The organism is Agrobacterium sp. rho-13.3 (assembly GCF_033957765.2).
Classification (GTDB): domain Bacteria; phylum Pseudomonadota; class Alphaproteobacteria; order Rhizobiales; family Rhizobiaceae; genus Agrobacterium.
Genome location: NZ_CP192774.1, coordinates 229462 through 342044 on the forward strand (window position 1 = coordinate 229462; position 112583 = coordinate 342044).

The window sequence follows — 112583 nt, forward strand, 5'->3', positions numbered from 1 at the left end:
GCTTTGAACACGCAGGTGGATTTCGATCCCAAGGCAGGGATTTCCACCAATGTGAACCTGCTGAGCTTCGCGACGGATTCTGCCGGCTGGGTGGAAGAATATCGCAGCAATGCAACGACTGCGGCAGAAAGCACGTCTGCGATGCTGACGAAATCAAAAGAAGCTTATTCCAACTCGACCGGAGTGAATCTGGACGAGGAACTGATCCAGATGCTGGACATCGAGCAATCCTACAAGGCAGCCGCTAAACTGATGTCGACCATAGACGATCTGTTGAAGACGCTGATGGAGGCCGCGAACTGATATGAAAACAACGCCCATTTCATCGCTGTCTATTAGCAACGCCATGCAACTGACTGTCTCGAACGCGCAGACGGAAATCAGCAAGTTGCAGAAAGAAGCCGTGACCGGAACCTACGCTGATGTTGGCCTGGAGCTTGGCACACGTACGTCGACCAATCTCGACTACACGCGGGAAAGCAGCCGTCTGCAATCCATCGTGGATTCCAATGCTTTGGCTGAGCAGCGCATGGATGCGTCGCAGCTTGCCTTGCAAAACATGTCGTCATCCGCGCAGACCCTGCTGAACTCGGTTATCGCGCTCAGCGGCAACACGGATGCAAGCAGCTTGAGTGTTGCCGCGACCACAGCCAAGTCCGTGCTGGAGAATTTCACCAGCTACTCGAACACGGCTGTCAACGGTGAGTACCTCTTCTCCGGCATCAATACCGATGCTCAAACGCTGGATGACACGTTTATTCCCGACATTACGGCGGACTTCAACACGGCGTTTTCGGACTATATGTCCAGCAATGGCATTGCCAGCCCGGCGGACATGACGGCATCCGACATGAGCACGTTTTTGTCCGATTATCAGGATAGCTTCAACTGGTCCGACTGGAACAACGCGTCTGTCGATGCTGACGGCGCTGGAACGGTCATGAGCAGCCGCATTAGTACTTCGGAAACCGTATCCACATCGACAAGTGCCAATTCGGATGGTTTCAAAAGCCTTGTGCTTGCAGGTGTGATATCGTCTCAGCTGGTAGACCGTGGGTTGAGTTCAAGTGCGCTTGCGGTCGTGAACGATACGACGACAAGTCTCGCAGGTGCCGCCATTTCTGGCGTCGATACCCAGCGTGCAAAAATTGGCCTGTCCCAAGAACGTGTGGAAAAGGCAAATACGTACATGAGTGCGCAAAAAACAATCATCGACACGCAGCTGACGAACCTGATTGGCGTGGACACATACGAAGCGTCCACACGCCTGACGACTTTGCTGAACCAGGTCGAAACATCTTACACCATTACATCGAAGATACAGGGGCTGAGCCTCGTGAACTTCCTGTAGCGACAACATGAACGCCCATGACAGGCGGCAAATAAGGCCATGAAGGAAACATAAATGTTCCAGTTTTCATATGCGGAGATAATGGAGGATGACCCCAATATCGCCCGCGATAGGGAAAGACAGGTTCTAGAAAGATCGATTGAACTTCTTGCTGTTGCCAAGGGCCACGACAACTACGGCAAAGACGGCATAGAGGCAATTTTTTACACACGACGCGTTTGGACCAGGCTCATTGACGATCTCAAGCAGCCCGAAAATGAGCTTCCAGTTGAACTAAAAGCCAACCTGATATCCATCGCTATCTGGATTCTTAGAGAGTGTGAGCAGATACGCAAACGTAAATCGAAGAATTATCAGGGCATTATTGACGTTACAACCATCATCAAGGATGGATTAAAATGAAAAGTACGCTGCGCATCTCTCTGAAGTCCGGGGAAAAAATCTTCATCAACGGCGCTGTCCTGCGCGTTGATAGAAAGGTGTCCCTGGAATTTATGAATGACGTGACATTCCTTCTTGAAAATCACGTCTTGCAACTTGAAGACACGACCACGCCTTTGAGGCAGCTCTATTTTATTGTGCAGATGATGCTGATCAACCCGGAAGGCAAGGAGCAATCCCTGATCCTGTTCCGCAAGTCCATCACCATGCTGTTGACCACATTCAAGAACGAAGAAATTCGCTCTGAATTGAAGCGGATTGACGCAACGGTATCTTCCGGCCGCCCCTTTGACGCGCTGAAGACAATTCGTGGCCTTTACGCCAAGGAAGAAGTTATTCTCAACAGTCACGAGATCACCCCTGCGGTGGTGAACGAATTGAGACGGGAAATTGCACCATGGTGACTTCTGTAACCGGTACGACGTCGACGGCAAGCACCGCAGCCTCGACATCGACTGCCAAGACCGACTCGACGAAAGCGTCGCTGGATTACGATAATTTCCTCCAGCTTCTCATCGCGCAGATGAAAAATCAGGATCCGACCGATCCTATGGATGCCAGTGAGCAGGTTGCCCAGTTGGCAACCTTCTCTCAGGTCGAACAATCCATCAAGATGAATACCAATCTTGAAAGCCTGCTTTCGGTTTCGTCCCTCTCGAATGCGTCGTCCTATATTGGCAAGACGCTCACGAGCGCCGACGAAAAGACCACGGGCGTTGTCGCGTCCATCAAGGTAACGTCGGAAGGCCTTACGGCGACCACCACTGCCGGCGGTACAATCGTCATCGGCGAAGGTATAAAAATCGCGCAGACTCCGGCTTAACGATAAAGCCCGAATCATATATCATTCCGCATAGACGGTAGCGGCGTCACACACCTTTTTATTCTCCAATACGGCTTCGTGACGCCGATCAGACTGTGCGGACTGAGATGAACGAGGCCGACGCTCTCGATATTATGCAAAATGCTATCTGGACTGTCCTGATAGCATCCGGTCCGGCTGTTATGGCAGCGATGACCGTGGGGATTCTCATCGCTTTTTTCCAAGCTTTGACCCAGATTCAGGAAATGACACTCACATTCGTTCCCAAAATCATTGCTGTCATGGTTGCAATCGGACTATCGGCGCCCTTCGTGGGTTCGCAGATTGCCATGTTCACCAATCTCGTCTTTTCCCGTGTGCAATCAGGGTTCTAGACCCGCTTGCGTGTATGGCGCAGGAGAAGCGCTTCATGCGTTTAAGGCGGACGTTCTGCGCGAAGAAAAATGGCGCATCTTTGTACGAAAAGCAGCGCTTTAGACCATTTTTCAGCATACGCGCCGACTGAACGCATTTTCAATTAAGCAAATTTCTGACTTGTGGCTTTAAAAAACAGCCGGTCACTGAAAAGATATCGATAATCGTCAGCGCAGCGAGATCGTTGAATTTCTTCTGGAAAAATGGTGCTGCGAAAGAGGATTGAACTCTCGACCTCTCCCTTACCAAGGGAGTGCTCTACCACTGAGCTACCGCAGCATTCCGTGTCGAAGCATTTGCTCGACATCAAGTGGGCGCCTATTGCCATAGGTTTTTGATGAGTGCAAGCCGCAATGTAACACTTAGTCATTCCACAGGGCAAAAATCGGTGGGGACTGTTGAAAAGGCGGAAATTCGGCTATGGGTGCGGTCATGGACGATCATCACGATATTTTAGCGGGCAAAGCTGCCGCTTCCTCGGCCCAAGGCGGGCCGGGAGAGCGGGCCAAGCAGCAGGAGGCGGAGCGCAAGGCGCGTGCGGCCAAAAAGCTGCGCGAAAACCTCGCTCGACGCAAACAGCAGGCCCGTGCCCGCCGCGCCGGCGAGGCAGACGAGGCAATTGGGCTGCCTGCCGCAAAAACGGACGAATCGTGCTGACAAGAAATATTCAGCGGAAAATTGAAACAGCGCGGAGTTTGATCTACTGCATGATTTAGCAAATTATGCGGACAAGTCGTTTTTTCGGTCAGTTCAGCTTCGTCATCATTGACGGAACAAAGCCGAAGACGCCAGTGCTTCGCAAGGCATCAGGAAAGGCGGGCGTAAGGCCCGTAGGGACGTATGGATCGCATCAGAATTACCGGCGGAAACGAACTCAACGGCATTATCCCCATTTCAGGGGCAAAGAACGCAGCTTTGCCATTGATGATCGCATCACTGCTGACCAGTGATACGCTGACGCTGGAAAACGTGCCGCATTTGGCGGACGTGGAACAGCTCATTCGTATTCTCGGCAACCACGGTGTCGACATCTCCGTCAATGGTCGTCGCGAGAGCCAGGGCGAAAGCTATTCCCGTACCGTTCATTTCACCTGCCGCACGATTGTCGACACGACAGCGCCTTACGAGCTGGTGTCGAAGATGCGTGCCAGCTTCTGGGTGATTGGACCGCTTCTGGCGCGTGAGGGCAGGGCCCGTGTTTCGCTGCCCGGCGGTTGCGCCATCGGCACACGCCCGGTCGATCTTTTCATCGAAGGCCTGCAAGCGCTTGGCGCGACCATGGAAATCGATGGTGGATACATCAATGCCACGGCTCCCGCCGGTGGCTTGATCGGCACGACCTACACATTCCCCAAGGTGTCCGTCGGCGCAACGCATGTCATGCTGATGGCGGCGACGCTGGCCCGTGGCACAACCATTATTCACAACGCTGCTCGCGAACCTGAGGTCATCGATCTTGCCGACTGCCTGACTGCGATGGGGGCGAAGATCGAAGGTGCTGGCACCTCCACGATCATTATCGAAGGTGTGACATCACTTTCCGGCGCACGCCACCGGGTGCTGCCAGACCGTATCGAAACCGGCACCTATGCCATGGCTGTGGCGATGGCAGGTGGCGATGTCGTCCTGGAAGGAACGCGCGCTTCGCTTCTCGACAACGCGCTTGAAACGTTGAAACTCGCTGGCGCAACGATCACCGAGACGGAAAGCGGCCTGCGGGTGGTGCGCAATGGCAACGGCATTCACCCCGTGGATATCGTCACCGAACCTTTCCCCGGCTTCCCAACGGACCTTCAGGCGCAGTTCATGGCACTGATGACGCGGGCGCAGGGTGTTTCGCACATTACCGAGACGATCTTTGAAAACCGTTTCATGCATGTTCAGGAGCTTGCGCGTCTGGGTGCGAAGATTTCCATGTCCGGACAGATGGCCCGCATCGAAGGTGTATCGCGCCTCAAGGGCGCGCCCGTGATGGCGACAGACCTTCGTGCCTCTGTGTCGCTGGTGATTGCTGGTCTGGTGGCGGAAGGCGAGACCATCGTGTCGCGCGTATATCACCTCGACCGCGGCTTTGAGCGGCTGGAAGAAAAACTCACACGTTGCGGCGCGCAGGTTGAGCGCGTCAGCGACTAATAGCTTACGCTCATTGAAGCCCGCAGGTTGCAGAGCGGGCTTCGACTGCCTATCTCCAAGTCAGGTATTGGACATAAGCGGCCTTGTCCGCACAAAGAGGACATAGACACGATGAGCGGCCTTAAATTGATGGCGCTGGACGGGGAAGATCTCTCCGTTATTTCGACACATATGCAGGACAGCGTTTTTAAACTGAAAGACGTGTCCTTCGATCCCAAGCATGGTCACTTCCTTCTTTCCGCCAACCGTTTCGTTTGGGAAAATGGCGATAAGAAAGGCCACTCGCCTGAACGTCGCCGCACGGTTTTTGCGTTGAAGCGGGTCGGGAATGCACGTTCGCACGGGTTCAACCGCGATAATAAGGAACAGGTTTTGTCCCTGCTGGCATTGCGTTTCACGCAAAAAGGCGAGGGGCCGGACGGGACTGTCGAACTGACGCTATCCGGCGGCGGTGCCATCGCACTGGATGTCGAGTGCATCGAAGCGCAACTGACCGACGTGAGCGGCGGTTGGGACACCGCATCGAAGCCGCATCATCCTGAAGACCAATCTTAGAACAGAGCGGACAGGGAATTGCCTTGCCCGCCTGTTTCGATTTATGCCACATACCCAAGAGCGCACGTTAAAACGTGCAAGCCAAGCATTTCGCTCTGTCCACCGGGCAGAGCCTGAAGAGGGTAAGTTACGTGGCAATCTGGCTGGAGCAGGCGTCTGCTGATTTTGAACAGGCTTTCGCGGCATTCCTGACGACGAAGAGAGAAGTGTCCGAAGACGTCAACATCGTTGTGCGTGACATTATCGACGATGTGCGCAAACGCGGCGATGCGGCGCTGGCACATTACTCCCTCAAATTCGATGGGCTGGATTTCTCCAAAACATCCATGCGGGTGACGGCGGAAGAAATCGATGCGGCGATTGCGCAGGTCGAACCTGCCGTTCTCGACGCACTGAAGCTGGCAGCCAAGCGCATTGAAAAACACCACGCGCGACAGATGCCCAAGGACGATATTTACGAAGACGACATTGGCGTCGGTCTCGGTTCCCGGTGGACAGCTATCGAAGCGGTCGGCCTTTACGTGCCCGGCGGCACGGCGAGTTATCCAAGCTCGGTGTTGATGAACGCTGTTCCGGCCAAGGTTGCGGGCGTGGAACGTGTCGTCATGGTGGTTCCCGCCAATGATGGCGTCATCAACCCCGCAGTACTGGCCGCAGCGCGCATTGCCGGTGTTGAGGAAATATACCGCATTGGCGGCGCGCAGGCCGTTGCGGCGCTGGCCTACGGAACGGAAACCATCGCACCAGTCGCCAAGATCGTTGGTCCCGGTAATGCCTATGTCGCCGCTGCCAAGCGGCATGTTTTTGGTACGGTCGGCATCGATATGATTGCCGGACCTTCGGAAGTGCTGGTCATTGCTGATAAGAACAACAACCCGGAATGGATTGCTGCCGACCTTCTGGCGCAGGCTGAGCATGACGCGGGCGCGCAGTCCATTCTGATCACCGACGATGCCGACTTGGGCAAAGCGGTGGAACAGGCCGTGGAACGGCAACTGAAACTGCTGTCTCGTGCAGAAACGGCTGCCGCAAGCTGGCGGGATTTCGGCGCGATCATTCTGGTCGATGATCTGGCGGTTTCCGTGCCTCTCGCCAACCGCATCGCGGCTGAACATCTGGAGCTGGCAGTGGATGATCCAGACACATTGATGGCTGGCGTTCGCAATGCGGGTGCGATTTTCGTCGGGCGTCATACGCCTGAGGTTATCGGCGATTACGTTGGCGGCTCCAATCACGTTTTGCCAACCGCACGGTCTGCCCGTTTTTCGTCGGGGCTTTCCGTTCTGGATTTCGTCAAACGCACCTCGATCCTGCGATTGGGGCCGGAGCAGTTACGCCAGCTTGCACCGGCGGCCATCACGCTTGCCCATTCGGAAGGGCTGGATGCACACGCCCGTTCTGTTGCTATCCGTCTCAATCTGGAAGGGTGAGAGATGGACCCACGCACTTTCAGACTCTGCGATGTGGTTCTGGACGAGAGCATCGGCCGGTCCACGCCTGACGTAGAGCATGAACGCGCGGTGGCGATCTTCGATCTGATCGAGGAAAACAGTTTTGAGCCCTTCGGACATGAAGGTGGGCCTTACCGGCTGAACATTTCACTGGTCGATGCCAAGCTGGTGTTTTCCATCAAGACCGAAAATGATCAGGCTGTGGCAACCCATATCCTGTCGCTGACGCCGTTTCGACGCATTATCAAGGATTATTTCCTGATTTGCGAAAGCTATTATGAGGCGATCCGCTCTTCCACGCCAAGCCAGATCGAAGCCATCGACATGGGCAGGCGCGGTATACACAATGACGGTTCGCAAACGTTGATGGATCGGTTGTCCGGCAAGATAAAGGTGGATTTCGATACGGCGCGGCGTCTGTTCACACTGGTCTGTGTGCTCTATTGGCGGGGTTAGGGATGCGGGACCCGGCGGTTGTCGACTTGAAAGACAAGGTGCCGCGCGCCATATTGTTCATGTGCGGCATGAATTCCATCCGCTCTCCCATGGCCGAGGTCATTGCCAAGCAGATCGTGGCGCCCGGTATTTACATTCAATCAGCAGGCGTGCGGGCAGGCGAGCGTGACCCGTTTGTGGATGCAGTGCTGGACGAGGCGGGGCTGACGCTTGGAAAACATAAACCTCGAACGATGGATGAGATCGAGGATGATTTCTTCGATCTTATCATTACTTTGACACCAGAGGCGCATCATGCAGCCCTTGAACTGACGAGATATAACGCTCTCGATGTGGTCTATTGGCCAACCATGGACCCCACGGTTGCGACCGGCACCAGAGAGCATATTCTGGAAGCCTACCGCGAGGTGCGAAACCACCTGACGAGGTTGATTTCGGAACGGCTGCCACAGCGCGCAAAGCCGTTTTCCGAGACACTTTAAAACAAACGACAATTTAGGTTCACAAATGTGCGGCGATTGTGTAGTTTCCGCGCAATTTTCCGGGACTGTTCAAGACCGGCATTATCAACAGGAAGAAAAACCTTATATGACAAAAGAAGAAGTCCTCGAGTTTCCGGGCGTCGTTACCGAACTTTTGCCGAACGCCACGTTCCGCGTGAAGCTGGAAAACGAACACGAAATTATCGCCCACACAGCCGGCCGTATGCGCAAGAACCGTATTCGCGTTCTGGCGGGTGACAAAGTGCTTGTCGAAATGACGCCTTACGACCTGACCAAAGGTCGCATCACATATCGTTTCAAGTAATCGCCCGACAGATCGGACGGCTGGCAGAGCATGACAGACGCAAAACAAAAGCTGATTCTGGCTTCCGGGTCGCCACGCCGTCTAGAGCTGTTGCATCAGGTGGGCATCGAGCCTGCGCGACTGATGCCAATGGATATCGACGAGACGCCCGTTCGGCTTGAACACCCACGCACCCTGTGCCGTCGCCTTTCTCTGCAAAAGGCCGAAGCCGCCCACAAGGCGGTGAAGGGCGAACTTGCGTGGAAAGACGCCTATGTGCTGGGGTCGGATACCGTCGTCGCTGTCGGTCGCCGCATCGTCGGCAAGGCAGAATATATCGAAGACGCTTCCGCCGCGCTCCATTTGCTGTCTGGTCGCAGTCACTGGGTTTACACAGGCATCTGCCTGATTACCCCCGGCGGCAAGGTGCGCCAGAAGGTGGTAGAAACGAAAGTGCGCTTCAAACGTCTTTCGCAGCACGAAATCGATAGCTATATTGCCTCTGGCCAATGGCGCGGCAAAGCAGGTGCCTATGGCATTCAGGGCATTGCTGGCTGCTTCGTGCAGAAGCTGACAGGCTCGTATAGCAATGTCGTCGGGCTGCCGCTCTATGAGACGGCGCTGCTACTGGCCGGCGAAGGTTTCGAGGTCGCCTCTGCCTGGCAGGAAGGTTGATAGCATGACAGACGAATCCAAAGTCACGCCGTTGCGCAAGACACAGCCTTGCCCGGAGTGCAAAAAACCTTCGACACGCGAAGACTACCCCTTCTGCTCGGACCGTTGCCGGCAGCTGGATCTTTCCCGTTGGCTGAAAGGCTCCTATGCCATTCCGGTTGCGGATGACGAGAGCAATGCCGAAGGACAGGATGCAAGACGTCCTGGCGACGACGAGTATTAAGCGGATCGCATCCTCAAACCATAAGACAAAGGCCCGAAAATCCAAGTGATTTTCGGGCCTTTTGTTTGCCGATCAGAACGTGCTGCGGATGCTTACCCGGACTTTAACTGCGCAACTGCCAGAAGTGTGTCGGCGCTGATCGAGGTGCTGCCACTCAGAATGGAGAGTGTCGGTGATGTCGAATTGCTGTTTTGAAGATCATAAAGCGCCGTAAACCGCTTGACCATTTTACTAACGTAATCCGGGTCCTGAAGTTTGGTGATGTCGATATAGGACGTGACCATCTCGGCCTGTTTTGTGACATCCATATTGGCGATGGAGCTTGGCAGGCTGTAGGTGGTTTTGAAAAACTGGAACAGCGCATCATCGCTCAGGAAGCCGTAGGCGCTGGAAATTGTCGAGGCTTTGCGCTCGAAATACAGGGCAAGTCGCACACCAGCGTTGGATTCGCCCTGCTGTTCTTCCAGCGTTTGTCGGGCATACTGGTTTGTCGTCTCCAGCACGGCACCGCGCTGCTGTCCACCACTGGCCGCATCAGTGGTCAGATCACCCTTGGCATCGAAATTGAAAGAGGCGACAATCTGCGAGAACCTGTTGTCCTCCAGAGAGTTCACATAGCTCTTGGGATCCGACAAATCGGACGCGAACATCTTTTTCAGATCGTCGGACGAGACGCTTTTCGGGTCCACCCCGTTCGCTTCAAGAATGAATGTCGTCAAGCGACTATCGGCAAGCAGATCCTTCACCGAGGTGATGGATTTCATTTGCGTCTTGTAATACTCGACTTCCGCATCCGCTTTTTTGCCCGCGGCGTCTTTCGCTTGTCCTGTCAGGGTTCGCAGCTTGTTGCTCTCGTAGTCGGATGCATATTTGTCCGTGACACTCTCAGACTGGGCCAGAATGGGCGATGTCAACTCACCGTCAGAGGTGAAGTTGAAAGCCTTGTTGAGCGCGACGAAACGGTCATCCTTGAGTGTGTTGACGTAGCTTTTCTTGTCGTTCGCATCGCTCGTCAGAACGCGTTTGAGTTCTGACGTGCTGACCTCATCGGGATCGATCCCGAAAGCCCTCAGCGCCACATCCCAAACTTCGGTGACGCTATCATTATTCTTGTCGGCGTCTTTTTTGTTGGACACGAAAAAATCATCGAGGCTCTTGAAGCTGGTCACCCGCGTTTCGTAATTTGACACAGCCTCATCGATCGTCGTCGACTGGTTTTTGGCAAAGGCCGTCTGGTAAAGCTTGGCCAAATTCGTGGTCTGCGTTGCCGTCTGGGCGGTGTTGCCGCTGGCCAGAGAACCGTCGGTTTCAAAATTGAAATAATCCAGCAACTTGGTGTTGCCATAAACGTTGGCGAAGTTTTCGCTGGACATAAGGCTGGCAACACTGCTGCCCAGTATCGTCGGGTTCAGATCGAAGGCCGTTTTGACATAGGCCAGCATCTGAGGGTCGGATACGAGATCAGTAGCGCTCGTGACCGTTGCGATATTCTTCTCAAAATAGCGCTTGTTGGCATCAGCCAGCAAATTCGATTGGAACGTCGAATTGTTGAAGATGTAGTCCAGCTTCAGGTCTTCTGTCTGGTCCGCCGTTTGTGCAGTGCCATCGATAGTGCCATCCGTATTGAAGTTGAAGGCTTCGGCAAGCTTCTTCCACGCAGGGTTCTTGGCCTGATTGGCAACGCTGTTCGGGTCGTCGAGATCGCTGGTCAGAACCTGTTTCAGATAGCTCTTGGAGGTGTACGTGGAATCGAGGCCGACCGCATCGAGAGCGTAGGTGCGCAGTCTGGAATTGTTAATGAGGCTATCGACATCGGTGACCTTGCCGATCTGTGCGCCGAAATAGGTGGATTCATTTTTCAGCGATGTTTCTTCTGCAGAAAACGAGGCCTTGTAAGCGTCGGTTACGCTACCTGCCTGCGCGGAATTCTGCGCGGTTTTCGTATCGCCCTTGAAGTTGAAGGCTTCGGCAAATTGCAGATAGCGTTTGTCGGTCAGCGAATTGGCAAAGCTTGTACTGTCGGTGAGATCGCTTTCCAGCACCTTTCTCATAAAGGCCTTACCGTAGGTCATATCCTCCAGACCATAGGCCTTCATGGCATAGGAGTAGAGCCGGTAATCGCCAAGGAATTCGTCAGCAGATGTGACCTTGCCGATGTTTTCCTTGTAATACTCCGTATCGCGCGCAACCGTGGACTGGCTGGCAACCGTCGACAACGACGACTTCAGATCCCGGTTGATGGTGAGATAGCTGGTATATGTGGATATCGACGCCATAGGTAGCCTTGCAGAGTTTGGCCTTGTTCATGGCCAGCGGTGCACGCCATCATCGCGCGAATAACTTGACCAACATATTACAAAAATAATCTGAACCAAAGCCTAAATATTCGGGGGCAATTTGCATGTCGACGCAGAGGCTTTCGATGTGGTTTCCTCCACTCTCGCGCAAGCTTGATCGAATAACTCTCGGACGTCGATCTGTCTGTGATCGGCGGAAAAGGCTTTTCCATGAAAGAAAGGTCTGGACGCAGTTGCGAGTTCTCATGAAGAGATGGAGTTAGAATGGCTACGCCTCCGAGCATATTGCCTCTTGTGAAGGTCGCGCCGCGTGGCCGGGACATTGGATTTGCGGTAGGCATAGTTTCCATCCTCTGCATCTTGTTCCTGCCGATTCCGGCTTTCATGATCGATATGGGCCTTGCATTCTCGATTGCATTTTCCGTTCTGATCCTGATGGTGTCGCTGTGGATTCAGCGCCCGCTGGATTTTTCGTCCTTCCCGACCATTCTCCTGATTTCCACCATGATCCGCCTGGCGTTGAACATCGCCACGACGCGCGTTATTCTTTCGCATGGCCACCAGGGCCACGATGCGGCTGGCGGCGTGATCGCGGGTTTCTCCACGCTCGTGATGTCGGGCGATTTCGTCATCGGTCTTATCGTCTTCCTGATCCTTATCGTGGTGAACTTCATCGTCATCACCAAGGGTGCGACACGTATCGCGGAAGTCGGTGCGCGCTTCACCCTCGATGCTATCCCCGGCAAGCAGATGTCGATCGATGCCGACCTGTCTGCGGGTATCATCAACGAGAAAGAAGCCCAGTTGCGTCGTCGCGAGCTGGAGGAAGAAAGCGCTTTCTACGGTGCCATGGACGGTGCCTCCAAGTTCGTTCGTGGTGACGCGGTCGCAGGACTGCTGATTACGGCGATCAACATCTGTGGCGGCATCATCATCGGTGTTTTCCGTCATGGAATGCCGATCAGCGAAGCCGCAGACGTCTTTGTGAAACTGTCCGTGGGCGATGGTATCGTCTCTCAGGTGCCAGCGCTGATTGTCTCGCTGGCAGCCGGTCTTATCATTACCCGTGGCGGCGCGCAGGGCTCGACCGACACGGCTGTGATCAATCAGCTGAGCGGATATCCCAAGGCGCTGGGCGTGGCTGCCGGTCTGATGTTCACTCTGTCGCTCGTTCCAGGCTTGCCTCTGGTTCCGTTCATGTCCCTCGGCTTGCTGCTAGCATTCGGCGCCTGGTTCATTCCAAGGCAGCTGGAACAGGAGCGAGACGCGGCGCACGCGGAAGAAGTGCAAAAAACCAACACGGCAGAAGAAGCGGAAAAAGACACCGTCAAAAACTCCCTGCGCACGACGGAAATCGAGCTTGCGCTTGGAAAACAGGTATCACCAAGGCTGTTGGGCGCGCATCAGGAGCTTGGCTTCCGGGTTGGCAAGATGCGCAAGAAGTTTGCCGCGCAATACGGCTTCGTTGTGCCTGAAATCAAGGTTACGGACGATATTTCGATCCCGGATAAATCCTATCAGATCAGAATTCACGGCACGACCGTCTCGGCCAGCACGTTGCGGGTGGGTGAAGTGCTCGTCATCACCGGCAAGGGCCGCAAGCCTTCGGTTCCGGGCGATGATGTGCGCGAACCCGCGTTCGGTATGCCGGCTGTCTCGGTGCTGGAAAACTTCGTGGAAGACCTCAAGCGGGAAGGCTTCCATCCCATCGACAATATTTCGGCGCTGCTCACGCACGTCAGCGAAGTTATTCGGAACAATCTGCCGATGTTGCTGTCCTATAAGGACGTCAAAATCCTCATCGACCGGCTTGATCCCGAATATAAGAAGCTGGCAGACGAAATATGCTCGTCGCACATGTCCTATTCCGGTTTGCAGGCCATTCTGAAACTGCTGCTGGCAGAGCGTGTTTCCATTCGCAATCTCCATCTCATTCTCGAAGCGGTCGCGGAACTGGCGCCTCACCTTCGCAGGACAGAGCAGATCGTCGAACATGTTCGCATTCGCATGGCGCAGCAAATCTGCGGTGACCTTTCGGACAATGGTGTTCTGCGCGTTCTGCGGCTCGGAACGAAGTGGGACGTCGTATTCCAGCAAGCCATCAAACGTGATCCGAAGGGTGATGTGATTGAGTTTGATATCGATCCGCGTCAGGTGGAGGAGTTCAGCAACGAGGCCAGCAAAGTTATCCGTGAATATATGGATGTAGGACTGCCATTCGTACTTGTTACTTTGCCCGAAACCCGCTCATATGTGCGGATGATTACGGAACGTCTGTTCAGCACGCTGCCAGTGCTCTCCCATGTTGAATTGGCCAAGGGCACGGAAATAAAGATACTCGGCTCGATTTCATGATTTCAGATCCGCAGGGAACAGTCATGGCGCTCTTTCTGGCATTTTGCCGGATTGGCGCCTGCTTGATGGTGATGCCGGGTTTTTCTTCGGCAAGACTGCCGATGCAAATCCGACTGCTCCTCGCCCTGGCCATATCGCTGGCACTCCTGCCGCTGTTATGGGACACGATCTATCCCTTGGCGAAAACCGATACCGTCACCTACCTCAAATTCATCGTTTTTGAATCGCTTGTCGGCGGTATGTTCGGGTTGATCGCCCACCTCTACGTTCTCGGTATGCAGTTTGCCGCAACGGCAATCGGCACTGCGATTGCCTTCAACGGCCCGCCTGTGCAGGACGTGCTGGAAGACACGTCGGAGAACCAGCTTTCCAGCATGCTGTCCTATGGCGCGCTGCTTTTGCTGTTCATTCTCGATTTCCACCATGTCATTCTTCGCGCCATCGTGGAGTCTTACTCGTCCATCCCGTTGGGTGGGGTGATCAGTATGCAGAGAATGCTGATTTCGCTGACCGACACGCTGGTCGCGTCCATGAATATCGCTCTGCGGGTGGCAAGTCCCTTCATCCTTTACGGCTTCATGTTCAACGTCGCCGTCGGCTTCATCAACAAGCTGGCGCCGCAAATCCCGGTCTACTTCATCTCCACTCCTTACGCGCTGGGCGGTGGTTTGCTGCTGTTGTATTTTGGCATAGCGGCATTGGTGAACCAGTTCGTCAGCGGCTTCTTTCGTGTTTTCGCGAATGTGTGAGGTGAAGCATGGATCAGCTCAAATCCAAAAAGCTTGACAGACTGGCCAAGGTGCAAGGTCACCTCAAGAAAATGGCCGAAAACGAGCTTGCCATCACCACCCGTGAGAGAAACGAGCTTGCGGAAAAGATCGATACGCTCACTGGTTATCTGACGTCGCTCGATCCTCTTCACCAGCAAATGCTCAAGCATTATGCCAGCCGCCACGGTAGGCTGACGAGCCGTGACGTGAGGCTTGAGGCCATACAGCAGGCACAAGAGACGCAGATTTTGAAGGAAACAAAAAAGGGCGAGCGTCTCGAAGAAAAGCGTGACTCAGCGCGTGCCGATGAGTTGCGCGTGCGCGAGGACAACAGCGTTTATGAGCTGATTGATCTTCAGATGAGCCTGAAAGACTCCAGCCTCCAGCAAGGTTAAAGCGGTATCGTCATCCGATTAAAATGGAAAGGATGACGACGTGGCCATTTCTCCTCCAAGCGATCTCGTGCTTGATGTTGTGAATGCGGCTGACCCGACACAAGTGTTGGCGGCCAGAGAAAAGCTGCGTTCGGTCAGCGCTGCAAACGAGGCGTCGGTGTTGACCGCCAGCAATGCAGGATTTGCATCCGCGATCAACAGCATCGATACCGCTGCGGGCAAGGCCGGCATCGGCAACATCCATCCCCCGGTCTCGAGTGAAAAAATTCCTGACACCTATCGGAAATTCGAAGCCAGCATTCTCTCGACGATGCTTCAGAACATGATGCCCAAGGAGAGCGAAGAGGTTTACGGCAAGGGTTCTGCCGGGGATTTCTGGAAAAGCATGATGGCTGAACAGATGGCAGATGCCGTTTCCAAAAGAGGTGGCATCGGCATTGCTGAGCAGGCCTATTCGCAGGCGCTCCAGCGTGCGCGCAATGCGGAGCCCGTTTCGACAGGGAATGACCACGAGAAAAGTCTTGCGGTGAGCATGGTGACCGACTTTCAACGGCGCATCTTTTCCGTAACAGACACGAATAAAACCGAAACTTAAAGCGGCGGAGCACTGGAAGATTATGGAACTTGTAAATAACGACTACAGAGCTCAGGCCGTTTTGGGTCGTCTTGAAACAGTGATCGACAATGAAAACCAGCGGATCGGAAAAGACCCGGATTTCGATTTCAAACTGTCGAATGCACATAAGAGCCGTTGCCTTTATGAGCTGAGCATGTTGCTCCGCGATGTCGATGGTGTGCAGATTGCGACCACACACAAACGTCAAATCCTTGATATCAAGGAAAAGCTTGCCATCAATACCCGCCGCGTCGAAGCGAACCTCAACGCTGTGAAAGCAGTTGTTGACCTGCTGAAGAACGATGCCAAGCGTGCCGAAGACGATGGCACCTATTCGCTGCAACAGTTTGCGCGTGAGGCACAATGATCAAGCTGCTCGCGACAGGCATCTGGATTCTGGTTCTTACGCTCGGCGGTGTTTATGCCGCCGTAACGTTCGGAAACAAGGGTGCCGGTGATCAAGCTGCGGAGGTTGTCCGTCCTCCGCATTTTGTTCAAAGCGAAACTGTTACACTGCCCGTTGTGGCAGATGGCAAGGTCTCAGGTTATTTCCTCGTTCGCGCAACACTGGTCGTTGACGAAGATATATTGAAGGAAATCAAAGTCCCGGTTCCAACATTTTTGACGGATGAACTGTATTCGCTGCTGGTCGGTGACAAAGTGGTGGACGTCAAGAACGCCGGTAATTTCGACGTTCCGGGATTTAAGGCGCGGGTAAAAGACGGTTTGAATGCCAGCTTTGGAAAACCGGTCGTGAAAAATGTGCTGATCGAGCAGATGGACTTCATCTCGAAAGAAGAGATCGAGGCGAGAGACCCCAATCGCAAGCCGCAGAAGATCGTGGTCAATACCGACCCGCCACCGCCAAAGCCGGCGGCCGGCGCCAGCTCCGGTCATTGAAATTATCTGAAATTGCCAAAACCGCCTGAATGCATCGCGCCAATTCGGGCGGTTTTTATTATGGGCGCCTCTGCCTGAAACCCCAGTAGAGCAGACCGGGAAGTGGGAGAGGCCGCCTCAACCTCAAAAGATGCAGCGGTCCGCATCGGTGCGCCAAACCTCAAGCCTCGCGCTATCGCGCAGGGGTGTATTCGGCATGAAACGGTTCAGCGAAACCGTGTCAGGCTGCGGGCAGTTTCGAGCAGGGCGAGGGGATCAATAGAAGGATCGAACCAGCGATCCCACGAGCAAATTCCAGCCATCGATCAAGACGAAAAACAATATCTTGAACGGCAGTGAAATCGAGGTTGGCGGCAGCATCATCATGCCCATTGCCATGGTGATCGTTGCAACGACCATGTCGATGACCAGAAACGGCAGGATGATCAGAAAGCCGATCTCAAAGCCGCGGCGGATTTCAGACAGCATGAAAGCGGGAACCAGCACACGATACTGCGGTTGCGTTCCATTCATCGTTTCCTGTCCGCGTTCATTCGCCAAATCGACAAACAGCGCCAAATCCTTGGGGCGGGTGTTGGCAGACATGAAGGTGCGGAACGGTTCGGCAGCGCGTTCCACCGCTTGGGCTTCGGTGATCCGATCCTGCAACATCGGCTGGATACCGTCCTGCCAGGAGCGCTCGAATGTCGGTGCCATGACATAGAAGGTCATGAACAGCGCCATGCTGGTGAGGATCATCGTGGAGGGTGTTGTTCCAAGGCCCATGCCAGAGCGCAGAATGGAAAACGCGATGATGAAGCGCGGAAAGCTCGTCACCATGATGAGGATGCCAGGCGCGATCGACAGGATCGTCAGCAATCCGAATGTACGAATGATCCAGGCAGCCGCAGAGCCGTCGACCGGCAGATTGAGCAAATCCGCAGGTGACTGCTGGGCAAACGCCAGTCCCGGTATCAGGACGAAAATCAGTAGAAGTACAATTTTTCGAATCATTCGATCACAAAGGTTCTGAAGAGAACCTTGGATACGCGCCCTTTTGATCTGAGGTCAACGATTTCTCTCAGGTCATCCCTAAGATATTGAAAGCCACGCGGGCCCTGGATCTGCTGCAAAGAGACGGTTCTGAGGTAAGCCAGCAACTCCTGATGGATTTCCTGAGAGAGTGCAGTGTCGCCCGGACCGGAAAACTGGAGGGCAAGTTCAAGTCTGATCCAGTTGTCTGTCGGGTAACCCAGATTGGTCACGATCGGATCAAGCGCAATAAGGCTCGGTGCCGCAGCGCCCGGCGCGCCATGCTCGCCTGCGGCTGGCGCCGGTGCCGCCGCCCCGTGTCCACCCTCTGCTGCCACTTCGGGTGCGGGGGCTGGTGCGCTCGCGGCTGTGGCTGGCACGGCGGGCAAAAGCAACGTTTTACCGACGAACCACCCACCTCCGATACCCAGAAGTGAAAGCGCTGCTATGACGCCTGCGGTCACCACCACTGACGGCTTCTTTTGTGCGGAAGGTTCGGCTGCCGTAGGATTGCTCATGATCGTTTCTAACGTTTATGTCGGATAAAACCCTTGCGGTAATACAATGGGCCGGATGCTGGTCGATGGTGAAGGTTAGATCGGGGAGAACAGATCAACGACCTGCTGGCCCACCGGCGGCTGCTGAATTTCCATAATGCGACCACGACCGCCATAAGAAATGCGCGCTTCCGCAATCTTCTCGTAGGAAATCGTGTTTGCCGAATTGACGTCCTGCGGCCGCACGATACCTGCAACATTGAGGATACGCACTTCGTGGTTGACGCGCACTTCCTGCGAACCGCTGATCAACAGGTTGCCGTTCTCCAGAATGCCGGTAACGACAGCAGCCACCAGCAGGGTCAGCTTTTCGGCGCGGCTGATAGAGCCTTTGCCGTTTGCTTCGCTGGTATTGTCAAAGCTCAACGAGGAATCTGCCTGTGGCTTCCAGCCCAGAATTTCGGCGTCCGCTTTCCAGCCGGTGGCGCGATTGTTCTTGCGCGTGCGGTCCGTCTCGTTGTCGAACGTTGCCTTGTCGTTGATCTGGATATTAACGGTCAGAATGTCGCCGATGTTCAGCGCGCGCGCATCCTTGAACAGAGCGGCTTTGCTATCGCTCCACAACGAATATCCGCTGGCCGAGTGCAAAGGCTGCTTTGGGTAGGAGGCCAGTTGTGGCGCCTGGCTAAACTGAAGCCCACTGCCGATCGGGCTCATGGCAGGAGCATTGCCAATTTCCTTCAGCGTCTGGTTTTCCGTCACGCTTGTGCAGCCTGTCAGAATGCTTGAGGCGGCGAGGGCAAAGATTAGCGCTTTGTTCATGACGGATCTCTTGATGTGGTTTTGTCTGTCGCGCTGGACATGATGGCGGCAACGATGGCCGCCTTTTTGGCATTCATTTCACTCAGGATCAGACCAGACTGGCGAGGAGGCAGCTTCATGATAATGGCAGCAGCCAGACCCGGATTGACCTCTTCGAGCTGCGGTGCTGCGGCATCTGCTTTCATCGTCTTGTAAACGTTGACGAGGTTTGCCTCAGCTTGCTGCATGAAGTCATTGCGACGCTTCAACCAGTCTTCATATTCGGCCTTACGGGCTTCCATGATGGCGATACGGTCGTCAACATCTTTCTGAAGCTTTTCAAGATCCTGCTTTTGCAGAACGTAACGCTGATCACGTGCCTGATCGATGATGTTCGTGCAATATTTCTGGATTTCCTGCTCGCTCGTTTCACCGGAGGTGATCCGCAACTGCTCCTGCGCCTTTGCGGAAGGCAACGCTGCCACCATCACGAAAACGGCAAGCAGCGCGCCGCGCGGAGTAAAAAGTTCAAACGCTTTTGCCATCATTGCAATACCAGTTCTGCTTGCAGCGCACCGGCTGATTTAATTCCCTGAAGAATGGAGATGATGCCGTCCGGCTTGACGCCGATATTGTTCAGGCCAGCAACGAGGGAGCGCAGATTTGGCCCTTCCAAAATCGCCACGGGTCCGCCAGTCTTTTCAGCTGTAATATCCGTTTGAGGCTGAACAGCAGTCTCGCCGCGAGAGAACGGTGCGGGCTGAATGACCTGCGGCGTTTCCGTGACCTGCACGGTCAGCGTTCCGTAGCTGACGGCGACCTTGGAAATCCGAACATCGGCGCCGATGACGATTGTGCCAGTCCGCTCATTGATGACGACCTTGGCAGGCGTATCGGTTTCCACCGCAAGGTTTTCGATATTCGCCATCAGGCGGGTGAGGTCTGCCGTGCGCGGCTTTTGAATGAAAATGACCTGCGAGTCGCGGGCTTCCGCAATCGGCTCCCCAAACGACGAGCGGGCATAAGCATTGATCGCGTCGGCGACCCGCGTTGACGTCGAGAAATCTGGATTGCGCAGTTGCAGCACCAGATTGACGGAATCCTTGAATTGAGATGGCAGTTCGCGCTCGATGATCGCGCCGCTCGGCACGCGGCCAGACGTGGTCACGCCCTGCGTCAACTGTGCGGCCTGTCCCTCGGCATTGAAACCGGACACGATGACCGAACCCTGCGCAACCGCATAGATCTGGCCGTCCGCACCGGACATCGAGGTCATGATAAGCGTGCCGCCACGCAGTGACGATGCATCACCGAGAGAGCTGACATTGACGTCCAAACGGCTTCCCGGGCTTGCGAATGGCGGCAGATTTGCCGTTACCATCACAGCGGCCACGTTTTTAGAGCCTGTCTGGTTGCCCTGCATGGAAATGCCAAGGTTCTGCAACATGGCCCGCATGGACTGTTCGGTGAAGGGCGACGAACGCATACTGTCGCCAGACCCCTGAAGGCCGACGACAAGACCGTAACCGATAAGCTGGTTTTCGCGCCCGGCTTGCAAGGATGCGATGTCCTTTACGCGGGCATTGGCCTGGGAATAGGCCATCGGTGTCGTCACGAAAAGCGTGGCAACAATCAACGTGGCAGTGATCAAACCCTGACGAAAATTCATTTTTCGAAAACCTCCACGGTTCCGTCTTCCATGGCTGTTCCGCTGACGGTAACGCCGGTGTCACGGTTGCGGACACGCACGACTTCGCCGGCCATGGCATCTTCGTTGGCCGTGCCCGCCGCAGAAAGGTTCATGCCGCCCACGCTGTAGGTGATCCGAATGGTGGCGCCGCGCTGGATCGTGAAAGGGTCACGCAAGTCGCCGACCGGGATCGTCCGGCCAGCCACCAATGTGCGCTTTGAAACCTTGCCCACCACAATTTTCATGCTGTCGGCGTAGCCGGGTGCCAAATTCGGATTTGTAACAGGCACTTCGGTCACGCGCTCGCGGGTGATCATCTCGCCCGGAAAAATAGTGCCTGTTGGAACAACGGCGTGTCTCTGCTGCGAAATGGCAGCCTGTGGTGCAAGCACCAGCAAGATCATAAGCGCCGTTCTGCAAATGGTGCCAGGCACGATTTTCGGGCGAAACTTCATGTTACCCTACCTTCGGTTACTTCAGGTTCTGACTTACGATGGTCGCCATCTCGTCTGCGGTGGTGATGACCTTCGAGTTCATTTCATAAGCGCGTTGCGCCGAAATCAGGTCGGTGATCTCCTTGACGGAATCCACGTTCGAGCTTTCGAGGTAATGCTGCTTGATATAGCCGAAGCCGATCGACTGAGGCGTCGCATCAACGGCGTTGCCGGATGCTTCGGTCTGCGAAAACAGGTTGTCGCCAAGAGGCTTGAGACCCGCTTCGTTCGCAAAATTACTCATATTGAGCTGGCCGAGTTCAGTCATGGTGGTGGCTGTACCGATACGCACCGATACGATACCATCAGTGCTGATCGTCGTTTCCGTTGCGTCGGTCGGAATGGTGATGTTCGGCTGCACAGGATAGCCATCAACCGTCACCATACGTCCGGTGGAATCTCTGTTCAGTGCACCCGCGCGCGTGTACAGCGTGTTGCCGTCCGGGCCTTGAACCTGAAGCCAGCCCTTGCCCACGATCGCGATATCGAGATCGTTGCCCGTCTGGGTGATTTCGCCTTGAATGTGCAGCTTGCGCACGGCAGACGTCTGCACGCCGAGACCGATGTTGGCGCCTTCTGGAACCATGGTCTGGTTGGCACGGTTCATCACGCCTTGCGCGCGCTCTGTCTGGTACAGCAGGTCGGTAAATTCGGCGCGGCCGCGTTTGAACGCAGTCGTGTTGATGTTCGCGATGTTGTTCGCGATGACCTCAAGGTTTGTCTGCTGGGCATCCATGCCCGTCGCTGCGATAGCTAGTGCTCTCATTTTGAATTCCTCAAGCGTCAGATCTGCATTTTCACGATATCGAGATAGGCCGAGACGACCTTGTCTCGAAGGGCCACGGCGGTTTTCAGCGTCTGGTCCGCCTGCATCACCGCATCAACCACTTCACGGGTGTTGGCCTTGCCCTGAATACCGGCGAAAGACATGGCTTCGCTGTTCTTCAAAGATTGAACCGCGTCATTTGCCACGCCGCCCAGCACGCTTGCGAATGTGGGGCCTGTAACGGCGGTTGCAGCTGTTGAAACGGCGCTTCCGGCAAGAGATGTAAAGCTGCTGGCAACGTCCTTGAGGGCGTTTGTGGACGAGGTGCCGGTCAGCGACTTCAAACTGCTAATGGAATCGATCATCACTGACCCTTCAATAAGTCGATGGTTGAGGAAATCAGGTCACGTGTCTGCTTGATAACCTGCAAATTGGCGTCGTAACTGCGGTTTGCTTCGCGAAGGTCGGCCATCTCGATCAGCATGTTGACGTTCGGAAGCTTGACCATGCCTTTTTCGTCAGCAGCAGGACTGTCCGGATCATACTCCTGCGTGAAGTCGGAGCGGTCGACGCCCAGCTTCTTCACGCCGACGAGGTTCGTTTCGGTTGCGCGATCAAGTTCGTTCGCAAACGTAATGGTTTTGCGGCGATAGGGATCGGCACCCGGCGTGTCGCCTGTCGTGCGCGAGTTCGCGATATTTTCCGAAACGATACGCAGGCGCGTGGCCTGCGCTTCCATTCCGCTGCCTGCAATTTTCATTGAAGACGATAAAGGGTCCATTTTACTTGCCCACCGCTGTCAACATCATGTTGTGGAAAGAGCGAACGAGTTGCGTGTTCAGTTCGAACTGACGCTTGATCTCGCCTGTCTTGGCCATTTCCGTCGAAAGGGAAACCGTATTGCCGGATTCCTGCGTGCCGATTTCATTGTTCAGCGCGGCGTCTTCCATCGCCACCTTGCCACCGCCTGCCACCGCCAGCTCCATGTGCGCCGCGTTGGTGCGCGCCATCTGCATGCCGACCGATTGCAGCTCCGCATCGAAAGGCACGACGTCCTTGGCGCGGAATTTCGGTGTACTGGCATTCGCAATGTTGCCCGCGACGACTTCTTGACGGACAGAAAGCCATTCGGCCTGCCGGGATGCCAGCGCAAACAGCTGAATCGGCTGCATGACAATTCTCCGTGTTTAACTTGTCTCTGGTTTAGGGCGACAATCTTGCGCGGGACTTGCGAACGGTGGCTTTAGCGTCCGGCGTTGCGCCCACGGCTTTGCAGCATGGGGTGCGCGTAATATTAACCATTTGTTTGCCTTATCGCTTTAGGCTTTGTTTATATTTCCGCCAAAGCCGGAATTCTATGTAACCCTATGGGTTTGCGATGGTTTTTGAGAACAGCAGGCTGACACTATCGACTGTAGACAAACTCCGCGAAAAGCTCGGTACGCTTTCGTGGCGGCGCTTCCTGCTGTCGGCTGGAATTGTCGTATCGGTCACAACGTGCGGCGTTGTTCTGCCCGGAATGCTGCTTGATCCCGGCCTCAAGGGGTATGTTTCCCACGCCAGCGTCAAAATAGACGGCTTGCGCGAAACCCGTTCGGACGCCCGCCGGATTGCCGCTCATCTGCGGGAAAATCTCCTGTCTCCTGTTGGACTTAGCCTCGCCGTCTCAGACTTGAACCTACAGGCGAAAGACCTCACAGGCATTCAGGAACAGGGACGCATCGGCGTTTTGATAGACCTGTTGGCTGGTGGAGGCGAAAAGAGCAACGGTCTGGTCGGCGCAACCGAAAACGCGCTGAAAGAGGCGGTTTCCATCTCTTCCTCCGCTTCCGGTGACACGATCAATGTCGATTTGACCACGGCGAGCCCCGAATCGGCGCAGAGGATTGCGGACTATCTTTCCACGCGGGCAATCAACGCAATCGGCGGCGAACGACAGGAACCCGCACTGAGGGCCATCGACAATGCGCGCACTGCTCTTGATGGCGCCGAAGCGGCCCTGACAGGATTTCAGATGCGATATGGCGATGACGCCGTATCGCGGATGCAGGGGTTGCAGCTGAGAATTCGGGATGCGGATGCGGCGGCTTTGGAACTTGAGCACAAGAACGGGCAATTGACAGAGGCGATTGCTGTCGGCTCTCCAATGAAGACCGATGATATTCTCAACAATAGTCTGACTGAGATTGCCTATTTCGCACCGCTGGAAGCGATCCGCCAGAACTATACCAATGCCAAGCTGGCGCTTGCCGAAGTTAGCGTTGACCATGGACCGAAACACCCGCGTGCGATTGCGGCACAAGGCGTGGTAGATGCGGCCCGCGCAGCGGTCATGCCCGCCATGCGCCGTGTGCTGGAAGCATTGAAACGCGAACAGGCCACCGTTGCCGCCGCATTGGAAACGCAAACGCAGGTCCGCAGCGCGTTGAATGAACAGCTTCAGGCCATGGGTGATGCTCCTGCTGATCTGGCGCGGCTGGAGGCCGGTCTTGAAAAAGCCCGTCGTGATTATCTCACGGCCAGTGAGCTTGCGGGCACGTTTGCAACGGCCCCGCGTCTGACCGCAAGCCTTGTGACCAAGGCCGAAGCCGGATTGCCGCGCTATGATGGTTTCACCGCAAATGCCATGGCAATTGCGGGGGGAGCGGTTGGATTGTTGCTGTCTTTGTTCATGCTGAGCTTCAGACGTCAGGAATACGAAATTGAGACGCCCGCCCAGCTTTCTGACGCGGTGGAGCCGGAGGCACCTCTCGTCGAGGACGCTGTCGAGGAGGCTGCTTTTGCAGAGTTGGTGGAGATCGAACCCGCCATATTCGATGATCTGGATGATGTAGAAATTGTCTCTTCTGTCATCAGCGAAACCGAACCGGAGACGGAAACACCTCGCGACGAACCTGCCAACGATATCCCGCTTGATCAGCGCGTGCGGCAGGTGCTGATGCGCAATATGGCGCGACTTGATCGTGATGAGAGCGAACCACCCGTGTTCAGGCTTCCACCGTTGCTCGAAGCGGCTTTGGCTGGTCAGGCCGTCCACACGCAGGCGGAAACCGAGGAGCTGAAAGCCCTTCGTCAAGAGTTGGTTTTGTTGCGCGAGCGGCTGTCGGATCATGCCGCTTTTGAGGAAGAATACCGAAGCCAAGCCTGATCCGCCGATTTTCCTTGCAATCCACCATGCTCCAAAGCATTAGGGCCTAAAAGCACGTCGCTATCGGGTTCTCTGGAGGAAATTGCATGGCTGTGGTGATTGATGGAAAGGCAAAGGCTGCATCCGTTACGGAAGCGGTTCGCGAGGCGGCGGAAGGGCTGGAACAACAGACGGGCGTTAAGCCGGGTCTAGCGGTCGTCATCGTCGGCAATGATCCTGCCAGCCATGCCTATGTGAATTCCAAGAGCAAAACGGCCAAACAATGCGGTTTTAAGTCGGTTCAGCACACTCTGGCCGAAGACACGACGCAGGCCGATCTGGAAGCCCTGGTTGCAACGTTGAACGCCGATGCTTCCATTCACGGCATTCTGGTACAGCTGCCCTTGCCCAAGCACCTCAATTCCGATCCCGTCATCCAGTCCATCCTGCCGGAAAAGGATGTGGATGGCTTGAGCATTCTGAATGCCGGAAAGCTGGCAATAGGCGACATTGAAACGGGTCTGATTTCCTGCACGCCTGCGGGCTCCATGCTGCTGGTTCGCAGTATTCACGGCGAAGATTTGTCTGGCTTGAATGCCGTCGTCATCGGTCGTTCGAACCTGTTCGGCAAGCCGATGGGGCAATTGCTGCTGAACGCCAATGCCACTGTGACGATGGCGCATTCCCGCACCAAGGATCTCGCCTCGGTCTGCAAGAACGCCGATATTCTGGTGGCTGCCGTTGGACGTCCGCAGATGGTCAAGGGCGATTGGGTAAAGCCCGGTGCAACGGTGATCGATGTGGGCATCAACCGCGTGCCCGCCCCGGAAAAAGGCGAAGGCAAATCGCGACTGGTGGGCGATGTCGCTTACGATGAGGCAAGTGCCGTGGCCGCAGCCATCACACCCGTCCCGGGCGGCGTTGGCCCGATGACAATTGCAATGTTGATGGCAAACACGGTGATTGCCGCCCATCGCGCATTGGGCAAGCCCGCTCCAAAATTCTGATTTTTTTAGCGTGGTGCGGGGCCGGTTGAGCCACGCACCACAAGCTCCGCTTTCCAGAGCTCCTGAAGCGCGTCGACCTTGCCGGTTTTGATCTGTTGGATCAGCCGTTGCGCCACCCGCAAGCCCGCGGCCCGCAGCGAAGACCGCGTCGTGGTCAGCGGCACCGAGAAATTCACGGGCTTCAAAAGCGGCAACACGTCATCATGCGCGATGAGGGACACGTCCTGTCCGGGTTTCAATCCGCGCTGATTGAGCGACCGCACCGCGCCCAGCGCCAGTGCGGTCGATGCGCAAAGCACCGCCGTGGGCTTGTCCTTTTGCGATAGAAGCGCCTCCATTTTTATGAAGCCGGCTTCGTCGGTCATGGTGCTGTGGCTGACATTGTGCGCTTCAAGTAAAAATCCACGCTCCGCCAAAGCAGCCTCCACGCCGCGACGGCGGCGAAAGGTGAAGTCGTAGCCTTCCGGCCCGTTCATAAAGGCAATGTTGCGATGACCAAGTTGCAGCAGAAGCGACGTCGCATCGCGAAAAGCGCCTTCATTGTCCACATCGAGATAGGGGTAGTCCGCTTCCACACCCCATGAACGCCCGTGAACCATGAAGGGAATTGAAAGACTTTTCATCATCGCAATGCGATTATCGTTCTTTTTCATATAGGCAAGATAGATGCCATCCACGCTGCCACTGGTGGCGAGTTCCCTCAAGGCCTCTTCCTCATAGGCCGGGTCGGTCGGCATGATGACCAGATGAAAGCCGTTGCGGGCGGATTCTTCGCCCAGCCCGCTCAGAAACTCCCCGAAATGCACATCCGATTGATGCTCCGGCCCGGTCGGCATGACCAGCCCGATGGATTGCATTTTGCCTGTAGCCAGGCGCTGTGCAGCAGCATTGGGCCTGTAGCCGGTTTTTTGCGCCGCATCGACGATCTTGCGGCGGGTTTCGGCGTTAACCTCGGGATAGCCGTTCAGCGCACGGCTGATGGTGGTCTGCGAAATGCCGAGCATCTGCGATAATTGTTTCAGGTTCATTTTCACAGCCTCCTCCCGCATTGCCATAATACCCAAACCGCTTTGAACACTATCAAAACTTAGCACCTGTCACAATTGGCAACGGCGAATTTCTTCTCGCATAATGTGTATGTTGCGATGCAAAACATTTACTGCAACGTTATAGTTGCGCGAGCCCCTTGACTTCGCTTCCCACTCAGTGAGATGAATGGTCAGCCAAAGCGCTTTGAGTATTTTTGCGGGCTGTCAGCCTGTAATGTGATAGGAGGTAGATCACATGAAAAAGACTTTCTGGACGACCGTGGCCGTAGCCACGCTTTTGTCAGGTGCAGCCTTTGCGGCAGACCTGAAATTCAAGCCCGGGGAAGACGCGAAATTCAACTGGAAAAGCTATGAGGACTTCAAGGCCGCCAATGCGAGCCTGAAGGGCGAGACCCTGACGATTTTCGGTCCTTGGCGTGGTGAAGACGAGGCACTGTTCCAGTCGGTGTTGGCTTACTTCTCCGATGCAACAGGCGTGAACGTCCGTTATTCGTCCTCGGAAAACTACGAGCAGCAGATCGTTATCGATACGCAGGCCGGTTCTCCACCAAACGTTGCCATTCTTCCGCAGCCGGGCCTGCTTGCCGATTTGGCAGCAAAGGGCCTTCTTGTGCCGTTGGGCGATGAGACGGCCAATTGGGTGAAAGACAACTACGGTGCCGGCCAGTCCTGGCTCGACCTCGGCAGCTATGCCGGCAAGGATGGCAAAAAGGCGTATTTCGCCTTTCCATTCAAGGCAGACGTAAAGTCGCTGGTCTGGTACGTGCCTGAGAACTTCGAGGAAGCCGGTTATAAGGTTCCAGAGAGCATGGAAGACCTGCTCAAGCTGAGCGACCAGATCGTCAAGGATGGTGGCACACCATGGTGCATCGGCCTCGGTTCAGGCGGCGCAACCGGTTGGCCTGCGACCGACTGGGTCGAAGACATTATGCTGCGCACGCAGCCGCTTGATGTCTACCAGAAATGGACAACGAACGAAGTGAAGTTCAACGATCCGCGCGTCGTCGCGGCCATCGATGAGTTCGGCAAGTTTGCCAAGAATGATAAATATGTCAGCGGTGGCGTTGCCGCCGTTGCTTCCACTGACTTCCGCGATAGCCCGAAGGGTCTCTTCGATATCCCGCCGAAGTGCTACCTGCACCATCAGGCGTCCTTCGTTCCATCCTTCTTCCCGGAAGGCACGAAGGTCGGCACGGATGTCGATTTCTTCTACATGCCGACCTATGCCGCCAAGCCTGAGCTTGGAAAGCCGGTTCTGGGTGCGGGAACGCTGGTGACGATCACCAAGGAATCGACTGCGGCCAAGGCTTTCGTTGAATTCCTCAAAACCCCCATCGCCCATGAAGTGTGGATGGCGCAGTCCAGCTTCCTCACGCCTTACAAGGGTGTGAATACGAATGCCTACGCCAACGAGCAAATGAAGCGTCAGGGTGAAATCCTCACCTCCGCGACGACATTCGGCTTCGACGGTTCGGACCTTATGCCGGGCAAGATCGGTGCCGGTGCGTTCTGGACCGGCATGGTCGATTTTGTCGGCGGCAAGTCTGGCGAGCAGGTTGCGACCGATATCCAGAAGGCTTGGGACGGTCTCAAGTAATCAATGGTTCCACCCGGCAGTGCGTGCGTCGTCATTGCCGGGTCGTTCTTTTGCAGATGCCTGCCATCTGCGATGGGCATAAAACGGAATACGGGGAGGGACTATGATTACCCAGATCGTTTCAGCGCTCGGCGTGATGATCGTTGGCGTCTTCGCCTGTGCGGCCTATTACTGGCTGTCGGACAAGGCGCTTCAGCTCATTCTTCCTGTCAGGGATGGCGATGTCATTCAGGCATCACGCAATCTGAACAGGCGTGCGGCGATCCGACCGTGGCTGTTCGTCGGCCCCGCTCTGCTGCTGCTGATCGTTTATCTCGTCTATCCCGTCGTCGCCACGTTCATATTGTCGTTCCATGATAGGACCGGAAATGAATTCATCGGTCTGGCGAATTATCGCTGGGCTTTGTATGATGCCGGTTTCCGTCAATCGATCTTCAACAACATTCTCTGGCTGGCCGTCGTGCCTGCGGCTTGCACCTTTTTCGGCCTCGTCATCGCGGTGATGACCGACCGTATCTGGTGGGGCAATATCGCCAAATCCATCGTCTTCATGCCCATGGCCATTTCCTTCGTCGGCGCATCGGTCATCTGGAAGTTCATTTACGAATATCGCGGTGAAGGTCAGGTTCAGATCGGCCTTTTGAATGCCGTTGTGGAATTTTTCGGCGGTTCGCCAGAGGTGTGGATTTCCATGCCGTTCTGGAACAATTTCTTCCTGATGGTCATCCTCATCTGGATTCAGACCGGTTTTGCCATGGTCATTCTGTCCGCTGCCCTGCGCGGCATTCCCGAAGAAACCGTCGAGGCCGCCGTGATCGATGGCGCCAATGGCTGGCAAATCTTCTGGAAAATCCTCGTGCCACAAATCTGGGGCACCATCGCGGTGGTCTGGACGACCATCACCATTCTCGTTCTCAAGGTCTTCGATATCGTTCTGACCATGACCAACGGCCAATGGAACACCATGGTTCTCGCCAACCTCATGTTCGACTGGATGTTCCGGGGCGGCGGCGATAGCGGGCGAAGTGCTGTCATCGCGCTTGTCATCATGGCAGCTGTCACGCCGATCATGATCTGGAATATCCGTCAGGCAAACCGTGAGATGGAGGGTCGCTGAAATGAGCTTAGTTACGCGCATTCGCCGCATCGGCCTGCCTCGCCTTATCGTCCATGTCAGCGTTCTGTTCGTGGTCCTGCTGTGGCTGTTGCCAACGCTCGGCATTCTGGTCAGCTCTTTGCGAGACAAGGACCAGATCACCGTATCCGGCTGGTGGACGGCATTTTCCAGCTCCAGCCAGACGCAGGCGCTACGCCTTGCCGATCCCGCCACGCAAAAGCAGGAAGGCGACCGTTTCGTCATTTCCGGCAATGTCTTTGAAAGTGGTAAAGGCGGCAAAGTTTCCGCTTTCGGCGTGCGGGTACAGGAACCATCGGCTTTCGAGGCCGGAAAACTTGCTGATCTGGGTGATGGTGAAACGCTGCTCGTCAATGAAGACGGCACCTATCAATACAGCAAGAATGCCAGCTTCGAAGGGTCACGTGCCAAGCGTGTCTATCTCGCCGTTGGCACGCCACCCATCTTCACGCTCGACAATTATCGCACCGTCCTGACCTCGGAAGGCATCGGCCAATCCTTTGTCAATTCGCTGACCGTCGCCATTCCCGCAACGGTGATCCCGATCCTCATCGCAGCTTTCGCGGCCTATGCGCTGTCATGGATGAAATTTACTGGACGGTCGTTGATGATTGCGCTGGTCGTCGGCCTCATCGTCGTGCCGTTGCAGATGTCGCTCATCCCGCTGTTGCAGCTTTACAACTGGATTGGCAATGTCTTCGGCGTGCCATCCAAGACCTATGCGGGCATCTGGCTGGCCCATACGGCCTTCGGCCTGCCGCTCGCCATTTATCTGCTGCGCAATTATATTGCCGGTCTGCCGAAGGAAATCATCGAAAGCGCTCGCGTCGATGGTGCCAGCGATTTCGAAATCTTCGTCAAGATCATCCTTCCGCTGTCCTTCCCGGCGCTTGCATCCTTCTCCATCTTCCAGTTTCTCTGGACGTGGAACGACCTGCTGGTTGCCATGGTCTTCCTTGGCACACAGAAGGACGAGCTGGTGTTGACGGGGGCGCTCAACGCGCTGCTGGGCTCACGCGGCGGCAATTGGGAAATCCTCACCGCATCGGCCTTCGTCACCATCGTCGTGCCGCTCTGCGTTTTCTTCGCTCTCCAACGTTACCTTGTGCGTGGCCTTTTGACCGGCTCCGTCAAGGGAGGCTGATACACCATGAATGCCCATACTACACAGGATGCCACCATGACCTCTTCCGCTCTCGTCCCCAACAAGGATTGGTGGCGCGGTGCCGTGATCTACCAGATCTATCCGCGCTCCTATCAGGATTCCAATGGCGATGGCATTGGCGACCTGAAGGGCATCACGTCCCGTCTGGAACACATTGCCAATCTCGGCGCGGATGCGATCTGGATTTCGCCCTTCTTCACCTCACCGATGAAGGATTTTGGTTACGACGTGTCCAACTACGTCGATGTCGACCCGATGTTCGGCACGCTGGCGGATTTCGATGGACTGATTGCCGAAGCGCACCGCCTCGGCGTTCGTGTGATGATCGATCTGGTTCTGTCGCACACATCCGACCAGCATCCATGGTTTGTGGAAAGCCGGTCCAGCCGTCAGAACCCGAAAGCAGACTGGTATGTGTGGAGCGATGCAAAGCCGGATGGCACACCGCCCAACAACTGGCTGTCGATCTTCGGCGGTTCCGGCTGGCAGTGGGATCCGACCCGCATGCAATATTTCATGCACAACTTCCTCACCTCGCAGCCGGACCTGAACCTTCACAATCCAGAGGTTCAGGAGGAGTTGTTGAGCGCCACCCGCTTCTGGCTGAAGCGCGGTGTTGATGGATTCCGTCTGGATACCATCAACTTCTACTTCCACGACAAGGAACTGCGCGATAACCCGGCGCTGGCCCCGGAACGCCGCAATGCCTCCACGGCTCCCGCCGTGAACCCCTATAACTTCCAGGAGCACATCTACGACAAGAACCGCCCGGAAAATATTGCGTTCCTCAAGCGATTCCGCGCCGTACTGGACGAATTCCCGGATATCGCAGCTGTAGGCGAAGTGGGTGACAGCCAGCGTGGCCTTGAAATCGTTGGTGAATATACCTCCGGCGATGACAAGATGCAGATGTGCTACGCCTTCGAGTTTCTGGCGCCCGATGCACTGACCCCGCAGCGCATTGCCGATGTGCAGGCGGATTTCGCCCGCGCAGCACCGGAAGGTTGGGCCTGCTGGGCCTTCTCCAACCACGACGTTGTGCGCCATGTCAGTCGCTGGGGCGATGTGGTGGAAGACAAGGACGCTTTCGCCAAGGTTCTTTCAGCGCTGTTGATGACGCAGCGCGGCTCCGTCTGCATCTACGAGGGCGAAGAGCTTGGCTTGACCGAAGCCGATATCGCCTTTGAGGATTTGCAAGACCCTTATGGCATTCAGTTCTGGCCGGAATTCAAGGGCCGTGACGGTTGCCGCACGCCGATGGTGTGGGATGCAGGCCACGCGCAGGCCGGTTTCTCGACCTCTGAAAAAACATGGCTGCCCATCCCTGCTGAACACAAGCAACGCGCCGTCAGCGCCCAGCAGGGCAATGACGCATCCGTTCTGGAACATTACCGCCGCTTCCTGACGTTTAGAAAGCAGCATCCAGCCTTTGCCAAGGGCGGCATCGAGTTCCAGCCTGTCGACGGCAATGTTTCGAGCTACACCCGCACGCTGGGCAACGAGACCGTGCTTTGCCTGTTCAACCTTTCCGCAGAGCCATCCATTGCCACATTGCCAGAAGGCAATTGGCTGGTTCTGGAAGGCCATGGCTTCTCGGCACGTTTGAGCGGCAACACAGTTGAGCTACCGGCATGGGGCGCATTCTTTGCCCGTTACGCCTAAAAAGCCGTTACCCTGAGAGCATTGGGAGGAACACCACATGACTGGCCTTATTCTTAAAGATATTCGCAAATCCTACGGACAGGTCAAAGTCCTGCACGGCATTGATCTGGATATCAAACAGGGCGAATTCATCGTTTTCGTCGGCCCCTCCGGCTGCGGCAAGTCCACGCTTTTGCGGATGATTGCCGGGCTTGAGGAGATCACCGGCGGGGAGATGTATATTGACGGGCAGTTGGTGAACGAAATCCCACCCTCGCGGCGGGGTATCGCCATGGTGTTCCAGTCCTATGCGCTTTATCCGCATATGACGGTTTACGACAACATGGCCTTCGGCATGAAGATCGCCAAAGAAAACAAGCAGGAAATCGATCGACGCGTTCGCGCCGCTGCCGAGATTCTGCAATTGACGCAATATCTGGAGCGCCTGCCGAAAGCACTCTCCGGTGGTCAGCGCCAGCGCGTTGCCATCGGTCGCGCCATCTGCCGCAATCCCAAGGTCTTCCTGTTCGATGAACCCTTGTCGAACCTTGATGCCGCGCTTCGTGTCGCCACCCGCATCGAAATCGCCAAGCTCGGCGAACAGATGGCAGATACGACGATGATTTATGTCACGCACGATCAGGTCGAAGCCATGACGCTGGCTGACCGTATCGTTGTTCTGAATGGCGGGCATGTCGAACAGGTTGGGCCACCGTTGGAGCTTTATGAAAATCCGACCAACCTGTTTGTTGCACAGTTCATCGGTTCGCCCGCCATGAACATCATCGCTGCGAAGGTCAGAGGCACAGGCGCGCAAACCGCCATCGAACTCGCCGACGGCAAGACGTTGTCGGTCGATATTGCCACGCCTTCTGGCGAAGAGGGCAAGGCGGCATCCTTTGGCGTGCGCCCGGAAGATCTGTCGATTGCCACCGGCGATGACTATCTTTTCGAGGGCAAGGTTTCCATCGTGGAAGCGTTGGGCGAGGTGACGTTGCTGTATCTGGAAGCACCGGCGGGACAGGAGCCGATCATCGTCAAAATCCCCGGTATCGCCCAGGTCAAAAAAGGTCAGGTTCTTCGCTTCTCCGCGCCGTCCCAAAAGCTGCATCTCTTTGATGCGGAAGGTCGGACTTATCGCCGCTAAAAATGGATTTTTAACGGTCTCTTAACCATAAAAAGAGGCCGTTTGAATTCTCCGTTGCTTGTTCATTCGCGTTAAAATCGATAGATAACAAAGGCTTGGCAATGATGGTGCCATGCCATCGATACAACCCTGCCGAAATGCGCAGCCAGATTTCGCATGTGTTCCATATCGAAACGCAGAGAGAAATTCTTAATGACTTCTGGCTAGTCTTTTTCCTTGAAAAACGGAAAGAGGATTTCTCCAGTGAACGTCCGCGCAGACATCGGCAAACCCACCTATTTCAGCAGGGAAGAATCCTTCATGTATGACCGCGAAGCGCGGTTCCGCATGGAAGATACGATGAATGCAGCGCGCATCGAGTACACTGAAAAAGCCGTGATGAATATGGCGGCACGGCGTTGCGATGTGATCAAGATTTCTCAATCCGAGGCCGTTCTGGCGCTGCTGACGCAATATAACCTGCCACAGCAATTCTATCTCGATATTCCCGATGCCCGCATCACCAAGATCGGTTGTATGCTGATGAAGGTGCATCCCAATAACACCATTCAGGTCCGCTTTCTGCGCTTGCTGACCCAGAAGGATATGGATCGTATCTTCGTGTTCAGCACGCATCCCGCGCACCGCGACCGCAAGCTCGACATTCGCAGCTGGTAATTCCACTGTTCAAACAAAAAGGCCGCATTTCATTTGAAACGCGGCCTTTTTTGTCAGTCTATCTCATTCAGTGGAAGACGCTCGCGCCATGGTCGGCAGTGCCGACATTGCGGCGGAACGGCGCGAACAACTCGCGGCCCATGCCCCACTCATTGTGCGAAAGGTCTGCTCGTGCAGGCTCACGCTTGGAAAGCTCCGCTGCCGACACCAGAATTTCCAGCGTGCCGGAAATGGCATCCAGCCGCACGATATCGCCATCGCGGATGAGCGAGATCGGTCCGCCATCGCAGGCTTCCGGTGTGACGTGAATTGCCGCAGGCACCTTGCCTGAAGCACCGGACATGCGCCCGTCGGTCACCAGCGCCACCTTGAAACCACGGTCCTGCAACACGCCGAGCGGCGGGGTGAGGCGGTGCAGTTCCGGCATTCCACAGGCCTTCGGACCTTGGAAGCGCACGACAGCGATAAAATCGCGGTTCAGCTTGCCATCCTTGAACGCATCCTGAAGTTCCTGCTGATCGTGGAAGACGAGGGCAGGGGCTTCGATGATGTGGCGTTCCGGCTTGACGGCAGAAATCTTGATAACCGCTTTGCCGACATTTCCCACCAGCATTTTCAGGCCGCCGGTTGGCTGGAATGGTGTTTCGATCTGCGCCAGAACCTTCGGGTCATGGCTTTCCTCGGGCGAGGGGCTGCGAACGACATTGCCTTCTTCACCCAGCTTTGCATCGATGGTGTATGCCTCAAGACCGTGGCCGAACACGGTGCGCACATCATCATGCACGAAGCCCTGCTTCAGAAGCTGCTTGATCAGGAAGCCCATGCCCCCAGCCGCGTGGAAGTGGTTCACGTCCGCAAGACCGTTCGGATAAACGCGCGCCAGAAGCGGCACCGTGTCGGAGAGGTCGGAAATATCCTGCCATGTCAGGATAATGCCCGCCGCACGCGCCATGGCAATCAGGTGCATGGTGTGGTTGGTGGAGCCGCCGGTGGCGTGCAGGCCAACGACGCCGTTGACCACGGAACGCTCATCGATCATTTCGCCCGCAGGCGTAAACTCGTTGCCCTGCGCAGTGATCGCCAGCGCCCGTTTGGTCGCCTCGCGGGTCATCGCATCACGCAGTGGCGTGTTGGGGTTGATGAAGGATGTGCCGGGCATGTGGAAACCCATGATTTCCATCAGCATCTGGTTGGAGTTGGCGGTGCCGTAGAAGGTGCAGGTGCCGGGGCCGTGATAGGATTTCGACTCGGCTTCCAGCAACTCGGCGCGGCCAACCTTGCCTTCGGCATAGAGCTGGCGGATGCGCGACTTTTCATCATTTGGCAGGCCTGTGGTCATCGGCCCAGCCGGAATGAAAACGGCCGGCAGGTGGCCAAACGACAGCGCTGCAATAACGAGACCGGGAATGATCTTGTCGCAAACGCCGAGGTAAACAGCTGAATCGAACATATTGTGCGAAAGACCGATACCGGCGGCCATAGCGATTGCATCGCGGGAAAACAGCGAAAGCTCCATGCCCGGCTGGCCCTGCGTTACGCCATCGCACATCGCGGGAACCGCACCTGCCACCTGCGCGATACCACCCGCTTGTTTTGCGGCTTCGCGAATGATCGTGGGGTAAGTCTCATAGGGCTGGTGGGCGGACAGCATATCGTTATAGGCAGTGATGATGCCAAGATTGGGAACCCGGTCGCCGGCAAGAATATCCTTGTCGGCGGGGGAACAGACGGCAAATCCGTGTGCAAGATTTCCGCAGGACAGTGTCGAACGATGCACACCCTTGGAGACTTGAAGCCGGAGCCGTTCGAGATAAATCTCACGGCGCGGTTTCGAGCGTTCGACGATACGGGCTGTGATAGCCTGAATGCGTGAATCGGCAGCCATAGGCGTTCATCCTGTCCTTCTATTGAACGTCGGCCGCCGTTCGGGAACATCGGGGCCGACGATCATGTTGCTGTTAAAGCACTCAGCAAAATCTCCATCGCAAAGCGGGAGAGGTTAAGGTGCCCAGTAAATATTCACCTGCGAATCCGCCCGGTTCAGCACCGCGCGCACGGGCATGTCTTCCTCGTCCAGATCGGCCTGCGCCTTTTCGAGCGTCTCTTTCTTGGCCGCACCTTCGATGTGCAGCACCAGAAAAACTGCATCGTGAAGGGCTGAAAGATTGAACGTCAGCCTGTCTTCACCCGCTGTTTCGGCAACCATCGGCAAAACCGCACGCGGCTCATCAAGGTCGAGCGCTTCTTCGAGGTTATCGCCGCCGGGGAAGAACGAGGCCGTATGGCCGTCCGTTCCCATGCCGAGAATAACCACGTCGAACGGATCGCAGATCGCTTCGGTCTTGACGGTCGCCAGCGTGGCCGCATCGTCTACCGCCGCGAAAGGCTGGTAAAGAGGCACGAAATACGCGTCCTTTGCAGCATTTTGCAGCAGATTATCAGCCACCAGCTTGTGGTTCGAGCGGTCATTATCCGCTGGTACGAACCGTTCGTCCACCAGCGTCACGCTGATGTTTTTCCAGTCCAGCTCATGTTTTGAAAGCGCCTGAAAAAACACCTTCGGTGTGGAACCGCCAGAAACGGCAATGCTTGCCGTTCCGCGTTCCGCAACCGCGCTGCTCAAACGCTCGGCTACATCCGTTGCCAGCTTTTCCGCCAGTTCCGGGCCATTTGTGAAGACATGCATCTGTGCGTCCATCTGCATTTCTCCTCAGTCAGCTTCGTGCCAGGTGCGCCCATCACGTTCAATCAGTGCAATCGCGCCGCTCGGACCCCATGTGCCAGAGGTATAACCCTGAACGTTCTGCCCCACGGTTTCCCAGCTTTTCAGGATAGGATCGACCCACTTCCATGCGGCTTCCACTTCATCGCGGCGCATGAACAGCGTCTGATTGGAGCGGATGGTGTCCATCAACAGGCGTTCATAGGCATCCGGGCTACGCACGGCAAACGCCTGCGCAAAGCTCATATCCAGCGACACCTGACGAAGACGCATTCCGCCCGGACCTGGATCCTTGATGAGAAGCGATTGTTTGACGCCTTCATCCGGTTGCAGGCGAATGACCAGCTTGTTGGCTTCAACCTTGCCCGCCGCATCATCGAAAATCGAATGCGGAATTTGTTTGAAGGTCACGACGATTTCCGAAACGCGGGTCGCGAGGCGCTTGCCTGTGCGAATGTAGAAAGGCACGCCTGCCCAGCGCCAGTTGGCGATTTCTGCCTTGATGGCAACGAAGGTTTCTGTGTTGGAAACGCCGCCTTCCAGCTCTTCCAGATAACCCTTGACCGGCCCACCCGCAGAAGCGCCAGCACGGTACTGACCGCGAACGGTGTTCTTCTCGACATTGCTGTCGTTGATCGGCTTCAAGGCGCGCAGCACCTTAAGCTTTTCATCGCGCACCGCTTCTGCATTCATGGAAGATGGAGGTTCCATGGCAACGAGGCACAAAAGCTGGAGAATATGGTTCTGCACCATATCGCGCAGCGCACCGGCTTTGTCGTAATATCCAGCGCGGCCTTCGAGGCCAACGGATTCAGCAACGGTAATCTGTACATGGTCGATATGCGCGGAGTTCCACAACGGCTCATAAAGCGCGTTGGCGAAGCGCAGAACCATCAAGTTCTGCACGGTTTCCTTGCCGAGATAGTGGTCGATACGGAATATCTGCTCTTCCTTGAAGACGTTGCCCAGCGTGTCGTTGAGCTCCAGCGCAGACGCCAGATCGCGGCCAATCGGCTTTTCCACGACGATACGCGTGGATTTGGTGATCAGCTTGTGGTCGCGAATCTTGAAGGCGATATCGCCGAAAATGCCAGGGGCAACGGCCAGATAAAAGGCGCGGATGCGGTCCTTGCCTTCGTCCAGCAGCTTCTTGAGCTGATCCCAACCACCGTCGGACTTTGCATCGACCGGAATATAAAACAGACGGGCGCAGAATGTCGCGACCTGCGCATCGTCATATTCGCCGGCCTTCAAGTGTTCCTTGAGGGCATCCTGCGCGAATTTGCGGTACTCGTCATGGGTCATTACCGAACGGGAAGCACCAATAATGCGCGTTGGTTCGGACAACTGGTTTTCCACCTGACGGTGATAAAGTGCTGGCAAAAGCTTGCGCTCTGCCAGATCGCCAGTGCCGCCGAAGACGACGCAATCGAAGGGCTCGACTGGAATGATTTGACTGCTCATACCGATTCTCTCGATCTTTAGGTGTTGGAGGCATCCATAATCTAATCGATTTAAAAATGCCAGACTTGTTGTGCGAAATTATGATTTTTGCTGATAAGGCATTGTTTCTGCTCTGTTAGAGCATGTTTTATAAGCATTTACTTTGCCTGCCTCAATCAGAACCTGTCACGCAATGCGTACCATGAAAGCGCCAGAAACAGCAGCGGTGCGCGTAACGTTGCTCCACCCGGAAAGGACGGTATATCCAGCGAGGAAAACTGCTCAAGTGCATTTTCCTTGTTGATGACCATTTCCGCATAAAGCTTACCGCAATAATTGGACAGCATCACGCCATGGCCGGAATATCCGCCGATGGACAGGACGCCCGGCATGACTTCACGCACGAAGGGTTGCCGGTTCAACGTTATGCCGACGGAGCCACCCCAGGCATGGGTCATTTCGATGTTCTGCAAGGCCGGATAGATTTCGGCAATCTGCTTGCGGATATGCTTGGAAATGTCGCGTGGCGAATCCGCCGTGTAGGCCTCGCGGCCGCCAAACAGCAGGCGGTTATCCGGCGTCTTGCGGAAATAACGCACCACGAAACGACTGTCCGCAACGGCTTCTTTTCCGGGAATGATGGCCGGAAAATCGTCCAACGGCATGGTTGCGCCGATGAAGGAGCGGATGGGCATGACGTGGGCTGCCGTCACCGGCTCCAGATTGCCGATATAGGCATTGGTCGCAATCAACACGCGATTGGCGGTGATGGTACCGGATGACGTCTCGATCAGCGTCTTGCCGCTGGTCTGTTTGATCGATGTCGCAGGCGTCATTTCAAAGATGTGCGCACCCGCATCCCGCGCTGCCTTGGCCAGCCCGATGATGAGCTTTAGCGGATGAATATGGCCGGTGCCGGTATCACGAACGCCGAAATGATAATGGTCGGAGCCAAGCCGTTCCGCCGTTTCGGCCTTCTCCATAAAAGAGACTTGGCTATAACCGTAGCGGCTGGTCATGGCCTCGACGCTTTTGCGGTAGTCCTTCTCGTAACTCTGTTTGTGCAGGACGTTCAGTTGTCCGGGCAGAAAATCCATGTCGATGGCGTGTTCACGGGCAAAGTCCAGCACGTAGTGCTTTGCACTTTCCGCAATATCGAACAGCGCTTTTGAATGCTCAAAGCCGATGTCCTTTTCCAGATCATCCGGCCATGCCCGCTGGCCGGTGCCGAACTGCCCGCCATTGCGGCCAGACGCACCGTCTCCGAAACGATATCCCTCGATGAGCGTCACGGATACGCCGGCCTTGGCCAGAGTGTATGCGGCTTGCAGCCCGGTGAAGCCGCCGCCGATAATGGCGACATCCACCGTGCGTGAACCATCCATCGCCGGATATTGCGGCCTTGCCCCAACACTGTCCTGATACCAGGAAATGCCCGGCGCTATCGGGCTTTGCCATGTCATGCGCGGTTCCTCATACGTTCAGCAGCAGGAATTCCCGTTCCCACGGGCTGATAACCTGCATGAAAGTCTCGAACTCGCCGCGCTTCAGGCCCGAGTAAAGACCCACGAATTCGGTGCCAAATACCCGCGCAAGTTCCGGTTCGCCTTCCAGCAGAGCCACAGCTTCCAGCAAACCGCGTGGCAGTTCGATGGAGCCTTCGTTTGCGGTTTCATAGGTTGGTTCGGTCGGTTCGATATTGTTCATGATGCCGAGCCAGCCGCAGGCCAGTGAGGCTGCGATGGCAAGGTAAGGGTTGGCATCGGAACTGGGCAGGCGGTTTTCAACGCGTCGAGCAGACGGGCCGGAAATCGGCACGCGGAACGCGGTGGTCCGGTTGTCATAACCCCAGGCATTGTTGACCGGGCAAGCCATGTCCGGCGTCAGGCGACGATAGGAATTGACGTAAGGCGCTAGCATCACCAGCGCATTCGGCACATAACGCTGCATACCGCCCACAAAGGAGAAGAACTCCTTGGAAGGGCTGCCATCCTTGTTGGAAAACACATTCGCCCCGGTTTCGATATCCACGACCGACTGGTGAATGTGCATGGCCGAACCCGGCATGCCCTGCATGGGCTTTGCCATAAAGGTGGCATAGATGCCATGCTTCAGCGCCGCTTCGCGAATGGTGCGTTTGAACAGGAAAACCTGATCGGCAAGCTCGATCGGATCGCCATGGCGCAGGTTGATTTCAAGCTGGGCCGGACCTTCCTCGTGAATGAGGGTGTCGATCTCAAGACCCTGCTTTTCCGAGAAATGATAAATATCGTCGATCAACTCGTCGAATTCGTTAATGCCGGCAATCGAATAGCTTTGCCCACCGACGATGGACCGACCGGAACGACCCTTTGGCGGGTGCAGCGGGTAATCCGGGTCATCATTCATGGCAACGAGATAGAACTCGATTTCTGGTGCTACGACCGGCTTCCAGCCCTTTTCCTTGTAGAGATCAAGCACGTTTCTCAAAACGTTGCGCGGCGTATAGGGAACGAATGCGCCTTCCTGATCCACCACATCGCAGATGACTTGCGCAGTGGGATCGCTTTCCCAAGGCACGACGCAGAGCGTGGAAAGGTCTGGAACCAGCTTCAGATCGCTATCGCGCGGCTCATACCGGAAGTTCGCGGTCTCATCGGGATATTCGCCAGAAATCGTGTGGCGATAAAGCGCAGACGGCAGGGCAAGCGACGTGTCGCCCGTGAACTTCGAGGTCGGCATCATCTTGCCGCGTGGAACGCCTGCAAGGTCGGGGGTAATGCACTCAATATCCTCGATGCCGCGTGCTTTCAGCCATTGTGCCGCCTCCCGCCAGGAGGAGCAGCCGCGTGTCGAAGAAACGTCTACGGGAATCTTTTTTGCCATGTTTGCCGGTTTTTTCGGACGGAGCATGGTTTTCTTGGGGGACATAAATCACCGGGTGTGTGTTGCGAATGGGGCCATCATAAACAGACTTTGATAATTGGCGAGAGGGGAAAGCGCCATTGACAACGAGCCTGACTTCGAAAAGAGGAAGTGTACGGAAACTAGGGATATTCCATGACGGAAAAATGTAATGTGCTGATATTGGGCGCAGGGGCGGCAGGAATGATGTGCGCCATCCGCGCCGGTCAGCGTGGGCGTTCCGTCATCGTGGTGGATCATGCCAAGGCACCAGGCGAGAAAATCCGCATTTCCGGCGGTGGGCGCTGCAACTTTACCAATGTCCATGCCGGGCCGAAGAACTACCTGTCCAGCAATCCACATTTCGCCAAATCGGCTTTGGCGCGCTACACGCCGAAGGATTTCATCGCCCTTGTCGAAAAATACCGCATCGCATTTCATGAAAAAGCGCTGGGTCAGCTTTTCTGCGACGACAGCGCCAAGGACATCATTCGCCTGCTGCTGGAGGAGATGAAGGCCGTCGGCGCCAAATTGAAACTCTCCACGGACATCTCCACGGTGGAGCCCATTCCAACCGGCGGTTATCGCGTTACGACCTCGGCGGGTGTCATTGAAGCGGAAAGCCTCGTCATCGCCACAGGTGGGAAATCCATTCCAAAAATGGGCGCGACTGGTTTTGCCTATCGCATCGCCGAGCAATTCGGCCTGCCCATCGTGGAAACGCGGCCCGGTCTCGTGCCGCTGACGCTGGAGCCGACGCAGCTGGAAAAGATCGCCCCTCTCTCCGGCGTCGCCGTGCCTGCCGAGCTTTCGCATGGCAAAACGTCCTTCCGTGAAGCGCTGCTTTTCACCCATCGCGGCCTGAGCGGCCCCTCCATCCTGCAAATCTCGTCCTATTGGCGCGAGGGCGATAGCATCCGCCTGAAGCTCGAGCCTGATCTGGATATTGTCGAGCATCTCAAAGCGGCCAAAAAGACGAATGGCCGGCAATCCGCACAAACAGCACTTGGCGAGATTTTGCCAAAGCGATTGGCGCAGCATATCGTTGAGCAATCCGGCATCTCGAGCCATCTGGCCGATCTCTCCGACAAGGCACTCACGGCACTCGCCGCAGCCGTCCAGGACTGGCAGATCAAACCGTCCGGCTCTGAAGGCTATCGCACCGCAGAGGTGACCTTGGGCGGCGTCGATACCACCCATCTCGATTCCAAATCGATGCAGGCCAAAAACGTGCCGGGCCTTTATTTCGTCGGCGAATGCGTGGACGTGACCGGCTGGCTTGGCGGCTATAATTTCCAGTGGGCATGGGCATCCGGTCACGCCTGCGGAGAATCTGCGTAAAGCACCAATCTCTTAAGGCCTTGTTAAGAGACGTGGAGTCATGCTGACCGAATGCCAGCACAACGAAAGTTGTCACATGATGTCCCGCTGGACGCCGGAACCCGGCATCGAACGGTTATGTTTCTCGTCAGGAAGCCGCTCATGATGATGTCCAGAAAACGCGCCAGTGCCGTCGCTATCGCCCGCACCGCGAATGACAATGCCCTTTATGCCTTCCGCCTGAGCCTGATTTCGGCTGGCGCTCTTGCTGCTTTCCTCGTGCTGTGGTTCTGATCTCGCCGATCAGGTCAGTAAACCAGACGGCATAACCGTCCGGCTTGAGACTGCGATCATGCAGCTGCCTTGCCCTGCGCGACAATAACCGGGATCATCAAGTCTCCCCAGTTGCCGTCTCCGCCGTGGTGGCGGGCGGAGCGAACGAGTTCGACCGACACGCCTGCTTCAACCGCATTCATGACCGCTTGATTGAGGCGGTGCAGATCATTGGCCAGCATGCGGATGGCGCTTTGCTGTTCCTGCGTCATGGCAGAGGATTGTTCCTCGGTGCGTTCTCTTACTCTCGAAATCGAAGCCATTGTTTTTCCTCCGTTCAATGGATTGGAAGTTTTTGTTTGCCGCATGTCGTTATCGCAAAACCGCTGCGCACTTTTGCGCGACATGCTCGTTACTCCGCAGCAGGGCGGAACTGGTCGTGTTCGGTCGATTCTTTCATGGCCGTGGTCGATGACGTGCCGCCGGAAATGGCGACGGAAACCGCATCGAAATAGCCGGTGCCGACTTCGCGCTGATGTTTGGTTGCGGTGTACCCGTTGATTTCGGCTGCGAATTCCGCTTCCTGAAGTTCCGAATAGGCGGCCATCTGCCGGTCCTTATACCCACGTGCCAGTTCGAACATGCCGTAGTTGAGTTGGTGGAACCCGGCAAGTGTGATGAACTGGAACTTGTAGCCCATGGCACCTAGCTCGCGCTGGAACTTGGCAATGGTCGCGTCATCCAGATGTTTTTTCCAGTTGAAGGATGGCGAGCAGTTGTAAGCCAGCTTCTTGCCGGGATGCACCTTATGCACGCCTTCCGCAAACCTGCGCGCCTGCTCCAGATCCGGCTTGGATGTCTCGCACCAGATGAGATCGCAATAGGGCGCGTAAGCATTGGCGCGGGCGATGCAGGGTTCCAGCCCGTTTTTGACCTGATAAAAACCCTCGACCGTGCGGCCTGCCTCATAATCCACAAACGGCTGATCGCGCTCGTCGATGTCTGAGGTCAAAAGCTTGGCGGCTTCAGCATCGGTGCGGGCGATGACCAGCGTGGGTGTGCCCATGACGTCTGCTGCAAGACGTGCCGCCGTCAGATTGCGGATATGCGCCGCTGTCGGGATCAGAACCTTGCCGCCCAGATGGCCGCACTTCTTTTCAGACGCCAACTGGTCCTCATAATGAACGCCCGCAGCACCTGCCTCGATAAAGGCTTTCATGATTTCAAAGGCGTTGAGCGGGCCTCCGAAACCGGCCTCCGCATCCGCAACGATGGGCGCAAACCACGTATCGACGGACAGGCCATTGCCTTCGGCAGTTTCGATCTGGTCAGCGCGCTGCAACGTCTTGTTGATGCGCTTTGCCAGTTCCGGAGCGGCGTTGGCGGGATAAAGCGACTGGTCCGGGTACATGGCCGAGGCGGTGTTGGCATCTGCCGCAACCTGCCAGCCGGAAAGGTAGATCGCCTTCAGTCCAGCGCGTACCATCTGCATGGCCTGATTGCCGGAAAGAGCGCCAAGCGCATTGATGTAGCTCTCCTCATTGATGAGTTGCCACAGCCGGTTCGCGCCCATTTCCGCCAGCGAATGGCGGATTTCCACAGAGCCACGCAGTTTCTGCACGTCTGCCGCCGTATAGGTGCGCTGAACGCCATCGAAACGGCCTTGTGGTGCGCCGGGAACCAGTTTGTAAAAATCAGTCACATCTCTCTCCCTTGTGTGATCTGGAAACAATTGGCTTTTCTTCACTCCATCGAAAAGCGCAATCTCATGTCACTAAATTTACAGTTTATGGTTCGGATGCGCCATAGAAAAAGGAAAATCAGTGACTTGAAAGAGGTTAGGCTGTATGGTCTTTGACAGTGTGGATTTGTAAAAATGTAAATTTTGTAAAAGCAGAAGCACAGGACATCTGTGTTAATTTTGTCAAAGGGAGGTGGATTTGGCAGAAAGCAAGATTTTTGCGGGGCCGCGTGTTCGGCGCGTGCGCAACGGGCTGGGGCTAACGCAGACGGCTATGGCCGATGCTTTGTCGATCTCGCCGTCCTATCTCAATCTGATTGAGCGCAACCAGCGTCCGCTGACGGTTCAGTTGCTGCTGAAACTGGCGTCGGTTTATAAGGTCGATCTGGATGACTTGCAGGGCGAAAGCAATGGTGTTGCCAGCGAGTTGCGCGAGGTCTTCGCAGACCCGCTGCTGGCCGGTGAAGTGCCGCCGGGCCACGAGCTTGTAGACGTGGCGGAAGTCGCACCGAATGCGGCAAGCGGCATTGCCAAGCTTTACCGCGCCTATAAAGAACAGGCGCAGCGGCTGAGCGATCTTTCCGACCTTTTGGCGCGGGAGGGGCACCAGACCACGTTGTCCGCAGCGCGTCTGCCGATTGACGAGGTGCGGGAAGTCTTCGAGCGCAGACCTGCATATTTTGCGCAGCTGGATGCGGCAGCAGAAGCCTTCCATGCCAAGCTGGCACCGGGAGATGATCTGGCTGGTGCGCTGAGAGGTTGGCTTCAGAAAAATCACGGCATCGTCGTGCGCTCCATGCCGGTCCACGCCATGCCCAACCTGCGCAGGCGATACGACCGGCATTCCATGCGGTTGTTCCTGTCCGAGCGCCTGTCGCAGCAGGACCAGTTGCGGGAAATGGCGATGGAGGCCTGTCTTCTGGCGCTGACGGAGGAAATCGGCGCCGAGCTGCAAGACCTTGCACTGTCCAGTGAAGAAGCAAAACGCATCGCCCGTTTCGAGCTTGCACGATACGCCGCACATGCCGTGATGATGCCCTATGCGGCCTACCTTTCTGCGGCGCAGCGCGCCCGTTACGACATCGATATTATCCGTGGGCGCTTCAACGTGTCCTTTGAACAGGCGGCAAACCGCCTCGTGACACTGACGCGCCCCGGTGCCGCTGGCATCCCCTTCTTTTTGATGGAGATAGACAATGCCGGAAATCGTTTTCGCAAGAGCGGTACGCTGGGCTTTCCGCAAGCGCGCTTTGGCGGGCTCTGTCCCAAGCTGAATGTTCATGCCGCTTTTTCTCAACCCGGACATGTTTTTGTCGAGCAGGTCGAAATGCCGGATGGCGGCGCGTATCTGACGCTCGCGCGCACGCTGGAAGGTCCACAGGCCGGTTTCGCGGAGCGCATCCGTCGCACGGCTGTCATGGTTGCCTGCGAAACCTCGCACGCGAAGGAGACAGTTTACGGTGATGTGATCGGTGTGAGAGCCGCAAGCATCGCCATCGGCCCATCCTGTCGGCTGTGTGAGAGGCAGGGCTGTCTGTCGCGAGCAGAGGCACCTTTGACGCGTCCGCTGGGTCTGGATGAAATGGTAACGGGGCTTAGCGTTTTCGATTTTCAATAAAGGTCGTGAACACAATTGTTTGAAACTGACTTTGCAAACATTTCCTGCTTGCCGCCGCAACTTTTCCTTTCTAGTCTCTGCCAAAACAAGGGGTTCACGCGCTTTTCCCACTGCGCGTCAAAACAGGAGATATCATGAAGTATCGTTCGCTTCGTTTCAGTCTGGCCGTTGTTACTGCGGCTTTGGCTGCTGGCACCGCTTTTGCGCAGGAAAAGGTCGTCCACGTTTATAACTGGTCCGACTATATCGATCCCGTCCTTCTGGAAGAATTCACCAAGGAAACCGGCATTAAGGTTGTTTACGACGTCTACGACGGCAACGAGGTGCTTGAGACCAAATTGCTGGCCGGCAATTCCGGTTATGATGTGGTCGCACCCACGTCGCCGTTCCTGGCGCGGCAAATTCAGGCGGGTGTTTACCAGAAGTTGGATAAATCCAAGCTGCCGAACCTCAAGAACATGTGGCCTGAGATCACCGAGCGCCTGTCCAAGTATGACCCCGGCAACGAATATGCCGTCAACTATATGTGGGGCACCACGGGCATTGGCTATAACGTCGCCAAGATCAAGGCCGCTCTGGGCGATGTGCCGGTCGATAGCTGGGACATTCTGTTCAAGCCAGAAAACGCAGAGAAGCTGAAATCCTGCGGCATCAACATTCTCGACGCGTCCGACGAAACCTTCGCCATTGCCATGAACTATCTTGGCAAGAACCCGGACAGCAAGGAAACTGCCGATCTGGAAGCGGGCGGTGAGGTTTATCAGAAAATCCGTCCTTCTGTGAAAACCTTCAACTCGTCTGCCTATATCGATGAGCTTGCCAATGGCGATAGCTGCATCACCATCGGCTGGTCGGGTGATATTCTTCAGGCCAAAACCCGTGCTGAAGAGGCCAAGAACGGCGTCGAAGTTAACTATGTCATCCCCAAGGAAGGCACTTACATCTGGATGGATTCCTTCGCCATTCCGGCGGATGCCAAGAATGTCGAGGAGGCACATGCCTTCATCAATTTCATGATGAAGCCTGACGTGGCCGCCAAGGCTTCCGACTATGTGCAATACGCCAACGGCAATCTGGCGTCGCAATCGGTGATGGACGAGGCTGTTGTCAAGAATCCGGGTGTTTATCCAGCGCCTGAGACAATGAAGAAGCTCTTCACCATTTCGCCTTACGGGCCAAAAGAACAGCGCGTTCTGAACCGCGTCTGGACCCAGATAAAAACGGGCAGCTGACCGGGCTTTTAAAAAGGGGCAGTTGGAAACTTCTGCCCCTTTCTCGTTCAGCTCTATAAGAAAAGAAGATGGGGTAGTACATGGCGAAATCTCTGGGTCCGGTAAAACGCAAATTCTCACCATGGACTGAGCCAGATTCGGTTCCATTCATCCGCTTCGAGAATGTCACCAAGAGATTTGGCGATTTCGTCGCCGTCGATAATCTGACACTGGATATTTACGAGCGGGAATTCTTCTCCCTGCTCGGTCCTTCCGGCTGCGGCAAGACCACGCTGATGCGGATGCTGGCCGGTTTCGAAGAGCCGACAAGCGGGCGTATACTCTTGCAGGGCAAGGACATTTCCGGGGTGCCGCCCTATAAGCGCCCCACCAATATGATGTTCCAGTCCTATGCGCTTTTTCCGCACATGTCGGTGGAAAAGAACATTGCCTTCGGTCTGGAGCAGGACAACTTGCCCAAAGCCGATATCAACAGCCGCGTTGAAGAAATGCTGCGTCTGGTGAAGCTTTCCGAATTTGCCAAACGCAAACCCAGCCAGCTGTCCGGTGGCCAGCGGCAGCGCGTGGCGCTGGCCCGTTCTCTGGCAAAGCGCCCCAAAGTGCTGCTGCTGGATGAGCCTCTGGGCGCGCTGGACAAGAAGCTGCGCGAGGAAACCCAGTTCGAACTGATGGACCTGCAACAGACGCTGGGCCTGACGTTCCTGATCGTAACGCACGATCAGGAAGAAGCGATGACAGTGTCAGACCGCATCGCAGTCATGGACAAAGGCATCGTCATGCAGGTGGCGACACCCGCCGAAATCTATGAAGCGCCGAACAGCCGATATGTGGCGGACTTTATCGGCGACATCAACATTTTCGATGCAGATGTGAAAGCTAACAGCCCCGGCGAAGGCAAGCCCGCAACCGTGCTGCTAGATTGCGAAGGCCTAGCCGTAACCGTGGAACAGGATTGCGCCGCCGTTGCCGGCAACAAGGTGGCCTTTGCGGTGAGGCCTGAGAAGGTTCGCATTTCGCTCGATCCACCTGCGGACACATCGATCAATGTTGGTCACGGTGAGGTCTGGGATATCGGTTATCTCGGCGATTTTTCGATTTTTATCGTCAAGCTGGATGATGGCCGTATCATGCGGGCCGCTCAAGCCAATGTCTCTCGCCTTGTCGACCGGCCAATCACCTTCGGGGATATGGTCTGGTTGAATTGGAAAGCCGATTCCGGTCTGGTCCTCACACGATAGAAGGAGAAAGCCGTGGCAATATCCTCTCCTGAAAACCGCCAAAGCCCGATGCGATGGCTGGTCGTTGCTGTACCCTACCTTTGGCTGGCGCTGTTCTTTGCGGCACCATTTTTCATCATCGTTAAAATCTCGCTGTCGGACAGTGCCATCGCCATGCCGCCTTATGTGCCGGTGTTCGAAGGCTTCAGCCGCATTGGCGAATTTTTCTCGCAACTCGATTTCGAGAACTATCTCTTCCTCACCAAAGACCCGCTTTATGTGAAGGCCTATCTGTCCTCGCTACGGATCGCACTGATCTCCACGGTCCTGTTGTTGCTGATCGGTTATCCCATGGCACTTGCCATGGCGCGTGCGCCCAGCACCATTCGGCCGATGCTGGTGATGCTGGTTGTGCTGCCCTTCTGGACGTCCTTCCTCATCCGCGTTTATGCGTGGATTGGTATTCTGAAGCCGGAAGGGTTGTTGACCGTACTGTTTCAGACCATCGGCCTTTTGGGGCCGGATGAGCAGGTGAATATTTTCCGCACGGAGACCTCCGTTTTCATCGGCATGGTTTATTCCTACCTGCCCTTCATGGTGCTGCCGCTTTATGCTGCGCTGGAAAAGCTGGACAATACACTGCTGGAAGCCGCTGCCGATCTCGGTTGCCCGCCGTGGAAAGCCTTCTGGAAAATCACCTTCCCGTTGTCTCTTCCAGGCGTCATTGCCGGATCGATGATCTGCTTCATTCCGATTACCGGCGAATTCGTCATTCCAGATTTGCTGGGCGGCGCGCAAACGCTGATGATCGGCAAAACGCTGTGGACTGAGTTTTTTGGCAACCGCGATTGGCCGCTGGCATCTGCCGTGGCCGTGCTGTTGCTGATCCTGCTCGTCGTTCCCATCGCCATCTTCCAGAACCAGCAAAAGAAGGTGGGGTAAGCCATGAAACGCGGCAAATTCGACACCACCATTCTCACCCTCTGCTTTGCCTTCCTCTATATTCCGATCATCATTCTGGTGGTCTATTCATTCAATGCCTCCAAACTGGTCACGGTCTGGGGCGGCTTTTCTCTGCAATGGTACAAGTCCATGTGGTCCAATCAGGGCCTGATGGACGCGGCATGGATCACGGTGCGTGTTGCACTTCTCAGCGCAACCATCGGCACCATTCTCGGCACCTTGGCAGCTTTGTCGCTCACGCGGTTTACCCGCTTTCCGGGCCGCATTCTGTTTTCCGGCATGATCTATGCGCCTTTGGTCATGCCGGAAGTCATCACCGGCCTGTCGCTTCTGCTGCTCTTCGTGTCCATTGGTGTGGATCGCGGCTTCTGGACGGTGGTAATTGCCCATACCACCTTCACCATGTGCTACGTGGCCATCGTCGTGCAATCACGCCTGCTGACGTTTGATCGCAGTCTGGAAGAAGCAGCCCTTGATCTGGGTTGCCCACCGGTCAAAACCTTCTTCCGCATCACCCTGCCACTCATTTTGCCCGCCGTCGTTGCGGGTTGGATGCTGGCGTTCTCGCTGTCGCTGGATGATTTGGTCATCGCCAGCTTCACCACAGGACCGGGTGCCACGACCTTGCCGATCAAGATTTACTCGCAGGTGCGCCTTGGCGTGACACCTGAGATCAACGCCATCTGCACCATTCTCATCGCCATGGTCACGGTCGGCGTCATCTGCGCATCGATCGCCTCGAAGCGAACCGAGCTTCAGCGGATGCGTGATGAACACGCCGCTGCGAAAGGTTGATCGAACGCGGGGCAGGGAGGAGGCACCGATGGACGATACGAAACCGCTGTGGGCTCCCTCTGCCGAGCGCATCGCCAACTCGCCCATGACGCAGTTCATGCGCTGGTGCGCTGAACGTTACGATGTGGCCTTTGAAAACTACGATTCGTTTCACCGGTGGTCGGTGGACGAACGGGAAAGCTTCTGGAGCGCAGTCTGGACCTATTGCAACGTCAAAGGCACCCAGGGTGAAAGGGTGCTGGTTGATGGCGATGACATGCTGGCCGCCCGTTTCTTCCCCGAGGCTGAACTCAACTTCGCAGAAAATCTTCTGGTCCGAACGGGGCCGGAAGACGCTCTGATCTTTCGCGGTGAAGACAAGGTGCAGGATCGCTGGTCGTGGGACAGGCTGCGCGATGAGGTTTCCCGTCTGCAACAAGCGTTCCGCAAGTCGGGCATTCAACCCGGTGATCGCATCGCGGCGATGATGCCGAATATGCCGCAGACCATCGCGCTGATGCTGGCGGCAACGTCACTCGGCGCGGTCTGGTCTTCCTGTTCACCGGATTTCGGAGAGCAGGGTGTGCTGGATCGTTTTGGCCAGATCGAACCGAGGGTTTTCATTTCCTGCGATGCCTATTGGTACAATGGCAAAAAGCAAGATGTGACGCAGAAGGCGCGGGCGGTTGCCGACAAACTCGGCATTTCCCTGTTGCTGGTGCCCTATGCCGGTAATATCGTTGCAGCGGATGGTGCTGTCTCTTATGACGATTTCATCAAGCCATTCGAGCCGCAAGAACTGTATTATACGCGCCTGCCGTTTGCGCATCCGCTCTACATTCTCTTTTCGTCCGGCACCACCGGCGTTCCCAAATGCATCGTGCATTCTGCCGGTGGCACGCTGCTGCAACATCTAAAAGAACACCGTTTTCATTGTGAACTGGAGGAGGGTGAAAAGCTCTTTTACTTCACCACCTGTGGCTGGATGATGTGGAACTGGCTGGTCAGCGGTCTGGCATCGGGTGCCACGCTCTGCCTTTACGATGGTTCACCCTTCGCACCGGATGGCAATGTGCTGTTCGATTATGCCGCACAGGAAGGGTTTGCGATTTTCGGCACATCGGCAAAATATATCGATGCCGTGAGAAAAGCCGGTCTAACGCCAGCCAACAGCCATGATCTATCAGCCTTGCGCTTGATAACCTCCACCGGATCGCCACTCTCGCCGGAGGGCTTCTCGTTTGTCTACGACGGCATCAAAAGCGACGTGCAACTCGCGTCCATTTCCGGCGGCACGGACATCGTTTCCTGCTTTGTCTTGGGCAATCCCGTCAAACCCGTCTGGCGCGGTGAAATTCAGGGGCCGGGTCTCGGCCTTGCCGTCGAAATCTGGAACGATGAAGGCAAGCCCGTTGGCGGTGAAAAAGGCGAACTTGTCTGCACAAAAGCCTTCCCCTGCCAGCCGGTGATGTTCTGGAATGACCCGGACGGAGAGAAATACCACGCCGCTTATTTTGAGCGCTTCGAAAACATATGGTGTCATGGCGATTTTGCCGAATGGACCGCGCATGGTGGCCTCATCATTCATGGGCGGTCGGACGCAACCCTCAACCCCGGTGGTGTGCGCATCGGAACGGCGGAAATCTACAATCAGGTTGAGAAGATGCACGAGGTGCTGGAAGCGCTGTGCATCGGCCAGGATTGGGACGATGATGTCCGGGTGGTGCTGTTCGTGAGACTTGCCGAAGGTGTCGTCTTGGATGACACGTTGATTGCCGCCATCAAAAGCCGTATCCGCACCGGCGCTTCACCACGCCACGTCCCGGCGAAAATCGTTGCGGTCGCCGATATTCCACGCACCAAATCCGGCAAGATCGTCGAACTGGCCGTTCGTGAGGTCGTCCACGGGCGTCCGGTCAAGAACAGGGAAGCGCTGGCCAACCCGGAAGCCTTAGCGCTTTTTCAGACTATAGCCGCCCTGAAAAGCTGACCTATATCGGGACGCTGCTGCGGCATCGCCCCCAATCCCTGTGCCATTATGTGCAGATCGCTGCATCGAATTAGGATTTATTGCCCCTAAATGGTCTAGCTCGCTTTTAACACTTTTTTAAACCGCGCCGTTCAAATGTAAATCCAACGTGGGTGCACTCAATGAGAGGGTTGCAGGGCCGTTGGCCCACAGACATGATGTTATTTTATTCCTTGCTCTCGTTATAAGCACAAACTTTCAAGGCAGCCTCGGCTGCCTTTTCTTTTGCGTCATTTTTGCCGGTCGAGAGACAGAGAGACAAGAATGACCGGAACCAGCCCTGCCGAGATGATGATCAGTGCGGGAATGGAGGCATCCTGCACGCGGGAGCGGGATGCGCTCTCGTAAACCAGTGTGGCCAGCGTGTTGAAGTTAAACGGCCGCAACAGGATGGTTGCCGGAAGTTCTTTCAGCGATTCAATGAAAACCAGCAGCGCCGCGGTAATCGCCGCCGGGCGTATGTTCGGCAATAGCACATGTATCAATGTCTGGGAGCGGGTGCGCCCGAGAGTTCTTGCCGCCATGTCGATGTGCGGGGAAAGTTTCTGGAAACCCGCATCAATCGTGCCTTCAGCAAGCGTCATGAAGCGGACGCTGTGGGCGTAGATGATGGCGAAGGCCGTTCCCGATAGCAAAAGTCCGGTGGAATAGTTGAGGTGAGACCGCAAAAAACCATCCAGCGCATTATCGAAGCCCGCCAGCGGAAGCAGAACGCCGATGGCAAGCACCGTGCCCGGAATGCCGTAACCGAGTGAGCCGATGCGGCTTGCCGAGCGTGCGACAGGTGATGTGTTGACGCGCTGCACATAAGCGAAGATGAAGCCGCAGATGAGTGTGATGAATGCTGCGGAAACAGACACTTCCAGACTGTGTCCGAGTGCCTTGAGGAGTTTGGGATCTGCCAGTGCACCAAGCCGCTTGGCGGCATAGCTGCCCAGAACAAGTACGGGGATGGCGAAGCCTAACATCACCGGCAGGCAGCAGAAAACTGTGGCCACCCAGCCATGGCTTAAGGATAGTTTTTGCAATCCGAAGCGCTGCGCCATCGCCGTGGATTTGGCTGCGCTAAAACGTTGCTGGCTGCGCGCTCTTCGCTCGGTCATGATGAGTGCTGCAACGACAATCACCAGAACGGATGCGATCTGCGTTGCGCCTGCGAGGTTGCCGCGATTAAGCCAGGTTTCATAAATCGCAAAGGTTAGCGTGCGGACGCCGAGATATTCGACGGCGCCGATATCGTTCAGCGTTTCCATCATCACCAATGCCAGACCGATGATGATGGCGGGCCGTGCCATGGGCAATTGCACGGACAGAAAAATCCGCAGCGGCCCAGCACCCAGCGTCCGTGCCGCTTCCGTGGCGAACCGACCTTGCAAGCCGAAAGCTGCCCGCGCTGACAGATAGACATAGGGGTAAAGAACCGAACTCAACACCAGCACGGCACCGCCAAGCGAACGGATATCTGGAAACCAGTAATCGCGAATGTTTTGGTATCCGAAGACGGCACGAACGGCACTTTGCACCGGCCCGGTAAAATCCAGAAATTCACCGAAGGCATAGGCCGCAATATAAGATGGAATTGCCAGCGGCAATACGAGCGCAAAGGACAGCAGACGGCGCAGGGGAAACTGGAAGGCGCTGACCAGCCAAGCCGTTACGATACCGAAAAACGCTGTCGTCACCCCGGTCATGACCAGAAGCGCCAAAGTCTGCCCGCCTGCACGCGGCAAGACATTCACCAGCAGATGCCGCCAGCCTTCCGTTCCGCCCGTTGCAGCGATGGAGAAAATGGCGATCAGCGGCATGGCGACCATGGCCGCGAGGACCAAAGCGCCGATTGAAAGCCCCGATGGCAAAAATCGCAGCGGCGATGTACGCGCGTTCATATGATGGGCTGGCTGCAATGCTGTTATCCTTCTGCCACCGGCACAGGCCGATGGCGCAACACATTGCTAATCCCGGACGTGCTCAGTTCGCAAGTACGCGCTGAGACGGAAAGCTGATTTCCACCAGCGTTCCTTCATTGGGCGTCGAAGTGATGGAGAAATTCGCACGGTTCGCGTCCACCATCGCCTTCGTCAAAGGCAGGCCAAGCCCCGTTCCATCCCCGCGCACACGGCTTGAGGAGGCGGACACCTGCCGGAACGGCTTCATGGCCTGCTCCAGCTCGGAACGGGTCATGCCGATGCCGGTATCGCGAATACGCAGGACCACGCTGCCATTGGTTTCATAGGCCGTGGACACCACGATCTGCCCGCCAGACGGTGTGAACTTGATGGCATTCGACAGAATGTTGAGCATGATCTGCTTGATCGAGCGAAGATCGGCAACGATCTGCGGTACGGACTGCGAGAGTGCAGTACGGATGATGACACGCTGGTTGTTCGCCTGTGGCTGCACGATCGAAACCGCCTCCGCGATCGTGTCGTTCAAGGCAACGGCCTTGAAATCCACATCCATCTGCCCGGCTTCAATCTTGGAAATATCCAGGAGATCGTTGACGATATCCAGAACATGGCGGCCCGAGCGGACGATATCATTGGAATATTCGATATAACGCTGATTGCCGATTGGTCCGAAATGTTCCGTTGCCATCAGGTCGGCAAAGCCGATGATCGCGTTCAAAGGCGTGCGAATTTCATGGCTGACGCGTGCCAGAAAGTCCGTCTTGTGGGCGTTGGCGGTTTCGGCGGCGCGCTTGGCGTTGCGCAAATCTTCTTCGGTCCGCTTCCACTGGGTGATGTCACGAATAACGGCACAATAGCCATTGGAGGATTTCAGCTTGCCTATTGTCATGAACAGAGGCAGGAACCCGCCGGATGCCTCGCGGCCAATAACCTCGCGGCCATCGTTCAGCACGCTTGCCACGCCATTGTTCGCAAGGCCGGACAAATAATCCAGCACGGCGCGCTGGCTTTCATGCGCAAACAGCGTCACGAACGGCTTGCCAGAAATCTCGTCATTGTCATAGTTGAACAGCGCGTTTGCAGACCGGTTCAGCGAACGGATGTGGCCGTCATCACCCAACAAAACGATGCCGTCGGTTGCTGTTTCCAGAATGGAATGCAACTCTTCGACTTCGCCTTTCAGGATGGTCACGTCTGCATCCGGCGCGGTCTGTACCAGTTCCGCCGGGGCATTTTCATTGGCGGGCAGGGGGCTTGTGGTTTTTTCGTCCGTCGGGATCAGCGAAAGCATCAGCGCGCTGGCATCGTCCCAACGCACAGATTGCAGCCGCGCCTTGACCGGGATCAGATCATTGTCGGCACTGACCGCGACCATGCCACCCGAACGTTCCGCGACAGCTTCAAGCTCATCACGCTGAAGCAGTGCATCAAGACCGCCAACCTCTGAGAGTTCGTTGAGAGTATCGTACCCCGTCAGCCGCAGGAATTCCGTGTTCGCATGGATCAGACTGTCGCCGCTGTGGATCAGCAGCGCAATCGGCATCTGGTCCACGGTGTCCGCCGTCAAAGATGCGGTGGTACGAACGGGAATGAACGTGTCAGCCGCTGGTCCGGAAAGGGCTTCCTGTTCCGTTGCACGCGCATATGTCTGCGGCAGCACGAAATGAACCGGCTCATCGCCGCGTGTATAGTCAGCAAAGTCGTCGTCATCGTCCGTGTCCGGAGCGGTTGGTTGAGCGTCCAAAACGGCAGGTTCATCTGTCTCTGACACCGGCTCAGTGACGACTTCAGGTTCAGGTGTCGGCGCAACGTCGGGCACGTTCGCCAGCACTGTTTCTTCCAGTTGCTCTGGTTCGGAAACATCTGCGACTTCAGGCTTCAGCACACGTGCAATCTCGCGGAAAGCGTCTTGTTCGCTGGCGCTCAGCTCATCGCGGCTTCTGCTGCGGCGCTCTTCAAATTGCACCACCTTGTCGGAATAACGCCGATTGGGTGTTTCGACAATTTTCAGAGCCGGAACTTCGCTTGCGGGCGGCATGTAGCTGCGCGGCGCTTCGGACGTCTCGGGCTCGGCAATATCGTCTTCCGGCGTTTCCGCAAGGGCAAGCTCTGCCTGCTCATCGTTTTCCGGCAGTGCGAACAGCGTTTCATCGTCAACTGCTGCAACGTCGACGGTGTCAACACCATCGTCGTCCACACCATTTTCATCGATTGTTTCGCCAATCAACGACAGGCCAACCGCGTTCGGGTCTTCCACCGCATCGGCAAGGCGCACGATGCCGAAACCACGGAAACCATCGAATTCGCGAGAGCGTGTATAGGTGGGCAAGGCTGCCAGATCGATCGGAACGGCCAGCGACGTGCCTTCCACCGGCCAGTAGATCGTCTTGCCGGACCAGGTATCGCGACGGTTCAAAAGTTCGGTGATCTTGCCGTCCGGGTCCAGATTGAACAGCGCGGCAAGATCGCTAAAGCTCATGCCCTCGACATTCGCCGCCTGCGGGCCGACCGCATCGGCGAACTCATGCGAAATGGAGCTGAAGCGGCCATTGGCATCGATCTTCCAGACAAAACGGGATGCCCGTCCATTGCGATTGAACTGGAAGGGAGCCATTTCTTCCGGCTGAACTGGATCGGCTGCGGATCCCTCAGTCGGTTCTTCCGGCTCGGAACCATGCTCCGCCAACAGGGGAAGTTCAGGCTCGGAAACTTCTGGTTCATGAGCAACGATGATTTCAGCCGGTTCTTCCACAGTCGGCTCATCGTCTTGCAACACGATCTCATCAGGTTCGGCCACGGAAGCATCCTCTGCGCTTACCGCCGGTGCAACCTGTTCCAGTTCGTCAGTTTCTTCTTGAGGCTCTGGCACATCCTCGATGTCGGCAACGGCATCCAGCACTTCGGCAAAGTCCTGGCTCGGGGCAACGCCCACATTCACCGCGGGAACGGCGGTTTCTGCTGGCTTCGGAGCCTCTTGCACATCGCCAAAGTCAGACGGATCAAGCCTGCCGATCACCGTTTCGACAACAAAAAGAAGATTGAGTTCAGGCTCTTTGGACATCTGCCCGGTGGCGGCGGGAAGATAGCCCTTGCCTGTGGGCACAGGCCGCTTCACCAGCTTGCCGGGTTGGTTGGACGCCATGGAAATCAGCGTGCGTGTCGTCAGCGGCGTAACGCCGAGAGCCGCAAAGCGTGGGGATGCCGCCACAACCTTGCTGTCTGCATCCAGCACAGCCATGTGGATATCAGGATCGTCAAAGCCCTCGATCATCCGGCGGGCGCGCTCTTCCAAGGAAGGAGTGGCCTGATCAACCGGTGCAGAAAACAGAACCGCCTGCTGGCCCGCTTCAACCTCGATGATTTCAGCCGTTGCATTCACCGATACGCTTTTGAAGCCCGAGTGAATGCGGATCATAAAGTGCTGGCGGTCGCCGGTGTTGACCAACCGTGCAGCGGTGGCTGCAAACTGGCGGAAGGTCACATCCTGCCGCTTTGGCCCGCGCTCCAGAAAGTCATAGATCAGCGGCGTTCCGAACAGGGTTGCTCCGCGACCATTGGCCCAAAGGGGGCTTTGCAGGTCCGTCGAGAACAAAGCCATGGCTTCCCCGCGACCGAAATGCTCCCGCACACGCTCATGCACTGCAATGTCTATAAATGGATATTGTACGGCGGGCATGGGAAACCTATTCTGGCACGACCTGACCTTTACAACCGCACGACCTCATCATGAGGCACCATACAGCCTGCATCGGCTTGATGTTAACAGAATCTTAAATAACTTCACAGCGCGGATCGGTCCATCATTTGCTGCGGGAATTGCCAATTACAGTTAATATGCAGACCATAGGTAAGCGTTGGTCAGCGCGGTTGATTTTGTGGTGCGCGGTCTCGTTTTGCAATCGCCTACGGCTGTTTGCGACACGCAATCCCATGGTTTTTGTTCGCGCCAATCCCGTCATCCATAAACGGACTTGCTTTCCCAAGCTTTTTTCGCAAAAATTACCGAAGGACTTGCAAAAGGGAAAAACTCCCCGTATGTGAGCCTCCGTGACGCCGACGCGGCGTTTGATGTGCGGTTGTAGCTCAGTTGGTTAGAGCGCAGGTTTGTGGATCCTGAGGTCGCTGGTTCGATTCCAGCCAACCGTACCATCCTTACCTTAAAATCCATTTCATCTGCTGGCCTATAGATTTTCAAGATGGCATTGCTGCGCTTGCCCATCTGGCTGTCGTTGCTGTTTCGTCTGGCAAAAATCGGTTGGCTAAAATGTCATGCGCTGGTATGGTTGCGTCAACGTAACCTTTATGGACGCCAGCAGCATCGCCTTCAGGCTTTCGCGCGGCGGAATGGATAAAACAGTGATTGACCCCGGCAACGGCGTAAAGCCGTCGGAATCAGGGGTGTCGGCGGTGGAAAAAGGGAGCGCGAAGCGTTCCCGTCGTGGCAAGGGCAAGCGTAGCGGAAAACCCCGCAACGTTTCTGCATCGCCGCAGCTTCACGACGCCGATTCCCGGTCAGATTCCCCACCAGTTGGCCCAACGGTTGGCAATGCCCAACCGGAGGCGGAGCCGCGAAAGCGCAAGCGACGCAGACGTTCGCGTGGGCAAGGCGGTGGTCAGCCGCAGGTTGCCCCTACGGTAGCGACCGAAAAAGCAGAACAAACTGCACCCTCTGCACCTGCCTCGCAGGGCAAGCGTAAGGCCCGTGGCGGAAAGCGCAACCAGCGTGGACCGCAGGGAAGACCGCTTGTCCCCACCCATGCGCCCAAACCGTCTGCGCGCCAGAATGGCGCCGCAACGCCTGCCCATTCGCCCGCTGCTTCGGATCAGCAGAGCCGTTTTAGTGCGCGGTCGCAGTCCTACAGAGATGCTGCTATTGACGGCGGCGCGGATATGTATGCTGCGCTGGATCTCGGCACCAACAATTGCCGCCTGCTGATTGCCCAGCCGACACGCCCCGGCCAGTTTCGCGTCGTGGATGCCTTTTCGCGCATCGTGCGTCTTGGCGAAGGTCTGGTATCGACGGGCAAGTTGTCGGATGAGGCGATGGACCGCGCCGTTGAAGCGTTGCGCGTCTGCGCGTCGAAACTTGCCGGTCGCTCTATCCGCCGGATGCGGCTGATCGCGACCGAAGCCTGCCGACAGGCAACCAATGGCGAAGAGTTCTTGAAGCGCGTGACGCGTGAAACCGGACTTGATCTGGAAATCATCAGCCGTGAGACGGAAGCCCGTCTTGCGGTGTCCGGCTGCTCTTCGCTGGTCGGGCGCGAGGCGCGCTCCGTTGTGCTGTTTGATATCGGCGGTGGATCGTCGGAAATCGCGGTCATTCGCGTCGGTGAAAACCGCTCCAACCGGCTGGCCAACCATATTACCCACTGGACATCGCTTCCGGTCGGCGTGGTGACACTGTCCGAACGCCACGGCGGGCGGGATGTGACACCGGATGTCTTTGCCGCCATGGTTGGCGAAGTCGAAGGCTTGCTCGACGGCTTCCAATGCCCGCCGATTGGCGAACATGTCTCGCAGGAAGATTTCCATCTTATCGGCACATCGGGAACGGTTACGACGCTGGCCGGTGTGCATCTGGATTTGCCGCGTTATGATCGCCGCAAGGTGGATGGCTTATGGTTGTCCGATGTCGAGGTGACGGCGATGCAAGACAAACTGCTGGCATGGGATTTTGCGGGCCGCGCGGCCAATGCGTGCATTGGGCCGGACCGCGCTGATCTGGTGCTCGCGGGCTGCGCCATTCTGGAGGCCATCCGCAAGCGGTGGCCGGCGCGGCGTATGCGGGTGGCAGACAGGGGCCTTCGCGAAGGCCTTTTGACAGATATGATGGCAGATGATGGCGCATGGCGCCGCAACAGAATTCGCCGGGCCCAGACGCAAGGCAAATTGGAACGGAAGAGTTGATATGAGCAAAGCGCCCACGAGTACCAATCGTACCGGACGCAAGATCGGACAGAAGGTGAAGAAGGCCAAGTTGAAGCCTTCGTCACGCCGTTGGATCGAACGTCACATCAACGACCCTTATGTGCAGCGTGCGAAGCTGGAAGGCTACCGCGCCCGCGCGGCCTTTAAGCTGCTTGAAATCAACGACAAGCACCAGATTTTGAAGGACGCGAAACGCATCATCGATCTAGGTGCTGCACCGGGCAGCTGGTCGCAGATTGCGGCCAAGGTGACGGATTCGACCGAAGACGATATCCGCGTTGCGGCGATCGATTTCCTTGAGCTTGACCCGATCCCTGGCGTCAAAATTCTTCATCTCGACTTTTTGGATGAGAACGCGCCCGATCTTCTGATCGAAGCCGTTGGCGGCACGCCGGATCTGGTGTTGTCGGATATGGCGGCGCCAACGACCGGTCACCAGAAAACCGACCACATTCGCACCATGCATCTTTGCGAAGTGGCGGCGGATTTTGCCGTGCAGGTGCTGGCTGAAGGTGGTCACTTCCTTGCCAAGACCTTCCAGGGCGGTACGGAAAAGACATTGCTGGATATGTTGAAGCAGAACTTCAAGCAGGTCATCCACATCAAGCCCGCTTCGTCCCGTTCAGAATCGGTGGAAATGTTCCTGCTGGCCAAGCACTTCAAAGGTCGCCCGCAGACGTCTGCCATTACGGAAGACGAACTCTAACTTACTCTGCTGCCTGCGACGCCTTGCCGCGATGACCGGAGACTGCGGCACCCGCACTCCGGTCCATGGTAATCAGTGGGAAGATGGCAATCAGCGAGACTGCGGCAACAACCGCGAATGCCGTGTGGAAGTCGGACAGCTGCAAATGCGCACCCGACATGAAACTGCTGACTTCAAGGATGGTCGCGGCAAAGGCCACACCCAGCGCAAGACTGATCTGCTGTAGCACTGATGCCATCGACGTTGCCTGACTAGCCTGTGCGTCTTCAATGTCCGAATAGCCGAGCGCGTTCGTGCCGGTGAAGAAGAACGAGCGGGCAAACCCTGCCGTCACCAGAAAAATCATGATGAGCGGATAAGGCGTGTTCGGCGTGAAGAATGCGTTGGCCAGTGTCGTGAACGCGCCGACGATACCCGCCCCAATCAAGACGCTTCTAAAGCCGGTTGCCGCAAACACGCGCCGCGCCATGAACTTGGTGGTGATGGCACCAATCGCGCCCGCAAACGTGATCATGCCCGACTGAAACGGGTTGAGCCCAAAACCGATCTGCAACATCAGCGGCATCAGGAATGGAATGGCGCCGGTCGAAACACGGAAGATCGTGCCGCTGACAGAGGCTGCTCTGAACGTCACATTGCGGAAAATCTTGAAATCAAGGATTGGCGCGGGATGGTGTTTTGCGTGTTGGAGATACCAGAAGCCGCAGATAAAACCGACAACCATCGCCGAAATGCCGATGATGGGCGGTAGCGCCGGAAGGCTGACGACCGACACGCCGAACACGACGCCGGAGGCGGCAAGCCCCGAAAGAACGAAGCCTTTGCCATCCATCGGCGGCGGATTGGTGGTTTCGATCTCCGGCAGATAAATCGTCGCCAGCCATATGCCGATGACGCCAATCGGCACGTTGATGAGAAAAATCCAGTGCCATGAGAAGTATGTGGTGATGAAACCACCGATGGGCGGGCCGGTGAGTGGCCCGACCAGACCGGGAATTGTCAGCAGCGCCATGGCAGACACCAGCTCGGTGCGTTTCGTCGTGCGCAGCAAAACCAGACGCCCCACAGGCGTCATCATCGCGCCACCCATGCCTTGCAGGAAGCGGGACACGACGAATTCAACGACGGATGAAGACACCGCGCAGCAGATCGAACCGACCACGAAAATCGCAATGGCAATGCGGAAGATTTTCTTTGCGCCAAATTTATCCGCCATCCATCCGCTGATCGGGATGAAAATCGCCAATGCCACCATGTAGGAGGTCAGCGCCAGCTTGAGCGTAATCGGGCCAACATTCAGGTCTGCGGCAATCGCGGGCAGGGATGTCGCGATGACGGTCGAATCCATCTGCTCCATAAAAAGAGCAACGGCGAGAATAAGCGGAATAATGCGGTTCATGGGAATGACTGCGGTGACCCGCATCCGTAGAAAATATTGATCCTTACCTACGCCTGAGCGTGGCATTTGCCAACTAAACTTTTGGCAATTTTTTGATTTCCATCACGTCTGTGTGAAACCGCCTTTTCTGCACAATGTCGGCATGATGGTGATGATAGTGCTTTTGCGCACAGCGAAATTATATTGGAGGAATTGATGAGCAGCTTTTTAAAGATGAACAGGCGCGGTCTGTTTGCCACCATGGGCATCAGCGCCATTGCCGCTCCCTTCGTGCTTCGTGGCACAGCATTCGCACAGGCAACCCAGCCACAAACATCCATGGAGGTCGATCACGTCATGCCGCCTGAAACAAACCGCTTCAAACTCGGAAAATTCGAGGTTCTGGTCGTCAAGGATGGTGCACGCCCGTCCGGCAAGCCGGGTGAAACCTTCGGCACGAACCAGAGCGCGGAAACGGTCGGCGAACTGCTGGACAAGAATTTTCTGCCAAAAGACCAGTTCGTCAACAGCTTTGCGCCTGCGCTGATCAATACCGGCTCCGATCTGGTGCTGTTCGATACGGGCTTTGGCGAAGCCGGTCGCAAGGATGGAAACGGTCGTCTGATTGAAGGTTTGGCGGCTGCCGGTTACAAGCCGGAAGACGTGACCGTCGTGGTTCTGACCCACCTGCATGGCGATCATATTGGCGGATTGATGGAAAAAGGTGCGCCTGCCTTCCCGAAGGCCCGATATGTCATCGGCCAGGCGGAATATGATTTCTGGACGGATGCAAAGCGCGTCGGAACGCCTGCCGAAAACGGTCAGAAGGGTGTGCTGGCCAGCGTGAAGCCACTCGCCGAAAAGGCAACCTTCATCGGTGACGGCGCAACCGTCGTTCCCGGCATTACCAGCGCTACCGCTTTCGGCCACTCACCGGGCCATATGATTTTCCGGGTCGAGTCCGAAGGAAAACAGCTGGTTTTGACGGCAGATACCGCCAACCACTACGTGCTGTCGCTTCAGCGGCCGGAATGGGAAGTGCGGTTTGACATGGACAAAGCCGCCGCTGCCGCCAGCCGCAAGAAGGTCTTCGACATGATCGCGACGGATCGCTTGCCGTTCCTCGGTTACCACATGCCGTTCCCGTCGGTGGGGTATGTCGAGAAACAGGATGCCGGTTATCGTTACGTGCCGAAATCCTACCAGTTCGACATTTAACGCTGCTGCAATCCAGCAACAGAGGAGCCCGGAACCCCTTTCCGGGTTTTTTCTATTCCCATACTGTCATGAACGTGTTACCAGCCCTCGCCAACTTCCAAGCAATCCTTTGCAGGGCCGCCGGGGTGAACTTTTCGTTCCGGGATGGCCATGCATTTTCAAAATAGGAATTTGGCCATGGCACGCATTATACAAACTCCCACCGGTCTTGACGCGCTGACGTTCGACGATGTGCTCCTTCAGCCGGGGCATTCCGAAGTCATGCCGGGTCAGACGAACATCGCCACGCGCATTGCCCGCGACATCGAATTGAACCTGCCAATTCTCTCTTCCGCGATGGATACGGTCACTGAAGGTCGCCTCGCGATCGCGATGGCGCAGGCTGGTGGTATTGGCGTTATTCACCGCAACCTGACACCCATCGAGCAGGCCGAAGAAGTTCGTCAGGTCAAGAAGTTCGAAAGCGGCATGGTCGTCAACCCGGTGACTATAGGGCCAGATGCGACATTGGCAGACGCGCAGGCGTTGATGAAGGCGCACGGCATTTCCGGTATTCCCGTTGTCGAAAATGGCGGCACCGGCGGTTACAAGGCGGGTCGTCTCGTTGGTATTCTGACCAACCGCGATGTGCGTTTTGCATCTGATCCACAGCAGAAAATCTACGAACTGATGACCCGCGAAAACCTGATCACAGTCAAGGAAAGCAGCGTCGATCAGCAGGAAGCCCGCCGTCTTCTGCACAAGCACCGCATTGAAAAGCTGGTGGTGGTGGATGGCAAGGGCAACTGCGTTGGCCTCATCACCGTCAAGGATATCGAAAAGTCGCAGCTTAACCCGAATGCCACCAAGGATGCGCAGGGCCGCCTTCGCGCCGCCGCTGCCATCAGCGTGGGGGCTGACGCCATCGAGCGCGCCGAGCGCCTGATCGCTGCCGGTGTCGACCTTCTGGTCGTGGACACCGCCCACGGCCATTCACAGCGCGTTCTGGACGCTGTCACGCAGGTCAAGAAGATGTCGAATTCGGTTCGCATCATCGCTGGCAACGTGGCAACCGCCGACGGCACCAAAGCCCTGATCGATGCGGGCGCGGATGGCGTAAAGGTCGGGATCGGCCCCGGCTCCATCTGCACCACGCGCATCGTCGCCGGCGTCGGCGTTCCACAGCTTGCGGCCATCATGTCGGCTGTCGAAGCGGCGCGTGAGCAGGACATTCCTGTGATCGCCGATGGCGGCATCAAGTTCTCAGGCGATCTTGCCAAGGCAATCGCTGCCGGTGCATCCGCCGTCATGATCGGCTCGCTGCTGGCCGGTACGGATGAAAGCCCCGGCGAAGTGTTCTTGTATCAGGGTCGTTCCTTCAAGGCCTATCGCGGCATGGGCTCCGTTGGTGCCATGGCACGCGGCTCGGCAGACCGTTATTTCCAGGCGGAAGTCCGCGATACGCTGAAACTCGTGCCAGAAGGCATCGAAGGTCAGGTTCCTTACAAGGGTCCGGTGTCCGGCGTTCTGCATCAGCTCGCGGGCGGCCTGAAGGCTGCCATGGGTTATGTCGGCGGCGCGACCATCAAGGACTTCCAGGAGCGCGCAACCTTTGTTCGTATTTCCGGTGCAGGTCTGCGCGAAAGCCACGCCCATGATGTGACGATCACCCGCGAGAGCCCGAACTATCCAGGCGCGATTTGATCTTTCGCATTAGAATATAATATGCTGACGACTATAGCGCTCCCCGAACCAAACCGTTCGGGGAGCGTCTTGCTGACAGAAGGAGAAACCATGTCACCGACGACCGCAATGTTCTGGCCCATGATCGCCCACGCTTTTCTGGTTTTCGGTCTCTATGTCCTTCTTTTCATTCGTCGCAAGAAATTCACCTTCACCAATAGCGAGGCGTTCAAGCGCTTCCGCGATGCGGGCGAAGAAGCGCGCGAAAGCCAGTTGGTGAACAAAAACATCGCCAACCAGTTTGAAATTCCCGTTCTGTTTTATGCCGCCTGCCTGCTGCTTTACATTACGGACGCCGACAATATCGCCACCATTATCCTCGGCTGGATTTTCGTCGTGTTTCGTTACGTGCACGCCTATGTGCATGTCACTAGCAATCGCTTGCGCTATCGCGCCCCTGCATTCGGCATCAGCTTTGCGGCGCTCGTGCTGATGTGGGGCTGGCTCGCCATCTGGCTGGCGCTTGAGTAGTCGCCGACGCGGGATCGCGAAGAATTGTTCCGCTGATCCCACAAGTCTGCCTCGTTCTCGGCAAAATTGCGGTATGTGTTGTTCTCCAGCAGCGTGAGATTGGAGCAGACGATGACCGATAGCCCGAAGATTTCGCAGGCGATGATCGATGCCTATGACGAATACACGCATTTAAGCCTTGATCGTCGCAAGTTCATGGAAAAGCTGACATTGCTGGCTGGGTCCGGCGCTGCGGCTGCGGCTATTGCTCCGTTGTTGGCCGCAAGCGGCGCGCAGGCGGCAATCGTGCCCGCGACTGATGAACGCCTGTCGGCGCAGGATGTGACTTACCCTGGTGCGAATGGCGAGATGAAGGGCTATCTCGTCACGCCTAAAAATGCATCCGGGCCACTGGGTTCCGTTATCGTCATTCATGAGAATCGCGGGTTGAACGAACACATTCGAGACGTCGCTCGCCGCGTCGCTCTGGAAGGCTTCGTTGCTTTGGCCCCCGATTTTCTGTCACCACAAGGCGGAACGCCAGCCGACGAGGACAAGGCGCGCGAATTGTTCAGCGGCCTGGACATGGGTGCCACCGTTGCCAATGCGGAAGCGACGCGGCTATGGCTGACGAAGCGAGATGGCGCCAATGGCAAGGTGGGCGCGGTCGGTTTCTGCTGGGGCGGTGGGCTCGTCAACCGTTTTGCAACCAAGTCGGCAGGGTTGAATGCAGGCGTTGCCTATTACGGTGCGCAGCCGCCGGTAGAGGATGTTCCCGCGATCAAAGCGCCGTTGCTTCTGCATTATGGTGGGCTGGATGAGCGCATCAATGCCGGGATCGACGCCTACCGCAAAGCGCTGGAAGCCAACGGCAAGACCTTCGAAATCTTTGTCTATGACGGCGTGAACCACGCCTTCAACAATGATACGTCCAGCGCACGTTATGACAAGACAGCGGCCGACCTCGCATGGGGCCGAACCATCGAGTTTTTCCGCAAGACCATCGCTTAAAAAGCGCCCTGTTTGGCGGATCGGTTGCGGGCTTGAGCCGCATAAGTTGGACCTGCATTAAAATGCGATCCGTCTTGTTCACGCGCCGTGAAATGTCCGGTGCCAAAAGTGAATAATGAGAAAAGATCCGCCGTATCTGGCGCGCATATAACGATGGTGGGGCCGAAATGGCTGGCGAACATCCGCCCAATACGAGGCGTTTACCGCAACAAGAGCGCAGCGTGCAGCGTGTCGAGACGATACTGGCCACAGCTGCCGAACTGATGACAGTGCACGGCGTTGCAAAGCTGAAAATTACCGACGTGGCCAAAAAAGCAGGATTGCCGATTGGTTCGATCTATCAATATTTTCCCGACAAAACGGCAATCGTGAAGGCGCTGTTCGAGCGTTCCATTCACAACGCCCGTGCCAGAGTTATCGAACGTTATGCAGAAATACAGTCTCTCGATCATGCTATCGAGGTCACGTTTGAAATTCTGCATTGGTATCAGGGAGAGATGACGTCAAACCCGGCGAAAATTGCGGTCTGGCTTGGCACAGAGACCGATCTGGACCTGATGAGGTTCCACCTTGCAGAAATCGAGCTTCTTGCAGACATATTCCTCAAATCCATTCAAAAATACCTGCCGCCCGATTTGCAAGCGGATATGGAGGCCCGGACTTTTTTGCTGTCCTACCTCACCGGTTCCGTCATGAAGATGGCTCTGCTGACGGATCAGGGCATGTCGCAACGGCTGCTGCGGGAATGGAAAGCGGTTCTGCTCATGACGCTCTTCAATCAGGGCGCGCCGGTTACCATCCCGGAGCCAGATGCGCCGCACGCAAACGCGGGAGTTTCGGAAAAGCCTTGATCTCGACATCCAGCTCTTCGGGTGCCGATGCCAGCGAGATGTTGTCCAGACACGCGGTGATGTGATCGGTGATCGCGTTGATGAGCGACGGCGAAAGGCCGGGGCGCTTCATCAGGCCGATTTGTACCGGCGGCAGGGGCGGGAAGCCATCTGCCGAGGTCATCACCTTCATCCCGGTTCGAAGCGTGGATTCAGGCAGAACAGATACCGCCATGCCCGCCAGAACGGCGGCTGCAATAACGGTCGATGACCAGCTAGTGAACAAAATCTGATAATCCCGGCCATCCGCATCCAGTGCGGAACAGGCCAGTTGCCGCCATTGGCAATCGCGCCGCCCAACGGCCAGCGGCACGGGAACGTCATCGCGAAGCGGATGGTTCGCAGATGCCACCCAGCACAACGGTTCTGTGCGAACGATGTCGGAGGCGCGGGTGCGTGGATTGTGGGTCACAAGCGCAATGTCCAGCTCTCCACGCGCCATTTTTTCGGCCAGACTGACAGATGGTTCGCAGACGATGTAAAGCTCGACATTGGGATGCGTCTTGGCAAAACGACCGATGATTTCCGGCATGTAACGGTCGGCATAGTCATCCGGCGTGCCAATGCGCAATGTGCCTTCAAGCCTGTTGTCGTCAAACGCCGCAACAGCCTCGTTGTTGAGGCGGATGATGCGCCGGGCATAATGCATCAGCTTGTCACCCTCGGCGGTCAGCCTGTTGCCGCGCCCATCTTTGGCAAAGAGCTGTTTTCCCAGCCGTTCTTCCAGCCGTCGCATCTGCATGGAAACTGCGGATTGCGTCTTGAACACCCTGTCTGCGGCCTTCGTGAAGCTGCCGGAATCGATGATCGCAATGAAGGTGTGCAACTGGTCTATGTCTAAAGGTGCGGACATCGGGCGCGATCCATAAGAGGGATTGATAGCTCACATTAGAAACATTCGTTGGACTGATCAATAGTCTTGCGACATTTTGACGCTCGAAGCAGAAAATAATCAAGGCCGCCCGCGGGCGGTCGAACCGGCGGCTTTCACACGTGGGTGGGAGGGCAGCGCCTCATCGTGCCTAAATGAAGGGATAGTGTCATGCGCACGGCAGAACGGAAGATGGAACTGGGATTGATCGCACCGCGCAGCGCCGCTTGGCAGAACGTGGTCGCTGGCATGAACAAAGGTTTCGTGACGTTTCTGCGCCGCATCCTCAACCGCGTTTCTGCAAACAGTCTGATCGAGATGGATGATCGGCAGTTGGCTGATATCGGTGTGACACGTCTCGATCTGGAGCGTGCGCTCAATACCGGGCTGCTGGAAGATCCGACCACGCATCTTGCCCATGCTGCCAAGGTGCGGGCACCAGCCCGCTTTACCAAGCTGCGCAAGCCACAGGCTCTGTTTGAAAACGTCGGACGGGTTGATCCGCCGCGTTCTCCACAGGTCCTAACAATTTCCCCCGCAGGGTGATTTTGCCAATAAGCCCTGCCTTTGCCCGGTGTTCGGCCTTAAGCCGCACCGGGCTTTTTTGTGCAAAGACAGTAGAAGCGTGTCACGTGACACGCCACTCTTTAGTATTGATATTCTTCGAAAGACGGCAGAACGGACTGGCCCCAGCGTCCGTTGTAGAGCGCCAGCATATCCTCTGCCAACGTCGATTTTTTCGCCAAAACCTCGTCCAGCGAGGTCAGGAAAACGCTCTCGTCCTGACCGTCTTCATTCAGGCGTTTACGGCTTTTCAGACCAGCGTGGGAAATCGCCAAGGTTTCACGCGCAATGTCGAGAAGGTCATGGCCCGCTACCCTTGCCTTCAAACCTTGTGATGGCACCGCATCGCGCAGCGCAAGCACGTCTTCAAAGCTCCAGTCGGCGGTTAAGGCATCGGCTGCGGCCAGAGCGCTATCGTCGTACAGCAGGCCGACCCAGAATGCAGGCAGCGCGCAGATACGGCGCCATGGGCCACCGTCGGCGCCACGCATTTCCAGAAAACGCTTCAGGCGCACATCCGGGAAAAGAGTGGAAAGGTGGTTCGTCCAGTCACCCATATTAGGCTGCCACTCGGCAATTTCGCCCTTCAGGGCGCCGTTCATGAACTGGCGGAAGGTGATGTTTGTACAGTCGCGATATCGTCCATCACGAACGATGAAATACATCGGGATATCCAGCGCCCACTCGACATAATCCTTGAAGCCGAAATCCGGCTTGAAGGTGAAGGGCAGGACACCCGAACGCTGATTGTCCGTATCGCGCCAAATATCGCCGCGCCATGATAGCAACCCATTCGGCTTGCCTTCGGTAAACGGCGAGGACGCAAACAAAGCGGTTGCCAAAGATTGCAGCTTCATCGACACGCGCATCTTGCGGCGCATGTCGTCTTCGGATGAAAAGTCGAGATTGACCTGGATCGTGCAGGTCCGGTACATCATGTCCAGACCCTGCGTACCGACCTTTGGCATGTAGCGCGTCATGATGGCATAACGAGACTTCGGCATTTGCGGTGTTTCATCATAGGTCCACAGCGGGCTTCCGCCGATACCCAGAAATCGAATGCCCATTGGTTCGGCAATTTCACGCACGGTTGCCAGATGGCGGTTGGATTCCTTGCAGGTCTCATGCAGGTTTTCCAAGGGTGCGCCAGAGAGCTCGAACTGGCCGCCGGGTTCGATGGAAATCGCGCCCATGCCATTCGGTTCGCCAAGACCGATGATGTTGCCTTCATCGATGATCGGTTCCCAGCCCAGCTTTTCCTGCATACCCTTCAAAAGCGCGGAAATGCTGGCATCACCGAAATAGGGAACGGGCGTGTTGTCTTCGCGGAAAAACGCGAATTTTTCATGCTCGGTGCCGATGCGGAATTTCTCTACTGGCTTACTGCCCTCGGCCAGATAATCAGTCAGCTCCTGCGTGGAGGAAATCGGTGTCTGGTCGGTGGTGTCGCGTGCCATTGAGTTACCTTGTCGTCGATCTATGCCGGTGGAGGCCTGTTAAATTCGCTGATAGGGCGCGGCGCTGCCGCACGCAAATGAATTTCTTTTAAGCATGGGCCGGCGCGTTTGTTTTACGCCATAACAACGCCTCTCATTCTCTATTTCCAGTCCCCCAAGGTTGCCTGAATGACTGCCAGTGCGGCAACGGCTGCCGTATCCGCCCGCAAAATACGCGGTCCAAGCGGAATGGGTGTGACGGATGGATGATTGCGCAGCAATTGTCGTTCTTCTTCCGAAAAACCACCCTCCGGCCCCACCAGCAGCGCGATGTGCTTTTCTTCGATACGGCTGAGAACGGGCAACGGGTTTTGACCCTCATCGCCCTCATCACAATAAATGATGCGACGGGAGGCAGGCCATGTCTCCAGCAGATCTTTCAGTTTTACAGGATCTTCTACCTGCGGCACGGCCAGAATACCACATTGTTCCGCAGCCTCTGTGACATTGGCGCGCAGTTTGTCGAGATTGGTGATCTTGCCCTGAACATGCTGCGTCATGACGGGTTGCAGCACGCCGGCACCCATTTCCACCGCTTTCTGGACCAGATAATCCATGCGGCCCACTTTCAGCGGCGCAAAGAGATAGTGAAGGTCTGGCGTTTCAGGCTGCGGTCGCGTCTGCTCGGCTGGCACCAGCAGAATTTTTTTGCGGGTGGGGTAGGAGAGATTGGCTTTCCACTCGCCGTCACGTCCGTTGAACACGAGGATTTCCGCGCCATCCGTCATGCGCAGGACATTGGCGAGATAATTGAACTGCTCGCTCGTCACCTCGAAGGCTTCGCCGGGGCTTAAAGACTGGCTGACGAAAAGCCGTTGCATTCGGAAGTTGGCGCGCATGTCTCTCTTCGATGTCGGTGGTCTAGTTCGTCATTATCGCGGTTTATACAAACAGGATATACATAATTCCATAAAAGGCTGCCGCCAGCGCGGCGCTGGTCGGAACCGTGATGATCCAGGCCGCAACAATCGTCATGAAGTGGGACCGGCGTACCAGATAGCGACGGCGAACCTCCGAGGAGTTTTCGTTGTCCTCTTCATTCGCCGCCTGCCCATCAGCACTGTCCATGCGTCCAGCCTCCAGCCGCCTCCGGGCGTTCTGGGTGTACCATTCGCGAAAAAATCCGACGCCAAACACAGCACCGATTGCCGTGTGCGTGGTGCTGACCGGCATTCCAAAGCGGGATGCGACCAGCACGGTCAGCGCCGTGGACACCGACACGCAAAAAGCCCGCATCGGGTTGAGCTTGGTGATTTGTTCACCCACCAGCCGGATGAGGCGCGGGCCGAACAGTAAAATGCCGCAGGACAGGCCGAATGCGCCAATCAGCATAACCCATTGCGGCGCACGGGCTGTCTCACCAACGATTTCGCCCTGCATGGCACGAACGATGGCCACCACCGGCCCAATCGCATTGGAAACATCATTGGCGCCATGGGCAAAAGACATCAACGCGGCAGCGCAAATAAGCGGCCACTGAAACATCTTGCGCAGGGACTGGTTGCGGTTCTCCAGCCCTTCCGATTGTCTGGCAATCAACGGGATGCACAAACGCCAGCTGAGAAGACCGACGGCAAGCCCGGACAGACTGGCAGTGCCAAGCGCAACCTCCACGATCTGATGCAACCCCACCCGCATGAGATAGGCGGTAAAGACGCCGCTCATCACACCGATCAAAACCGGAACCCATTTGCGCGCAGCGGCAATCTTGTCATCCCGGTAGATGATGAATTCCTTGATGAAGGCGAGGAGCAAAATCGCGAAAAACGCGCTGATGAAGGGTGTTGCGACCCAGGTGAGGGCAATGCCGCCAAGCGAAACCCAATCGACCGCCCCGAAGCCATAGGCCGCAGTCCCAGCCCCTGCCACGCCGCCAACGACCGTGTGGGTGGTGGAAATGGGTGCTTTCAAGACGTTCGACAGGTTGACGAGCAAGCCTGCGGTGATCAGCGCAGACAACATGGCGAATGAGAAGATGGCGCTATCGGGAATGGTATTGGTGTTGATAATACCACGGGAGATGGTTTCAACGACATTGCCGCCGGTAATCAGCGCGCCCAAAACCTCGCATATGGCCGCGACAACAAGAGCCACCGTCAGCGGAATGGCTTTTGCGCCGACCGCAGGCCCGACATTGTTGGCCACGTCTTTCGCGCCTATGTTCATCGCCATATAACCGCCGATGATGGCGGCTGCCAGCACGATGACCGCGCCCGGCTGGCCGATGACATAGGCGCTGGCAAAAAGCGCCGTTATGATCAGGAACAGCAACCCCATGCTTGGTGCGTTCAAGCGGCGGGCGGTGTGGTATGTGGCTTCCTCAACACGCGTCAACTTATCCAGATCCTTGTCCAGAGTAGGCTTCATGCGGTGGAGAGGAGGTTGCGCCATGGGTCTGCTTTCATCTGCGGCTTATACCGCGTTTGCAGGCGCAGGAGCGGCAATTATTATAATTTACAAGGTGGCAGTTTTTTGAACGGGTGGCTGTTGCGTTTGCGCCATTTGTTTTCCGAACGACAGGAAAAGTTCTTTTAGTTCCGGCTCGTTGACGCGCAAGGACGCCTCTTGCGGCGAAACCCATTCCAGTGTTCGGCTTTCGCGCTCCGGGAAATTCTTGACCATATCGGTGACCTCGAGCAGATGCACTTGCACACGGCACAGAACATTCACGCCGTTGCGCAGCTTTTTTTCGTAGTCGAAAAAGCCGAATTGCTCTGTTTCCACTTTGCCGCGAACGCCTGCTTCTTCAAAGGCTTCCTGTGCCGCAACGGCATCGGCTTTTTTGCCTTCCATCGGCCAGCCCTTGGGTATGACCCATCGCCCCGTGTCACGGCTCGTCAAAAGCAACACGTCCACTTGGCCGGTCTTCTTTTTCCGTCGATAGCAAAGCGCCGCGTATTGCTGGCGCGGTGGGCGGCGCAGCATCAGGCAGACATCACTCGCCAATCGGGTTAACAGGTTCAAAGCGGTATATTTCCCTTAATTATTGAAAATTCTCATATAATCCAAATCGCCGGACATCATAGCGAATTCGCATGATTCGTTTGATTGTCCGGCTACAGTTGAGCTACGTCAAGAAGCCGCAGCCTGTATGGATCAGCATTTTTGATGTTGCTAACACATCTCATGTGATGTGTGCTTGTGGCTCTATCAAGATAGCCAGTGCTTCAGCCCGGATATAACGCCGTCGGCCTCTGATTCAAGTGCTGAAAAGATACTATCGCGATCTTTCGCCAGTGCCTTGAGTTCTGGCAGCGCATTGGAAACGACGATGCCGCGCACGCCCGGTAACTCGAACATCGCACGGTCATTGCCGGTATCGCCAGCAACAACGACCTCATCGAGACCGATTTCCAGGTGATCGCAAAGCCACGTTATCGCAGCGCCCTTGTCTGCGGCGCGTGGCAGAATATCCAGATCGCGATTGCTGGAATAAACGATGCGTGCGTCGATATCATGGTCAGCAAGCCGGTTTTCGATCGCCAACAAATCCGCTTCGCTGGCGTCATGCAGATACCAGCTGGATTTCAAACCATGCTGATACCGTTCCGGCTGGATGCTGGCGCCGGACACATCCGACACCAGCGCAATGATCTTTTCCGTGTCGAAGGCTTTGCCGAGTGAGGTCGTATAGGCCTGCCGCAAGGACGGTTGATCCCGACAGGACAACATGGTTCCCACGCCGCCGATCACATAGTCCGGGTCGGGGAGGGGAACGTCAGCCATCAATTCAAACTGGTCATCCAGCAGCCGCCCGCTGTTAAACACCAGCAAAGGCCGGGTATCAGCCGGCAGGGATTGCCAGAAGTCGCGGAAACGGGCCGTTGCGTCACGATTGCCGACAACGGTTCCGTCCAGATCGGTGGAGAAAAGGCGGACCTGTTTCAATCGCCATCATTCCATGGTTCGGCCCAGTCGGATTCTTCCAACACGGGCATCATCGTGCGTCCTTCGACAAGGGCCAGAAGCTGCTGCGCAATACCTGTCCATGTGAACAGGCTGCGCGCCTTGTGCGCCCCCATACGAGATAGTCGACCATAGAGCCGCTCATGTTTGAACGGCTTCATCATGGTGATGCCGAGGTCTTCCTTGTCGAACGGATCGGCAAACAGCGCATGGCGACCGTAGCTGATTGCCCGGAACAGACCGCCATGAATGGTGACCACGGTGGGCGTACCGCTGGCCATTGCCTCAATCGCGGTCATGCCAAACGGTTCGTAACGGCTTGAAAGCACAAAAAGGTCAGCTGCGCGGTAAATATCGGGCAAGTCTTCGTCTGCCACATAACCGGAGAACACAACTTTATCCTCCAGGTTCAAGGATTTGACGCGCTCCTTGAGTTGGTTGAGGATCGTCGTTTCCTGCTCGTCCATGTTCTCACCGCCAACAGCGAGATGCAGCTTCGCCTCTGGCTCGCGCGCAGCCAGGACTGAGAAGCCATCGATCAGCAAGTCATAACCCTTGTTCGTGGCCAGACGACCCAGCGCGAGCACGGTCTTGCCTTCAAAACCGAAGCGCTGACGTAGCATCTGCCGCGAACCTTCCGAGACTGGGAAGAACCGGTTGTCATCATAACCCGGGGGTATCATGTGGATGTGTTTGCGTTTCAGGCCATAATCTTCGATCAAGACATCCAACTGTACCGGCGTGGTGGCAATCACCATATCGCAACTACGGTAGATAATAAGCTCGTGCTGAATGCGTTCCTTGAAGTTGAACTCCAGCTCAAACGTATCGGCTTTTTCTGGATAGTCCGTCTCCATCTGGCGCTTTTTCCAGATCCCGATAGAATGCGGCGTGTGCAGATGCGGAATTTTCAACGCTTCGGAAAGCCGCTGACCACCTACGCCAGCATCCCAGTAATGACTGTTGATGAAGGTGTAGGTCAGATCGTTTTTTTTGATGAAGCGCAGTGCATTTTCACACCATTCCATCATGTTTCGATGCAGATATTCCTTTGGAATGAAGTCCTTGCCGCCGCAGGGGATGCGAACGACGCGCACGCGTTCATCCACCTCATCAAACTCAGGCTGATCCTCGAAGCGGCGGGTGTAGAGGTCGACGGTGTATCCGAGTTGCCCGAGTTTTTTGGCAAGCTCGAGAACATACACAACCTGTCCACCGGTATCTGCTGCACCCAAAGGCGGGTGCGCGGCTACGTAGCCATGTGTCGATATGAGTGCTATCCGTGGATAGCGTTCAGTTTCGCTCGTGGTCATCATAGCGTCCCATCGTAGTAAAAATTTTCAATCAACCTCATAAAAATGGCAGCAGGCGGAAAAAGTTCCATCGAAAAACGATAACTCTATCAACCACGTTCCCAATAGGGCACGGCACCGTAGAGCTCCGAAAGATAGTCGATGAACAGCCGGACCTTTGCGGGAAGGAAGCGGCGGCTGGAATAAACTGCCGAAAGCGCCAGGTTTTTCGAGCCCTCATACGCGGGCAAAACCTGCACCAGTTGTCCTGATTTCAGCTCCTTGCCGATATCCCATGTGGAGCGCAGCGCGATGCCGAGGCCAGAAATGACGGCTTCACGGATGACCTCGCTGGAATTGGTAATCAGCACACCCTCCGGGCGCAGGCTCAACGCGCCATCCGGCCCCTCCAAGCGCCACAGATCATTGTTGTGCGCGGCGAGGCAATGATGCTGCTTCAGAGCCTCGATCGTCAGCGGCATTCCGTGTTCCGCAATATAATCGCGAGACGCGCAAAGCACACGCCGCACCGGTGCAAGGCGTTTCGCCACAAGGCTGGAATCGGACAGATCGGCAATGCGGATCGCCAGATCATACCCGCCCGCAACGATGTCGATAAACTCGTCGCTCAGCACCAGATTGATGGAAAGGCCGGGATGTCTGTCCATAAAACCTTTCAAATGCGGAGCCACATGCATGCGCCCGAACGAGGTCGAGGCGGAAACTTTCAACGTGCCGTTCAACGTGTTGGAACGTCCCGAAACGAAATCCTCCGCTTCCTCCAGCCCTTCCAGCACGGCCAGAATGCGCTGGTGGAAACCGTGTCCTGCTTCCGTCAGCGAGATTTGCCGTGTGGTGCGGTGGAAAAGCCGCGCGCCGAGCTTTTCCTCAAGGCGTTTGATGCGTTTGGAAATGACGGCGGGCGAGTAGCCAAGGTCTTTGGCCGCCACGGACATGCTGCCGGAGGCGGCAACACTGGCAAAAACTTCAAGATCGCCCAGATTTGTCATCGATCAGCGCCAATTCTTTCCATATTGGAAAAAATGTCTAGCATCTACAAGCCTTGCGTCAAGGCGGCAAACACCCGTAGAATCAACCGCAAGAGTGCAGAGGAGGGGCTGTCATGTCGAAACCCATAGAGTTTTTGAAGCCGCGTCCGTCTGTCCTGTCCAGCCGCGACCGGATTGTTTCTGACCTCGCTGATCTGTTGCCGGAAGACTGTTTCGTGCATGAGCCGCGCGGGCTTGTGCCCTTTGAAACAGATGCTTTCGTGTCTTATCGGCAATTGCCACTGGCGGTGGCCTTGCCGAAAACGACAGAGCAGGTTTCGGCCATCATGAAATATTGCCATCGTTACGGCATTCCCATCGTGCCGCGTGGGGCTGGTACATCGCTTTCGGGCGGGGCCATTCCGCAGGAAGATGCGGTGGTGCTTGGCCTTTCAAAAATGGCGTCGATCCTTGAACTGGATTTCTTCAATCGCACCGCAACCGTGCAGGCGGGCGTCACCAATCTTTCGATTTCCGATGCGGCGGGTCCGGAGGGCTTCTTTTACGCGCCCGATCCAAGCTCCCAGCTTGCCTGCACCATTGGCGGCAATATCGGCATGAATTCCGGCGGCGCGCATTGCCTGAAATACGGCGTCACCACCAACAATCTGCTGGGCGTAAAGATGGTGCTGGTGGATGGTACCGTGCTGGAACTGGGCGGTAAACATCTGGACGCAAGCGGCTACGATCTGCTCGGCCTCGTTTGCGGCTCGGAAGGCCAGCTTGGCATCGTCACCGAAGCAACGGTGCGGCTGATTGCCAAACCGGAAGGGGCGCGGCCCGTTCTCTTCGGTTTTGAAACGTCGGAACAGGCGGGTTCCTGCGTGGCGGATATCATCGGCTCCGGCGTCATTCCCGTGGCCATCGAGTTCATGGACAAACCCGCCATCGAAATTTGCGAAGCCTTTGCCAAGGCTGGTTATCCGCTGGATGTCGGCGCGCTGCTGATTGTCGAAGTCGAAGGCTCGGAAGAGGAGATGGACGCGATGCTGGCGGATATCGTCACCATCGCCCGCAAACATGCGGTCAAAACGGTACGGGAATGTCAGTCTGCGATGGAGGCCGCCGCCATCTGGAAAGGCCGAAAATCCGCTTTCGGCGCAACCGGGCGCATCGCGGACTATATCTGCATGGATGGCACCGTGCCGCTCAGCCAACTGTCATATGTGCTGGAGAAAACTAGCCAAATCATCGACAGCCTCGGCCTTCGTGTCGCCAATGTTTTTCACGCGGGTGATGGCAACATGCACCCGCTGATCCTGTTCAACGCCAATGACCCGCAGGATGCGGCCAATGCGGAAGAAGCGGGCAATCAAATCCTTAAACTCTGCGTGGATGCGGGCGGCTGTCTGACGGGCGAACATGGCGTCGGCATCGAAAAACGCGACCTGATGCGCTATCAATTTTCCGATGCCGATCTGGCGCAACAGATGGCGGTGCGCGCTGCCTTTGACGAAGGCTGGATACTCAATCCGTCCAAGGTCTTCCCGCTCGACGGGCGGCCAGCATAATGAGCAGTATTCTTTTACCCACAACCGAAGCCGAAGCTGCTGATATCATTCGCGGCCATGCGGATGCCGGGCAGGCTCTAGAGATCATCGGCGGCAACACCCGATCCGGTTTCGGCAACCGTGTCGAGGCGGATGCGCCTCTCTCCTCGCGAAATATCAGCGGCATCGTCGCCTATAATCCCGCCGAGATGGTGATGACGGTGAAGGCCGGAACACCCGTTGCCGAGGTTGACGCCGCGCTTTCGGCCGCCAAGCAGATGATGGCATTCGAACCTATGGACCACCGCGCCGTCATGGGCACTGTCGGAGAGCCAACGATAGGCGGTATCTTCGCCGCCAATGTTTCCGGCCCACGCCGCTTTGTGGCAGGCGCTGCGCGTGACAGCTTGCTCGGCATTCGGTTCATCAACGGCCAGGGCGAGCCGATCAAGGCAGGCGGGCGCGTAATGAAAAACGTCACCGGGCTTGATCTGGTGAAACTTCTGGCAGGCTCATACGGAACACTTGGTTTTCTCACCGAAGTCACATTCCGCGTTCTGCCGGTGGCGCCCACACAAACCACGCTGGTCATGTCCGGTCTGGAAGACGCAGCCGCAAGCCATTCCATGGCCGCAGCCATGGCAACCAGCGTCGAGGTGTCCGGTGCGGCGCATCTGCCGGAAAGTGTGACGTCCCGTTTTCTGAATGGCGCACTGCCAGATGGCGCGGCGACCGTTCTGAGGCTGGAAGGTCTTGCTGCATCCGTGGAGGCGCGGTCGCGCAAATTACAAACCATGTTGGCAGGGCTCGGACCTTCGATGCTTTTGGACCCGGACGAGAGCCATTCGCTGTGGCAAGACATCCGCAATGTCGCGCCCTACGCTGCCACTCCCGCAAAGCCCCTCTGGCGCGTCTCTGTTGCCCCGTCTCAAGGTCATAAGCTGGTCGCAGCGCTGAGGTTGGAAGCCGGTATCGATGCTTTTTATGATTGGCAGGGCGGTTTGGTGTGGATGCAGATGGAAGCAGACCCGGAGGCGGATTTGCTACGTCATTACGTCAAGGCACTGGGCGGCGGACATGCCACGTTGATCCGCGCCACTGAAACTGCGCGTCAGGGTGTCGCGGCGTTCGAGCCGCTCTCAGCGGCGGAGGCAGCGCTTTCCAACCGTATCAGGGAAAAGCTTGATCCGGCTGGCATTTTTAATACGGGCAAGATGGGAGTATCGTGATGGTCGAGGTTGTGGCTTCCCCCCCTCTGTCCTGTCGGACATCTCCCCCACAAGGAGGGAGATCGGCAAGTCGCGACCTCCCGGCCTCGATTGACCTTGAAGATAGAGTGCCGTCGGTATGCCTAGCCGATCTCCCCACCTGTGGGAAAGATGTCCGGCAGGACAGAGGGGGGCACATCCGCACCCACGTTGAAGGAGTTGAGTGATGCAAACCTCCTTCACCCCCGAGCAGCTTGCCGATCCCCACGTCGCGGAATCCGAAAAAATTCTGCGAAAATGTGTGCATTGCGGCTTCTGCACGGCGACCTGTCCCACCTATGTGACTTTAGGCAATGAGCTGGATAGTCCACGCGGGCGCATCTATCTCATCAAGGATATGCTGGAAAACGACCGCGCTGCGGACCGCGAGGTGGTGACGCATATCGATCGCTGTCTCTCTTGCCTTGCCTGTACCACCACCTGTCCCTCCGGCGTGGACTATATGCATCTGATAGACCACGCCCGCGTCCACATCGAAAAAACCTACAAGCGGCCTTTGATGGATAGGGTCACGCGCAGCCTGCTGGCGTCTGTCCTGCCGTATCCAAGGCGATTCCGTTTTGCGCTCAAGCTTGCCAATCTGGCACAGCCTATGGCTGCGATTTTTCGGAAAACCAAGGTGCTAGCTCCTTTGGCATCGATGCTGGATCTGGCCCCAAAAACCATCCAAACATCCTCCCCCTTCGCAAATCCCGGCACCCATTCCGCCCAGATCAAACAGCGCGGACGTGTCGCCATCCTCACCGGCTGTGCACAGCCGGTTCTTGATCCGGCCATCAACGAAGCGACCATTCGCCTTCTCACCCGTCTCGGCGTCGACGTCGTGGTGCCGGAAGGTGAGGGCTGTTGCGGGGCGCTGGTGCACCATATGGGCCGCGAAGAACAGGCGCTTGCCTCCGCCCGGCGCAATGTGGATGTCTGGACCCGCGAAATTGAAAAAGGCGGGCTGGATGCCATCATCATCACCGCATCCGGCTGCGGCACGACGATCAAGGATTATGGTCATATGCTGCGGCTGGACCCGACCTATGCCGAAAAGGCAGCGAAGGTGTCGGCGCTAGCAAAGGATATCACCGAATATCTGGCCACGCTCGACTTGCCATCGCTGGAGCGAAAAGGCCTAACGGTCGCTTATCACTCCGCCTGTTCGATGCAGCATGGTCAGAAAATTACCACGCTGCCAAAGCTATTGCTCAAATCCGCAGGCTTTACAGTGCGTGATCCGGCAGAAGGGCATCTCTGTTGCGGCTCGGCAGGCACCTACAATATTCTCCAGCCGGAAATCTCTGCTCAACTCAAGGTCCGCAAGGTCAAAAATATTGAAGCCACCAAGGCCGATATCATCGCCACCGGCAATATTGGCTGCATGACGCAGATTGCGACAGGCACGGCCATGCCTATTCTGCACACAGTGGAATTGCTGAATTGGGCCTATGGCGGCGCAAAGCCGAAGAAGCTTGAAAGGGTCAACGAAAAACGGGCGGTATGACCGCCCGTTTTTCTTCCGGTGTGCAGCTGTGAAGCGCTACCGGCCCCTGGCGTCCCCCGCCAAAGTCTATGCCAGAACCGTAGCGCTTTATCGTTCACGCGCAAGCATAACCTTGCTGCAACTTCGTCTTGCAAGGTCAGGAATATATTAGGCGTGTCTATCAGATCACTATGTATCGATTAGATCACAACGTGTCGATCAGATCACAATCACCTTCGTACCAACCTTCACACGCTCGAAAAGATCGGTCACATCTTCATTGCGCATACGGATGCAGCCGGAAGAGGTGTTGGTGCCGATGGTCCAAGGCTGGTTCGTGCCATGAATACGATAAAGTGTGGAGCCGAGATACATGGCGCGTGCGCCCATGGGGTTCTGCGGGCCGCCTTCCATAAAGGCAGGCAAATAATGGCCCTTGGCGGCTTCGCGGGTAATCATTTCCTTTGGCGGCGTCCAGCTTGGCCATTCGTTCTTGCGCGTCACCTTGTGCGTGCCGGCCCACTCAAAGCCTGGTTTACCAACGCCCACGCCGTAACGCCGTGCTTTGCCATCTGCCATCACGAGGTAAAGAAAGCGGCTGGGCGTATCGATAACGAGTGTGCCCGGTGCTTCCTTGGTCTGATAGTTCACCATCTGCGGCAGGAATTGCGGGTCGATCCGAATGCGCGGAGCATTGGCTCTTGCGGCAACCGGCTGCGCACGCGGCTGAACCTGACGCTGGAAAAACGATGGGCGGGAGGCTGGCTGCTGCGGATACACAACAGGGCGAACATTGCCGCGACCAAGCTGTACCACCCACGGTGCCGTCAGGTCCGGGCTGACGATGACAGGCGGGCGCTCCCTATAGCGATCATTGGCGATTGCTGGCATGGAGATGGCGGAGACGATGCTCAGCGCCAGAAAAACGGATTTCATCGACATCGGGTGGACTCTCTACATGACACCGGAAAATAATCGTCACGTTCGCATCTCGGCGACAGCGAATGGTAAATGTCGGTTCGTTAAAGGACGCGATTTTGCCTAAACTTTTCAATAAGGTTAGCGCATGGTTTTGAAACAGGGTGAATCAATGGTAATCGCTTGTCCCGGCACAATAAGGCAGCAGGTTGAATGAGCGAGACCGGTCTTTTAACGGCGCAAGATGGCGTGGTCCGTTGTTCCTGGCAGCAGGGGCTGGGCGATTATGCCCTTTATCATGATGAGGAATGGGGCCGTCCGGTGACGGATGACACGCGCCTGTTTGAAAAGATTTGCCTTGAAGGGTTTCAGTCGGGTCTTTCGTGGTTGACGATCTTGAGAAAACGCGAGGCATTTCGCGCCGCTTTTGCCGGGTTCGATTTTGAGAAGGTCGCGCAGTTTGGCGATGAAGACATAGAGCGCTGCCTTGCAGACAAGGGCATCGTGCGCCATCGCGGCAAGATCGTTTCGACCATCAACAATGCCCGCCGCGCCATCGAACTGCGCCATGAATTCGGCTCGCTCGCCCGATATTTCTGGAGCTTTGAGCCGCAGCCGGAAGAGCGCCCGCTGGTGTTTGATTACGCCGTGCTTCGTGCCAACCCCATAACGCCCGCATCCACGCGGCTGTCGAAAGATTTGAAAAAACGCGGCTGGACTTTTGTAGGACCAACAACAGTATATGCTTTCATGCAGGCCATGGGCATGGTCAACGATCATATCGAAGGGTGCCATTGCCGCCCGCGCATAGAAACCCTTCGACTGGAGTTTTCACGTCCGTGAGCAAGTGTTCGAACGTTTTTATCGCCCTGTGCTTTGCGCTTTCCACCTCAGCGCCCGCCTTTGCCGAATCCCGCAATGTCGATGGTATCTGGCTGGATAGCGGCGAGACTTTAAAATCGGCGGCCTTGCCACCAGCGGGTCCACTTGTGCTGAACGGCTGGACACGGCAGGGCAGGGGCGATGTCTACCGCGTAAAGGTCAAGGCGGGCGAAAAGCTCAAGGTCAGCCTCACCAGCCGCAGCGAATTTGTGGTGATGGCGATATTTGATTTCTCAACGCCGGATGACGACGCGATCTTTTTCAGCGATGCGGGCAAAAACACCGCCGTGTTGACGCCAAAGGCCGATACGGAATGGTTGATCCGCCCCATCCTCGTCCTCAGCGCCTCGCGGCGCGGTCTGGGTGCAAACTACACGATAACGGTGGAGAAGCAGCCTTAAGCTGCTTCTCCGTTTTCAAGGCTCAATCAATAGCCTTTGGATGCCAGCCATTCTTTCATCATGGCAATTTCCGCTTCCTGCGCCTTGATCACCTCTTCGGCCAGCTTGCGGATTTCCGGGTCTTTGCCGTAGTCCAATTGCACCTTCGCCATGTCGATTGCGCCTTGGTGATGCGGAATCATGCCGCGCACAAAATCCACATCGGCATTGCCGGTGTATTCCAACGCCATATCGCCATGCATTTTCTTGCTGGCTTCGATGAAGGCTTTCGTTGAGGCATTTTCCGTCCCGGCAGCTTTGGGCATGACGTGGCCGGCGTGAGCGCCGCTGTCCTGAGCGTAGACGGGTGTGACAAGAGCAGCGGCAAAAGCTGCGATAATGGTGATTGTTTTCATAGACATGGATTGTCCTTCCTGTGTCTGACAGGTGTGTATGATTATGGGTTTTAAACGGTAAGCCTGTCAGGCGCGGGGCGGCGGCAGCGGTGGCGCGGGAATGGTGCCTATAAATGCCCGATGAAGATCCGGCACCGGATAGGCGTGGGGTGATTGACCTTTTTCCGCAAAACGAAGCTCGGGAATGAGCACAAGGCACGCCGCACAAAAGGGCGCGTGGGTCATTGTTTTGCTATGTGGGCAAGGGTCGCCATGATCCATACCGGATTCACTGACCATGTCAGACACATGCATATTGACACTGTCTGGCATTGATAAACTCAAGGCAGACTGCGCGGGCATTGCGCCGTACAGCATGCAGGCCAGAAACATCAATGTGCGAACAACAAGGCGCATGAGGCGGAACTTATCTCTTTAAAATGGATAATTAAATGGCAGTCATGTCAGTTCGCTGGCAACAACCTTGTGAATGATCTGATAATCCTTGCTTTCCTCACCAAAAGGCACCACCGGCCAATCCCAGCGTTGGGCAATTTTCGCTGGTTCCACGCCATGCAACAGGTCCTCCTGCTGATGCAGCGCGCCGTTTTTGTCGATCACCTCAAAACCCGTATCGGTAATGAGGCAGACTTTGCAGGGCAGGCCGGAGAGCCCATCGATATGCGCTCTGATAAGGCGGGGCAGCGTATTGTCCGGAATCACGCCAGCCGGTTCCTTTTCCAGCCGATGGCGGGCGCCGGTTCCGATTTGTGACAGCAGATTGGCGGAAATGACGAGATCAAGATAAGGCACCAGCCGCAGAAAGCTCAGCGGCTCCGGCTCTTTGCCCACCTTCAAATCCTCGTAACCGGAAAGATCGCGGCTGTTGAGAACGATGTTGTTTCGTCTTTGCCAATAAAGATGCGACCGAACGCTGGCCAGATGCACCAGATCAACCAGCACAACGGTATCGAACACCGCCGCCAATTGCCGCAAGGGCACATCCCGCACCAGACCGGAGCCTAGCACCACGGCTGTGCGCCTTTGCCGAAGTTTCGCACTCGCAGCCAGAATGAAGCGCCGACTGTTTTCCTCATGCTCCGCCCACGCCTTCTGGCAACGGTTCGCCCGCGCCCAGAGATTGACGGAATAACGCACATAAGGGCGAAACTCATCCGGTGTTTTGATGCGCGTGGCAGCGTAATTGATGGCTTCGAGGATCATGGACTAACGATAGACTTCCCGGCGGTGGCCGATTTCGATGACGAGAACCACAAGTTTATTGTCCTGAATATCGCAAAGAATGCGATAATCGCCGACACGGTAGCGCCAATAATTGCCGAGTTCCGAGCCTTGCAAGGCGGAGCCAATTTGACGCGGATCATCAAGCTTCGCTATACGCTCATGCAGATATGAGCGAATGCGATTTCGGGTTTGAGGGTCGATTTTTCTCAGTATTTTCTGGACGTCCGAGTTATATTCAATTGTCCAGTTCACGCCACATCTCTTCCGCGCTTATGACCTTGGATTCACCGCGTTGAATGCGCCGGGTCGCCTCTTCCGCGAGGTACAAATCCTCCATATCGTCGATATGTTTCTCGATCGCCTCGCGAATATAATAGGCCGAGGTGCGGCCCGTGCGCTCGGACAGCGCCTTCAGGCGTTCAAAGGTTTCATCTGGCAGACGAATGGCGGTTTGTTTGCTCATGGTTCTTGTTCCCCGGAGGCGATTGGGATGCATGTATCCCACATAGCATATCCTCGTCTGCCGTACCAGCAAAACCATCCCTCTGCGGCCTTGCCGCACAGGGCTTCATCCTCTACTACACCGACATCATTGCAAGAATACCGGATCAGCGAAAATGAGCGAAAAACAGAAGAAGCCTCAGAAACTGAAAGCCCGCCTGCCGCGCGGCTTCGTGGACCGTTCCGCTGCCGATATTCATGCCACCAACGAGATGATCGAAAAGATTCGCAGGGTCTATGAACTCTACGGTTTCGACCCGATTGAAACGCCGCTGTTCGAATATACCGATGCGCTTGGCAAATTCCTGCCGGATAGCGACCGCCCCAACGAAGGCGTGTTTTCGCTGACCGACGATGACGACCAGTGGATGAGCCTGCGTTATGATCTCACCGCACCGCTCGCCCGCCATGTCGCGGAAAATTTCAACGAAATCCAGCTGCCGTTCCGCACCTATCGCGCCGGTTACGTGTTCCGTAACGAAAAGCCCGGCCCCGGCCGCTTCCGCCAGTTCATGCAGTTCGATGCCGATACGATTGGCGCGTTCGGTGTTCAAGCGGATGCCGAAATGTGCATGATGATGGCGGATACGCTGGAAGCGCTTGGCATCAAGCGCGGCGATTACATCATCCGCGTCAACAACCGCAAGGTTCTGGACGGTGTGATGGAGGCCATCAGCCTTGGTGGTGAAGAAAACGCTGCCCGTCGCCTCAACGTTCTGCGCGCCATCGACAAGCTCGATAAGTTTGGCCCGGAAGGTGTGAAGCTCCTGCTTGGTCCCGGTCGCAAGGACGAGTCCGGCGACTTCACGAAGGGCGTAGGGCTGGATGAACAGCAGATCGACAAGGTTCTGTTCTTCGTCGGCATCAAGGATTACGCCGCAAGCGCCGACGATCTTGCCAAGCTTGTTGCTGGTACGTCGAAAGGCGAAGAAGGCGTTGATGAGTTGAACACCATCGGCGCATTGGTGTCCGGTGCCGGTTATGATGCTACGCGCATCAAGATCGACCCGTCTGTCGTTCGCGGCCTCGAATATTACACCGGCCCGGTCTACGAAGCCGAGCTCACCTTTGACGTGACCAACGAAAAAGGTGAAAAGGTCGTTTTCGGTTCTGTCGGCGGCGGTGGTCGTTATGATGGTCTGGTGTCGCGTTTCATGGGCCAGCCCGTTCCGGCGACCGGCTTTTCCATCGGCGTTTCGCGCCTGATGACGGCGCTGAAAAACCTCGGCAAGCTCGGTCAGGCAAAGCCGCTTGCACCTGTTCTCGTCACCGTTATGGACGGCGATGTGGAGAGCATGGGCCGCTACCAGCGCTTCACGCAGGCACTGCGCAATGAAGGCATTCGTGCTGAAATGTATCAGGGCAACTGGAAGAAATTCGGCAATCAGCTGAAATATGCCGACCGCATGGATGCACCGATTGCTATCATTCAGGGCAGTGACGAGCGCGATGCCAAGACCGTGCAGATCAAGGATTTGATCGAAGGCAAACGCCTGTCCGGTGAGATCGAAGACAATGCGTCCTGGCGTGAAGCCCGTGTTGCGCAGGAAACCGTGCCGGAAGCCGAAGTGGTGGCGAAGGTGAAGGCCATTCTTGCGGCGCAGGCCGAAGATCGGCTGCGGGCGGAAAGCAATTAAGCGATGAGCCTAGCCCGCCCCCCTCTGCCCTGCCTGGCATCTCCCCCACAGGTGGGGAGATCGGCAAGTGGTGCGCTCTTGACCTTCGTTAACGCTGCAAATAGAGCGACGAGCTTTCGTCTTGCTAATCTCCCTCCTTGTGGGGGAGATGCCCGGCAGGGCAGAGGGGGGTATGGCGCTCTCCGTACGGGAGATATTTCATGCCTCTAATCGACATGCCGGAATTTTCCGCTGAGCTTCTGGACGAATTCACTGCGCGCAAAACGGCGCGGGTGAACACGCCGGTTATCCAGCCCGCAGAGCCGTTTCTGGATATGGCGGGCGAAGAACTGCGCCGCCGGATTTTCATGACGGAAAGCGAAACGGGAGAAAGCCTGTGCCTGCGGCCAGAATTCACCATTCCCGTCTGCCTGCGCCACATCGAAACCGCGACAGGCACGCCGAAGCGTTATTCTTATCTCGGCGAAGTGTTCCGCCAGCGCCGCGATGGGGCCAATGAGTTTTATCAGGCCGGGATCGAAGATCTGGGCGACAGCAATATTGCCGCTGCCGATGCCCGCGCCATCAGCGATGCGACCGCCATTCTGAAACGGTTGCTGCCGGGACGTTCGCTTGTCGTGACGCTGGGCGATCAGCAGGTGTTTGAGGCTGTCGTCGCAGCCCTCGGTCTTCCGTCCGGTTGGCAGAAGCGGCTTGTGCAGGCATTTGGCGACACGGCGCAGCTTGAGGCGCTGCTTCAAAGCCTCGTCAGCCCCAAACCCATGACCGGGCTGGATGCGCGGGTCGCCGGGCTGCTGGCCACGGGTGAGGAAAAGGTTCTGGTCGATTATATCGACAGCGTTATGCAGGAAACCGGCTATTCCACCAATGCCAGCCGTGCGCCGCAGGAAATTGCCCGTCGTCTGCGCGAAAAGCTGGCGCTTGCCGCCACCCGCCTGCCGGATGACAGCTTTGAGCTGCTAAAGCAGTTTCTGAGTCTGCAAGCGCCTCTGACCGATGCATCGCAGACCCTGTCCGACTTTGCGGATAGAGCGAGGCTGAAACTGGACGGCGCGTTGTCTGCTTTCGATAAACGCGTTGCTGCGCTCGCCAATGGTGGTATCGATCTTGATACGATCACCTATGGCGCAGCGTTTGGACGTCCGCTCGATTATTACACCGGCCTCGTTTTCGAGGTCATGGTCAAGGGCGAGACGGCGGTGCTGGCCGGTGGCGGTCGGTTTGACCGGCTGATGACGTTGCTCGGCGCAAAGGACAAAATTCCAGCCGTCGGTTTCTCGCTCTGGCTGGATCGCATCGAAGCCGTGAGGGCCAACCCATGACCATCACCATTGCTTTGCCCTCGAAGGGCCGCATGAAAGAAGACGCCTCCGCCATTCTGGAGCGCGCAGGTTTGAAAGTCGTCGCCATTGGTAATGACCGCTCCTATCGCGGGCGCGTCGAAGGCCGCGACGATATTGAAATCGCCTATCTGTCCGCCTCCGAAATCGCCCGCGAGATCGGCAACGGCACGGTGGATTTCGGCGTCACGGGGGAAGATCTCGTGCGCGAAGACCTGAGCAATGTCGAAAGCCGGGTTGAGTTTTGCGCTCGCCTCGGTTTCGGCCATGCCGATGTCGTGGTGGCGGTGCCGGAAATCTGGCTGGATGTGGACAGCATGGCCGACCTCGGCGATGTGGCATCGGAATTCCGCGCCCGGCATGGCCGCAGATTGGCGATTGCCACGAAATACTGGCGGCTGACGCAGCAGTTCTTTTCGCGCCAGCACGGCATTCAGCTTTACCGGATTGTCGAAAGTCTGGGCGCAACGGAAGGCGCACCGGCAGCAGGGCAGGCGGATATCATTGTCGATATCACCTCCACCGGCTCGACGCTAAAGGCCAATCACCTGAAAATCCTGACCGATGGCGTTATCTTGCGCTCGGAAGCCTGCTTCGTACGGGCGCGCAAGCCAGAACATGAGGGCGATGCGGTGGTTCAGGATATCATTGCGTGCGTGCAATCCGCCGTTTAGCCTTGGTTTATCAAGTGTCTGCTTTATGATTGTCTCCTCGAGAAGAGGAGGCAGTCATGCACATCACAGGTCAATGCCATTGCGGCCACGTCACGTTTGAAGCGGACGCCAATCCTGATCGTGTCGGCATCTGCCATTGCACGGATTGCCAGCGGCTGACCGGCTCACCCTTTCGCGTCACCGTGATGGTCGAGCGCTCGGCGCTGAAACTTGGCGATAACCAGCCGAAGGTCTATCGCAAAACGGCGGATAACGGTCGCGGGCGCAAGCAGCATTTCTGCCCGCAGTGCGGGTCACCTCTGTTTACCAGTGGCGAGGGCGATGATGCGAATGAGTGGGGCATTCGCTGGGGAAGTATCAACGAGCGGGATGCATTGGTTCCCAAGGCCCAGATATGGACCCGGTCCGCCGTGGACTGGGTATCCGATATCGAGCGTTTACCGGGTTACGAAAAAGATCACGAAGAATAATAAAAAAGCCGCCGGATTGCTCCGACGGCCTTATGCTGTGCTGTCTATCGATCAGGCGCGTGCAGCAACCAGACCGCGGCGAGCGTCGATGGAATAGGCTCCAGCGCCGAACGTTGCGAGCAGGATGTAAGCGCCAGCCAGTGTGATGTTCTTCATCAGCATGATGCCGTTCAGCGCGTTGATCCAGCCGAGTGCCGCATCAGGCCAGCCTGGAACGGCAACAGTGCCGCTGTGGAACACGAGACCCGTGAAGACGCAGAATACGGCAAGTGCCCAAGCGGCGATCTTCGTCTGAAAACCAACCAGCACGGCAAGGCCGGTAACGAGTTCGAACACACCGGCGAGATAGGCAAGAGCCGTCGCAGCAGGAAGTCCCGCGCCGGTAATCATCCCAGCTGTTCCGGCAGGATCGGTCAGTTTGCCGAAGCCGGACAAGATGAAAATAAATGATAGAAGAATGCGTGCGATGAGGACGAGCACGTTCTGGCTGTTGGACATGGATATCTCCAGTGTTTGCAGGTGTTTACCTGAATGTAAATGAATGCCTGAAACGATCATGACTGAAAATTCGAAGACTAGAAAGATAAACGATCAGAGACTATTTGTCTTCATTTAGTGAACAATGGGATCGCAGGAATGACTTGGGGGCCGCCTTTTTTGGGTGCTTGACCCTACTGCCACGCCGCCCGTTTGCAGGCTCGAAACCTAAAAGTCCGAAAGCCTTGATAGGTGGCAACGAAAAAGGCGATCCGAAGACGCCCTTTCGTATTCCAGAGGTAGGACTGATTGGACGTCCATACCGCCCGTTTTGTGCGCTTGCGACACAAAACCACCAGTAGGCTTGGGCGGCAACGAAAAAGGGCGATCCGAAGACCGCCCTTTCGTATTCCAGAGGTAGGACTGATTAGAAGTCCATACCGCCCATGCCGCCGCCTGGCATTGCAGGTGCGCCAGAATCCTTCTTAGGAAGTTCTGCAATCATGGCTTCCGTCGTGATCAGCAGCGAAGCAACCGAAGCTGCGTTCTGGAGAGCTGTACGAACAACCTTGACCGGGTCAACGATACCCATGGCAATCATGTCGCCATATTCAGACGTCTGGGCATTGTAGCCGTAGTTGTCTTCGTTCTTGTCGAGGATCTTGCCAACAACGATGGACGCTTCGTCACCAGCGTTTTCAGCAATCTGGCGAACCAGCGACTGAAGAGCGCGGCGAACGATGTTGATGCCAGCTTCCTGGTCGTCGTTTGCACCCTTGACGGTGATCTTCGTGGAAGAGCGCAGAAGAGCAGTACCGCCGCCTGGGACAATGCCTTCCTGAACAGCAGCGCGTGTCGCGTTCAGAGCGTCGTCGATGCGGTCCTTGCGTTCCTTCACTTCGATTTCCGTCGAGCCGCCAACGCGGATAACGGCAACACCACCAGCGAGCTTTGCAAGACGTTCCTGCAACTTTTCGCGGTCGTAATCGGAAGAGGTTTCTTCGATCTGAGCCTTGATCTGGGCAACGCGGCCTTCGATGTCGGACTTCTGGCCAGAGCCATCAACGATCGTTGTGTTTTCCTTGGAGATCGAAACCTTCTTCGCCTTGCCGAGCATGTCGAGCGTGACGTTTTCGAGCTTGATGCCGATGTCTTCGGAGATAACGGTACCGCCGGTCAGGATCGCGATGTCTTCGAGCATTGCCTTGCGGCGATCGCCGAAGCCAGGAGCCTTGACAGCAGCAATCTTCAGGCCGCCACGCAGCTTGTTGACGACGAGCGTTGCAAGAGCTTCGCCTTCGACGTCTTCAGCGATGATGACGAGTGGCTTGCCGGTCTGAACGACAGCTTCGAGAACAGGCAGCATGGCCTGAAGGTTCGAAAGCTTCTTTTCGTGCAGCAGGATGTATGCGTCTTCGAGGTCCGCAATCATCTTTTCTGGGTTTGTCACGAAGTAAGGCGACAGGTAACCGCGGTCGAACTGCATGCCTTCAACGACTTCGAGTTCGGTTTCGGCGGTCTTGGCTTCTTCAACCGTGATAACGCCTTCGTTGCCAACCTTCTGCATGGCTTCAGCAATGTCGAGACCGACCTGCTTGTCGCCGTTTGCAGAGATCGTGCCGACCTGTGCAACTTCTTCAGATGTCGAGATCTTCTTGGCCTTGGCCTGGAGATCCTTGACAACTTCAGACACTGCGAGGTCGATACCGCGCTTCAGGTCCATTGGGTTCATGCCGGCTGCAACAGCCTTGTTGCCTTCGCGAACGATGGCCTGTGCAAGAACGGTCGCAGTCGTGGTGCCGTCACCAGCGATGTCGTTGGTCTTCGAAGCAACTTCGCGAACCATCTGTGCGCCCATGTTTTCGAACTTGTCTTCAAGTTCGATTTCCTTGGCGACAGAAACACCGTCCTTGGTGATGCGCGGTGCGCCGAAGGACTTGTCGATGATGACGTTACGGCCCTTAGGACCGAGCGTTACCTTCACTGCGTCTGCGAGAATGTCGACGCCACGAAGCATCTTTTCGCGCGCTGTGCGGCCGAATTTAATTTCTTTAGCTGCCATGGTAGAAAACTCCCGGGCTCATTGCCCATTGGTTGTCATATAAAGTGAGAAGAACCGGCTGATCAGCCGATAACGCCCATGATGTCGGATTCCTTCATGATCAGAAGGTCTTCGCCGTCGAGCTTGACTTCGGTGCCGGACCACTTGCCGAACAGAACGCGGTCGCCAGCCTTCACGTCCAAAGGAACGAGCTTGCCGCTATCGTCGCGCGCGCCGGTGCCAACAGCGACGATTTCGCCTTCCTGTGGCTTTTCCTTGGCGGTGTCAGGAATGATAATGCCGCCCTTGGTCTTTGCTTCAGACTCAACGCGACGAACAACGACGCGGTCATGCAGCGGGCGGAAAGTTGTGCTTGTCATTAGTCTAATCCCTCGATCAAATGACCTGTACGAACCTCAGTAAAAGGTCCGAGTGATGATTGTTAGCACTCTCTGTTGTGGAGTGCCAGCGAGACGGAGATAAGCAGGCTATGGGACTGAGTCAAGGATGGGCTGTCGGAAAAATTTCATGTAAAATGGTTACTACCGCTGCATGACAGATTTTTTACGCACTGATGGTTCCCTTGCCCGCCCCTCCTTCTGGGAGATGACCGCCACCTTTGGCCGCATCGGCCTTTTGAGTTTCGGCGGCCCCGCCGGTCAGATCGGCCTCATGCACCGTGTTCTGGTGGATGAGAAACGCTGGCTGTCCGAAGAGCGGTTTTTACACGCTTTGAACTATTGCATGTTGCTGCCGGGACCGGAGGCGCAACAACTGGCAACCTATTCCGGCTGGCTTTTGCACGGCAAACGTGGCGGCATTGTAGCAGGCACGCTGTTCATCCTGCCGGGCTTTCTGGTCATCGTCGCACTCGCATCCGCCTATGCGCTTTATCAGGACACGCACTGGCTGCCAGCACTTCTTTCCGGTTTGAAGGCGGGCGTTCTGGCCATCGTGATCGAGGCGCTGCTGCGCGTTGCCAAGAGAGCATTGACCAGCCGCTTTCTGGTCGGCATCGCCGCTGCGGCTTTTGTCGCGCTGTTTTGCTTCGGCGTGCCTTTTCCGCTGGTTATTCTCGCTGCCGGACTTATCGGTTTTGCAAGGGCTAAAGGAGGCGCTCTGCCGCCGCAAAGTGAAAACGCAAAAACAGCATCGCCATCGTGGAAGCGAGTGTTGGGAGGTCTGCTGCTCGGCCTCGTCATCTGGCAATTGCCCCTAGTGCTTTTATGGCTGAGCACCGCCCCCGGGACGCTGATCGATTTGCAAATATTCTTTTCCAAAATGGCGGTCGTGACCTTCGGCGGTGCCTATGCGGTGTTGGCCTATGTTGCGCAGGTGGCGGTGGAGACGCATGGCTGGATGATGCCGGGGGAAATGCTGGATGGGCTGGCGCTGGCAGAGGCGACGCCGGGACCGCTGGTGCTGGTCTTGTCCTATGTCGGCTTCCTCGCCGCTTTCCGTCACCCCGGCCTGTTCGATCCGCTGACCGCAGGCATTTTAGGCGCCAGCATTGCCGCATGGGCGACGTTTGTGCCGAGCTTCATGTTCATTTTTGCGGGCGCGCCCTACATCGAAAACCTGCGCAACAACCGCACGCTGTCCGCAGCCCTTTCGGCCATCACCGCCGCAGTCGTCGGCGTTATTCTCAATCTGTCGGTCTGGTTTGGCCTGCATGTCTTGTTCGGTCAGGTGGATCGCATCGCACTTCTGCCTCAACTCAATTTCAACGTGTCATGGCCCGTTTGGCAGACGCTTGATCTGTTGTCGTTTACCCTGTTTATCGTTTCCGCAATCATGCTTTTCCGGTTGAAACTGGGCATGTTGCCGGTTCTCGGGCTGTGTGTCGCGGCGGGCTTTCTGAAGCTTTGGCTGACATAACCCGCACTGCTTCATGCTTTTTTGCTTGCCATCGCCATTGTGCTTTGCAATGTCACAGCATGAATTCATGGAACGTTTGGAATTTTTGAAATGGCCCACCGCATTGCCACATTAGGCGACGTCACCGCTCAATTCGATGTTATTCTGTCCGATGTCTGGGGCGTGTTGCACAATGGCGTGACCGTTTTTCCAGATGCCGCCATCGCGCTGGAAACAGCGCGGAACGCTGGCAAAACGGTGGTGCTCATCACCAATTCTCCGCGCCCTGCACCCGGCGTTATCGCCCAGTTGCGCGCTTTCGGCGTGCCGGATAGCGCCTATGACCGCATCATCACCTCTGGCGATGTGACGCGCGGATTGATTGCCGAAGGCCCAAAAAAGGTCTTCCTTCTTGGTCCGGACCGCGACATGCCGTTGCTGGATGGCCTTGATGTCGAGCGCGTTTCTGAAAGCGAAGCGCAATCCATCGTCTGCACCGGCTTTTTCGATGACGAAACGGAAACACCGGAAGATTACACGGATATGCTCAAAGGCTTCATCGCCCGCGCCGTGCCGATGATCTGCGCCAACCCGGATCTGGTGGTGGAACGAGGAGAGCGCATCATTCCCTGCGCCGGTGCCATGGCAGCCTATTATGAGCAGCTTGGCGGCGAAGTCCGCATTGCCGGTAAACCCCATTCGCCGATTTACGAAGCCTGCATTGCCGCTGCAACAGACGTGCGCGGCGCTTTCACCAAGGACCGCGTGCTGGCCATTGGTGACGGAATGCCGACTGATGTGCGCGGCGCCATCGCTGCCGATCTCCAGCTTCTTTATGTCAGCGGCGGCATTCACGCCGCAGAATATACATTGAACGGCGAAACGGATGAGGCGCTTTTGAACGCCTATCTGAAAAGCCAGAATGCCGCCCCCGGCTGGTGGATGCCGCGTCTTGCCTGAGACGTTGGCTTAAAAACAGAGTTTGCCCATGACCGTTTTTCATCGCAATGAAAAAAAGGAACCGCTGCCGGAAGGTTTGAAGGGCGGCGTGATCGCCATTGGCAATTTCGATGGCGTGCATCGCGGGCATCGCGCCGTTTTGGACCGCGCACTGGAGCTGGCGCAGTCTCGCAATATTCCTGTTCTGGCGCTGACATTCGAGCCGCATCCGCGCACCATTTTCCGCCCGGAAATACCGGTGTTTCGCCTCACGCCAGCACCGATCAAGGCGCGGCTGCTGGCGGCGGAAGGCTTTCAATCGGTCATCGAATATCCATTTGATCGTGATTTTTCGCAGCGTTCGGCAGAGGATTTCGTCAAATCCGTTCTGGTGGACTGGCTGGGCGCGAGCGCGGTTGTGACAGGCTTTGACTTTCACTTCGGCAAGGGCCGCGAAGGTGGTCCGGCATTTTTGATGGAAGCGGGCGGTCGATATGGTTTTGACGTGACGCTGGTGGATGCGTTTCGTGATGAGGGTGCCGAAGTCGTGTCCTCCAGCCGCATTCGGCAACTGCTGTCTGAAGGCGATGTGGTGGGCGCTGCGGGCCTGCTGGGGTATCGTTACACGGTCGAAGCAGAGGTCATCGGCGGGCAAAAGCTTGGCCGCACGCTGGGTTACCCCACCGCCAACATGGCGCTGCCACCGGAGACAGAACTGAAAGCGGGCATTTATGCGGTGCGTTTCCGCCGGATGGATGGCAGGCTTTACGATGGTGTCGCAAGCTTTGGTTATCGCCCGACGGTCACAGACAATGGCGCGGCGCTTCTGGAAACCTATGTCTTCGATTTCTCTGGTGATCTTTACGGGGAAATCTGTTCCGTGTCCTTCTTCGGCCATCTGCGGGACGAGCTGAAATTCGACGGGCTGGAGCCGCTGGTGGCGCAGATCAAGCGGGATGAGGAAGAGGCGAGGGCGCTGCTTTCCGGCGTGACGCCTTTGGGCGAACTGGATGCGCGGATCGCTTTTTAAGGCGAATGGCGCCTCCGCGGCATCTATTCTCTTTTCAAATGCTGGAAAAACACATAAACAAACCGCCATGTACCAATTTCGGTTGACGTTCATATCCCGAATTATTGGCCCGGCCTTCCGCCCGCTCTGAGAGCCGGAAGGTCCGGGATTTCGGCGCTTTCACGGGCGCCTTCCGATTTAGTCATCTTGCACACAAGACGGCGCAGCCCATGTGGAGCGCCGCGAAAACGGTATGATCATGAACGACACCGCAGAAAAAATCGATTATTCCTCAACGCTTTACCTGCCGCAGACGGATTTTCCGATGCGCGCTGGCCTGCCGCAGAAAGAGCCTGAGACGGTCAAGCGCTGGCAGGAAATGGGGCTTTACAAAAAGCTGCGCGCTTCCGCTGCTGGCCGCGAAAAATTCGTGCTGCACGATGGCCCTCCCTATGCCAACGGCAACATCCATATCGGCCACGCGCTGAACAAAATCCTGAAAGACGTTATCACCCGCTCGTTCCAGATGCGCGGCTATGACTCGAACTATGTCCCCGGCTGGGATTGCCACGGCCTTCCTATCGAATGGAAGATCGAAGAAGCGTACCGCGCCAAGGGCAAGAACAAGGACGAAGTTCCCATCAACGAATTCCGTCAGGAATGCCGTGAGTTTGCCGCTGGCTGGATCGCAAAACAGTCGGACGAATTCAAACGCCTCGGCATCGAAGGCGATTTCGACAATCCCTACACGACCATGAACTTCCACGCGGAAGCCCGCATCGCTGGCGAACTTTTGAAGATCGCCAAGAGCGGTCAGCTCTATCGCGGCTCCAAGCCGGTCATGTGGTCGGTCGTCGAGCGCACGGCTTTGGCTGAGGCGGAAGTCGAGTATGCGGATGTCGAGAGCGACATGATCTGGGTGAAATTCCCGGTTGATTTTAACCGGGCGTATCTTTCCCAGGTATGGCAATCACCAGAAGCGGCCGTAAAAGGAGTTGAAATTGCCTCTCGTGCTTATCAAGCTGATGATCTTCAAGGCGCATCCGTCGTCATCTGGACGACAACGCCTTGGACGATCCCCGGCAACCGCGCGATCTCTTTTTCGTCGCGTTTCCCTTATGGCTTGTTCGAAGTCGAAACGGCAGAAAATGACTTCGGCCCACAACCCGGTGAAAAGCTGATCTTTGCGACCAAGCTGGCCGACGAAGCCGCCAAGAAGGCAAAGCTGACATTCAAGCTTGTTCGTCCTGTTACGCCGGAAGAACTTGGCGCGATCACCTGCGCTCATCCGCTGGCTTCGCTCGGTTACGATTTCGCCGTCCCGCTCCTCGATGGCGATCACGTCACCGATGATGCAGGCACGGGCTTCGTGCACACCGCACCAAGCCACGGTCGCGAGGACTTTGATGCTTGGACCTCCAAGGCTCGCGAGATCGAAGCGCGTGGCATCTCGTCCAAAATCCCGTTCCCGGTTGGCGACGATGGTTTTTATACCGAAGACGCGCCCGGTTTCGGCCCATCCGCTGAAGGCGGCGCTGCGCGTGTTATGGACGACAACGGCAAGAAGGGTGATGCCAATGATCGCGTCATCAAGGCGCTGATCGCGACCAACACCCTGTTTGCGCGTGGCCGTTTGAAGCACAGCTATCCGCATAGCTGGCGCTCCAAGAAGCCGGTCATCTTCCGCAACACGCCGCAATGGTTCGTGTATATGGACAAGGAACTGGGCGATGGCACCACGCTGCGTTCGCGCTCCCTGTCGGCCATCGATGACACCCGTTTCGTGCCCGCTGCTGGCCAGAACCGCCTGCGCGCCATGATCGAAAACCGCCCGGACTGGGTGCTGTCGCGTCAGCGCGCATGGGGCGTTCCCATCGCCGTTTTTGCCGATGAGCATGGCGAAGTTCTGATCGATGAGGCGGTCAACGCCCGCATTCTGGAGGCTTTCGAAGTCGAAGGTGCAGACGCATGGTTTGCGGATGGTGCCAAGGAACGCTTCCTTGGTAACGACCACGATCAAACCAAGTGGCATCAGGTGCGCGATATCCTCGACGTCTGGTTCGACAGTGGTTGCACGCACACTTTCACGCTCGAAGATCGCCCGGACCTGAAATGGCCTGCGGATGTCTATCTGGAAGGTTCTGACCAGCATCGCGGCTGGTTCCACTCGTCGCTGCTGGAAAGCTGCGCGACCCGTGGACATGCGCCTTATAAGGCCGTCGTCACCCATGGTTTCACCATGGATGAGCAGGGCCGCAAGCAGTCCAAGTCTCTCGGCAACGTGGTTGCTCCGCAGGACGTCATGAAGGAATCTGGCGCGGATATCCTGCGTCTTTGGGTCATGACCACGGATTATTGGGAAGATCAGCGTCTGGGCAAGGCGATCATCCAGACCAATATCGATGCCTATCGCAAGCTGCGCAACACCATCCGCTGGATGCTGGGAACGCTGGCGCATGACAAGGGTGAAGAGATCGCTTATGGCGATCTGCCAGAGCTTGAAAAGCTGGTGCTGCACCGCCTGTCCGAGCTGGATCAGGTCGTGCGCGAAGGTTACGACGCCTTCGATTTCAAGAAGATCACCCGCGCGCTGATCGATTTCGCCAATGTCGAGCTTTCGGCTTTCTATTTCGATATCCGCAAGGATGCGCTGTACTGCGATGCTCCGTCTTCGCTGAAGCGCCGCGCCTCACTGTCGGTCATCGCCAAGCTGTTCGATTGCCTTGTCACATGGCTGGCACCGATGCTGCCGTTCACCACGGAAGAAGCGTGGCTTTCGCGTTTCCCGGATGCGGAATCGGTTCACCTCGTGCAGTTCCCTGCAATTCCGGCGGAATGGAAAAACGAGGCGCTGGAAGCCAAGTGGGACAAAATCCGCAAGGTTCGCACGGTCGTCACCGGCGCTCTGGAAATCGAGCGTCGTGAAAAGCGCATCGGCTCCTCACTGGAAGCTGCCCCTGTGGTTCACATTGCCGATCCAGACCTGCTTGCAGCGCTGGAAGGTCAGGACTTTGCGGAAATCTGCATTACCTCGGCCATCTCGGTTGTCGCGGGTGAAGGTGCGGAAGATGCGTTCCGTCTGGGCGAAGTGCAGAATGTGTCTGTCGAGCAGAAGCTTGCGGAAGGTCAGAAATGCGCCCGTTCATGGCGCATCACCACCGATGTCGGCTCCGATCCCGCGTTTCCAGAGGTCTCGGCGCGTGATGCCGCTGCCCTGCGGGAACTTGGTGTTGCTGTCTAAGAAAATAGCCGGGTGAATTGCACTTTTGCGGTTCATCCGGTAAACCTGCCTGAAAATGGCCGGATTTTGAGCTTCAATGCGTGGCTCGCGGTCGTCTGGACGGCTTGGGCGGAAGGGTTTCTATGAGCATGACGCAGAGTTTTCGCATGTACGGCACCATTGCGGGCGCACTATCTGTTGGCCTCGCATTGAGTGCGTGCACCAGCCCGACCTATGGTACGGGCAAGTCTGCGGCTGAACAGCTGGTCGACGATCTGGGCAATGCCACGTCCATCACAGGCGATCAGAGCAAGCGTAACCTGAAATACAATCCACGCCCCGGCCTCGTCGTGCCTGCACAGGCCCGCGCCGAGCAATTGACGCAGCCGCAGCAGAGCCTCGCCAACCGCGAAACCAACCCGCAATGGCCGGAAACGCCGGAAGAAGCACGCCAGCGTCTGCGTGAAGAAGCCGATGCGAACAAGGACAACCCGAATTACCGCTCGCCGCTTCTGGCCGGTAACGGCACCAACGGTCAGATGACCGAAAGCCAGAAATGGGAAGCTTTCCGCAAGGCCAAGGCCGATGCGCAGGGCGGCACGGTTGTGAACAGCAACCAGCGCAAATTCCTGACCGATCCTCCGGTGGAATACCGCAACGTTCCACAGGACCAGCTTGCTGATCTCGGCACGCCGGAATCCAAGAAAGAAAAAGAGCGCAAGAAAAACGCTGCCATGGCCGGCACTGGCAAAAGCTGGTGGAACCCGTTCCAGTAAGGATAGCTAGGGTTCGCTTCTCTCATCCTTCAAGGTTGAGAACTTCGCGAAGCGTTTCCCCAAACTCCGTCACCCCGCACTTGATGCGGGGTCCAGTGCGATCAAGTCCTTGATCGCAAAAGACTCTTTTTCGCCGCAGACGCGGCTCTGCTGGATACCGGGTCAAGCCCGGCATGACGGAAAAGAGGCATGTTTATCATAGCTTCTCGTCATTCCGCTTCCCCTGAAAAAACGCGCGCAAAATCTCCCCGCTCTCCGTTTCCGCAAGTCCGGAATACACCTCCGGCGCATGGTGGCACGTTGGCTGGTTGAAAAATCGCACCCCGCTCTCAACCGCCCCACCTTTGGGGTCATTCGCGCCGTAATACAGGCGGCGGATGCGGGCGAAGGATATGGCAGCGGCGCACATGGTGCAGGGTTCCAGCGTCACGTAAAGGTCAGCACCCGGTAGTCGCTCCTGCCCCAATTCCTCGCAAGCCATGCGGATCACGGCGATCTCGGCATGGGCGGTCACGTCGTTCAATTGGCGTGTGCAATTGCCCGAACGGGCAATGACACGGCCATCCAGCACCAGCACCGCGCCGATGGGAACCTCGTCGCGCTCGCCCGCCGCCTGCGCTTCAGCAAGGGCAATGTCCATGAAATGCGTCGTTTCCGCCATTGTTCTTGCAATTTCCTCTTAACCACTGCCGCGTGACCTGATAGGACACGCCAAACAACAGGCAAACAACAAATGACATTCAAAGACAAGCCGACACGCGCTGGTGGCAAAACATTCGACCGGGACAAGGCGCCGAAATCCTCGGCCAAGCCTGATGCGGCGCGTGAGAAGAAGCCATTCGCGGCTAAAACGGAAAGTGCGTCCGCAGAAACAGCGGCAGTAAAACCGGAACGTATTTCCAAGATCATGGCACGCGCAGGCGTGGCCTCGCGCCGCGATGTCGAGCGTATGATCATGGAAGGCCGCGTCACACTGAACGGCGTGAAGCTGGAAAGCCCGGCGGTGAATGCCACCCTCGATGACAAGATCGAGGTTGATGGCGCGCCGATCCGTGGCGCAGAGCGCACGCGCCTGTGGCTGTACCACAAGCCTGCCGGTCTGGTGACGACCAATTCCGATCCGGAAGGCCGTCCGACCGTTTTCGACAATCTGCCGAAAGAGCTTCCCCGCGTTCTGTCCATCGGGCGTCTGGATATCAACACCGAAGGTCTGCTGCTGCTGACCAATGATGGTGGCCTGTCGCGTGTTCTGGAACTGCCCTCCACCGGCTGGCTGCGCCGTTACCGCGTCCGCGCCCATGGTGAGGTCGATCAGGCCGCATTGGACAAGCTGAAAGACGGTATTGCCGTTGACGGCGTGCTGTATGGCGCAATCGATGCGACGCTGGACCGCACGCAGGGCCGCAACGTCTGGATCACCATGGGTCTTCGCGAAGGCAAGAACCGCGAAATCAAGAACGTCCTCGGTGCGCTTGGTCTGGAAGTCAACCGCCTGATCCGCATTTCCTACGGTCCTTTCCAGCTGGGTGATCTGGCAGAAAGCAATGTCGTGGAAGTGCGCGGTCGCATGTTGCGTGACCAGCTCGGCCCACGCCTCATCGAAGCTGCCGGTGCCAATTTCGATGCGCCGATCTATGATGCCGTCTCTGAAGATGAAGACGCGATGTCTGAACGTCCGGTCAAATCCGAATGGGCCAAGCGTGGCGGCGAGCAGGACCGTCCGCGTGATGGCAAGTTTGGCGACAAGCGTGAAGGTGGCCGCGACGGCAACCGTGACCGGGCGCCCGCACGCCCGGATGCAAAGCGTGGCGCAAAACCTTTCGCCAAGGGTCGTGAAGACGGTCAGGAAGATACCCGTCCGAAGCGCCCGCCGATGGGCAGCAACCGCACGGCCAACGTCTGGATGGCACCCGGTGCCAAGCCGACCCGCGACGGCAAGGAACGCAAGTCTTTCCGCGCTGAAGCCGAAGCCGTTTTCGCAAAGCCATCCGCTGAGGCAGATTCCCGTCGCGCAATCGTAAGACATAGGGATTCCGAAGGCGAATGGATCCGTGCCGACAAGCCGGCGCAGGATGAAAGCCGTGGTCGCGGCAGAGATGGTGGCAGAGACGGCGGACGCGACGATCGCGGCGGCAAGTCCTTTGGTGACCGCAAGCCGCGTGACGGCGGCGACCGTGGCGACCGCCCTCGTGGTGAACGTTCCTTCGGAGATCGTCCCGCCCGCACTGGCGACCGTCCGTTCGGCGATCGCAAACCGCGTGATGCCGGTGATCGCCCGCGCGGAGATCGTCCGGACCGTGGCGACCGCCCCGCACGTCCAGAAAGATCATTTGGTGATCGCCCCGCCCGCAGTGGCGAGCGCAGTGAGCGTCCGTTCAGCGACCGCAAGCCGCGTGACGCGGGTGATCGTCCTCGTGGCGACCGTCCAGACCGTGGTGATCGCCCGGCGCGTCCAGAAAGATCGTTCGGTGACCGCCCGGCCCGCAGTGGTGAGCGTAGCGAACGTCCTTATGGTGACCGCAAGCCGCGCGAGGATGGTGATCGTCCACGCAGCGACCGCCCTTATGGCACAAAGCCGTTTGGCGATAAGCCGCGTGAAGGCAGACCTGCCGGTGGCAAGCCCGGCTTCGGCAAGCCACGTGGTGAGCGTTCCGAAGGTGGTTTTTCCGGCAAGGGCCCCGGTAACAAGGGGCCTGGCGGCAAAGGCCCGGGCAATGGCGGTGGCGGCAGAGGCCCCGGTGGTAAACCTTCTGGAGCTAAGGGAATGACGCGTAATGCGGATCGTAGGCGGTGAGTTTCGCGGCCGTTCATTGGCCGCTCCGAAGTCGAATACAATCAGGCCAACGATAGACCGCACGAGAGAAAGCCTCTTCAATATCCTGAGCCATGCCTATCCGGAAAGTCTGGATGGCACGCGCATTCTGGATGTGTTTGCGGGAACGGGCGCGGTTGGGCTGGAAGCCCTGTCGCGTGGGTGCCGCATTGCACTCTTCGTCGAAAACGGCGTTGAGGGCAGGGGACTTCTGTGGGAAAACATCGATGCGCTCGGCCTGCATGGTCGTGCCCGCATTTTGCGCCGTGATGCCACCAAGCTTGGCAGCGTCAACAATATCGAGCCTTTCGATGTTCTGTTCGCTGATCCGCCCTATGGTTTCGGTCATGGCGAAAAGGCCTTTGCCGCGGCCCATCTGGGTGGCTGGCTGGCACCGGGGGCGCTCGCTATTCTCGAAGAACGCGGTGATGTCCTCATCACTGTCGATCCCGTGTTCAAGCTGCTTGAAACACGGACCTTCGGCGATACGGTGATGCACTTCTACCGATACGAACCCTGATATATGCTCATGATGACGCGCGGCTTTGCGGTGCGCGTCACTCTCCTGTCGTCTTTGTGTCATAGAGCGAAGAGCTGATGACATAAGGAGATGCCGCTCTCGTGGCTGACAAGAAAAAGAAACTCTCTGACAAAAAGCGCAAACGCAAAGAGGCTGCAAACGCGGAAAAAGCCGCTGTTGCGGACGTGCGCGACCCGACGTTTGGCATAGCGCTGGGCGGTGGCGGCGCACGCGGCATTTGCCACATCAACGTCGTCGAAGTGTTTGACGAGCTAGGTATTCGCCCCAAGGCGATTGCCGGTTCCTCCATCGGCTCCATCATCGGTGCTGGCATGGCGGCGGGCATGAGCGGCAGGGACATTCGCGAATACACGCTGGAACTCATGGGCAAAAAGGGCAGCGTGGCCAATCGGCTATGGAGCCTCGGCCCCGCTTCCATGCGCCACGCCGCTTTCGGTTTCCGTTTCGGGCAGTTCAATCTAGAACTCATTCTGGATGCGCTGTTGCCCTCGGCCTTGCCCAAGGATTTTGCGGGCCTTGCCACGCCGCTCAAGGTCACGGCGACGGATTATTATGCCCAGTCGGAAGTCATCATCGAAAGTGGTGATCTGCGTCAGGCGCTTGCGGCATCCTCCGCCATCCCCGCACTGTTCATGCCCATCCGCATGAATGGCCGCATCATGATCGATGGCGGTATTTTCAATCCCATCCCCTACGAGCATCTGCTGGATGATGCGGATATCGTCATCGGCGTCGATGTGGTCGGTGGGCCGGAAGGCGATGGCAAGACGATGCCAAGCCGCGTCGAAAGCCTGTTCGGGGCCAGCCAGTTGATGATGCAATCTGCCATTGGTCTGAAGCTGCGTATGCGTCCACCGCATATTTTCCTGCGCCCCCCGGTCAACCGTTTTCGCGTGCTGGATTTTCGCAAAGCCCATGAGGTGCTGGCTGAATCCGAGGTGATCAAGGACGATCTCAAACGGCAAATTGATATGCAGGTGGAGCTTTATCACCGCGGACTGGGCATCGAAGCATAGCCATTCTGCTCAATTACAGGTGAAATGCCGCTTTGGCCTTGATGCGGAAGGTGTGCCGCAATAAATGAAGGTCAACGAAAGGCCACCACATGTCCTCAGAAATTGATTCCTCCAAGCTTCTCGACCGTGCGAGCGAACTGGTCGATCTGGCCCGCGCTGCTGGCGCAGATGAGGCCGATGCCGTTGTCGTGCGGTCACGCTCGCAATCTGTCGGCGTGCGGCTGGGCAAGGTGGAAAGCACCGAGTCCGCTGAAAGCGACGATTTCTCGCTGCGGGTCTTCGTCGGCAAGCGCGTTGCGAGCGTCTCGGCCAATCCAGGTTTTGATTTGAAAACACTGGCCGAACGCGCCGTGGCCATGGCCAAGGTGTCGCCGGAAGACCCCTATGCCTGCCTCGCGGACAGCAGCAGACTGGCCAATTCCTACGACGATCTGCAATTGTTCGATCCCACCGAAGTCTCCGCAGACCAATTGCGTGAGGCAGCGCTGGCGGCGGAAGAGGCGGCACTTGGTGTGCAGGGTGTTTCCAACTCCTCAGGGGCTGGCGCATCCAGCGGCATGGGCGGTCTGGTGCTGGTCACGTCCCACGGCTTTTCCGGCAGCTATATGGGCAGCCGTTTCAGCCGCTCGGTTAGCGTCATCGCTGGCGAAGGCACCAAGATGGAGCGCGACTACGATTTCGATAGCCGTCTTTATTTTGCAGACCTCGATGCAGCAGAAGAGATTGGCCGCAGAGCCGGTGAAAAAGTCGTCAAGCGCATCAACCCGAGACAGGTCGATACGGGAAGCAACGTCACCGTTGTGTTCGATCCACGCATCGCGCGCGGTTTCGTCGGTGCCATTGCCGGTGCCATCAACGGTGCATCCGTGGCCCGCAAGACCAGCTTCCTGCGCGACAAGATGGGTCAGCAGGTGCTGAAAAAAGGTCTGTCCATCACCGATGATCCACAGATCATACGCGGCCCGTCATCCCGTCCTTTCGATGGTGAGGGCGTGCGCGGCGAAAAAATGGTGATGATCGAGGATGGTGTGTTGAAACACTGGTTCCTGTCCACCTCCACGGCGCGGGAAATCGGGCTGGAAACCAATGGGCGCGGCGTGCGCGGTGGCACATCCGTGTCGCCTGCCTCCACCAATCTGGCGCTGGAGCCGGGCGATACCTCACCGGAAGATTTGATCGCCCAGGTCGGCACGGGCTTTTACGTCACCGAACTGATCGGCCATGGCGCCAACATGCTGACCGGCGAATATAGCTGCGGTGCAAGCGGTTTCTGGATCGAGAATGGCGAAAAAACCTTCGCGGTTTCGGAAGTGACCATCGCGTCCAACCTCAAGGATATGTTCATGCGGGTCACACCTGCCAATGACATAGACCGCAAATATGGTGTTGCTGCACCCACGCTCGCCATTGAAGGCATGACGATAGCGGGACGCTGACACCGTCAATAGACGGTTGCTTTGACGTCCGCATCGTGCGCATCTGCGCAGACGAAAACAGGCGCGGCATGGGCCGCGTGGAAACGACGATCCTATGACTGATAGTGCAGGGGCCGACTGGCGCTCCGATCTCAACCTCATTGTCGATGCCGCCCGCGAGGCTGGCCGTGTTGCCATGGAGTTTTTCCGCAAAGACCCGGAGGTCTGGTGGAAAAGCGGCCATTCCCCCGTCAGCGCTGCGGATTATGCTGCCAATGAAGTCCTGGCAACGATGCTGCGCGAGGCGCGTCCGCATTATGGCTGGCTTTCGGAAGAAACAGATGACGATGCGACACGGCTTTCCAAGGAAACGCTTTTTGTCGTTGACCCTATCGATGGCACACGCGCCTTTATCGGTGGCAAGGACACATGGTGCGTCAGCGTTGCGGTGGTGCATCTTGGCAGGCCGGTTGCCGGTGTTCTCGTTGCGCCTGCCTTCGCTGAAGAGTTCACGGCGGTGTCTGGCGGGCCTGCGCTGAAGAATGGCGCAGTCTTATCCGTGCCGCCATCAAACCCTGGTCAAGTGCAGCTGGCAGCTCCCGAAGATGTGATTGCCCATTTGCCGGTTGATTTCCGGTTGCGGGTTCGTCGCATCCCGCATGTGCCATCGCTGGCATACCGGCTGGCCATGGTTTCGGATGGGCGCATTGACGGAACATTGGTCAAAGCCAACTCCCATGACTGGGATCTGGCTGCCGCTGATCTGATTTTGCAGCAAGCAGGTGGCCAATTGGTCGACCTTGCCGGACAGCCGCTGATCTATAATCGCCAGAAGGTCAGCCACCCGGAATTGTGCGCTGCAACAGATTCTTTGCTGCCAGAGCTGCTGGCGCAACTGAACTCGTCTGTCAGAGGTTGATTTTCGCGATAAAATCCCGCAGATGAAGGCTTCTCGGGGCTATGAAACTTTAGAAAGAAGAAAAGAAAAATGACTGTAGCGGGCAACCAGAAACAGCTTTTGCACCTCGTATTCGGCGGTGAACTCGAAAATCTTCAGGACGTACAGTTCCGCGATTTGAAGGCGCTGGACATCGTTGGAATCTTTCCAGACTATGCAACCGCGCTAACAGTGTGGAAGTCCAAGGCACAACAAACAGTAGATAACGCTCATATGCGTTATTTTATAGTGCATATGCACCGTCTGCTGGATCCTGAAAGCAAATAATCGCTGCTTTCCTACTTCCTTTGTACTATGTTCTGAGATGTAGGAGGTTGTGCGAGTCTCTGGGGGACACGCACAACAAACCGTGTTCGGCGTGTGTTTTCGCTGGTGGCATCCTACGCTGAAACAAAAAAGACGCATTTTCATAACATGTAAGCTTCATTGCAGATGACAGGGGAATGCATTGCGCGAAATGATTGAAGGCAGCATGTCATGAATAGCCGTATCGCGCGCTTCGCCCTTTCGGGTTACAGGATTGCGGGTGTTGCAGCCTATCCTTTCGCCCGGCCTTACCTCTCTTACCGTGCAGCCAAGGGCAAAGAAGACAAACGGCGTAAGCTGGAACGTTTCGGTTACCCCAGTGCTGAGCGTCCACGCGGGCCACTGGTGTGGTTTCATGCTGCCAGTGTCGGCGAAACGCTGGCACTCGTGCCGCTGATCCGCGAAATTCGCAAACGCGATATTCACGTTCTTTTGACCACCGGCACAGTGACATCCGCAGAGCTGAGCCGCACGCGGCTGGGTGATGATGTCATTCACCAGTATGTGCCTTTGGACATCAAGATTTCAATCAACCGTTTCCTGACCTATTGGATGCCGGACGCCGCCATCACTGCCGAGTCAGAAATCTGGCCGGTGACGATGATGGAGCTTGAGCGTCGTCATATTCCACAAATTCGCGTCAATGCACGGCTGTCCGATCGGTCCTTCAATCGCTGGAGCAACCATTCCGAATTTGCCGAAGCGCTGTTCAGCAAGATGGCGCTGGTCGTGGCGCAGTCCGATGTGGACGCCGAACGTTTCCGCGATCTGGGTTCATGGCCGGTGGTCGTGTCTGGAAACCTGAAAGGCGATACAGACCCGCCGCCCTGTGATCCGGCTCTTTTGGAAACCTATCGTCGCCAGATCGGCACACGCAAGACCTGGGCCGCCATCTCCACATTCGATGGAGAAGAGAAGGCCGCAGCCACCGTTCACGCTGCCATCAAGTCTCGCAACGGACAATTGACGATCATCGTGCCGCGCCACCCGGAACGCGCCGACGAGATCGAGACCATGTTGAAGGGAATGAACCTCAACGTGGCGCGCAGAAGCCGCAACGACGTGATTACCCCGCAAACCGATATCTTGCTTGGCGACAGCATTGGCGAAATGGGCCTTTACCTGCGGCTGACGGAACTTGCTTTCGTGGGACGTTCGCTCACCGGGGAAGGCGGGCAGAACCCGCTGGAGCCGGCCATGCTGGGGTGCGCGGTTCTGTCCGGCGCGCATGTGCAGAACTTCCGCGAGGCCTATCAAAAGCTGCTTCGTTCCGGTGGCGGAAAAATCATCCGCGATGTGGAAATGCTGGCGAAGGCGGTGCATTATCTGCTCGTCAACGATAATGAGCGCTACAAGATGATCGATGCGGGCGGCAAGGTCATCCAGGATATGCGCGGCGCGCTGTCTTTGACGGTCAAGGCGCTGGAACCCTATATCAACCCCTTGACGGTGACGGCAAAACTTCAGCCACGCAGCGCGGTTGGCTGAGGATGAACGCGATCGATACCCCGAAGTCCGCAGCGGCAATCGCTGCAATCCTGTTCGACAAGGACGGCACGCTGATTGGTTATGATGCCAGTTGGGGTCCGGTTAACCGTGAACTCGCTGCCATCGCAGCGCAAGGCGATGCGGCATTGGCGGACAGGCTGCTTCTGGCCTGTGGCATGGATCCGGTCACGGGCCACGTGAAGGCCGACAGCCTGCTTGCCGCGGGCAACACCGCAGAAATTGCTGCGGGTCTGATCGCCGCTGGTTCCAGCTGCGATGAGCGAGAGTTGACGGTGCGGCTCGACCGCCTGTTCACCGAGGCCGCGGGAAAATCCGTGGCGGTGACGGATCTCAAGGCTTTTTTCGCACGCCTCAAGGGCAGGGGCTTCAAGCTCGGCATCGCCTCCAGCGACAACGAAGCGTCTATTCGTGAGCTGGCGAAACGCTTCGGTTTTGACGCCGATCTTGATTTCGTGGCCGGTTATGATAGCGGCCATGGCACCAAGCCGCAGCCGGGCATGGTTCTCGGTTTCTGTCGGGCCATCGGCCTAACACCGGAGCGGGTGGCGGTGGTGGGTGACAACAATCACGATCTGCATATGGGACGAAACGCTGGCGCTGGTTTAAGGGTCGCAGTTCTCACCGGCACAGGCTCCAAAGACAGCCTTGCAGCGGATTCCGATTATTGTTTTGACGATATTACCGGCCTCGAAAACCTGCTGCCCGACCGTGCGACGGTTTGAATCGTCGCGGCTTTTGCAAAATCATTACCTTTCTGGCGCATAACCTCTTCATCCAAAAGACAAAACAGCGGGAGTTTTGAGGCTGATGGTTTCTGAAGCGCCGCCATTCTGGTGGGAAAAGCCCGGTTGGCAGGCTTGGTTATTATCACCGTTTTCGCTGATCTACGGCAAAGTGGCCGGGCGTCGGATGCAAACTGCAACGCGCGCTTCTGTGCCTGTTCCGGTTCTCTGCATCGGTAATTTCACGGTCGGCGGTGCTGGAAAAACCCCCACCGCAATCGCCATCGCACGTGCCGCCCTCGACAAAGGCTTGAAGCCGGGTTTCCTCAGTCGCGGTTATGGCGGCACGCTGGATGTTACAACCTTGGTCGATCTTGACCAGCATCGCTCTGTCGACGTCGGGGATGAACCCCTGTTGCTGGCAAGAGAGGCAACCACCGTCATCTCCCGAAAACGGGTAGACGGTGCGCATCGCTTGGTGGGGGAGGGCGTCAATCTCATCATCATGGATGACGGCTTTCAAAGCGCCCGGTTGACGCTGGATTATGCGCTCTTGGTCATCGATACCCGGCGCGGCATTGGCAACGGACATCTGGTGCCCGGCGGTCCGGTTCGCGCCCCGATGGACGAGCAGATGCGCCAGCTTTCCGCCATTTTGAAAGTCGGTGATGGTCTCGCGGCAGACGCCATCGTCCGCACCGCGGCACGCGCCGGAAAACCCATTTTCGTGTCGTCCATCCAGCCACGGCCACAGCCGAATTTTGCCGGCAAACGTGTTCTGGCCTATGCGGGCATTGCCGATCCGAACAAGTTTTATCGCACAGTCGAGGCGCTGGGAGGCGTGGTCGTCGTCAAGCGATCCTTCCAGGACCATCATCATTTCAGCGATGACGAAATTCAGGATCTGGTGGATGAGGCAGCCAAATTGGACCTGTTGCTGGTGACAACGGCGAAAGACGCGGTGCGATTGGCTGGCCATCATGGCCGCGCTGCCGAATTGCTCTGGAGCAGCCTCGTCATCGAGATCGACATGGTTCTGGATGATCCCAACGCGGCGGGATCGATGATCGATGCGGCCATAGACCATTGCCGCCGCCGGACGCTTCAGCAGAAATAACTTCGGCTTCGTGCTGTCTTCCGCATCAAGCCATCAAACAAAAACCGGGCCACAAGCCCGGTTTTTGCATGTTTTTGATAAATCAAGCAGCTTTTTTGGCAGCCGCATTGACGGATGTGCTGGCAAGCTTGGTCAAAGCTTCGTCCGTCTTGGATTCTTCATTCAGCGTGGCGTCAAGCAGCGGCACAACCTTCGTATGGCCCAGCTTTTCAGCCCAAGCTTTCAGCGTGCCATACCGGGTGATTTCATAATGCTCCACCGCCTGAGCGGAGGAAATCAGGCCCGCGTCGAGTGCCGGTGTGCCCTTGTAGTCTTCGATAATCTCTTCACCTTCGGCAAGAATACCCTGAATGGCTTCACAGGTTTTGCCCTGTGCGCGCTTGCCAATCAGTTCGAAAACCTCCTGCAAGCGTTCGATGTGACCTTGGGTTTCTTCCTTGTGCTTTTCAAACGCGGCTTTCAGCTTGGTGTCACTAGCGGCACGCGCCATTTTCGGCAGCGCTTTCAAAACCTGACGCTCTGCATAATAAATGTCTTTCAGCGTATCGTAAAACAGGTCGTCGAGTGTCTTCTCGGCCATTGTCATCTCCCATTGAAATTGTGTTGTTTACATTTCACGAAAGACTAACAAACCCTGCCGTTTATGGTTCCGGGTCGGTTGTGCACAACTTCAATTATACTTTTGCGGAGATCGGCGCAGGCCTGATACCGATCAGGAACTGCGTTTCTGGTTCGGCAAAGCACCCGCCCGCTTTTCGGCTTCCATCGATGCGGCGGCATCGGCATAGGGTTCCTGCCGGGCCACACTCCAGTAACGCAGCTCATCAACGGGGATTTGTACGCCCGTCATGGCACAGACGACATAGGCGCCGGTCTGCACGATGCGCATATCGCCATCGAGATATTCGATCTTCGCCTCGCGGTGTCCGCCGCCTTCAAATCTGTTCATTCGTAGTGTCTCCTGACGTCTCGTCTTTTTAATCGCGTCACAACGAGAATGCCAGCCTGGCCGGCGATAATGGCTCAACTTCTGCCAAACAGTTTTTCGATATCGGCAAGCTTCAACTCGATATAGGTGGGACGTCCATGGTTGCACTGGCCGGAACCCGGTGTGTTTTCCATTTGCCGCAACAACGCATTCATTTCCTCTGGCCGCATACGTCGGCCTGAACGCACGGAACCATGGCAGGCCATCGTCGCCGCCACATATTCCAGCTTGTTGGCAAGACTGCCCGCCGTGTCCCATTCGGCAATCTCGTCGGCGAGTTGGCGCACCAGCCCCTGCACGTTCACTTCACCCAGCATGGCTGGCGTTTCGCGCACCGCCACCGCACCGGGACCGAACCGTTCGATGGTTAGCCCCATGCTGTCAAAGCCCGCGGCATGGTCCATCAATCGGTCGCAATCTTCTTCCGGCAGATCGATGATTTCGGGAATGAGCAGAACCTGCGAGGCTGGCCGCTTGGAGTGCAGGGCCTTGCGAATTTCCTCGAAAACCAGACGTTCATGCGCGGCGTGTTGATCCACGATCACAAGCCCGTCGTCGGTCTGCGCGACGATGTAATTGGCGTGCACCTGCGCCCGCGCAGCGCCCAGCGGATAGCGTGATGGTTCCAGGTCTGAGCCGGTCTGCGCGGTGCTGTGACCATGCTCCGCCCGCGCCGTGGGCATGGTGATATCGTTAAATTGCGATTGGGCGGTTTCGTGAAGTGCCAAACCATTTGAAACATTCAGTGGGCGCGAGGGCGAATGGGCCGGCGTCCAGGCTTGCGATGCAAAAGGCCGCACCGTTGATGGGCTGTAACCGGGACGGAAGGCATTCACCATCTGTGCTGCCCCCGTGGTCGCGGCACGGTCGCCCTCACGGGTCAAAGCCTGTCGGATTGCGCCAACGATCAGCCCGCGAACAAGCCCGGGATCGCGAAAGCGCACATCGGATTTGGCCGGATGCACATTCACATCCACCAGAGCCGGATCAAGCTTCAAGGACAGAACCGCAATCGGGTAACGCCCATGCGGTATTGTTTCGGCATAGGCACCACGAATGGCCGAGAGCAGCAGTTTGTCCTGCACCGGGCGCCCGTTCACGAACATATATTGATGCGCCGAGTTGCCACGGTTGAAGGTGGGCACACCGGCAAAACCCGTCAGCGTCACATCTTCACGCCC

111 protein-coding genes and 2 tRNA genes (2 of these 113 only partly in view) are annotated in these 112583 nt (G+C 56.6%); 69 read left to right on the plus strand and 44 right to left on the minus strand.

Annotated features, from left to right (window positions below; translation table 11 throughout):
* The 6 genes from flgK to fliQ form a co-directional block, all read left to right on the plus strand.
* Positions 1 to 303, plus strand: the final stretch of a protein-coding gene (gene flgK / locus RMR16_RS01030) for a flagellar hook-associated protein FlgK (RefSeq protein ID WP_320200929.1). 1140 nt of this gene lie to the left of the window's left edge; only the last 303 of its 1443 coding nucleotides appear in the window; its start codon lies off the left edge, out of view; its stop codon occupies positions 301 to 303.
* Between the two features lies 1 nt (position 304).
* A complete protein-coding gene (locus tag RMR16_RS01035) occupies positions 305 to 1351 on the plus strand; it encodes a flagellar hook-associated family protein (RefSeq protein WP_320200928.1) in 1047 nt (348 codons plus the stop codon).
* A 54-nt stretch (positions 1352 to 1405) separates the two neighbouring features.
* The gene (gene flaF, locus RMR16_RS01040) at positions 1406 to 1753 is read left to right on the plus strand and encodes a flagellar biosynthesis regulator FlaF (protein ID WP_320200927.1); all 348 of its coding nucleotides are present in this window, start codon (positions 1406 to 1408) and stop codon (positions 1751 to 1753) included.
* On the plus strand, positions 1750 to 2196 hold the full coding sequence (gene flbT / locus RMR16_RS01045) for a flagellar biosynthesis repressor FlbT (protein ID WP_320200926.1): 447 nt from the start codon (positions 1750 to 1752) through the stop codon (positions 2194 to 2196). Before flaF ends, flbT begins: the two co-directional genes overlap by 4 nt.
* The gene (flgD, locus tag RMR16_RS01050) at positions 2190 to 2615 is read left to right on the plus strand and encodes a flagellar hook assembly protein FlgD (protein ID WP_320200925.1); all 426 of its coding nucleotides are present in this window, start codon (positions 2190 to 2192) and stop codon (positions 2613 to 2615) included. The genes flbT and flgD overlap by 7 nt, the downstream gene beginning before the upstream one ends.
* 107 nt (positions 2616 to 2722) lie before the next feature.
* Positions 2723 to 2989, plus strand: a complete 267-nt coding sequence (fliQ, locus tag RMR16_RS01055; protein ID WP_320200924.1) for a flagellar biosynthesis protein FliQ — start codon at positions 2723 to 2725, stop codon at positions 2987 to 2989.
* Between the two features lie 244 nt (positions 2990 to 3233).
* Here the strand turns inward: fliQ and RMR16_RS01060 are convergent.
* Positions 3234 to 3308, minus strand: a tRNA-Thr gene (locus RMR16_RS01060).
* A gap of 153 nt (positions 3309 to 3461) precedes the next feature.
* Here RMR16_RS01060 and RMR16_RS01065 point away from each other — a divergent pair.
* From RMR16_RS01065 to yacG, 9 genes are all read left to right on the plus strand, one after another.
* Positions 3462 to 3686 (plus strand): hypothetical protein, encoded by a 225-nt coding sequence (locus RMR16_RS01065; RefSeq protein WP_320200993.1) that lies wholly within the window; start codon positions 3462 to 3464, stop codon positions 3684 to 3686.
* A 183-nt stretch (positions 3687 to 3869) separates the two neighbouring features.
* Positions 3870 to 5162 (plus strand): UDP-N-acetylglucosamine 1-carboxyvinyltransferase, encoded by a 1293-nt coding sequence (gene murA / locus RMR16_RS01070; protein WP_320200923.1) that lies wholly within the window; start codon positions 3870 to 3872, stop codon positions 5160 to 5162.
* A gap of 111 nt (positions 5163 to 5273) precedes the next feature.
* The gene (locus RMR16_RS01075) at positions 5274 to 5717 is read left to right on the plus strand and encodes a DUF2948 family protein (protein WP_320200922.1); all 444 of its coding nucleotides are present in this window, start codon (positions 5274 to 5276) and stop codon (positions 5715 to 5717) included.
* 131 nt (positions 5718 to 5848) lie between these two features.
* The gene (gene hisD, locus RMR16_RS01080; protein ID WP_320200921.1) at positions 5849 to 7147 is read left to right on the plus strand and encodes a histidinol dehydrogenase; all 1299 of its coding nucleotides are present in this window, start codon (positions 5849 to 5851) and stop codon (positions 7145 to 7147) included.
* Positions 7148 to 7150: 3 nt separating this feature from the next.
* Complete coding sequence (locus RMR16_RS01085; RefSeq protein WP_320200920.1) at positions 7151 to 7624, plus strand: UPF0262 family protein; 474 nt, start codon at positions 7151 to 7153, stop codon at positions 7622 to 7624.
* 2 nt (positions 7625 to 7626) lie between these two features.
* Positions 7627 to 8106 (plus strand): low molecular weight phosphatase family protein, encoded by a 480-nt coding sequence (locus RMR16_RS01090; RefSeq protein ID WP_320200919.1) that lies wholly within the window; start codon positions 7627 to 7629, stop codon positions 8104 to 8106.
* Positions 8107 to 8212: 106 nt separating this feature from the next.
* Positions 8213 to 8431, plus strand: coding sequence for a translation initiation factor IF-1 (gene infA, locus RMR16_RS01095; RefSeq protein WP_027673809.1), 219 nt, complete (start codon positions 8213 to 8215; stop codon positions 8429 to 8431).
* Between the two features lie 30 nt (positions 8432 to 8461).
* Positions 8462 to 9085 (plus strand): Maf-like protein, encoded by a 624-nt coding sequence (locus RMR16_RS01100; protein WP_320200918.1) that lies wholly within the window; start codon positions 8462 to 8464, stop codon positions 9083 to 9085.
* A gap of 4 nt (positions 9086 to 9089) precedes the next feature.
* A complete protein-coding gene (gene yacG / locus RMR16_RS01105) occupies positions 9090 to 9308 on the plus strand; it encodes a DNA gyrase inhibitor YacG (RefSeq protein ID WP_320200917.1) in 219 nt (72 codons plus the stop codon).
* Positions 9309 to 9400: 92 nt separating this feature from the next.
* Here the strand turns inward: yacG and RMR16_RS01110 are convergent, their stop codons facing one another.
* Positions 9401 to 11584: a DUF1217 domain-containing protein gene (locus tag RMR16_RS01110; protein ID WP_432354010.1), complete on the minus strand. Its 2184-nt coding sequence runs from the start codon at positions 11582 to 11584 to the stop codon at positions 9401 to 9403.
* A gap of 285 nt (positions 11585 to 11869) precedes the next feature.
* On the opposite strand from RMR16_RS01110, the gene flhA reads away from it, so the two are divergent.
* Genes flhA through RMR16_RS01140 form a run of 6 tightly spaced genes read left to right on the plus strand, consistent with a single transcriptional unit; the run spans position 11870 to position 16641 of the window.
* On the plus strand, positions 11870 to 13960 hold the full coding sequence (flhA, locus tag RMR16_RS01115; RefSeq protein ID WP_320200916.1) for a flagellar biosynthesis protein FlhA: 2091 nt from the start codon (positions 11870 to 11872) through the stop codon (positions 13958 to 13960).
* Positions 13957 to 14709, plus strand: coding sequence for a flagellar biosynthetic protein FliR (gene fliR / locus RMR16_RS01120; RefSeq protein WP_320200915.1), 753 nt, complete (start codon positions 13957 to 13959; stop codon positions 14707 to 14709). Before flhA ends, fliR begins: the two co-directional genes overlap by 4 nt.
* An 8-nt stretch (positions 14710 to 14717) precedes the next feature.
* Positions 14718 to 15125, plus strand: a complete 408-nt coding sequence (locus RMR16_RS01125) for a hypothetical protein (protein ID WP_320200914.1) — start codon at positions 14718 to 14720, stop codon at positions 15123 to 15125.
* A 40-nt stretch (positions 15126 to 15165) separates the two neighbouring features.
* Positions 15166 to 15720: a rod-binding protein gene (locus RMR16_RS01130; protein WP_320200913.1), complete on the plus strand. Its 555-nt coding sequence runs from the start codon at positions 15166 to 15168 to the stop codon at positions 15718 to 15720.
* 22 nt (positions 15721 to 15742) lie between these two features.
* On the plus strand, positions 15743 to 16108 hold the full coding sequence (locus tag RMR16_RS01135) for a hypothetical protein (RefSeq protein ID WP_320200912.1): 366 nt from the start codon (positions 15743 to 15745) through the stop codon (positions 16106 to 16108).
* On the plus strand, positions 16105 to 16641 hold the full coding sequence (locus RMR16_RS01140) for a hypothetical protein (RefSeq protein ID WP_320200911.1): 537 nt from the start codon (positions 16105 to 16107) through the stop codon (positions 16639 to 16641). Before RMR16_RS01135 ends, RMR16_RS01140 begins: the two co-directional genes overlap by 4 nt.
* A gap of 255 nt (positions 16642 to 16896) precedes the next feature.
* Here RMR16_RS01140 and fliP read toward each other — a convergent pair whose 3' ends face one another.
* The 10 genes from fliP to flgB all read right to left on the minus strand — a co-directional run bounded on the left by fliP (position 16897) and on the right by flgB (position 23072).
* Entirely contained in the window at positions 16897 to 17634 is a 738-nt protein-coding gene (fliP, locus tag RMR16_RS01145; protein ID WP_320200910.1) for a flagellar type III secretion system pore protein FliP, read from the minus strand.
* On the minus strand, positions 17631 to 18170 hold the full coding sequence (locus RMR16_RS01150) for a flagellar basal body-associated FliL family protein (protein WP_320200909.1): 540 nt from the start codon (positions 18168 to 18170) through the stop codon (positions 17631 to 17633). Before RMR16_RS01150 ends, fliP begins: the two co-directional genes overlap by 4 nt.
* A 75-nt stretch (positions 18171 to 18245) precedes the next feature.
* On the minus strand, positions 18246 to 18971 hold the full coding sequence (gene flgH / locus RMR16_RS01155) for a flagellar basal body L-ring protein FlgH (RefSeq protein WP_320200908.1): 726 nt from the start codon (positions 18969 to 18971) through the stop codon (positions 18246 to 18248).
* Positions 18968 to 19438, minus strand: coding sequence for a MotE family protein (locus RMR16_RS01160; RefSeq protein ID WP_320200991.1), 471 nt, complete (start codon positions 19436 to 19438; stop codon positions 18968 to 18970). Before RMR16_RS01160 ends, flgH begins: the two co-directional genes overlap by 4 nt.
* A gap of 56 nt (positions 19439 to 19494) precedes the next feature.
* Positions 19495 to 20553, minus strand: a complete 1059-nt coding sequence (locus RMR16_RS01165) for a flagellar basal body P-ring protein FlgI (protein WP_320200990.1) — start codon at positions 20551 to 20553, stop codon at positions 19495 to 19497.
* A 62-nt stretch (positions 20554 to 20615) separates the two neighbouring features.
* Positions 20616 to 21095, minus strand: coding sequence for a flagellar basal body P-ring formation chaperone FlgA (gene flgA, locus RMR16_RS01170; protein ID WP_320200907.1), 480 nt, complete (start codon positions 21093 to 21095; stop codon positions 20616 to 20618).
* A 16-nt stretch (positions 21096 to 21111) separates the two neighbouring features.
* A complete protein-coding gene (gene flgG, locus RMR16_RS01175; RefSeq protein WP_320200906.1) occupies positions 21112 to 21900 on the minus strand; it encodes a flagellar basal-body rod protein FlgG in 789 nt (262 codons plus the stop codon).
* A gap of 17 nt (positions 21901 to 21917) precedes the next feature.
* Complete coding sequence (locus RMR16_RS01180; protein ID WP_320200905.1) at positions 21918 to 22265, minus strand: flagellar hook-basal body complex protein FliE; 348 nt, start codon at positions 22263 to 22265, stop codon at positions 21918 to 21920.
* Positions 22265 to 22681 carry a flagellar basal body rod protein FlgC gene (flgC, locus tag RMR16_RS01185; protein ID WP_320200904.1) on the minus strand — a complete coding sequence of 139 codons (417 nt, stop codon included), beginning with the start codon at positions 22679 to 22681 and terminating at the stop codon, positions 22265 to 22267. Before flgC ends, RMR16_RS01180 begins: the two co-directional genes overlap by 1 nt.
* 1 nt (position 22682) lies before the next feature.
* Complete coding sequence (gene flgB / locus RMR16_RS01190) at positions 22683 to 23072, minus strand: flagellar basal body rod protein FlgB (RefSeq protein WP_320200903.1); 390 nt, start codon at positions 23070 to 23072, stop codon at positions 22683 to 22685.
* Between the two features lie 206 nt (positions 23073 to 23278).
* Between flgB and RMR16_RS01195 the strand changes: the two genes are divergently transcribed.
* Both RMR16_RS01195 and folD read left to right on the plus strand, forming a co-directional pair.
* Positions 23279 to 25048, plus strand: a complete 1770-nt coding sequence (locus RMR16_RS01195) for a hypothetical protein (RefSeq protein WP_320200902.1) — start codon at positions 23279 to 23281, stop codon at positions 25046 to 25048.
* 86 nt (positions 25049 to 25134) lie between these two features.
* Positions 25135 to 26034, plus strand: a complete 900-nt coding sequence (folD, locus tag RMR16_RS01200) for a bifunctional methylenetetrahydrofolate dehydrogenase/methenyltetrahydrofolate cyclohydrolase FolD (protein ID WP_320200901.1) — start codon at positions 25135 to 25137, stop codon at positions 26032 to 26034.
* A 5-nt stretch (positions 26035 to 26039) separates the two neighbouring features.
* On the opposite strand, the gene RMR16_RS01205 is transcribed toward folD, so the two are convergent.
* The gene (locus RMR16_RS01205) at positions 26040 to 27062 is read right to left on the minus strand and encodes a LacI family DNA-binding transcriptional regulator (RefSeq protein WP_432354020.1); all 1023 of its coding nucleotides are present in this window, start codon (positions 27060 to 27062) and stop codon (positions 26040 to 26042) included.
* 256 nt (positions 27063 to 27318) lie between these two features.
* Between RMR16_RS01205 and RMR16_RS01210 the strand changes: the two genes are divergently transcribed.
* The 6 genes from RMR16_RS01210 to RMR16_RS01235 all read left to right on the plus strand — a co-directional run bounded on the left by RMR16_RS01210 (position 27319) and on the right by RMR16_RS01235 (position 34425).
* Positions 27319 to 28680 (plus strand): ABC transporter substrate-binding protein, encoded by a 1362-nt coding sequence (locus RMR16_RS01210; RefSeq protein ID WP_320200900.1) that lies wholly within the window; start codon positions 27319 to 27321, stop codon positions 28678 to 28680.
* A 103-nt stretch (positions 28681 to 28783) separates the two neighbouring features.
* Positions 28784 to 29797 (plus strand): carbohydrate ABC transporter permease, encoded by a 1014-nt coding sequence (locus tag RMR16_RS01215; protein ID WP_320200899.1) that lies wholly within the window; start codon positions 28784 to 28786, stop codon positions 29795 to 29797.
* 1 nt (position 29798) lies between these two features.
* Positions 29799 to 30959, plus strand: a complete 1161-nt coding sequence (locus tag RMR16_RS01220) for a carbohydrate ABC transporter permease (RefSeq protein WP_320200898.1) — start codon at positions 29799 to 29801, stop codon at positions 30957 to 30959.
* A 6-nt stretch (positions 30960 to 30965) separates the two neighbouring features.
* Entirely contained in the window at positions 30966 to 32642 is a 1677-nt protein-coding gene (locus RMR16_RS01225) for an alpha-glucosidase family protein (RefSeq protein ID WP_320200897.1), read from the plus strand.
* A gap of 37 nt (positions 32643 to 32679) precedes the next feature.
* The gene (locus tag RMR16_RS01230; protein ID WP_320200896.1) at positions 32680 to 33768 is read left to right on the plus strand and encodes an ABC transporter ATP-binding protein; all 1089 of its coding nucleotides are present in this window, start codon (positions 32680 to 32682) and stop codon (positions 33766 to 33768) included.
* A 300-nt stretch (positions 33769 to 34068) separates the two neighbouring features.
* On the plus strand, positions 34069 to 34425 hold the full coding sequence (locus tag RMR16_RS01235; RefSeq protein ID WP_320200988.1) for a hypothetical protein: 357 nt from the start codon (positions 34069 to 34071) through the stop codon (positions 34423 to 34425).
* A gap of 67 nt (positions 34426 to 34492) precedes the next feature.
* On the opposite strand, the gene edd is transcribed toward RMR16_RS01235, so the two are convergent.
* The 5 genes from edd to RMR16_RS01260 form a co-directional block, all read right to left on the minus strand.
* Positions 34493 to 36310, minus strand: a complete 1818-nt coding sequence (gene edd / locus RMR16_RS01240) for a phosphogluconate dehydratase (RefSeq protein WP_320200895.1) — start codon at positions 36308 to 36310, stop codon at positions 34493 to 34495.
* 114 nt (positions 36311 to 36424) lie between these two features.
* Positions 36425 to 37123, minus strand: coding sequence for a 6-phosphogluconolactonase (gene pgl / locus RMR16_RS01245; protein ID WP_320200894.1), 699 nt, complete (start codon positions 37121 to 37123; stop codon positions 36425 to 36427).
* Between the two features lie 12 nt (positions 37124 to 37135).
* On the minus strand, positions 37136 to 38611 hold the full coding sequence (gene zwf, locus RMR16_RS01250; RefSeq protein WP_320200893.1) for a glucose-6-phosphate dehydrogenase: 1476 nt from the start codon (positions 38609 to 38611) through the stop codon (positions 37136 to 37138).
* Between the two features lie 155 nt (positions 38612 to 38766).
* The gene (locus tag RMR16_RS01255; protein WP_320200892.1) at positions 38767 to 40053 is read right to left on the minus strand and encodes an NAD(P)/FAD-dependent oxidoreductase; all 1287 of its coding nucleotides are present in this window, start codon (positions 40051 to 40053) and stop codon (positions 38767 to 38769) included.
* A gap of 10 nt (positions 40054 to 40063) precedes the next feature.
* On the minus strand, positions 40064 to 41500 hold the full coding sequence (locus RMR16_RS01260; protein WP_320200891.1) for a glutamine synthetase family protein: 1437 nt from the start codon (positions 41498 to 41500) through the stop codon (positions 40064 to 40066).
* Positions 41501 to 41629: 129 nt separating this feature from the next.
* Between RMR16_RS01260 and RMR16_RS01265 the strand changes: the two genes are divergently transcribed.
* Positions 41630 to 42814: an NAD(P)/FAD-dependent oxidoreductase gene (locus RMR16_RS01265; protein ID WP_320200890.1), complete on the plus strand. Its 1185-nt coding sequence runs from the start codon at positions 41630 to 41632 to the stop codon at positions 42812 to 42814.
* A 141-nt stretch (positions 42815 to 42955) separates the two neighbouring features.
* Positions 42956 to 43087: a hypothetical protein gene (locus tag RMR16_RS01270; RefSeq protein WP_320200889.1), complete on the plus strand. Its 132-nt coding sequence runs from the start codon at positions 42956 to 42958 to the stop codon at positions 43085 to 43087.
* Between the two features lie 56 nt (positions 43088 to 43143).
* Here the strand turns inward: RMR16_RS01270 and RMR16_RS01275 are convergent, their stop codons facing one another.
* Together RMR16_RS01275 and aceA are read right to left on the minus strand one after the other, a co-directional pair.
* Positions 43144 to 43389 (minus strand): SMc00767 family acetate metabolism repressor, encoded by a 246-nt coding sequence (locus tag RMR16_RS01275; RefSeq protein ID WP_320200888.1) that lies wholly within the window; start codon positions 43387 to 43389, stop codon positions 43144 to 43146.
* An 89-nt stretch (positions 43390 to 43478) separates the two neighbouring features.
* Positions 43479 to 44768 carry an isocitrate lyase gene (gene aceA / locus RMR16_RS01280; protein ID WP_320200887.1) on the minus strand — a complete coding sequence of 430 codons (1290 nt, stop codon included), beginning with the start codon at positions 44766 to 44768 and terminating at the stop codon, positions 43479 to 43481.
* 238 nt (positions 44769 to 45006) lie between these two features.
* Between aceA and RMR16_RS01285 the strand changes: the two genes are divergently transcribed.
* The 6 genes from RMR16_RS01285 (at position 45007) to RMR16_RS01310 (ending at position 52601) form a co-directional block, all read left to right on the plus strand.
* On the plus strand, positions 45007 to 46425 hold the full coding sequence (locus RMR16_RS01285) for a helix-turn-helix domain-containing protein (protein ID WP_320200886.1): 1419 nt from the start codon (positions 45007 to 45009) through the stop codon (positions 46423 to 46425).
* A gap of 134 nt (positions 46426 to 46559) precedes the next feature.
* Positions 46560 to 47657 (plus strand): polyamine ABC transporter substrate-binding protein, encoded by a 1098-nt coding sequence (locus tag RMR16_RS01290; RefSeq protein ID WP_320200885.1) that lies wholly within the window; start codon positions 46560 to 46562, stop codon positions 47655 to 47657.
* A gap of 80 nt (positions 47658 to 47737) precedes the next feature.
* The gene (locus RMR16_RS01295; RefSeq protein ID WP_320200884.1) at positions 47738 to 48895 is read left to right on the plus strand and encodes an ABC transporter ATP-binding protein; all 1158 of its coding nucleotides are present in this window, start codon (positions 47738 to 47740) and stop codon (positions 48893 to 48895) included.
* 12 nt (positions 48896 to 48907) lie between these two features.
* A complete protein-coding gene (locus tag RMR16_RS01300; protein ID WP_320200883.1) occupies positions 48908 to 49816 on the plus strand; it encodes an ABC transporter permease in 909 nt (302 codons plus the stop codon).
* 3 nt (positions 49817 to 49819) lie between these two features.
* Entirely contained in the window at positions 49820 to 50632 is an 813-nt protein-coding gene (locus RMR16_RS01305) for an ABC transporter permease (protein WP_320200882.1), read from the plus strand.
* A 28-nt stretch (positions 50633 to 50660) separates the two neighbouring features.
* Positions 50661 to 52601 carry an acetoacetate--CoA ligase gene (locus RMR16_RS01310; RefSeq protein ID WP_320200881.1) on the plus strand — a complete coding sequence of 647 codons (1941 nt, stop codon included), beginning with the start codon at positions 50661 to 50663 and terminating at the stop codon, positions 52599 to 52601.
* A gap of 269 nt (positions 52602 to 52870) precedes the next feature.
* Here the strand turns inward: RMR16_RS01310 and RMR16_RS01315 are convergent, their stop codons facing one another.
* Both RMR16_RS01315 and RMR16_RS01320 read right to left on the minus strand, forming a co-directional pair.
* A complete protein-coding gene (locus RMR16_RS01315) occupies positions 52871 to 54445 on the minus strand; it encodes an ABC transporter permease (protein WP_320200987.1) in 1575 nt (524 codons plus the stop codon).
* Between the two features lie 163 nt (positions 54446 to 54608).
* The gene (locus tag RMR16_RS01320) at positions 54609 to 58223 is read right to left on the minus strand and encodes an ATP-binding protein (RefSeq protein WP_320200880.1); all 3615 of its coding nucleotides are present in this window, start codon (positions 58221 to 58223) and stop codon (positions 54609 to 54611) included.
* 396 nt (positions 58224 to 58619) lie between these two features.
* Between RMR16_RS01320 and RMR16_RS01325 the strand changes: the two genes are divergently transcribed.
* From RMR16_RS01325 to RMR16_RS01335, 3 genes are all read left to right on the plus strand, one after another.
* A tRNA-His gene (locus tag RMR16_RS01325) sits at positions 58620 to 58696 on the plus strand.
* Positions 58697 to 58849: 153 nt separating this feature from the next.
* Positions 58850 to 60457, plus strand: coding sequence for a Ppx/GppA phosphatase family protein (locus RMR16_RS01330; protein ID WP_320200986.1), 1608 nt, complete (start codon positions 58850 to 58852; stop codon positions 60455 to 60457).
* 1 nt (position 60458) lies between these two features.
* Entirely contained in the window at positions 60459 to 61184 is a 726-nt protein-coding gene (locus RMR16_RS01335) for an RlmE family RNA methyltransferase (protein WP_320200879.1), read from the plus strand.
* Between the two features lies 1 nt (position 61185).
* Here the strand turns inward: RMR16_RS01335 and RMR16_RS01340 are convergent, their stop codons facing one another.
* Positions 61186 to 62583 (minus strand): MDR family MFS transporter, encoded by a 1398-nt coding sequence (locus RMR16_RS01340; protein ID WP_320200878.1) that lies wholly within the window; start codon positions 62581 to 62583, stop codon positions 61186 to 61188.
* A gap of 213 nt (positions 62584 to 62796) precedes the next feature.
* Between RMR16_RS01340 and RMR16_RS01345 the strand changes: the two genes are divergently transcribed.
* From RMR16_RS01345 to RMR16_RS01365, 5 genes are all read left to right on the plus strand, one after another.
* On the plus strand, positions 62797 to 63780 hold the full coding sequence (locus RMR16_RS01345; protein WP_413786028.1) for an MBL fold metallo-hydrolase: 984 nt from the start codon (positions 62797 to 62799) through the stop codon (positions 63778 to 63780).
* A 177-nt stretch (positions 63781 to 63957) separates the two neighbouring features.
* Positions 63958 to 65463, plus strand: coding sequence for an IMP dehydrogenase (gene guaB / locus RMR16_RS01350; RefSeq protein ID WP_320200876.1), 1506 nt, complete (start codon positions 63958 to 63960; stop codon positions 65461 to 65463).
* 108 nt (positions 65464 to 65571) lie between these two features.
* Positions 65572 to 65973, plus strand: coding sequence for an MAPEG family protein (locus tag RMR16_RS01355; RefSeq protein ID WP_320200985.1), 402 nt, complete (start codon positions 65572 to 65574; stop codon positions 65971 to 65973).
* Positions 65974 to 66084: 111 nt separating this feature from the next.
* Positions 66085 to 66963 carry a dienelactone hydrolase family protein gene (locus tag RMR16_RS01360; protein WP_320200875.1) on the plus strand — a complete coding sequence of 293 codons (879 nt, stop codon included), beginning with the start codon at positions 66085 to 66087 and terminating at the stop codon, positions 66961 to 66963.
* A 167-nt stretch (positions 66964 to 67130) separates the two neighbouring features.
* On the plus strand, positions 67131 to 67814 hold the full coding sequence (locus tag RMR16_RS01365; RefSeq protein ID WP_320200874.1) for a TetR/AcrR family transcriptional regulator: 684 nt from the start codon (positions 67131 to 67133) through the stop codon (positions 67812 to 67814).
* Here the strand turns inward: RMR16_RS01365 and RMR16_RS01370 are convergent.
* Positions 67756 to 68706, minus strand: a complete 951-nt coding sequence (locus RMR16_RS01370) for a LysR substrate-binding domain-containing protein (RefSeq protein ID WP_320200873.1) — start codon at positions 68704 to 68706, stop codon at positions 67756 to 67758. The two genes, RMR16_RS01365 and RMR16_RS01370, sit on opposite strands and share 59 nt — an antisense overlap.
* 189 nt (positions 68707 to 68895) lie before the next feature.
* Here RMR16_RS01370 and RMR16_RS01375 point away from each other — a divergent pair, with 189 nt between their 5' ends.
* Complete coding sequence (locus RMR16_RS01375) at positions 68896 to 69270, plus strand: DUF1127 domain-containing protein (protein WP_320200872.1); 375 nt, start codon at positions 68896 to 68898, stop codon at positions 69268 to 69270.
* Between the two features lie 101 nt (positions 69271 to 69371).
* Here the strand turns inward: RMR16_RS01375 and RMR16_RS01380 are convergent, their stop codons facing one another.
* The 7 genes from RMR16_RS01380 to RMR16_RS01410 form a co-directional block, all read right to left on the minus strand.
* Positions 69372 to 70745, minus strand: a complete 1374-nt coding sequence (locus RMR16_RS01380) for a glutamate--cysteine ligase (protein WP_320200871.1) — start codon at positions 70743 to 70745, stop codon at positions 69372 to 69374.
* Positions 70746 to 70885: 140 nt separating this feature from the next.
* A complete protein-coding gene (locus RMR16_RS01385) occupies positions 70886 to 71623 on the minus strand; it encodes a 16S rRNA (uracil(1498)-N(3))-methyltransferase (RefSeq protein WP_320200870.1) in 738 nt (245 codons plus the stop codon).
* Between the two features lie 43 nt (positions 71624 to 71666).
* Positions 71667 to 73175 carry an inorganic phosphate transporter gene (locus RMR16_RS01390; protein WP_320200869.1) on the minus strand — a complete coding sequence of 503 codons (1509 nt, stop codon included), beginning with the start codon at positions 73173 to 73175 and terminating at the stop codon, positions 71667 to 71669.
* 63 nt (positions 73176 to 73238) lie between these two features.
* Positions 73239 to 73748, minus strand: a complete 510-nt coding sequence (locus tag RMR16_RS01395) for an NUDIX hydrolase (protein ID WP_320200868.1) — start codon at positions 73746 to 73748, stop codon at positions 73239 to 73241.
* A gap of 186 nt (positions 73749 to 73934) precedes the next feature.
* Entirely contained in the window at positions 73935 to 74672 is a 738-nt protein-coding gene (locus RMR16_RS01400) for an HAD-IIB family hydrolase (RefSeq protein ID WP_320200867.1), read from the minus strand.
* A complete protein-coding gene (locus RMR16_RS01405; protein ID WP_320200866.1) occupies positions 74669 to 76006 on the minus strand; it encodes a glycosyltransferase family 4 protein in 1338 nt (445 codons plus the stop codon). The genes RMR16_RS01400 and RMR16_RS01405 overlap by 4 nt, the downstream gene beginning before the upstream one ends.
* 86 nt (positions 76007 to 76092) lie before the next feature.
* On the minus strand, positions 76093 to 76992 hold the full coding sequence (locus tag RMR16_RS01410; protein WP_320200865.1) for a LysR family transcriptional regulator: 900 nt from the start codon (positions 76990 to 76992) through the stop codon (positions 76093 to 76095).
* Positions 76993 to 77105: 113 nt separating this feature from the next.
* Between RMR16_RS01410 and RMR16_RS01415 the strand changes: the two genes are divergently transcribed.
* From RMR16_RS01415 to glcF, 3 genes are all read left to right on the plus strand, one after another.
* Positions 77106 to 78542, plus strand: coding sequence for an FAD-binding oxidoreductase (locus RMR16_RS01415; protein WP_320200864.1), 1437 nt, complete (start codon positions 77106 to 77108; stop codon positions 78540 to 78542).
* 8 nt (positions 78543 to 78550) lie between these two features.
* A complete protein-coding gene (locus RMR16_RS01420; protein ID WP_320200984.1) occupies positions 78551 to 79750 on the plus strand; it encodes an FAD-binding protein in 1200 nt (399 codons plus the stop codon).
* A gap of 205 nt (positions 79751 to 79955) precedes the next feature.
* Complete coding sequence (gene glcF / locus RMR16_RS01425; RefSeq protein ID WP_320200863.1) at positions 79956 to 81278, plus strand: glycolate oxidase subunit GlcF; 1323 nt, start codon at positions 79956 to 79958, stop codon at positions 81276 to 81278.
* Positions 81279 to 81476: 198 nt separating this feature from the next.
* Here glcF and RMR16_RS01430 read toward each other — a convergent pair whose 3' ends face one another.
* The gene (locus RMR16_RS01430) at positions 81477 to 82199 is read right to left on the minus strand and encodes a L,D-transpeptidase (protein WP_320200862.1); all 723 of its coding nucleotides are present in this window, start codon (positions 82197 to 82199) and stop codon (positions 81477 to 81479) included.
* A 189-nt stretch (positions 82200 to 82388) separates the two neighbouring features.
* Here RMR16_RS01430 and RMR16_RS01435 point away from each other — a divergent pair, with 189 nt between their 5' ends.
* Positions 82389 to 83018, plus strand: a complete 630-nt coding sequence (locus tag RMR16_RS01435; RefSeq protein ID WP_320200861.1) for a DNA-3-methyladenine glycosylase I — start codon at positions 82389 to 82391, stop codon at positions 83016 to 83018.
* Positions 83015 to 83458: a hypothetical protein gene (locus RMR16_RS01440; protein WP_320200860.1), complete on the plus strand. Its 444-nt coding sequence runs from the start codon at positions 83015 to 83017 to the stop codon at positions 83456 to 83458. Before RMR16_RS01435 ends, RMR16_RS01440 begins: the two co-directional genes overlap by 4 nt.
* 26 nt (positions 83459 to 83484) lie before the next feature.
* On the opposite strand, the gene copM is transcribed toward RMR16_RS01440, so the two are convergent.
* Genes copM through relB form a run of 5 tightly spaced genes read right to left on the minus strand, consistent with a single transcriptional unit; the run spans position 83485 to position 85540 of the window.
* Positions 83485 to 83859: a CopM family metallochaperone gene (copM, locus tag RMR16_RS01445; protein WP_320200859.1), complete on the minus strand. Its 375-nt coding sequence runs from the start codon at positions 83857 to 83859 to the stop codon at positions 83485 to 83487.
* Between the two features lie 60 nt (positions 83860 to 83919).
* The gene (locus RMR16_RS01450) at positions 83920 to 84249 is read right to left on the minus strand and encodes a hypothetical protein (protein WP_320200858.1); all 330 of its coding nucleotides are present in this window, start codon (positions 84247 to 84249) and stop codon (positions 83920 to 83922) included.
* A gap of 42 nt (positions 84250 to 84291) precedes the next feature.
* Positions 84292 to 85056 carry a hypothetical protein gene (locus tag RMR16_RS01455; RefSeq protein WP_320200857.1) on the minus strand — a complete coding sequence of 255 codons (765 nt, stop codon included), beginning with the start codon at positions 85054 to 85056 and terminating at the stop codon, positions 84292 to 84294.
* Positions 85057 to 85059: 3 nt separating this feature from the next.
* The gene (locus RMR16_RS01460; protein ID WP_320200856.1) at positions 85060 to 85329 is read right to left on the minus strand and encodes a type II toxin-antitoxin system RelE family toxin; all 270 of its coding nucleotides are present in this window, start codon (positions 85327 to 85329) and stop codon (positions 85060 to 85062) included.
* Positions 85313 to 85540, minus strand: a complete 228-nt coding sequence (gene relB / locus RMR16_RS01465; RefSeq protein WP_320200855.1) for a type II toxin-antitoxin system RelB family antitoxin — start codon at positions 85538 to 85540, stop codon at positions 85313 to 85315. The genes RMR16_RS01460 and relB overlap by 17 nt, the downstream gene beginning before the upstream one ends.
* A gap of 154 nt (positions 85541 to 85694) precedes the next feature.
* On the opposite strand from relB, the gene hisS reads away from it, so the two are divergent.
* The 4 genes from hisS (at position 85695) to RMR16_RS01485 (ending at position 89699) form a co-directional block, all read left to right on the plus strand.
* Positions 85695 to 87215 carry a histidine--tRNA ligase gene (gene hisS, locus RMR16_RS01470; RefSeq protein WP_320200854.1) on the plus strand — a complete coding sequence of 507 codons (1521 nt, stop codon included), beginning with the start codon at positions 85695 to 85697 and terminating at the stop codon, positions 87213 to 87215.
* Positions 87216 to 87415: 200 nt separating this feature from the next.
* Positions 87416 to 88537, plus strand: a complete 1122-nt coding sequence (locus RMR16_RS01475) for an ATP phosphoribosyltransferase regulatory subunit (protein ID WP_320200853.1) — start codon at positions 87416 to 87418, stop codon at positions 88535 to 88537.
* Complete coding sequence (gene hisG, locus RMR16_RS01480) at positions 88534 to 89229, plus strand: ATP phosphoribosyltransferase (RefSeq protein WP_320200852.1); 696 nt, start codon at positions 88534 to 88536, stop codon at positions 89227 to 89229. Before RMR16_RS01475 ends, hisG begins: the two co-directional genes overlap by 4 nt.
* Positions 89230 to 89285: 56 nt before the next feature.
* Positions 89286 to 89699: a GFA family protein gene (locus RMR16_RS01485; RefSeq protein WP_320200851.1), complete on the plus strand. Its 414-nt coding sequence runs from the start codon at positions 89286 to 89288 to the stop codon at positions 89697 to 89699.
* Positions 89700 to 89750: 51 nt separating this feature from the next.
* Here RMR16_RS01485 and RMR16_RS01490 read toward each other — a convergent pair whose 3' ends face one another.
* The 3 genes from RMR16_RS01490 to groES form a co-directional block, all read right to left on the minus strand.
* Positions 89751 to 90197 (minus strand): DoxX family protein, encoded by a 447-nt coding sequence (locus RMR16_RS01490; protein WP_320200850.1) that lies wholly within the window; start codon positions 90195 to 90197, stop codon positions 89751 to 89753.
* A 406-nt stretch (positions 90198 to 90603) separates the two neighbouring features.
* Positions 90604 to 92238, minus strand: a complete 1635-nt coding sequence (gene groL / locus RMR16_RS01495; RefSeq protein WP_320200849.1) for a chaperonin GroEL — start codon at positions 92236 to 92238, stop codon at positions 90604 to 90606.
* 62 nt (positions 92239 to 92300) lie between these two features.
* The gene (gene groES, locus RMR16_RS01500) at positions 92301 to 92597 is read right to left on the minus strand and encodes a co-chaperone GroES (RefSeq protein ID WP_045229730.1); all 297 of its coding nucleotides are present in this window, start codon (positions 92595 to 92597) and stop codon (positions 92301 to 92303) included.
* A 172-nt stretch (positions 92598 to 92769) separates the two neighbouring features.
* Between groES and chrA the strand changes: the two genes are divergently transcribed.
* The 5 genes from chrA (at position 92770) to RMR16_RS01525 (ending at position 100018) form a co-directional block, all read left to right on the plus strand.
* Positions 92770 to 94095 (plus strand): chromate efflux transporter, encoded by a 1326-nt coding sequence (chrA, locus tag RMR16_RS01505; protein WP_320200848.1) that lies wholly within the window; start codon positions 92770 to 92772, stop codon positions 94093 to 94095.
* Positions 94096 to 94185: 90 nt separating this feature from the next.
* Positions 94186 to 95034, plus strand: a complete 849-nt coding sequence (locus tag RMR16_RS01510; RefSeq protein WP_320200847.1) for a TIGR01459 family HAD-type hydrolase — start codon at positions 94186 to 94188, stop codon at positions 95032 to 95034.
* A gap of 28 nt (positions 95035 to 95062) precedes the next feature.
* Positions 95063 to 96043: a bifunctional riboflavin kinase/FAD synthetase gene (locus RMR16_RS01515; RefSeq protein ID WP_320200846.1), complete on the plus strand. Its 981-nt coding sequence runs from the start codon at positions 95063 to 95065 to the stop codon at positions 96041 to 96043.
* A gap of 238 nt (positions 96044 to 96281) precedes the next feature.
* Positions 96282 to 99263, plus strand: a complete 2982-nt coding sequence (gene ileS / locus RMR16_RS01520; protein WP_320200845.1) for an isoleucine--tRNA ligase — start codon at positions 96282 to 96284, stop codon at positions 99261 to 99263.
* A 128-nt stretch (positions 99264 to 99391) separates the two neighbouring features.
* Positions 99392 to 100018 carry a hypothetical protein gene (locus tag RMR16_RS01525; RefSeq protein ID WP_320200844.1) on the plus strand — a complete coding sequence of 209 codons (627 nt, stop codon included), beginning with the start codon at positions 99392 to 99394 and terminating at the stop codon, positions 100016 to 100018.
* 196 nt (positions 100019 to 100214) lie between these two features.
* Here the strand turns inward: RMR16_RS01525 and RMR16_RS01530 are convergent, their stop codons facing one another.
* Positions 100215 to 100679, minus strand: coding sequence for a nucleoside deaminase (locus tag RMR16_RS01530; protein WP_320200843.1), 465 nt, complete (start codon positions 100677 to 100679; stop codon positions 100215 to 100217).
* 72 nt (positions 100680 to 100751) lie between these two features.
* On the opposite strand from RMR16_RS01530, the gene RMR16_RS01535 reads away from it, so the two are divergent.
* From RMR16_RS01535 to lpxK, 9 genes are all read left to right on the plus strand, one after another.
* Positions 100752 to 102812: a pseudouridine synthase gene (locus RMR16_RS01535; RefSeq protein WP_320200842.1), complete on the plus strand. Its 2061-nt coding sequence runs from the start codon at positions 100752 to 100754 to the stop codon at positions 102810 to 102812.
* Positions 102793 to 103350, plus strand: coding sequence for a 16S rRNA (guanine(966)-N(2))-methyltransferase RsmD (gene rsmD / locus RMR16_RS01540; protein WP_320200841.1), 558 nt, complete (start codon positions 102793 to 102795; stop codon positions 103348 to 103350). Before RMR16_RS01535 ends, rsmD begins: the two co-directional genes overlap by 20 nt.
* A 185-nt stretch (positions 103351 to 103535) precedes the next feature.
* On the plus strand, positions 103536 to 104387 hold the full coding sequence (locus tag RMR16_RS01545; protein ID WP_320200983.1) for a patatin-like phospholipase family protein: 852 nt from the start codon (positions 103536 to 103538) through the stop codon (positions 104385 to 104387).
* A gap of 89 nt (positions 104388 to 104476) precedes the next feature.
* Positions 104477 to 105823, plus strand: coding sequence for a TldD/PmbA family protein (locus RMR16_RS01550; protein WP_320200840.1), 1347 nt, complete (start codon positions 104477 to 104479; stop codon positions 105821 to 105823).
* A gap of 94 nt (positions 105824 to 105917) precedes the next feature.
* Complete coding sequence (locus RMR16_RS01555; RefSeq protein WP_320200839.1) at positions 105918 to 106721, plus strand: 3'(2'),5'-bisphosphate nucleotidase CysQ; 804 nt, start codon at positions 105918 to 105920, stop codon at positions 106719 to 106721.
* A 69-nt stretch (positions 106722 to 106790) separates the two neighbouring features.
* Positions 106791 to 107027, plus strand: coding sequence for a DUF4170 domain-containing protein (locus RMR16_RS01560; protein ID WP_320200838.1), 237 nt, complete (start codon positions 106791 to 106793; stop codon positions 107025 to 107027).
* Positions 107028 to 107237: 210 nt separating this feature from the next.
* Entirely contained in the window at positions 107238 to 108554 is a 1317-nt protein-coding gene (waaA, locus tag RMR16_RS01565; RefSeq protein WP_320200837.1) for a lipid IV(A) 3-deoxy-D-manno-octulosonic acid transferase, read from the plus strand.
* Positions 108555 to 108556: 2 nt separating this feature from the next.
* Positions 108557 to 109297 (plus strand): HAD family hydrolase, encoded by a 741-nt coding sequence (locus tag RMR16_RS01570; RefSeq protein WP_320200836.1) that lies wholly within the window; start codon positions 108557 to 108559, stop codon positions 109295 to 109297.
* 85 nt (positions 109298 to 109382) lie between these two features.
* Entirely contained in the window at positions 109383 to 110414 is a 1032-nt protein-coding gene (gene lpxK, locus RMR16_RS01575) for a tetraacyldisaccharide 4'-kinase (RefSeq protein ID WP_320200835.1), read from the plus strand.
* 82 nt (positions 110415 to 110496) lie between these two features.
* On the opposite strand, the gene RMR16_RS01580 is transcribed toward lpxK, so the two are convergent.
* The 3 genes from RMR16_RS01580 to mutL form a co-directional block, all read right to left on the minus strand.
* Positions 110497 to 110994: a ferritin-like domain-containing protein gene (locus RMR16_RS01580; protein ID WP_320200834.1), complete on the minus strand. Its 498-nt coding sequence runs from the start codon at positions 110992 to 110994 to the stop codon at positions 110497 to 110499.
* A 132-nt stretch (positions 110995 to 111126) separates the two neighbouring features.
* Complete coding sequence (locus RMR16_RS01585) at positions 111127 to 111363, minus strand: DUF2093 domain-containing protein (protein ID WP_320200833.1); 237 nt, start codon at positions 111361 to 111363, stop codon at positions 111127 to 111129.
* A gap of 74 nt (positions 111364 to 111437) precedes the next feature.
* Positions 111438 to 112583, minus strand: partial view of a DNA mismatch repair endonuclease MutL gene (mutL, locus tag RMR16_RS01590; RefSeq protein WP_320200832.1) — the 3' portion only. It continues 672 nt past the right edge of the window; the window shows 1146 of its 1818 coding nt (coding positions 673-1818); its start codon lies off the right edge, out of view; its stop codon occupies positions 111438 to 111440.

What these genes read in the sequence shown, in the direction of transcription:
- RMR16_RS01035 (WP_320200928.1), top strand. Translation starts at nt 305, where the DNA reads ATGAAAACAACGCCCATTTCATCGCTGTCTATTAGCAACGCCATGCAA.
- flaF (WP_320200927.1), top strand. Translation starts at nt 1,406, where the DNA reads ATGTTCCAGTTTTCATATGCGGAGATAATGGAGGATGACCCCAATATC.
- flbT (WP_320200926.1), top strand. Translation starts at nt 1,750, where the DNA reads ATGAAAAGTACGCTGCGCATCTCTCTGAAGTCCGGGGAAAAAATCTTC.
- flgD (WP_320200925.1), top strand. Translation starts at nt 2,190, where the DNA reads ATGGTGACTTCTGTAACCGGTACGACGTCGACGGCAAGCACCGCAGCC.
- fliQ (WP_320200924.1), top strand. Translation starts at nt 2,723, where the DNA reads ATGAACGAGGCCGACGCTCTCGATATTATGCAAAATGCTATCTGGACT.
- RMR16_RS01065 (WP_320200993.1), top strand. Translation starts at nt 3,462, where the DNA reads ATGGACGATCATCACGATATTTTAGCGGGCAAAGCTGCCGCTTCCTCG.
- murA (WP_320200923.1), top strand. Translation starts at nt 3,870, where the DNA reads ATGGATCGCATCAGAATTACCGGCGGAAACGAACTCAACGGCATTATC.
- RMR16_RS01075 (WP_320200922.1), top strand. Translation starts at nt 5,274, where the DNA reads ATGAGCGGCCTTAAATTGATGGCGCTGGACGGGGAAGATCTCTCCGTT.
- RMR16_RS01085 (WP_320200920.1), top strand. Translation starts at nt 7,151, where the DNA reads ATGGACCCACGCACTTTCAGACTCTGCGATGTGGTTCTGGACGAGAGC.
- RMR16_RS01090 (WP_320200919.1), top strand. Translation starts at nt 7,627, where the DNA reads ATGCGGGACCCGGCGGTTGTCGACTTGAAAGACAAGGTGCCGCGCGCC.
- infA (WP_027673809.1), top strand. Translation starts at nt 8,213, where the DNA reads ATGACAAAAGAAGAAGTCCTCGAGTTTCCGGGCGTCGTTACCGAACTT.
- RMR16_RS01100 (WP_320200918.1), top strand. Translation starts at nt 8,462, where the DNA reads ATGACAGACGCAAAACAAAAGCTGATTCTGGCTTCCGGGTCGCCACGC.
- yacG (WP_320200917.1), top strand. Translation starts at nt 9,090, where the DNA reads ATGACAGACGAATCCAAAGTCACGCCGTTGCGCAAGACACAGCCTTGC.
- RMR16_RS01110 (WP_432354010.1), bottom strand. Translation starts at nt 11,584, where the DNA reads ATGGCGTCGATATCCACATATACCAGCTATCTCACCATCAACCGGGAT.
- flhA (WP_320200916.1), top strand. Translation starts at nt 11,870, where the DNA reads ATGGCTACGCCTCCGAGCATATTGCCTCTTGTGAAGGTCGCGCCGCGT.
- fliR (WP_320200915.1), top strand. Translation starts at nt 13,957, where the DNA reads ATGATTTCAGATCCGCAGGGAACAGTCATGGCGCTCTTTCTGGCATTT.
- RMR16_RS01125 (WP_320200914.1), top strand. Translation starts at nt 14,718, where the DNA reads ATGGATCAGCTCAAATCCAAAAAGCTTGACAGACTGGCCAAGGTGCAA.
- RMR16_RS01135 (WP_320200912.1), top strand. Translation starts at nt 15,743, where the DNA reads ATGGAACTTGTAAATAACGACTACAGAGCTCAGGCCGTTTTGGGTCGT.
- RMR16_RS01140 (WP_320200911.1), top strand. Translation starts at nt 16,105, where the DNA reads ATGATCAAGCTGCTCGCGACAGGCATCTGGATTCTGGTTCTTACGCTC.
- fliP (WP_320200910.1), bottom strand. Translation starts at nt 17,634, where the DNA reads ATGATTCGAAAAATTGTACTTCTACTGATTTTCGTCCTGATACCGGGA.
- RMR16_RS01150 (WP_320200909.1), bottom strand. Translation starts at nt 18,170, where the DNA reads ATGAGCAATCCTACGGCAGCCGAACCTTCCGCACAAAAGAAGCCGTCA.
- flgH (WP_320200908.1), bottom strand. Translation starts at nt 18,971, where the DNA reads ATGAACAAAGCGCTAATCTTTGCCCTCGCCGCCTCAAGCATTCTGACA.
- RMR16_RS01160 (WP_320200991.1), bottom strand. Translation starts at nt 19,438, where the DNA reads ATGGTGGCAGCGTTGCCTTCCGCAAAGGCGCAGGAGCAGTTGCGGATC.
- RMR16_RS01165 (WP_320200990.1), bottom strand. Translation starts at nt 20,553, where the DNA reads ATGGCCTATTCCCAGGCCAATGCCCGCGTAAAGGACATCGCATCCTTG.
- flgA (WP_320200907.1), bottom strand. Translation starts at nt 21,095, where the DNA reads ATGAAGTTTCGCCCGAAAATCGTGCCTGGCACCATTTGCAGAACGGCG.
- flgG (WP_320200906.1), bottom strand. Translation starts at nt 21,900, where the DNA reads ATGAGAGCACTAGCTATCGCAGCGACGGGCATGGATGCCCAGCAGACA.
- RMR16_RS01180 (WP_320200905.1), bottom strand. Translation starts at nt 22,265, where the DNA reads ATGATCGATTCCATTAGCAGTTTGAAGTCGCTGACCGGCACCTCGTCC.
- flgC (WP_320200904.1), bottom strand. Translation starts at nt 22,681, where the DNA reads ATGGACCCTTTATCGTCTTCAATGAAAATTGCAGGCAGCGGAATGGAA.
- flgB (WP_320200903.1), bottom strand. Translation starts at nt 23,072, where the DNA reads ATGCAGCCGATTCAGCTGTTTGCGCTGGCATCCCGGCAGGCCGAATGG.
- RMR16_RS01195 (WP_320200902.1), top strand. Translation starts at nt 23,279, where the DNA reads ATGGTTTTTGAGAACAGCAGGCTGACACTATCGACTGTAGACAAACTC.
- folD (WP_320200901.1), top strand. Translation starts at nt 25,135, where the DNA reads ATGGCTGTGGTGATTGATGGAAAGGCAAAGGCTGCATCCGTTACGGAA.
- RMR16_RS01205 (WP_432354020.1), bottom strand. Translation starts at nt 27,062, where the DNA reads ATGAACCTGAAACAATTATCGCAGATGCTCGGCATTTCGCAGACCACC.
- RMR16_RS01210 (WP_320200900.1), top strand. Translation starts at nt 27,319, where the DNA reads ATGAAAAAGACTTTCTGGACGACCGTGGCCGTAGCCACGCTTTTGTCA.
- RMR16_RS01215 (WP_320200899.1), top strand. Translation starts at nt 28,784, where the DNA reads ATGATTACCCAGATCGTTTCAGCGCTCGGCGTGATGATCGTTGGCGTC.
- RMR16_RS01220 (WP_320200898.1), top strand. Translation starts at nt 29,799, where the DNA reads ATGAGCTTAGTTACGCGCATTCGCCGCATCGGCCTGCCTCGCCTTATC.
- RMR16_RS01225 (WP_320200897.1), top strand. Translation starts at nt 30,966, where the DNA reads ATGAATGCCCATACTACACAGGATGCCACCATGACCTCTTCCGCTCTC.
- RMR16_RS01230 (WP_320200896.1), top strand. Translation starts at nt 32,680, where the DNA reads ATGACTGGCCTTATTCTTAAAGATATTCGCAAATCCTACGGACAGGTC.
- RMR16_RS01235 (WP_320200988.1), top strand. Translation starts at nt 34,069, where the DNA reads ATGTATGACCGCGAAGCGCGGTTCCGCATGGAAGATACGATGAATGCA.
- edd (WP_320200895.1), bottom strand. Translation starts at nt 36,310, where the DNA reads ATGGCTGCCGATTCACGCATTCAGGCTATCACAGCCCGTATCGTCGAA.
- pgl (WP_320200894.1), bottom strand. Translation starts at nt 37,123, where the DNA reads ATGGACGCACAGATGCATGTCTTCACAAATGGCCCGGAACTGGCGGAA.
- zwf (WP_320200893.1), bottom strand. Translation starts at nt 38,611, where the DNA reads ATGAGCAGTCAAATCATTCCAGTCGAGCCCTTCGATTGCGTCGTCTTC.
- RMR16_RS01255 (WP_320200892.1), bottom strand. Translation starts at nt 40,053, where the DNA reads ATGACATGGCAAAGCCCGATAGCGCCGGGCATTTCCTGGTATCAGGAC.
- RMR16_RS01260 (WP_320200891.1), bottom strand. Translation starts at nt 41,500, where the DNA reads ATGTCCCCCAAGAAAACCATGCTCCGTCCGAAAAAACCGGCAAACATG.
- RMR16_RS01265 (WP_320200890.1), top strand. Translation starts at nt 41,630, where the DNA reads ATGACGGAAAAATGTAATGTGCTGATATTGGGCGCAGGGGCGGCAGGA.
- RMR16_RS01270 (WP_320200889.1), top strand. Translation starts at nt 42,956, where the DNA reads ATGATGATGTCCAGAAAACGCGCCAGTGCCGTCGCTATCGCCCGCACC.
- RMR16_RS01275 (WP_320200888.1), bottom strand. Translation starts at nt 43,389, where the DNA reads ATGGCTTCGATTTCGAGAGTAAGAGAACGCACCGAGGAACAATCCTCT.
- RMR16_RS01290 (WP_320200885.1), top strand. Translation starts at nt 46,560, where the DNA reads ATGAAGTATCGTTCGCTTCGTTTCAGTCTGGCCGTTGTTACTGCGGCT.
- RMR16_RS01295 (WP_320200884.1), top strand. Translation starts at nt 47,738, where the DNA reads ATGGCGAAATCTCTGGGTCCGGTAAAACGCAAATTCTCACCATGGACT.
- RMR16_RS01305 (WP_320200882.1), top strand. Translation starts at nt 49,820, where the DNA reads ATGAAACGCGGCAAATTCGACACCACCATTCTCACCCTCTGCTTTGCC.
- RMR16_RS01310 (WP_320200881.1), top strand. Translation starts at nt 50,661, where the DNA reads ATGGACGATACGAAACCGCTGTGGGCTCCCTCTGCCGAGCGCATCGCC.
- RMR16_RS01315 (WP_320200987.1), bottom strand. Translation starts at nt 54,445, where the DNA reads ATGCCGCTGATCGCCATTTTCTCCATCGCTGCAACGGGCGGAACGGAA.
- RMR16_RS01320 (WP_320200880.1), bottom strand. Translation starts at nt 58,223, where the DNA reads ATGCCCGCCGTACAATATCCATTTATAGACATTGCAGTGCATGAGCGT.
- RMR16_RS01330 (WP_320200986.1), top strand. Translation starts at nt 58,850, where the DNA reads ATGGACGCCAGCAGCATCGCCTTCAGGCTTTCGCGCGGCGGAATGGAT.
- RMR16_RS01335 (WP_320200879.1), top strand. Translation starts at nt 60,459, where the DNA reads ATGAGCAAAGCGCCCACGAGTACCAATCGTACCGGACGCAAGATCGGA.
- RMR16_RS01340 (WP_320200878.1), bottom strand. Translation starts at nt 62,583, where the DNA reads ATGAACCGCATTATTCCGCTTATTCTCGCCGTTGCTCTTTTTATGGAG.
- RMR16_RS01345 (WP_413786028.1), top strand. Translation starts at nt 62,797, where the DNA reads ATGAACAGGCGCGGTCTGTTTGCCACCATGGGCATCAGCGCCATTGCC.
- guaB (WP_320200876.1), top strand. Translation starts at nt 63,958, where the DNA reads ATGGCACGCATTATACAAACTCCCACCGGTCTTGACGCGCTGACGTTC.
- RMR16_RS01355 (WP_320200985.1), top strand. Translation starts at nt 65,572, where the DNA reads ATGTTCTGGCCCATGATCGCCCACGCTTTTCTGGTTTTCGGTCTCTAT.
- RMR16_RS01360 (WP_320200875.1), top strand. Translation starts at nt 66,085, where the DNA reads ATGACCGATAGCCCGAAGATTTCGCAGGCGATGATCGATGCCTATGAC.
- RMR16_RS01365 (WP_320200874.1), top strand. Translation starts at nt 67,131, where the DNA reads ATGGCTGGCGAACATCCGCCCAATACGAGGCGTTTACCGCAACAAGAG.
- RMR16_RS01370 (WP_320200873.1), bottom strand. Translation starts at nt 68,706, where the DNA reads ATGTCCGCACCTTTAGACATAGACCAGTTGCACACCTTCATTGCGATC.
- RMR16_RS01375 (WP_320200872.1), top strand. Translation starts at nt 68,896, where the DNA reads ATGCGCACGGCAGAACGGAAGATGGAACTGGGATTGATCGCACCGCGC.
- RMR16_RS01380 (WP_320200871.1), bottom strand. Translation starts at nt 70,745, where the DNA reads ATGGCACGCGACACCACCGACCAGACACCGATTTCCTCCACGCAGGAG.
- RMR16_RS01385 (WP_320200870.1), bottom strand. Translation starts at nt 71,623, where the DNA reads ATGCGCGCCAACTTCCGAATGCAACGGCTTTTCGTCAGCCAGTCTTTA.
- RMR16_RS01390 (WP_320200869.1), bottom strand. Translation starts at nt 73,175, where the DNA reads ATGGCGCAACCTCCTCTCCACCGCATGAAGCCTACTCTGGACAAGGAT.
- RMR16_RS01405 (WP_320200866.1), bottom strand. Translation starts at nt 76,006, where the DNA reads ATGATGACCACGAGCGAAACTGAACGCTATCCACGGATAGCACTCATA.
- RMR16_RS01410 (WP_320200865.1), bottom strand. Translation starts at nt 76,992, where the DNA reads ATGACAAATCTGGGCGATCTTGAAGTTTTTGCCAGTGTTGCCGCCTCC.
- RMR16_RS01415 (WP_320200864.1), top strand. Translation starts at nt 77,106, where the DNA reads ATGTCGAAACCCATAGAGTTTTTGAAGCCGCGTCCGTCTGTCCTGTCC.
- glcF (WP_320200863.1), top strand. Translation starts at nt 79,956, where the DNA reads ATGCAAACCTCCTTCACCCCCGAGCAGCTTGCCGATCCCCACGTCGCG.
- RMR16_RS01430 (WP_320200862.1), bottom strand. Translation starts at nt 82,199, where the DNA reads ATGTCGATGAAATCCGTTTTTCTGGCGCTGAGCATCGTCTCCGCCATC.
- RMR16_RS01435 (WP_320200861.1), top strand. Translation starts at nt 82,389, where the DNA reads ATGAGCGAGACCGGTCTTTTAACGGCGCAAGATGGCGTGGTCCGTTGT.
- copM (WP_320200859.1), bottom strand. Translation starts at nt 83,859, where the DNA reads ATGTCTATGAAAACAATCACCATTATCGCAGCTTTTGCCGCTGCTCTT.
- RMR16_RS01450 (WP_320200858.1), bottom strand. Translation starts at nt 84,249, where the DNA reads ATGCGCCTTGTTGTTCGCACATTGATGTTTCTGGCCTGCATGCTGTAC.
- RMR16_RS01455 (WP_320200857.1), bottom strand. Translation starts at nt 85,056, where the DNA reads ATGATCCTCGAAGCCATCAATTACGCTGCCACGCGCATCAAAACACCG.
- relB (WP_320200855.1), bottom strand. Translation starts at nt 85,540, where the DNA reads ATGAGCAAACAAACCGCCATTCGTCTGCCAGATGAAACCTTTGAACGC.
- hisS (WP_320200854.1), top strand. Translation starts at nt 85,695, where the DNA reads ATGAGCGAAAAACAGAAGAAGCCTCAGAAACTGAAAGCCCGCCTGCCG.
- RMR16_RS01475 (WP_320200853.1), top strand. Translation starts at nt 87,416, where the DNA reads ATGCCTCTAATCGACATGCCGGAATTTTCCGCTGAGCTTCTGGACGAA.
- hisG (WP_320200852.1), top strand. Translation starts at nt 88,534, where the DNA reads ATGACCATCACCATTGCTTTGCCCTCGAAGGGCCGCATGAAAGAAGAC.
- RMR16_RS01485 (WP_320200851.1), top strand. Translation starts at nt 89,286, where the DNA reads ATGCACATCACAGGTCAATGCCATTGCGGCCACGTCACGTTTGAAGCG.
- RMR16_RS01490 (WP_320200850.1), bottom strand. Translation starts at nt 90,197, where the DNA reads ATGTCCAACAGCCAGAACGTGCTCGTCCTCATCGCACGCATTCTTCTA.
- groL (WP_320200849.1), bottom strand. Translation starts at nt 92,238, where the DNA reads ATGGCAGCTAAAGAAATTAAATTCGGCCGCACAGCGCGCGAAAAGATG.
- groES (WP_045229730.1), bottom strand. Translation starts at nt 92,597, where the DNA reads ATGACAAGCACAACTTTCCGCCCGCTGCATGACCGCGTCGTTGTTCGT.
- chrA (WP_320200848.1), top strand. Translation starts at nt 92,770, where the DNA reads ATGACAGATTTTTTACGCACTGATGGTTCCCTTGCCCGCCCCTCCTTC.
- RMR16_RS01510 (WP_320200847.1), top strand. Translation starts at nt 94,186, where the DNA reads ATGGCCCACCGCATTGCCACATTAGGCGACGTCACCGCTCAATTCGAT.
- RMR16_RS01515 (WP_320200846.1), top strand. Translation starts at nt 95,063, where the DNA reads ATGACCGTTTTTCATCGCAATGAAAAAAAGGAACCGCTGCCGGAAGGT.
- ileS (WP_320200845.1), top strand. Translation starts at nt 96,282, where the DNA reads ATGAACGACACCGCAGAAAAAATCGATTATTCCTCAACGCTTTACCTG.
- RMR16_RS01525 (WP_320200844.1), top strand. Translation starts at nt 99,392, where the DNA reads ATGACGCAGAGTTTTCGCATGTACGGCACCATTGCGGGCGCACTATCT.
- RMR16_RS01530 (WP_320200843.1), bottom strand. Translation starts at nt 100,679, where the DNA reads ATGGCGGAAACGACGCATTTCATGGACATTGCCCTTGCTGAAGCGCAG.
- RMR16_RS01535 (WP_320200842.1), top strand. Translation starts at nt 100,752, where the DNA reads ATGACATTCAAAGACAAGCCGACACGCGCTGGTGGCAAAACATTCGAC.
- rsmD (WP_320200841.1), top strand. Translation starts at nt 102,793, where the DNA reads ATGCGGATCGTAGGCGGTGAGTTTCGCGGCCGTTCATTGGCCGCTCCG.
- RMR16_RS01550 (WP_320200840.1), top strand. Translation starts at nt 104,477, where the DNA reads ATGTCCTCAGAAATTGATTCCTCCAAGCTTCTCGACCGTGCGAGCGAA.
- RMR16_RS01555 (WP_320200839.1), top strand. Translation starts at nt 105,918, where the DNA reads ATGACTGATAGTGCAGGGGCCGACTGGCGCTCCGATCTCAACCTCATT.
- RMR16_RS01560 (WP_320200838.1), top strand. Translation starts at nt 106,791, where the DNA reads ATGACTGTAGCGGGCAACCAGAAACAGCTTTTGCACCTCGTATTCGGC.
- waaA (WP_320200837.1), top strand. Translation starts at nt 107,238, where the DNA reads ATGAATAGCCGTATCGCGCGCTTCGCCCTTTCGGGTTACAGGATTGCG.
- RMR16_RS01570 (WP_320200836.1), top strand. Translation starts at nt 108,557, where the DNA reads ATGAACGCGATCGATACCCCGAAGTCCGCAGCGGCAATCGCTGCAATC.
- lpxK (WP_320200835.1), top strand. Translation starts at nt 109,383, where the DNA reads ATGGTTTCTGAAGCGCCGCCATTCTGGTGGGAAAAGCCCGGTTGGCAG.
- RMR16_RS01580 (WP_320200834.1), bottom strand. Translation starts at nt 110,994, where the DNA reads ATGGCCGAGAAGACACTCGACGACCTGTTTTACGATACGCTGAAAGAC.
- RMR16_RS01585 (WP_320200833.1), bottom strand. Translation starts at nt 111,363, where the DNA reads ATGAACAGATTTGAAGGCGGCGGACACCGCGAGGCGAAGATCGAATAT.